An 85196-nucleotide genomic window follows, 5' to 3' on the forward strand; every position below is an offset into this window, starting at 1 on the left:
TCGGCCCACCACTCGTCATGATGAACGGCTCGGTGAAAATCTGGAATGCAGTAATCGTCGAGAGGATCACAACGACTAGAATACTCGGATTCAACAGCGGGAGAGTAATGTAGCGGAACTGTTGCCACTCGCTGGCCCCATCGAGCGATGCCGATTCATAGATTGTTTCCGGGAGTGATTGTAGATTCGCAAGAAAGATGATCGCGTAGTAGCCGATGAACTTCCAGGACACCATCATCGCAATGGCTGGCATTGCCCATGTGGTACTGCCCAGAAAGTTGATCTCCGTTCCCGCAATAGCGAGAATCTGATTGATGTATCCGTCGGGCGCGTAAATCCACTTGAAGACGACGGCTACGACGACGCCGCTTGTAACATATGGGACGAAATATCCCGCCATATAGAGTGCCCGTCCGCGGACGATCCGATCCAGTAGCACCGCTACGCCGAGAGCAAGCACTATCTGTGTCGGAACGTTCACGACGAAGAAGTACAACGTGTTTCCGAGAAGCTGCCAGAAGAGGTCGCTCGTCAGTAATTGCACGTACTGGTCGATCCCGACGAACACCGTCTCGGGGCTGATAATGGACCATTTGTGAAAACTCAAGTAAAGTGCGAACAGGAATGGGAAGATCAGAAATACCGACGCCCAAAGAAACCACGGTACGATAAGAGCCCATCCCATCAAGTTGTCGTCGTGATCCCCGAGGCGTTTGGTTGCAGTTCCGAGAAGGGGCAAATGTGCTATCCGTTGGCGAAGTCCACTTTTCGTGGCCGATGTGTCCGCTTTCCGTGCTCCTGGTTCGGTTGTCGCGTCTGGCATAGATGTTGAACCCGTTTCTATCCGTTGAGTGCTTGATTGATACCGTTCTCAGCGTCGTCGAGGCCTTTCTGAGGCGGTTTCTTTCCTAATGCAACTGGCACGAAACACTGTTCGCCAAACACGTTCATGATCTTCGTATAATCCGGCGTGTATGCCGGTGGGTGTGACGTTTCGAGTGCTTGTGCGTACGGTTTGACATCGGGGTTTTTGTCGAAGAAGCCGCTTGCGGAACTGACGAGATCCTTTCGAAGCGGCAGTTGGAGCGTCTTTTTCAGGAATTTCGTATCCCATTTCGACTGCTGCTCGAAACGGACGAACTTCCAAGCTTGGTTTGGCTGTGTGGCCGAGGCAAAAATCGTGGTGTTCTTCGGATCTGCGTACGTGTGACTGTTCTGTGAGACTCCGTCTGGAACTGGGGGATTCATGTGGGACATCGAGACGTCCTTGTTGACGCCTTTGAAGTACGGGATAACCCACGGCCCACCAGTGTTGATAATCGCTTCGTTGTGTGGGAATTTTGGCTTCTCGCTCCCTTGTGTCGGGGCGAGATCAGCGCTATAGAGGTCCTGGAAGAACTGGAGTATGGTCTTTGCCGTTTTGTTATTAAATGCTGGTTTGACATTGTCTCCTTTCTGAGTGAACATCGATTTCTTCCCCTCTGATGCGGCAAGATACAATGGGAGAAAGTCGAACCAACGCTCGTACCACGTCGGTTTCGGAGCTCGATCCCACAATACCTTCGCACCACCATCACCGACAATCTTCTTCCCAGCCTTAAGCAGTCCAGACAGCGTCGTCGGATACTCATCCGGGTTTTTATACCCTGCTTTCTTGAGGACGGTATCATTGTACTGGAACAACACCGGATTCGCCTTCCAGGGTGCCTGATAGAGCCCACCGTCTGGCGCTTCATAGCGTTTCAAAATAGTCTTACCACACCGGTCAGTCAGGGAACTCTTGGCCCCCTCGATTTCGTACAAATTCTTTGCGGCGCCATTTTCCTGGAGCTGCGCCGCGAACCCAGGGAAAACGTTTGCGAACACGTCGGGTTCAGTATTCGAGGCAAGTGCCGACAGGACCACTTGCTCGGAGCTGTCCCCTTCCGGAACCGGTCGCACCTTTAGCTTCGAATCGTGTGATTTGAGGAACGCTTTCTTTGCGTTGTTGTGAAACGCCAGTTCCTGTTTGTTCGGCGATGACCAAAATTCGGTTTTCCCATTGTTTTTCCCATTCGATCCACCACCCAATCCACCCGTACAACCAGCGAGGGTGAGCATTGCTGCCGTGCTTGTACCGGCTGTAGCTTTCACGAATTGTCGACGGGGAAGTGTATTGTGCCTCGTCATGTGTTTGCTTCACAACTGTGCAATCAATTGTGATGTATAAACCTCGCTCCCGAGTTTGATTTGCATCAAACGAATTTGAGAAATATCGATAGTTCATCGCCAGCAACCGATGTATGCGCACTGAAAGATAGCTAAGCTGACCGACAAGAAATGATGAGCTCTCAAGTATTAATACTGATTCTCGGAAAATGAGGCGCGCATACTGCTCGCTGTTGAGAGGGTAGAGTGTATCGCTACAGACACCCGCGAAGATACTCTATTGCCTGCGGAACCGCCTCGAAGTCATCGTCTTCGCCTTCGTATTCGAGCGTCACAAAGTCGTCATAGCCGCGCTCAGACAGCGCTGTCAGTGATTCATCGTAGTAGGGATAGTTTGGCTCGGATCCGTCCTCGGCAAGATCATCATACGCCGCGTGGACATGATCCGCTAAGTGCAACGTTCGATCGATCGATGGTTTCCCATCGATGTAGTTTGCCAGGTCTAGAACGAGACCGAGGTCGCCGTTAACGAGGCTTCGGATGTGGAAGATGTCGTCTGCCGTCCGAATGAGGCCATCATGGTTATGATTTTCAACGGCGAGCGTCGTCTCAACGGTCTCACCATAGTCGATACATTCCTGCAAACTCGTCGCCACATCTGTCCACACCTGTGGATCATCGTGTTCGCGGTCATGGAGCCCCGGGAATCCGGTAAATGCTCGAAGCACTGGTGCACCGAGTTGATCGCCGTGGTCCAACCACGTTTTGACCACCTCGACGTCTTCACGTCGCTCTTCAGGTGCTCCCTTGGCGAAGTCGTTGTAAAAGACGGATAAACACGCGATCTCCAGATCGTACTCTGAAAGAAGATCCGAAACCTCCCCGATCGTCTCTTCATCGTCTCCTGGAAGATGTCCATCGAGCAGTTCGACGCCCGAAATTTCGAGTTCCGAACTGCAAATTTCGAAGAACTCCTCGAGAGACATCTCGTCTTCGAGTTCGTCGTGGTAAGAATACGAACTGCAAGCAAGCTTCATTTGTCCGCCTCCGTTTCGAGCGGGAAGTGAACGCGTTGCCCGGATTCCGACGATTGATAGATGGCCATAACGACTTCGAGTGCACGTTTTCCGTCTCGACCAGTTACGGTCGGTTTGATGTCGGTTCTGACAGATCGGATAAAGTGTTCGACCGGACCGCCGTACTTCGATTGTTCCGGAATCGGAACGTCGACGGTTCCACAATTGCTACCCAATTCGAGCCGAAGAGAAGGCGCGACTTTGTCGACGTAAATAACGCCTTCTTCACCGACGATCTGCATCTCGATAGATTCGGGATCCGTTCGCCACGCTGTCTCAAAAGTCCCCAGTACACCATCTTCGAACCGAAGAGCAGCAACAGCCGTATCCTCAACGTCTGCATCCATCGATAAGGTGTCGCTATATCCTGATAGAGACGAAACCGAACCGAATAGATGGTTGATGAGGTCAGCATTGTGGACGCCAATATCGATGAGCGCACCACCACCGGATGTATCGGCATCCGTAAACCACGTCGACCGCGGTGACCATCCCTCCGGACCAGGATGACTAAACCGACTTCGCACTGACAGCACATTGCCGATTATCCCCTTCTCGAGTACCTCTTTGGTCTTCTCATACACCGGGTTGAAACGTTCGGTCTGGTCGATCATCAGGAATGCTTCACTGGCATCCGCCGCGTCGATCATCGCATCGGCTTCAGCTAAGGATGTGCTGATCGGCTTCTCACAGAGAACGTGGATATCGTGTTTGAGAGCGGTACAGACGACTTCTTTGTGAAGATGATTCGGAAGACACACACTGACAGCATCGACACTGCCTGATTCGATCATCTCGGTATAATCCGTGTAGTATGAATCGATCTCGAATTCCTCCGCGACCATCGCAGCTTTCTTTTCCTCGACATCGCACACGGCTACGAGGTCGACCAATTCGCTCGTTCGATATGCGGGTATGTGAAGCCGCTGAGCGATTGCTCCGGTACCGATAACTGCTGCTCGTAGATTCTCGGTCTCAAGACCCTCCATTTCGGAGGAAATCATAATCTCTTGGCTCATATTCACGCGACTGTCGTTCGACACTCCCAATTAATGTCTTCCTCAAATTTGATTAGAACGATCGATATTTGGAAACCATCGAATATCTATGTATTTCATTGATCTATATACTCCTCAAAATACAGACACTGACTGGTGGCTCCGGGGAAGAGGAAAAATCCCCACGGAAATTCAACCGAATTGGATGACAATATGGACGTCCAACGCAGCAACCACCGTCGGTCACCGGACATAACCCGGCCAGTTCATCGAAACAGGGATTGATGACGGCAGTAGCACACGATGTGCATGCGAGTGCTGGCATGAATTCAGTAACTGTCCGGACGATTCACGCGGCAAAGGGGCTCGAGCATCCCATCGTCATCCTTGCTAATATGAATTCCCGGCGATTCCCTCCGTCTGGTGGGAGTAGCAGTGCAATCACGTTCGACGATCCCATCGGATTGCGCCAACGGAAACAGTACGCTGAGGACTACGGCTATCCCCATATCCACGACAACTGGCGGACTGACGTCCTCCGCAAATGCTTGCCACGTGGGTACGATGAGGAACGCCGGCTGCTCTACGTCGCTATGACGCGTGCAAAGAGCCATTTGGTCTTTTCAGCAGGCGAGAAACCAAACACGTTCCTTGAGGAGCTTCCTGTGGAGATTGAAGAGTTCCAGCCAGACGTCCAGGAATTCCACGACAATGAGTCGGTTCAAGATCACCTACAGATTTCAATTCCAACTCCTGATGGGCCAATTAGCTACTCTCCGCATTCGCTCATGCGTGAAGATATCTTCGAAAATGTCGAGCATGGAATGGGAACAGCGTTCGGGACAGAGGTTCATGAGTTCGCTGAAGCGTATGCTCGCGGTGATGCTGTTCCAATTGATGAGAACGAAACGGAACCCGACAAACAGAACGTCAAAGCGTTTCTCGATGGGTTGTCTGGAGAATTGTGTGTTGAAGAGGACGCGTATCTGCCATTGACGGTTGATGGCGAGCGAGTCACCATCTATGGAATCATTGACCTCGTCCATCTTTGTCCCGGGACTGTGGAGATCATCGACTTCAAAACAGATCGCAGTCGGGTTGCTGAGTCCGAGTATCGGAAGCAATTGAGCGTTTACTATCACGTACTCTCAGAGTGGTTCCCAGAGCGAGACCTGACGGCAAGTATCTTCTATACCGCTGCTGGTGAGCAAGTCGATATTGACCCTCTATCGAAGAGTGAACTAAGTAGGCTTGTTGAACGTGTAAATGGATCTTCTATCGAATCGGTCTCTCTGCTTGAGTAAACACCACGGGAAAGAAGGCACCATCACGGACATCCCTCAGGACACTCTCGGAGACGAAACTGGGCGCGAACTATACTCCTATAGCTACCGCATCGAAACCGAAGACGAGGAAATCGATGTCTGGTTCCGGCATCGCGACTTCGTACCGGTCTCACAGTAACCAAGTACCGATACGCCGCTGCAATGGGCGATAACGAACCACTACATTGTACCGTCGGCGGACGCTACCTCGGCTTCTCTTCCAATTCACGCTCTTGCCCGATTACGCAGCCGTCGTTTCGTCTGCGAGTCCGGTTTCTGTGGCACTCTGACGGCTGGATACCCAGGTGCTCAGGGCCACTGACGCCCCGGTCAGGAGGCCGATTCGCGTCCCGAGTTGCTTCCCGCCGACTACACGGGCAACGGCAGTCGCGACTATAAACGCGATGAGACCACTCAGAAGGCTCTTTTTCAGGGCCATACGGCCATTATTTCAAGCAGATAAAAGGACCCATCGGTTGAGAACTGGACAGATATCCGTGAACGGTGCTCGTGATCTCCAGAGGGACAACGAGCCTTCAAGACTTACTCCTCTGTCTTCAGCACGCGATTCGTATCATCTGTTGAAGATTTCAATTGAGCCATGAATTCGAATATGATGGGCGCTCTCCGGAGACGATTGCGGTCGGTGACATCATCCGAGAGCTAGATCTCATCATCGGTGGTCCTGAGAGCGATTACGATGATAATGAGAGCGAATTGCTCTATGCCCGTCCCAACGACCAATTCGAATAACGTCACTCAATCGAGAGGGGACGCGGATCACGTTCTGAATGACTTCTTTGTTTGAGAGTGCCACCTCGCATCAGATCGTGACCCTCCATACTAACGAACGATTGTTATTCTGTTCGAATCCAGATCACTCGACGCGCCTCGGGCTTCTTCTTTCGAATCTCGCCGTTCTCATGCAGCCGGCTAAGAACGTTATACGTCGACCGTCGGAACCATCCAAGCTCGTCCGCGATCTCGCTCGTCATGTAGGGTTCGAGCGGTTCCATAACCTCAAACACATCCGCTGGTTTGCGTTCTTGAACGAACTTGCCCTCCTCCACGTACTTTCTCGTCTCCATTCAGTAGAGTTCGCTCTGACGTCACTTGTTCTACTAGATTCTGAGTTGGCACCAAGTTAGTATTATATTCTAACTCAGAGCCTCGCCATTTCTGACTATTCTCCAACCCTCGTTATCAATATGAGAAATAACTAGAGCGAAATCAATTCTTGGCGTTTCCCTACCATCACGGGAATATCGGTCGTATATTCTTTCCCAGTAAATACGACTGTTACGGTCACATGGTTCGGAAGTTTTGCTACCAAATCTCTGCGTGTTATCGATGGGCCAGTTGGAAACACAGTCACGTATGGCTGATCATCTTCAGACTCCAGTGCCGATGAAATGTCCTCATCCGTCCTAAATCGAATTGGAATCTCCTGCTGAACTGTCCGGGTTGCAATCGACCCAGCTTCGAATTCAGCCCACCATTTGAACGATCGCGTTGCAAACTCAACCGGGCCCTCAGCATTCCGTGCTGTCACAATCCGAACTTCATCCGTGTCAGGCAGATATTCCACATTCTTACTTTTGACCCGTTGGTGGGCAGTCAGTGGCTTTCCAGTCGCTCGGATTCCTGGAAGTGGCGATAGAACCGAGGTAATCCGTGCCTTCGTATATTCATTCGCTTGGGTACCAACCAGGCCAATACCTACAGAAGCGCCGCCCATTGCAAGGAATTTTCGCCGTGAATAGCGAGCCATGTAAACTCATTATCATAGTTATCATTAACTGTCTCGTACACTCAAATAGTGATTTAACCGATTACAGCACTCGAACACCACCAACCAGACAATGATCGCCAACCCGTAGAAAGTACGTGCCAACTATTCTGACTGGAGTGCGTTCCATACCACAGCCCCAAGCAGAACCGTAAGCCCACCTGCGAAAAAGATGAGACCTGGCGGTACCCAAAACAGGGGTTCCGGTTCTGCTGATGCACCTGTTGGGCTTGCGAGGCTGATAAAACCGTCCGAAACGGAACGAACATCAAGTAGCTCTTGGTTGGCCAACCACTCGACTACGAGACTGCCCACAACTAAGAGACCAATCCCACCGAGAAGATCCGACAGTCGTGAGCGCACTTTCTCAAGGCGACTTTCTGATCCACTCACGATAATGAGTGGATCATCAGTTGCCGCATAGACGTTCATCTCACTTCCTTTTGAGGAATACTCTGTGTCTGTGATTTCAACTAACTCTGCTTCTTGTAGCTTGGTGAGATGGTATTGGGTGTTTTGGATCGACGTATCCACTTGAGCAGCAATTTCTGAAGCAGTCGCGGTCGTATTCTGCAAATACAGATAGATCAAACGCGCTGTTTCGGATGAAAGTACGCTGAAGACGCGTGCTCCAGAGTCATCTGCAAGATCGCATAGCGTTCCTTGTTGTGCTGGTTGCGAGCGCGTTCCTGAGAGTTTCTGGAGGAAGTTGTTCATTTGGAGAAATATATTTTGGAACTGTCTTAAATACCATATCAACTCTATTTGATAGCTATCTCGTCCGCAATTTGCGTAGTCGACTCATCTCGAAACCACGCTGAAAACAGAAACGTGAAAAGCCGACAATCGCTACCTAAGGTACCTATTGTACCTATTTTTCCGGAATCCACCAGATGACCACTCGTGGACTCAATTTCCCACGCTCAACCTCTCCATTCTCGTCAACTCCTCCAGCCGTCGATGCGCAGACGGCCGCTCGATCTCAAGCGTATCCGCCACCCAGCGAGCGGTCACTCCAGGAAACCCTGACCCATATATTGTCAAAAGAATTTCAATAACTTATCAGTATATAATATATTGTATAGACAATATTCTGGGCATGATTATAAGTAGTTTTAAATTTATTATTGAACATATATCTCCCATCGTTAACGATTGGGAGATGTGATAAAGTATGACTGAACACACTCATTCCCATGACTGTTGTAATGGCATTGATCGACGTAGATTCCTGCAGGGCTGCGGAGCAGTATTCGCTCTCGCAGCGGCAACAACGGCGACTGCAGCGGAAGATAATCCACAACCCGGTGATTTGGACACACTTCTCTGTGGATTACCGACAAACTGGGGACGGTGGGGGGAGAGTGACGAACTCGGCGCGTTGAACTTCCTTGGCAGCCGTGAGTCTTTCGATGGTATGAAGGCCGCAATGAAGGGTGGGAGCAAGCAGATCGAACGATTCACCCTCCAGTTATCAGTCACCGGCAGTGCCGATACTGACCCATTGTTTGTTGGCCGCTTTCCTGCACGAAAGGACAATACACTCGACGCTCGCTTCGACGGCATGGACGGAAGTCCGATTCCGCTTCCTGGTGGACTGAAATACGCTGACGATACGTTCGTCACTCGCTTTTTCCTCCAAGGGACGACCCATGTCGATGCGCTCGGCCATGCGTGGTACGGCAAACACCTATACAACGGCTACCACCAATCGACGACGGCAACGGCGACGAGCTACCCCGAAGCAGTCACCGGGCTTCGCGATAGCAACGGTGACGGAGATCTCGAGGCGACGCCCATCGATATGACCTACGGACTCGGTGCAGCAGATATCACTGCTGCTGCGGGGGCAGGCATCGCTGGTCGCGGAGTATTGCTTGACGTTGGACGGCACATAGGCGACGATGATAACCGACTGCCGACGGATTACGGCATCTCGCTTGAAGACCTGTTGTCGACCGCCGAAAAACAGGAAACTGACCTGCGGAAACGTGATATCATCCTCATCCGAACTGGGTCTGTAGAGCGTGCACGTGATCCGACTGCGAGCTACGATCCACTCGATGAGCCTGGTCTTGTCTTCAGTGAAGAACTCGTCCAGTGGTTCCACGAGATGGAGACGCCCGTTATTGGGGCTGACAACGTCGCCATCGAACGCGCTTCACAGATGATCGATGGTTCCGTTTACTTCGCGCCACTCCACGGTGCACTGCTCCGGAATCTCGGTATTTCGCTCCTTGAGATTCTCGATCTACAGTCGCTCAGCGAGGCCTGCGCTACCGATGGTATCTACGACTTCCTGTTCACTACCGCGCCGCTGAACGTCCCTGGCGGTACTGGCGCTCCCGCTAATCCCGTGGTCCTCAAGGCGACACGAACTGATGAAAACGACGATGAGCGTTAACTGATGCCTGCTAATTCGTTCTCCTATCCCTCTTGAAACAGAGCATTCTGCTAATAATTTGGTCTGGAGCGCTTGAAGCTGCCGAGACGGCACAGCACCGCGCACAGGCCGAACAGTTCGGCTTTCGTGTCGAAGGATGTGCCGTAATACCATTATCTATGGATGATATCTTCAATCGTCATCAGAGTTCATTTCACAGTTTCCGTGGGAAGGTACGTCCTGATTTTCGATCGCATGTTGAGGTGGTACATCAATTGCCGGACTCTTCTCAAAGAAGTTTACTGGTTGTAACTTGAAGCTGTAGACTTGTGCTGAAAGAACCGGCCAATCTTCCGGGCGGGTGACGTGATTTACACCGAGCGTATACCAGAGCACGAGGTCTTCCTCCTCGATATTGCGGTTCTCTTGAGTCCATGCGGGAAGGCCATCTCCGCCAGGATGCTGATTCGGGTAGTTACCCGCGGGGAACTTCTCATCCTCGTGGAATGGCGTCACCCATAGATGGTTTTTAATGAACCCCGAACGCTCCATTACAGGAGAGTCGGGTTGCATCGCGGCTTCGACGTTTCCGCCGGGCATCAAGCGATAGCCAGTCGGCTTGCCGAGCCGATTCTTTTTCTTCGGATTGACTACCTTCCAGTACCGTCCTTTGAGTGGGTCGATTAGATCCTGTGCCTCCTTTTCTCTTGTGAGCTTCTCCTGCTTGGCATAGAAGGCGTTTCCACCAGGATTGAGTGTCCGCTCGTCGGCCTTTTCCAGTGGGTTGAGGTCACCTGGTCCAGTTGGAATAGGCTGGTTTTCGACCCGATAGAGTGTGTTTGGGCCATCGTCGACATTCATATCAAGCCGAAAGTTGAAGAAGTGTTGATGGATTGGTGCATTCAACTGTGGAGCAACAAGTTCGCCGTACCCTCCAGGATCTTCATCTGGGCCAATCGCAGAGACGTTATTGATCCCCGTCAAACGAACTTCAACTTCCATAGAAGCATCTTGGTAGAAGTACCAGTTAAAGACATAATCGTAGTTGCCGACAGCCGCGACAAATGAGACGACGAGTCGTCGTCGTCGCCGGACTTCGCTTGACTCAGTACGCCAATCGGATCGTTCCCATAGCGTGCCGTTGTCTTCCTCATGCAAACAGATTGCGTTATCTACGACGTTCACCTCACCATCGGCAGTGTTCATTACGGCGTCCCAGTAGTGCATGTAGCCAAGGCAATCACAGCCATTTGTCAATGATTTTGCGAGACGACCAATATTGTACTCACCGACGTCCATTGCATTCTTGAATCGATCATTGATGCTTTGTTCGCCATAGGGGACAGACATTTCCGCACATGAAGCGCGATCAATGACCGAGCGGATCTCATCGTCGTCCTCATAGGAGATATTATGAAGGACAAGCCCTTCTCGCTGAGTCCATCCTACATGCATCTGCCAGCCCTGCCACTCAAGCTTGTGACCGTCAACACTCCAGCTCGGGCCATCGGGCTGGTTGATATTGTACGCAGTTAGATCGTCTCGAAGCTCGACTTCACCCTCTCGATAAGCCATTCCCTCTGGTGGAAACGGCTCATCCTCGTCAGGAGGACCGTAGTCAGTGACCTTTACAACCTCCATGCAATCTAAGTCTACAAACACGTGAAGCCCCGAAACAGGTCGAGCGTACCCTTCATCGCCAGCATCCTCGCTCGGACGGAGGTAGGTTAGTCCATGGGCCAATCGCTTTGAACGGTCGATATCCTTTGGAATGAAGTCGTAGCCGGCCGACCAAGGGTCTACCATCCCACGGTCAGTGTTCTCGACTCCCCGTCGTTGCAGGGCTTCCTGCCACTCCTCGTTCGCTTTGACCGTCTCCTCACACGCTATGAACTCTTCAATCGCAATCGAGGGTTGAACTCCTTCGATATGTTCCCAATACACAACTGATTGTTCATTGAGCGAGACAACTGCCTCGATGGTTTTCCGATCCGAACTATTTCGCACAACGATTCGTGCTCGTCGATCCGGGTGTTTATTGGCGCCATCATCTGCCTTGAGAGCGTCTTTGGGCGGCTCTGAAAGTTCGATTTTAATACAGAGACTTTCCTCACCGAGATCGTATTCGGTAGTTAGTATTTCATAAGCCGTCTCAATCTCTTCTGGTTTGAGTGGTTCAAATGGGTTGTTATCGAACGGAATCTGTCCAGGTGCCATATGATGGCAATCATCGTATATCACTATATAGTTTAGTATATAAAATCATAAATATTATATGACTCACTATAATTACTGTATTAATATATGAATTAGATGAGGACTAATCCACGGAGATGCTGACACTTTATACGGCTATCGCCGTTACTTCTGTTACTATCTGAGTAGACAGAGGAGAATTCGATGTGAGATGCACTCGAAGCCAACGAAGATCGCCTTTGCAGTGCGTGGCTCACGGGCAGTTTTGTGAACCCGACGAAGGACATCACACGAGAGAGCGATGTCGATGTTGTCCTCGCATTCGAGAGCTTCGGTGCTATGGACGAATTCGACTATGATGGGCGCTCTACGGAGACGATTACGGTTGGTAGCATCACCTGAGAATTAGATCTCATCATCGGTGGTGTCGTTACTGCGTCTCGCTGGCTCGGACTTAACGTCGGATGACTTCGCGTTGTTATCTATCGAGGAAGGTTTCTACCGAGTCGTGTCCTTAACTACGCCGGCATTGAGTCATTAGGGAGGCAGGACGAAGTCTTCGTAATCGTGTCATTGCCCTCGCCTGGAACGTTTACCAATCGGTTGCCCTATTGTGAGGTCATACTGCTACACCGTACCTTTTAGGAACAATTAAAATATTTAATACAAATATAAAAATATTTAATATACAAATGGATGTATTAAAATGCTATGTTCGATGAGTTCCCACGGCGAAAGTTCATTCAATGGATCGGTGCCACATCGATTGGAACAGCACTTGGAATAAGCACTGGATCAGCAACTACAGGGACGGCCAACCAATACGACAGTCAATTCCCGTCTAGCAATCGCCCGACTCTGCTTAAGGCATGCTCGTTCAACATTCGCTATGATAATCCTGATGATGAGTATTCGTGGGACGAACGGTTAAGCCGTGTTGCTAAGACGATTACTGATATTGATTCGGGTCTTCTCGGCATACAAGAGGCACAACCAAATCAATACGACGATCTCCGTGAAGAGGTTGATGAATACAATTGGTACGGTGTTGGGAGAGAAGATGGCGATCGAGAAGGTGAAATGGTGCCTGTCGCATGGGATCCTGACCGATTTGAAGCGATCGAACGAGGTGCGTTTTGGCTCTCAGAAACACCCGATGAGCCGAGCGTCGGTTGGGATGCCGATCTCCCTCGTGTGACGACATGGGTGAGTCTTCGTCATCGGGAGACGAGAAGACGGCTGTGGTTTTGCAATACTCACTTTTCTCATGTCGGAGAAACCGCCCGAACTGAGTCTGCGAAACTCATTCGTAAGCGTGCCCGTGAGCGCTCAGAAGACGGTGAAGATGTTGTAATCACTGGTGACTTCAATTCCAAACCAAGTCGGAAACCATACCAAATCATGACTGGAACAGGTGGAAGTACCGAGGATCTTTTATTCGATCCTCGAAGAGAAGCCAATACAGACACTGTTTACGGCCCATGGGGAACCTATCACGGATTTACTAACGACATTGAGAATCGGATTGACTATATTTTCACACTTGATACTGCTACTATTAGCTGGTATCGAACACTTGATGTGCAAGAGGACAACTATCGGTCTGACCATCTGCCTATTGTGACAGAGTTTGAATATAGCGCTCGTTGCCGACGCTAAGAGCAGATTTAATAGTACTGTCAAGGCAATCCTTTTCTCCAAATGCAGCTTTCGTCGATTACCACGGGTCGACAATCAAATAAAAACACAAGCCGGTCGATATTAGCGATCCGAGTCATCGGTAGATGCTTGTACCGCTTGAATCACTTGATTGGATTCAAGACCGACTACAGGAACCGTCCCAGCAAGCTGGCGTGCAATGGTCGTTTGATCAACCCTTGCTGCCCTACTCAAGGGTCGCCTCAACGGTTGGTGCTTATCAGCGTCGGGAATCGAAGCGGTACCACCACTACGGAGAACGGTAATACCTCAATCAGATGTCAACACCTTCAACGATCTCTCAAAATTCGTAGTCCTCTTTCGACTATTTTGCCGCTGTCTTTTTGTAGTATTCTACCGTCTGGACGCTTGTATGGCTGATTTGATTGTCAAATCCGCGGTGAAAGAACAGCTCGAAGGACAGAATGTGGCCAGCGACTTCTACGATGCACTTGATGACGAAGTCGCATCAATTCTCGAGGACGCTGCTCGTCGAGCCGAAGAGAACGATCGAAAAACCGTCCAAGCGCGCGATTTGTAGCGATCCATCACTTCGCTTGGCGTCAAACCGTTCGTTTCCGTTTCTACGCGTAGAATCCACATCGTTAGCGACGGACTGCTATTCTTACTGAATCCAGATCACCCGACGAGCTTCGGGTTTCTTCTTCCGAATTTCTCCCTCCTCAGCAAGTCTATTCAACACCTTATACACCGTCCAACGTGGCCACCCAAGCACCTCCGCAATCTCGCTTGTCACACAGGGCTCAAACGGTTCCAGTGCCTCGTGTATATCCTTCATCGTAATTCAATGCAGCTATCCTCTCTGTCACTCAGTCGTTCTTCTGAATTAGGTGCTGATACAGTTAATATATAATACTAATAAGAACACAAACTATCATACAAGTAGGGGCCACTTTTACAATGGTTTTCACTTACACTACCCTGTTAACGAAGGTTTATGCGAGTATGTGTGCATTGGTCACATATGACAGTAGAGCTCAACCAGTTACCGGGAGTTGGTCCCACAACAGCAGATAAGCTGCTCGAGGCTGGTTTCAATTCCTATGAAGCCCTGGCCGTTGCGAGCCCTGGGAAGCTCACTAACACCGCTGATATTGGCGAGAGCAACGCCAATGAAATCATTCAGGCGGCGCGGAAGGCTGCCAACATTGGCGACTTCGAAACCGGAACTACGGTACGTCGACAGCGCGAACAAATCGGAAAACTCAGCTTGCTAATCGATACGGCTGATACGCTACTCGGTGGTGGTATCGAAACCCAGTCGATCACCGAATTTTACGGCGAGTTTGGCTCAGGTAAGTCACAGATCACCCACCAGCTATGTGTGAACGTCCAACTGCCCAAGGACAATGGTGGTCTCCATGGCCGCGCAATCTTCATCGACACCGAAGACACATTTCGCCCGGATCGCATCGACGATATGGTGCGAGGGTTACCAGACGAAGTTATCCAAGCAACGATGATCGACCGTGGTATCGATGGAGATGTTGACGACGCGGCTGCCTTAAACGAGTTGGTCGATCATGTTTTGAATCATATTCACGTCGCGAAGGGCTTCAATTCGGCGCATCAGATCTTACTCTCCGAGAAGGCCCGGGAACTCGCGGGCAAGTATGCCGATACTGAATGGCCTGTTCAGGTAATATGCGTTGATTCACTAACGGCCCACTTTCGGGCAGAGTACATTGGTCGAGGAAAATTGGCTGAACGTCAACAGAAACTCAATAAGCACCTGCACGACTTGATACAGCTCGCAAATTTACACAACACAGCAATCGTTGTGACTAACCAGGTCTCGTCCAACCCAGATTCGTTTTTCGGTGATCCGACACAGCCGATTGGTGGACATATCCTTGGACACAGCAGTACCGTTCGTATCTACCTCCGTAAATCAAAAGGCAATAAGCGTATTGTCCGGCTAGTTGATGCACCGAACCTACCGGATGGCGAGGCGGTGATTCGTATAGTCGAACCAGGATTGAAATCTGAATAAGACGGTCAAATATAGTACTTCTACCGACTCTAGTTCATCAGCCTTGTACGAACACCGTGTAATACCTTGTTCCACACACTTCCTGCCACGCCCCCGGACTCATCGAAGTCACCAATGAGAGCCACGAGAACCCCGCAGCCCACCAATACGTTGTCTCTATCGACGACGTGACCGACGAACTGATGGCCTGTACGTGCCCGCATCACGTCCACCGCAACGCTGTCTGCAAACACATGGCCGCCGTCGAGAATGCGACGGACGACGGGACGCTAGAGGCGTCCCCTCTGAGGACGACGACGAGACCGAACCCGAAGACTGTGACTGCGCTGGTCTCAATGGCTTCCCGTGCTGGCCGTGCGTGAGAACAGGACGAAAAGAACTGCCGAATTAATCACCACTTCAGCTGTTTTTATCCATGACACGCCAAGTGACGGTCTCAGATATCACCGGCCAGCGAACGCTGACGGAAAGCGCGAACGCAGCGACCGACAATAGACGCATTATCTTCGTTATCGAATAAGTCCAATCTGGCTTGATTTGGATCGTCGTTTGAGGAAGTATCTTCATTCCCTCTACTTATTGGGTAGGGTTCCCACCGGGGCCACCACTGCCACCCGTTTGAGTTGCAACCACCCTGATATCGAAACCCGTGGTAACTAGGTCACGACTACCTTATTTCGGTGGATGGCGTTCTACTAGGTATGACAACTAGGGCGAGTAAAGGAGCGGAACCATCAGTAATGAGCGCTAATAAAGCCGCCCAACGGGAGGGTGCAGCTCGTCAGAGATTGCTTGTCCGTCATCCGTTGACCTTTTACTTCCTTTTCGCCTACGCTTTCGCATGGTTCGTGTGGGTGCCCCTGGCGCTCTCCGAAGATGGCGCCGGCGTTTTGTCGTTTCGTAGTCCGGTAGGGGCCTCTGCGTCTATCGTCATCGCTTCCTTTGGACCATTCTTATCGGCGTTTATCATGACGGGCATACCGGAGGACGGGAGGGGATAGGCCGCTTGCTGCGCAGATGCGTGCTATGGCGGGTGGAGCTTAGATGGTACCTGTTCACCCTGATCGGCATTCCCATGATCTTAGTGCTCGGCGTGATTGTCTTGCTGGGAGCTATGGCATCCTTTAACGGACTCGCTTCCTTGGCCTCTATTCCCTGGCTCATCCTCATCGTTTATGTATTCTTCCACGGTCCGGTGGGCGAAGAGCCCGGGTGGCGCGGCTTCGCGCTGCCACATCTGCAGCGGCGCTACGGCCCTTTCACTATGCAAAGACACGAAAACCCCGCAAACTACCAATACGTGGTCTCCATCGACGATGTGAAGGACCATCGTGGGTTACAATCCGCTTAGGAGAAGTAGTACCGTATAGATTGTTCCGCCAACCACGAACGCTCGGAACCGAATCTTATGTTCCCCTGGAAGTCCTTCCCTGGTCACATTGAGGACGACACTGCCAGCTAAAAATGCGAATAGAATTGCAATCACAGCATCATTAAATTTAACCAAAAAACCAATTATTGCTCCACTCGCTGTTGCTATTGCCAGTATCCACCGTCCGACGTGATCATATAATTTGCTATGGGTTTCGCGAAGACCATAATCTGTCTCCATGAAATGAAGCCCCATTGCGAGAGCGAAGAAGACCAGACTATCCAGACCTGGTTGGTGCCGGTTGAAGAGTAGATACCCAATGAGACAACTATAGAAGGCAAAGGGACCCAATTGTACCCAGAAGGTGCCAGCATTCGTCCGACTGTTCTGACTGTCGCCAAGATATCTGGAAGAATCTTTTACATACTGTTCGAGTCCATAGAACAGGGTAAACCCGGCAAGAGCAACAACATAGACGTGCTGTTCAGACACCACGTAAAATGGGTCGGCTTGCTTAACAGTTCGGCTCCCCTCACTGAGTTCTGGAAATACGTGGACGAATACAAAAGCTGCCGAAGCGCCACCTGCAAACGAGAGCCAGCGACTCCGAGAGAGCATATCTAACCGGTTGAGCCGACGTATGAATAACGGGATCAGAACTAATAGGATAGCGCAGATCGATGGACGAACGATTGTTTCAGGGGGCAGCTCGAACATCAAATACCGTGTATACGTCGTTCCCTGCGCTCTTCATCGCTTCCCATCTCATACGTCACTCCTGAGTAAAGACTTGCTGTGAAATCTGGTTGAATGAGCGAAGGATCGCTTATCATGTAGTGTGACAATTAATTGCACGAAGTATCCACACAAATGAGCGCGTATCTGATGATAGCGTGGGTTACGACTGCTAACACAGGATAGGAGAAAGGACGCCATCAAAAGCCCTGACGACCAATCACTCCTCAAAAAAGGAATTGTGTCAGGCAGCGGGACGTCCAGCGGTCGTGTCCTCGCTGATCATCTTCTCCCGCTCTTCGTCCTGCCGTGCTTTGAGTTCGGTGTACGCGGTCGCAAGCACAGCCGTTGAGAACACCGTCGTAACGGCGCTGGCAACTTGTGCGAAGACTAGCGCAACAATATCACCCATGAGACTTCCACTCGCGAGGTCACCAAGTCCAAAGACGAGGTTGACGAGTAGTACGAGGAGTGTCACTGCCACGCCCAGCGCAAAGAGGTTGAGGCGGTAGCCACGCGTCAATCCCCAACTGCTGCGGAACGCTTTGATAAAGTTCTGATCTTCGACAGCCACGTAGACGGTCCAGAATACCAGGGTCACGAGCAGGAAGATGCCTGGAACAATCAACGCAACCAAGCCTAGTGAGACGATAGTTGCAAAGATAATCCCACCGATAACGAAGTTGATTGCAGCCCAGACCATATTCCGGGTGAAGTACTCACGAGGGAGGCGTTCTGTCTCATCGCTCACGAATACGCGTATGGCCCCGATGCTCACGACGAGCAGTGCGATGCTCAACACGGATGCGACAATTCCCCCTAACACAGATGGTAAGAGCAACGTGGGATTCATTTGGACAGCACCCGAAGCCAACTGCTGATCAGCCATCGACCGGGTGATGCTAATTCCCAATAGACCGTTAAGCACAGAGATGACGAAGATGATGCCCATGAGCATGAGCCCATTTTGCTTGATGCTTCGACTGTAGCCTTGTTTGAGAATCTGTGTGCTATCTATTGGCATACACATAAATCTACGCCATGAACGAGAATGTATTTGTTGGATGGTTATCATCTGATGAGATTCATGAGAAATGGTTCTCGTGTGCTGATCTCATCACTACAAGGTGCTTTGTCAATCAGGGATCGTTTGACTTCCAGTAACCTCCCATACGTAGTCTCCATCGACGACGCGCTTTACCCTCAAGAGTGTTCATAGGAACGCAGTCTCTACAGATAATTGGTCGAAGTAAAAATCGATATTTATGGGAGGTCACCGATGACTTCCCTGAATTCGTCTTCAGGAAATGCTTTGAGGGTTTCCGTCGTCACATTTCCTAAGCTGCCGAGTCGAAGGAGTACTTCTGCCGCGGTTTGATCGTCTGGGAACTCAACGACTGTTACCAGGTCGTGTCGACCCATCGTGAGGTAAAATCCCTTGAGTTCGCCACCCTGTTCATTTACCATTTCTTTAAATGAGTCAAGCCGCGTCGGACTCTCCTCAATGTTCTGAATTCCTTGCTCTGTATAATCGAACAGGCAGATGTATGTTGGCATCGTTCCACCCCCTCCCCTCAGTTGCCTGAGGCACGCTAGGTACGCTCGGTAGGAGTTTAATTATTGCTCTGACGGCACCGATATCTCTCTATGTTTCCATTATTTGGTGAATTTTCACTCGAATACGCAACTGAAGTTAGAACGTTAAACGCATTCCCATCGGAGGACGAAGACGATACCAAACCAGACGACTGTGACTGCGCTGGTCTCGGTGACTTCCCGTGCTGGCCATGCGTGAGAACGGAACGAAAAGAACTGCCGAACTAACCACCACTTCAGCTCTTTTTATCCATGGTACGCCGATTGACGTTCTCGGATATCACCGACCAGCGAACGCTCACGGAATGCGCGGATGCACCGACCGAGAGTGATGACACACCGACGACTGAGCGCGCCCTGTTCGACCGAGCGCAAGCACACGCAGCGGACGTCGCGGCTGCGCACTTCCTATCCCTGCTGGTGGACACGATTGAGTGGGACATCTCGATGCGGGCGCAACGAACAGCAGGAACAACGAACTATGACTCAGAGTGCGATCTCGCTGACGTGGGACGCCTACGATTCGCACCGCCAGGAGCAATTCAGTTCACCGAGCTACTTCAATTTCAGTCGCGCCGCGTCGCAGCACGAAGTCAGTAATGCAAATCTGGAGGGCGATGGTCATCATCTCACCTGGATTGTGATATCAATCTCAAAAAAGCCGTGAAGAGAAAGAGTATAAAACAGCCAGCTCTGGCAGCGTGTCGGGTGCACCCCTGACCGGTGAATCACCATCGCCCAAGATAATGAGTAACACGCTTTCGTCTTCATGGTGAGTATACGGTTGTGGCTGTGTTTCACTTCCCGTGCCAACACGTCCAGTTAGACACCGAAAAATTACCACGGAATCCTTGCTCATTTCAATCACCGCCACCACTGGTGCGTTCTCGCAGTCGTGGAGCTAGCATACTATTCTCACGCAGAACGCGATGGTACTCGTACGGATAGGATTTGAATATACAGCAGAGGGTATGAATATGGGCATGAAATATTTTTATTGTCCGGATCTCGGTTCGAAAAAGTGGAGAGGGACGACCACGATGCTGACGAATCAACTTCTGATCGTCGTCTTCCCGTTAGTTTCCGCCTCCTTCGATGGTAGTGCTGAGCAGGTTAAGCGTACTACTGAAGATCGACGCGTCGCCGGAAAAGCGGCGCGTGGTACCCGTACTCAGCGACAGATCGCGGCCAAAGACGATTGACGTGATTTGGCCTCGCCCTCCCCCACCGCCCAGCTGGTAGCGAATCACGTACGCGCTGTAGTCGTCGGGCTGGCTGATTTCGGGGACGTCCCCTCCACCGGGTCGTTCGAGCAGTCGCACCGTGGTCGACTGTTCGAGCGATGCGGTCACGCGGAACTGGACACCGGGGTGATAGTCGTAGGTGTACACCAGCACGTTCTGGCCCTGTGCCGACGCGCTTCCGGCGCTTCCGAGGCCCAACGCGAGCGCCCCCGTTGCGAGTGCGCCCTTCTTCATGAACGAGCGTCGTTCGGTCGATTCGACATCGGTTATCTCTTGTTCTTGGTTTGTCATTTAGTTCTCCCGATCGTTACTGATGCTGAGAACCCCAATAAACACCGTCGATAGTCTTTGTTATCACGAAATCCCTACTCAAGCGCTCGTGCTGGTACTCGGTGTTACCATGGGAGTAATCGTGATTACTCCCATCAACAACGATATTGGAGACATTGCCTTTGAGGCACATGATCTCGATCTTTCGAAACAAATAGCTCAGAAGATGAGCCTTTTCGCTCGATCACCTCGTGGTTCTTGTACTTTTCTTCGACGTCGAGGCTCCCGGAATGGTCGACGTCACCAACGAGAACCCCGCAGCCCACCAGTACACTGTCTTCATTGACGACGTAACCGAGAAACTGATGGCCTGCACCTGTCCACACCACGTCCACCGCAACGCATTTTGCAAACACATGGCCGCCGTCGAAACCGCAACCGGCGACGGGACGCTTGAGGCCTTCCCATCGGAGGCCAACGACGACGACGAGCGTGTCAGTGGCCCATACACTGGCTACGACAAGTACGGCAACGTCGACCACAGATACTGGGCGTGTGAGGACTGTGGCGCGGAAGCCACTCGGAAGCGCGCTCTCACCATCTGCTGATAATCCCGTCTCTCTTTTTCATTTCTGTCACGTCGAATGACGCTGTCCGATATGGGCACCCAGTGAACGCTCAGCGAATGTGCAGATATACCGACCGATGAGGAAATGCTTCTCACTACGCGTTCGGCTCTCCCTCATTCTCTCATTCGTTCGTTTTCAAACGGTACAGGCACGATTCTTGAGTTAATAGATTATACTAACTTCGTGTACTGTTTGCTCCGCAAATCGTCCCGGATCGTTAGGCTCATGATTCACACGCTATTCCTCGAACGCGATCGGTGACAGCTCAAGGAACTGCGACGCATCGCCGAGCGCGGTCAACTCGACGCGGTTATCGATTCGATGCTGCCGTTGGAAGAGGTCGCAAAGGCATACGAGATGGTCGAAGGAGGCAGACTCACCAACAAGGTGGTGCTGGACATCACAGGTGAGTGAGAGAGGATGGCGAACGGAGAGATCGGTATCTAAAAGTCGCGCTCGCTACCGTCTACATGGTGAGCGAGTCGAGTTGGTCGTCACTGATGGTCTGGTCGAGGATAATTTGTCCCGTTCCGCGCATCGCAGTGCTCACGAATTCCGTCACGTCGACGTCCTCGTCGTCGAACTCCTCTCGGAACTCTATATACTGAGCGACCGTGTAGAGGGTGACGCCGGTTTTGTACACCCGTTTTACGTACTCCTTCCCCGCGTCCGTCAACGTGTGGTTCGTCAAGAACTGCTGAAGTGGCGCAGCGTCAATATTGATGTAGATGTCTATCTCCTCGGTGGAGTCCATCACATGTACAACTGTGTCCTCGTCAAACGCACGGTCGTAGGCGTCCCAATCCTCTTCGTAGACGGGATGCGTGGTTGGTAAGATCGTCTTGCCCTCGCCAAACCCGTTCGTGTGCGAGTTCGTGTTTCGCGTTCGGTCGTCAATACGCGGCTCTAGATACTCGAGCGTAAACGACCGTTCGAGCGTCGTTCCGCCGTCCCTCCCAGCGGGACCGACTTTGACGTGAATCGGGAGGCGCTGTCCGGGCGACGCGTTCTCGATTGGTTTCAGTGTGAGTGCGAGAATACCGTTCAACACCCGCACGGATTTGACCACGTCACTCGGAGTGACGTCGATCGACCCCGGATCGCCGCTTCGCGTCAGATAATCGTTCGGAGCGTCAAGGACGAATCGTTGCAGAGCATACGCGTTTGAAGGCATCTCCTTTCCATATTCAAGAGCTGCGTCCGTCTCGACGTTGCTCTCGTCCGCCGTGTCAGTGGCGGACGTGCTCCGATCTGAACTCCATACGTCGTACTCGTCCGGACCGTGATACGTCTCGATGAGTTCGAGCCTGCTCGGATACCGGTCGCGTGAATCGACGTCCGCGTTCACATCGTGCACGGTCGGTCGTTCCAACCGGTCGCCAGTGGCGAAGTAGCGTTGTAACGCTGGGTTCCGTTCGAGAATCGTCATCAGAACATCCTCGACGAGCTCGTCGGGGTCGTCCGTCGGTAGTTGTTGGCGACGACGCCGTTCTTCGTCGACGAGGATGTCGTTCGTCTCGAGAAGCGATTCGAGTTCGCGCTTCAGCGTACGTGCGCTCTGACTGTTCCGGAGTCGGTCGCGTGATGCGGGAAAGAGGTCGACTACGCTCGAATCATCGAGGGTGGAGAAGTCGACGAATACGAGCACGTCGCGGGCGACGTGCGGGAGACTGCACCGATTCCGAATGAACGTCCGACCCTGGTCGCCGTGCGTTTGTCCGTTGATGACGAAAAAGATGGCTTGATCGCGGTGTTTCTCGCCACCGACGAAGTGTTTGTTCTTCGCCGTGACGGGGTCGTATCCGCATTCGTGTGTAAAGCTATCGTCGGCTTCGAGCGTCGCGTCGTCCTCGAAGAGGATTATGCGGACATCTCGGGTGTCGAGCGTCGCGTCCTCGAAGTTGTAGGCGATGGTCTGATCCGATGCGACTAACTCGTTGTACCGGTTGAGCGTATCGAACAACCCGTTCGTCGTCGTCACATCCGGCTGGCCGTCGCCCCGCATGTCCGCGAGCGTTAGCGGGACGGGCGTGTCGAGAAGATACCGTTCAAGTCGGTAGCGGAACGACGTCGTAAACCGTGTTTTCGCCTCAACGGTGAAGTCGAACAGTTTGACGATCGAACCGTTGATCTTACCGTTTACCGTCCCCGGAAACGTCGGTACGTCGCCATCGAGCGTGAGATACTCGTAGCGATCCTTCGTCCTGTTCTTTCGAATGAGCGTCCAACTCCACTCCTTGGAGCGATTGACGCCCGCAGAGAGGACAAGTTTGTAGCCCCGCTCTCCGCAGAACGGTAATACGCCAGAGCTTCCCATTCCGTACTTGCCCTGAAGGAATCCGTACTGCTGTTTGGTCTTTCCCGGCTGGAGGAATCCGAGGAACGTATTTTCGAACCGTTCCATCGGCTGGCCACAGCCGGTATCGGAGAGCGTCAACGATAGCGACTTTTCTCCCGTACCATCAGCAGCGAGGCGTATCTCCTCGACATCGGGGTCGATGAGCGTGTCGGCGGCCGCGTTGAGTGTCCCAAATTCGTCGCCGGTGGACTCGTCATCAACGTATTCGTGGTAGTTTTTCAGCAGGATGGCGTCGATGCTGTTGACGATGAGTTCCGTCAATGCGGCCATCGGATCGGCCTGCTGGTTCTCGACAATGCCGTAGTTGTTCTCGATACCGCCGAGTGGTTTCCACACGGCAGCTTCGAGACGACTGTCGGAGAGCGCAGCCGTAACGTCGGCCTCCGTTTCTGCCGTTAGGAACTGTGCAGCGTCCTCTTGTGTGGTGTTGAACTGAATTGACATGGTCTGGTGCAGCAGGTGTCTTTCGTGATGCTACAGGTGTGTTACTCGTGTCGTATCTCGTGAATATGCGGGATGGCTTGTGCATACCGACTATCGCTTCGTCCCTTATCAGGTCCGTAAATGTCTTGTTCTATCTACATGACGACAATTATACGCGACCGGCCAAATCGCATGTTATTGTTTCTCCCCCGGTGACGTCTCGTTGGCAGTGTGCGAACTTTTTGCTCTGTTTCGTCGCCCGTGAGCGGTAATACGATGGGGCTACTGCGCTATTATCTCGCTGCTTCCGAGGGATGTTCGACAAGGACAATCCCATTCCCATAGAGATCAGTTGCGATAGCTTCGATTCCGTAGGGCTGTTCTGTGGGCTCAGATGTGAATTCAACACCGCGTTCACACAGCGTTTCATACGTCGCCTGACAATCATCAACAGTAAAGGCGAGTGCCGGTTGCTCCCCAATCACTGCAGAGCGACGGTCAGCTTCCTCACCTTCAAACCAGTCAATCGGTTCGAGAACAATTTCCGCAGTGTCATCCTTTTCGGCTGCGACAGTAACCCACCGCTGATCATCGGGCCCAAACGTCTCGTCTGCTGCCTTCTTTAGTCCAAGCTTTTCTGTGTAGAAGACGAGTGCTTCGTCCTGGTCGCTAACGATGCGGGTCGTGAGACGGAGCTTTTCAATCATAGTTTTCTCCGACTCTGTAGATGCCGTTCAGGGGGAAATACGCTCGCCTAGCGGACCGAAAGTGACCATCTGTACCTTGTCATCGACGCCAAGCCCCTGGACTCATCCAAGCCACCAACGAATGCCATGAGAACCCTGCAGAGCACCAATACGTGGTCACTATCGACGACGTGACCAGCGAACTGATGGCCTGCACGTGTCCGCATCACGTCCACCGGAACGCCTTTTGCAAGCACATGGCCGCCGTCGAAAACGCAACCGACGACGGCACACTCGACGCATTCTCGTCCGAGGATGACGATACCGAACCCGAAGACTGTGAATGTGAGGGCCTCGGTGACTTCCGGTGCTGGCCGTGTGCGTAAGAACGGGACGAAGGGAACTACCGAACTAACCACCGCTTCAGCTGTTTTTATCCATGGTACGCCAACTGACGTTCTCGGAGATCACCGACCAGCGAACACTCAAAGAAGAATCAGACATAGGGGTGGCAACTCTCCGAATACTGGACAAACTAACCCCGGGTCAAACATACGAAGTAGACAGTATATTTATTGCGTCTTGTTACTATTTTGTCTATAATGCTTGAAGAATATGGGTACGTCGTGAACGTTGATGGTGTCGTTGTCAAAGGCGATGAGTACCTGTTCATTGAACGCGGCGAAAATGAAGACCATGCTGCCGGTCTATTGTCGTTCCCAGGAGGGAAAGTCGAACAGCCACCTGGAAGCACGGAAGCACTTGAGAAGACAGCTGCCCGAGAACTCTATGAGGAAGTCGGCATCGAAATCGGCGACATTGAGTATGTTTGTAGCACTACGTTTGAAGCCGACGACAGTACTCGCTGTCTCAATATTGTCGTTCTTTGTGAGTATATATCGGGTGATGCTTATCCTCGAGCTACCGACGAAGTTGCTGCAGTGCATTGGCTCTCCTATGATGAAATCAAAGCTCGAACTGACGTTCCGGGATTCGTCGAACGCTTCGTAGACTGCGCCGAAGAGGCTCGCAATTCTGCGTAAGATTCGTTTGAGCTCTGCCGAACACGTCCCGGACCTACCGTCGAGGCGATCGACTGGGGAGTCTCACATCGAGCCCAACGAAAAACAGGCGTCACGAAGTACGACCTTACAACGGGCGATATCACAATTGTGCTGGCCTGGGCGGCCTACGAACACGGTTGGGAGCAATTCAGCGCGACTGTCCGACACGAACTCATCCACGCCTAGTAATAGGTTGATTTTCATTTGAGTAGTTCTCGCTATAAGGAGTAGATACGAGGAAGATCTTTACGGAGTGGTGCTTCATGTTGGAGTCATTTCTATCGCGTTTGCTTCGAAATTCAGATGGAGTTTAGTTAGTAGCTCATACTAACATAGATATCTACCGTGAAACTCCTCTTCTACTACCACTCTATTGCTCCCAGCACAACGCTATTGCTTAGCGTCCTCCCATAATTAGCAACTCACTTATTCTGACCGACGGGATCATCCGATGCGCGAGGGTTAGCTAAACCAGGCCCAACGGCGGTGGGCTTAACACCCGCTCGCGGAGGCGTCCATGGATCCGAATCCCATCCCTTGCATTCCCATTCACACTTAATTAGAACGATATTGATGGGAGAGAAGTTTCGATCCGACAGACATCTCTGCCATACCAAAGATGTATTGAGCTGCTAGTCAGAGTTGTTGTCTAATGCAACACCGTGTACAAGCTCCAGACGACACAGACGATCCACAAACAAAACCACCGACCGCCGTTCTTTCCGAGCTCCCACCAAGTGCGAAACTGGTTGCGAAAGTACTCGAATACAACGACGATGCGCTCACGCAGGCTGAACTTGCCGATGAAACCTTGCTTCCCTCACGTACAGTTCGCTACGCGCTCACGAGACTCGAAGACCACGATCTCGTCGAGTCACGCTTCTTATTTGCCGATGCACGAAAACGCTGCTATTCTCTCACCTTCGACTAATTGTGTACGAGAGATGTGAAAGACGACAGCTCTACAGGGTCAATTCAAAACAAAGCTGAAAACAGAGAACAGAGAAGTGAATACCCGACAATCGCCAACTAAGGTACCTATTGTACCTATTCTCCCGGAATCCAGCAGATAACCACCCGTGGACTCAATTTCCTGCGGTCTAACTCATCGCGTTCATGCAACTCCTCGAGCCGCTGGTGCACTGGCCGTCGCTCCATCTCCACCGTATCTGCGACCCACCGAGCGCGGTCAACGCGAACCGATTATCGATTATCTCGTATCAATCACACAGTGAGAACTGTGTCATCGTCAGCGATCTCGCGAACGATATCTCAAAATTTTATTGTCATGTATTGTTCACTACCCCACGAATGCTTTTTACGCCGTTCATCGATGTCTATCCATGACCTTTGATTTACTAGTCAAAGACACACGAATTATCGACGGAACTGGTGCACCGTGGTTCCGTGGCTCAGTCGCTGTCACGGACGGAACGATCGACCAAATTTTCCGCACACCATCCCCACAGGTTTCTGCGAAAACAACTCTCGATGGATCAGGACTCGTTACATGCCCTGGATTCGTCGATACACACACTCACTCCGACCTCGAACTATTCTCCGATCCCACACTTGCTCCAAAACTCCGTCAGGGAATTACTACTGAAATCCTCGGCCAAGACGGGTTCTCGATGGCACCTCTGTACCGAGACGAGGTTGACGCCTGGGAAACGCATTTGAGCGGTATCAATGGACGACTCGACGACGAGTGGGGCTGGGAGAGTCTCACAGACTACCTCGATGCGATCGGAAAACAGGAGCTCGCTCCGAACGTCGCAACGCTCGTCGGCCATGGTACGGTTCGATTCAATGTACTCGGGTTCAGCGATACCGATCCGACAGCTGGAGATCTTGAGCAGATGGTCGAACATATTACAGAGGCACTGGACGACGGAGCGATTGGGCTCTCGACTGGACTCGTATATCCTCCGGCGAGATACGCTGATACGGCCGAGGTCAAACGACTCGCATCGGCTCTTCACGACTATGGGCGGCCGTTCGTCGCACATATACGAAACGAACGTGAACAGATATGGAGTGCACTCGATGAATTCATCGACATCGGCGCTGAAGTCGGGATTCCATTGCATCTCTCCCACTTCAAGCTCGCTGGGCCACCACAACAGGGCAAGGTCGACCGGGCATTAGCTATCATCGAGACGGCTCGTGAGCGCGGGGTCGATCTTACCGTCGAGCAGTATCCCTACACCGCGGGTAGTACGACTCTCACGAACGTTTTGCCGCCGTGGGTGCAAGCCAACGGCCCCGAGCAAACGCTTCGATATCTTCGTGACGATGAGAGCCGCGACCAGATTCGACGAGACATAGAGGAGTGGCGCATCGGGGGATGGGAAAATAGAGGCGCCTACACTGGGTGGGAGAACATCGAGGTGACAAGCGTCCAGTCGTCGGCCAACAAATCGGTCGAGGGAAAGAGTATCGCAACAATCGCTGCCGAACGAGACACCGATCCGGTTTCCGTCGTCTGTGATCTCCTCGTGGATGAGGAGCTCGAAGTGAGTATGCTACTGCACCAACTCACTGAAACTGACGTTCGGGAGATTCTCACCAATGAACGCGTCAATGTTGGCACCGATGGGCTATTTGGAGGCCGTCCTCATCCGCGCGTTTACGGAACCTATCCGAAGATTTTGGGTCAGTACATCCGCGAGGAGAACTTGCTCACACTCGAAGAGGGGATTCGGAAAATGACGTCACTCCCAGCCCGTGCGATGGGGCTCGACAGCAAAGGAGTACTTCGCCCCGGTCTCGATGCGGATATCGTCCTCTTCGATCCACGAACGGTCGGAACAGACGCCTCCTACGAACATCCACGACAGTTCCCGACCGGTATCCCACATGTCATCGTCAACGGCGAACTCGTGGTTCAGGATAACGAGTTCACAGAGGCACGTCCCGGACAAGTCATCCGAAAATAATCGTCGGGAAGGGTGCGGCCCGTTATCGGACTTTCCCTCGGGCTTGAACTGGCCAGATTTCCTCGACGGTGCCATCCCGGACACCGACGATGGTGTCGTGCAGATTTATCGTCGTACAGACGTGCGGTACGATGAACTCCAATCGATCGCCGACTTCGATCGGCTCCTCACTGTCGCTCGTATCGATCCACCCGTGTTCTTCGGATGCGTTCGCATAGTTGATATCGTCTCGATTTTTCGGAACGGGCATCTGAGGCTTGTCGAGCGAGAGCGTCTTACTGCCGGCGTTGACCACGGCACGGTCTTCCGTCGGTTTCGAGATGACGGTACTCACTACTGTGGCCGCACAGTCGTCTTTTCTGATATCGAACGGACGATGTTTGAGTTCCCCGACATCCATGAACGGATACATCCCTGGATTGATTTCGGTCACGACCGGGTGTTTCCCGCTATATTTCGACGTTGCAGTCCCACCCACTTTGACTTCCTCAACCGGGATACCTTCGGCTTCGAGGAGATCGACCGTCCCTTCAGCAACATCCATTGCGGCCATGCATTCCTGTTCGTACTCGTCTCGTGTCGCTGCGTCCCCCTTCACGTGTGCTTCATAAGCAAGTATGCCACACAGTTCCACATGTGACTGTTCTTGGATGAACCGTGCGACTTCGAGAGCTGGCTCTCCGGGTGAAACACCGGTTCGATTTAGCCCGACGTCGATTTCGAGGACGACGTCGATAGGTACGTCGTGCTCACTGGCGACCGTCTGCAGTGGTTCGATGTTGTCGATACTATCGACAGTAGTGGCAAACCTCTCCAACTTCCGAGCCAGCCAGACGAGTCGGTGCAGCTTTCGCTCGCTGACAACTGTATACGAGAGGTAGATATCCTCAAGTCCGTTTTTTGCCATCACTTCGGCTTCACTGATCGTTTGGCATACGATTCCACCGCCGTTCGAGATCTGACTTTGGAGACGCGCAATTTCAGCGTTCTTATGGGTTTTAACGTGTGACCGTAATCGGACGTCGTGTGTCTCCGCAAAGTTCGCATACTCTCGGAGATTGTCTTCCATCGTGTCGAGGTCGACGGTCAGTACTGGTGTTTCGAGTTCGTTTTTGGACGAGAACAATGATGGCGTCGTCCAGTCTGTTGTTGGTGTGGCCATATTCTATCTTTCCAAGATTGTTGTAAATATTGTCACTGGGTTCACTTTCATTGTTCGGATTATAGTTGTCGGATGGTCTTAGAGAGGACATTTACACCGAGGGGCAGTGCATCCTCATCGATATCAAATCGTGATGTGTGATGACCATATGGATTGCTCGCTCCGATACCGACGTATGTTGCTTTGCCACCGTTCTTTTGCACTTCGTTGATGAGGTAGGATGCATCCTCGCTTGCCCCAAGATCTTCGCGATCGACGACCATCTCGACATCCTCGACTGAATTTGCAGCCTGCACAACGATATCGACGAGACTAGAATCAGATTGGAACGTGGTCGTTTTCCCATATAATGCTGTCTCACACTCGACATCGTGCATTCCGGCGGCATGCTCAATGATTCGATGTACTTTGGCGAGCATATACTCGTTGAGATCGGCTGTTTCTCCCCGGACTTCGACCCGCATTTGAGCTTCTTCAGCGATCACGTTCTGTGCGTTTGGCGAATAAACCTGCCCGACATTGATCCGAGTCGCACCATCTTCATGCCGTGGGATCGCATACACGTTTTGAATCGCTGTTGTAGCTGCTTGTAGTGCATTTCGTCCTTGATTTGGTGCTTTCCCAGCGTGAGCACCTTCTCCAATAAACGTCACATCGAGTTTTGCATTCGAGAGGGGCCGTTCGTAAGCTGCTATCACTTTTCCCGTTTCATTATCAAGACCGAGATGAAGCGCAAGAAAATGATCGATGTCTTCGAGATGACCTGTTTTGCTCATTGGATATCCACCTCTCCCGCCTTCCTCAGCTGGCTGGAAAAACAGCTTCAAATGACCATCAAACCCACCATTCGCATCTAACTCACGAGCGATTCCGATTCCAATCGTCGTATGCCCATCATGGCCACATGCATGCATTACACCCGGATGACGGCTGTTAAACCCTTCGCGAGCTGGTCGATGCTCCTTCTCGCTTGCTTCGACTCGTTCGAGAGCATCCATATCTACCCGAACACCGACAGTGGGTCCTGCACCACTTCCGTACGTTTTCTCCGCTACAATTCCAGTGACGTCGCCAATTCGGTCGAGATACCTCTCGGAACATCCTGTATCTTGAATACGCCGTTTTGCTTCCTGTATCTCATCCTCTGATGGTACCCCAAGCCGTTCACTCGTCTCAACTGCATCTGCTCCAAGGTGTACAGTGAATCCTTGTTCTTCCAGCTCTTCTGCGACAAGCGCAGTTGTGCGAAACTCCTTCCAGCCAGCTTCAGGATACGCATGTAGATCCCTTCGGATTTCTTTGAGCGATAATTCACTTGTGTATGCCATACCATTACATCCGATAGCAGGTAGAAAAACGATTGGTAGCCGGCATTCTGCCTCACTCAGTGTTCGTAGTAACAATCATTGGCGGCCCAAAACGTCGATTTGTCTCTTTTGATAGAGAATGTACAACGCTTGCCATACAACTAAAGCGAAACTTTCCGATGTAGCTTGTATGTTGTTCGAGTCAATCGGCAAAAGCTCTCATTCGTGGGCGGCGAAGACATACGAAGAAATTCGAACCATCGCAGAGCAAGAGGGATCAATACTGCTCGTTCCGTTTGGAAGTATGGAACAGCACGGTCATCATCTTCCTGTTAGCACGGACACGATTCTTGTGAATGCCATCGCACATGCCGGTGGCGAACAACTTGAAAATGATATTCCGCTCCTGATTACGCCGACGCTTTGGGCGGGTCGTTCACCACATCATCTCCCATTCGGTGGCACCATTTCACTCGATACTGACACGGCACTCAAGACGCTTTGCAGCGTGGCAGAAACGGGACTCGAAAACGGATTTGATGCGTTGCTCTTCCTCAATGGCCACGGAGGCAATATTTCACTCATCGATGATGCCGTCAGTGAAGTTGGAGCAGCTAATCTAACGGCCGAAATACTTGGTCTCACCTACTTTCACTTGGCCAGTTCGTTCGTTGATGATATCCGTGAAAGCGATGTAGGCGGTATATCCCATGGTGGAGAATTTGAAACCTCCTTAATGTTGCATCTTCGTCCCGATCTCGTACACGAGGAAGCGATCACTGGAACGCATCGTGAGGCGACGTACGACACGGAAGGACGGGATTTGTTTGATAACGGAGCGCTTTCTGTCTATCGTCCATTCACGGAATACAGCGAATCTGGAGCGGTTGGCGACCCACACCTCGCGACTGCAGACAAAGGACAACGATTCTATGATGGATTGGGCAAAGAACTCGCTAAATTATTGGAGCAGATACACACCGAGACACACTCTTACTGACGAAGATAATTACACGGTTTCTGAAATATATTGTTATGTATGTCGGTATCCCATTGCATGCCATGACTGATTCGCTGTATGGGCGTGAAGGGAAGGAGCTAACACTCGCTGCTGCTGGTGATGCGATACTCACACGGAAACAATCCGTCTACGACGATGAACAGTTTGTACAGCTCGTAGATACGATTCGTGATGCCGATGCGTCATTCGTGAATTTGGAAGTCCTACTCCACGATTATGACGGATACCCGGCAGCGAACAGCGGGGGCACGTATATGCGAGCACCACCGTGGGTTGCCGATGAACTTCGTTGGAGCGGCTTCGATATCTTTGCCGCAGCAACAAATCATACGGGCGATTTTTCGCACGGTGGCATGGAAGCGACAATGCGAGCGCTTGATACACGAGATATTCCGTATGCGGGGCTTGGGGAGAACTTAGCGGATGCCCGACGGCCAGCTTATGTTGATACACCAGGTGGTCGTGTTGGCGTGGTGGCTGCCTGTTCAACGATCACACCGGGGAGCGAAGCTGGAGTACAGCGTCCTGATATACAGGGCCGTCCAGGTCTCTCACCGTTGCATCTCGAAACCCACTATTCGGTGCCAGAGACGGTTCAGGACCAACTCGAATCAATGAGTGAGTCCTTAGGGTTAGAAGATATCAAAGACCGTCACAGACGGCTTGGATTCCCCGTCCCGGGAGAGAACCGTTCGGAATTCTCGCTGCTGAATATCGGTGGGAATCAGCATCTACACTTCGAGAAAGCCGACGAATTTGGAGTCACACAGCGGGTAAATAACGCTGATCGAACAGCAATCCTCGACCAAATTCGGCAGGCACGCTCACAATCCGACTGGGTTTTCGCAAGTCTTCACATTCATGAGGGCGTCGGTGGTGCGATCAATGACAAGACAGTACCCGGGTTCCTCGAACAGTTTGCTCGGGAGTGTATCGATTCTGGTGCTGATGCGTTTCTTGGGCATGGACCACACGTACTTCGTGGAATCGAGATCCACGATGGAGCACCGATCTTCTACAGCCTCGGGAACTTCATGATGCAGAACGAGACTGTGACGAAACTTCCTGCAGAGATATACGACAAATATGATCTGCTCCAGTGGGATTCCCTTCCTGCTGATCTCTTCGATGCCCGAGTCAGTAACGATGAAAATCAACGAATTGGATTCTTGGCAGATGCTGCTTTCTGGGAAACAATCTTGCCAGTGTGCCACTTTCAGGAAAGCCAACTCGAACAGGTTACTTTGTACCCGGTCGATCTCGGCTACGAACAACCACGACCACGACGAGGGCGACCGGTACTTGCAACCGAAACCAAAGCGAGCAGGATTCTCGAAACGGTGGTGTCGTTGTCGGAACCGTACGGAACCGAAATCACGATCGACGGCGAAATCGGAAGGATAGAAGTGTGAAACACGGGTCTGTCAATTCTCAAAATCGTAGTCGTTTGGGTTTTCTAATCGGTATCCTCTATCGTGGGTGGTTTGCGTTGTTCACCCTGGTTCATCGCGCGTTTCGTCTTTCGTTCGAGGTCTTCCAGGTTGTGTTTCCGTGCCGTTGCAAGCGCCTTTTCGTATTCAGGTTCCTGCATCAACGAGATGCCGAAGAACAACAGAATCGACATCGGTAAGCCGATAAAGACGGGGTGAAGTCCCATGTATTCGGACGTTCCCGCGAAGTAGCCGATCCACCACCACGCGACTGTGAGTCCGGCGCCGACGATGAGACTCCAGAATGCCGCGTCGGACGTCCCTCGTGGCCAATAAAATGTCGCAAGCCACGGAACGAGGACGCCGCCGGTCAATGCAACGGCTCCAAACACGATCAGATCGATGATTCCCGGAACGACGAGTGCGAGACCAAGTGAAAATATCATCAACCCGACAACAGTGATCTGTGAAATCCTGGTTTGTTCATCCCGTCCGGCTTCTGGATTTAAGTATCGGATGTATATGTCGTCGACGACGTTTGAGGATCCAGAGAGCAGAAAACTATCACCACTACTCATGATCGCCGCTGCCAGTGCTGCCAGTACGACGCCGGCCAACCAGTCAGGCAGGATGTCCATGGCCATCTGAGGCATGATGAGTTGTGGATTCTGGATATCGGCATACATCACCAAGCCAATCGCGCCGATTATCAGCGGAACAGGTATAAACGCAAGTCCGATAATACCGTTCAGCGTCGTCCCCACGAATCCGTCTCGTGGGCTCTTCGCAGACATTATCCGTTGTAGATAGCCCTGTCGCACGAGCATCGTAGGAACGAGCGTAACGACGTACCCAGCAATGAGCGTCCATTTCATCGCAAACAGATCGAAGGCCTGTGGTGCTACGTCGGTGACCTGGGATGTCGCCGACGAAAACCCACCAAGATTCATCATCCCTATAATAGCCAGCAACCAAAGCCCAACGAACAGAATACAACCTTGAATAAAGTCTGTCCACATCACAGCCGACATCCCACCCATGACGGTATATGCTGTAATGATTATTGCACCGATGATGGCCGCCTCTGTGACCGTTATCGCATCTGCGAATAGAAAACTAATGATCGTCCCAGCGGCCAGCCATTGTGCACCAAGTGTGCTGATAAATCGAAGCAGATAGAACGGGACTGCTGCTGCTCGGGTTTTTTCGTCGTACCGATCTTCGAGCATCGACGGAAGTGTGATATTCCGAGTTTTCGGGAGTTTGTGGCCCAACAGGAACGCTACGATGAAGAAGCTGAATATCGCGATACCGTAGCTCCAGAACGCGGTGATACTCTCAGCTTCGAACGTAGACGCCGATAACCCGATCGTTCCCCCTGCTCCGATTGCTGTTGCAAAGAACGAGAGGGCAATAAGATACCATGGAGCCCCCTTCCCAGCTAAGAAAAAGTCTTCCAGGTCAGCAATCCCTTTTTGATGGAAGTAATATCCAATTCCAAGCATTCCGAGGATGTACACGATAACAATACCTGCGATTATTTCTCGAACCATGTGGTAGTGAATCACAGCCAAAGAATATAAAATTCATCTTAAAAGGAAAATAGTTTATAGCCTATCAATTGTGGGAAAAGACAGGGAAATTACAGGTAATGATGCTTCTTTGCGAAAGTGTTTAATGCAAGTGAGGAAGCGATCGATTATTCGAGAGTACCTATTGGCCGAAAATCCCGGGCCGTAATGTTGACGAGACGGCACAGAAACGCGCATAGGCCGAACTGTTCGTCTTCGACGTCGATGCCCCCGGACTACTCACTGTCACCAACGAGAGCCACGAGAACCCCGTAGCCCACCAGTACACCGTCTCTATCGACGACGTAACCGAGGACCTGATGGCCTGCACGTGCCCGCACCACGTCCACCGCAACGCCTTCTGCAAACACATGGCCGCCGTCGAAAACGCAACCGACGACGGGACGCTTGAGGCGTTCTTGTCGGAGGACGACAACGATACCGAACCAGAGGACTGCGACTGTGACGGTCTCGGGGACTTCCCGTGCTGGTCGTGCGTGCGAACGGGACGAACAGAACTGCCGAACTAATCTCCGTTCACCCGTTTTTTGATATTGTACCGAATGACTATCGTCCTTCTCAGGAGATTATTTCTCACAGGAGACACTGACTAAATAACTTCACTTACACTCCACTAGGCGCTCCTATTTCTTCGCTGCGAACCTCTGCTATACTGGAGGATTAATCTCCGAGCGGAGCACGTATCATGATTTACAAAAAGAGATACAGAGAGGCAATTACTGAACCAGAAACGCGAGTGAAATTCACCACCCTAGCACGATGGACCTTTTCCGAAGTCCGGGACACGACACGAAAACGATTCGCGGAGAACGGAGAGGCGACACAAAATTCTAGGAACGACATGCGATTGGTCCAGACGGCGCCGTCCGCTCCGTTGAATCTCATTGGCCGCCTAACCGATACAACACTAAGGAGGACGACGAAATGACACTCGCAATCGAGACCACCGGCCTGCGTAAGTCCTTCGGTGACACACTCGCCGTAGACGGCATCGACCTTCAGATACCCCGAGGGACCGTGTTCGGTCTCCTCGGTCCCAATGGCGCGGGGAAGACAACGATGATCCGAATGCTCGCAACGCTGCTCCGCCCAGATTCGGGCACCGCAACCGTCCTTGGACACGACGTTGTACAGGATGCAACTGCGGTTCGAGGCAAGGTAAGTCTCACTGGCCAGTATGCTTCCATCGACGAGGAATTGACTGGACACGAGAATCTCGTCCTGGTCGGGCGCCTACTCGGGTTCTCGTGGCGCAGTGCCGGTAAGCGTGCCGACAAGCTGCTCGCCTCGTTCGGTCTCACCGAGGCTGCCAGGCGCCAAGTACGGACGTACTCCGGCGGTATGAAACGTCGCCTCGACGTCGCCGCGAGCCTGGTCGTCACACCCGAGGTCATCTTTTTGGACGAGCCGACAACGGGTCTCGACCCGCGTAGCCGGAACCAAGTCTGGGCCATCATCCGAGCTATTGCTGCCGAGGGGACGACTGTACTCCTCACTACGCAGTATCTGGACGAGGCAGATCGTTTGGCAGACCGGCTTGCCGTGATCGATGATGGGCGAGTAATCGCCGAGGGAACCAGCCGCGAGCTGAAGGCCGCCGTAGGCGCCAGTACACTCCACGTTCGTCTACACGATCCGGAACAGCAGGCGGAGGCCAAAACCATCCTCACGGATCTTCTCGGCGTGGAAATCCTCGACGGAGACGATCGTGACACGCTTTCTGCGAGCGTCGCGGATAATGAGAACGCGGCAGCGGTGCTCTCGGCGCTAGCGGGCGCGGGGGTACGTGTCGCTGAGTTCTCGCTCGGACAGGCGAGTCTAGACGAGGTGTTCCTTGCCTTGACGGGGCACCCCGCTGAGGAACAAACCGAAGAGGTAGCAGCATGAGCACCGAGACCAAGGAGACATCGCTCATCACGGAGGAGGATCTGGCTGATGCCCTCTCACGCGATGAACGTCCGCCGCGTGCTGGGGCAGTCTCCGCATCGGTCACACTCGGGTGGAGAGCCCTCTTGAAAATCAAGCATGTCCCATTCCAGTTGTTTGACGTCACGGCGTTCCCGCTCATGTTCACACTGCTGTTTACATTCCTTTTTGGTGGGGCTCTCGCGGGATCGCCGCGCGAGTATATCCAGTTTCTCTTGCCGGGTATCCTCGTACAGTCCATCGTCTTCATCACTGTCTATACCGGATTTGGGCTCAATACGGACATCGACAACGGTCTGTTCGATCGCTTTCAGTCGCTTCCAATCTGGCAACCCGCGCCCATCGTCGGCGCACTCTTAGGCGATGTCATGCGCTACTCCATTGCCGCGGTGATGGTCATAGGGCTCGGCGTCATACTTGGCTTCCGGCCTGGGGCCGGTCTCTTGGGCGTGATCCTCGCACTGGCACTCGTTCTTGTGTTCGCATTCAGCCTCTCGTGGATCTGGATTGTCGTCGGATTGACTGTCCAAAAGCCCGAATCCGTCATGACGACGAGTTTCCTCCTGCTGTTCCCGCTCACATTCGTGTCCAATATCTTCGTCGACCCCACAACCATGCCGGGGTGGCTTCAGATCGTGGTCGACATCAACCCGGTTACACATCTCGCCGACGCTACCCGTGGTCTCATGCATGGAGGCGTTGAGTTCGTGGATATCGCGTGGGTACTCGTCGCTTCCGCCGTGATTGTCACCGTCTTCGCACCGCTTTCGCTCCGGAAGTACCGCAAGGAACGGTAGCTCCAATTCCGAGTGAGGCCACTTTTTGATTGTGACTCCGTTGGATCGCTGCTTACGAGGTGTTATAGACGTAAACTGTTCTTCATCTGTGAATAACCGTTATCCCTTATCTTCGGCATCACACTGTCATGAACTCGTTTGACACAGCTCGCGTTGAAACAGTCTTGGTAGATTCCTATAGCACACTCGTCGACATGCGTTCGTTAGAGGATGCACTCGCCGAATATACCGATAAGGCACGGGAAGCTGCGACGATCTGGTTTCAACGATCGAAGATTTACGGCATCGTTGCAACCCAATTCGAGGAATTCCGTCCTTGTAGAGACAAATATCGTCACTCGCTCAGTTATGCGCTTCAATCGGTGGGTGCTTCCGTTTCTCAAACAGACCAAGAGGAAATCCTCACCGCCCTCGACCGACTGACTGTCTTTGATGACGTTCGCACTGGACTCAAACGTCTCACTGACGATGGCTATGATGTCTATGTGCTATCGAATGGTGATTCGGACATGCTTGCGACGTTAGTTGATCACACCGAAATTGGCGACATCATTTCTGGAACGATCAGTGCCTCGGAGATTGGACTCTACAAACCAGACCAACGGTTGTATCGACATGCCGCTGTCCGAACGGAGATTCCTATCACGGAAATTGCACATGTGACTGCCTCGTGGAATGATGTGCATGGTGCGATGCAATCTGGAATGCAAGGAGTGTGGCTCAATCGAAGAGGAACAGAGTGGGAAGCGTTTTTGGATGAGCCGCATCTAACTGTTGAAAGCTTCCACGAGTTTGGTGACGTTCTCGATGTGGAATAAATAATTAGATGATCTGATTAGGGCGCTGTTCGATTCTTTCGACCCTTCACCTCTTTCGACCTCTCCTCATCGTATTCGAACGTGAGTGGACACCATTCGGCAGTCTTCTCGAGAATATTGTTCATTAAGCGAATCGAAATCACGTCCGAAAAAGAATGAGATAGTTACGACCAACGTCCGTAGGCGTCTTCATCGAATGTATAGTACTGTTCAGACCAGACAATGTCGATATCATCAATCGTTAGATCTTCATCAACTTGGAAGACCAAGATACCAGATTCGACGATACCGGGTTGCAGTTCGGCCCATTCGTATGCTTTGCCGTCGTCAAGCCAGTAGATCTCACTGTTGAACTGCTGGTTGCCTGCGAGGGCGACAACCGACATGTCGTCGGGAGAGTAGGCGGGCTTGTCACCAGTGTTTTCGGCTGTGATCGTCACGAAGAGGAATTTCTTCCCTGAAGTGGGCTCTTGTTTGTCCCATCCTTCGCCGTAACTGTCGACGAACTCCAATTCATCGACTGTTACTTGCATTCCGTTGGATGCAGTATATGCGTCACCAAATGCAAGTGACGACGGATCTTTCGTTTCTGATTTAGTTGTCTGCTCTTGGTTGGTCGTCGTTTGGGTCACTGTCGTACTGGTTGTTGATTCCATCTCCTCAGCCTGAGCAGTGGTCGTTGTTTCACCGAGAGTTGTAGTCGCTGTATCGGCGTCCGCGGTAGTGTCACCAGAGCATCCAGCAAAGACAACCATGATTGCAACGAGTATGAGAGCGATACCTCTTGTATGAGTGCGGTGATTCATAGGATAATCCACCAAACTCATATACAACTTATGAGGATATAAATGTTTGATGAGTTAAATTATAGCATTGGACACTATTACAAAACAATGTCGGATCTTCATCGTCACTGCTTGTCTGACTCTGTTGTTCAGATACACCAGCAAATGGAGCAGATACCTCCTTAGAGAAGCGTACCAGATTATCTGCCAGTCGAAATTCTCGCCAATCAGGCAGACTCACACGCAAGTCCGTCACTGTCGGCATCAAGGCGATGTGGATCACTTGGATCTTGGTCAAACACTGCCTGTGCTTGTTCTGGCGAGTCAAAGCTACTGCAATCGTAATCACCGTCTGCTGGCGGTGGCGGAATGGTTACACCGCTTGAACGGGCGGACGTTGTGGTCATTATCGTCGATGTTGTGGTGCTACCTTGGAAATTCCACACCCCAACGTTGACTCGCTGTGCACGGGCTTCTGTACGTTCAAATGCACCGCGTTTCGAGAACGAACTGTCGTACATTCGGGCGTACCCATCAGCCAACAATCGACGGTTGAAGTTCTCGCCATCGACATAGATGTAGACTAAGAGTCGACCGAAACTCCCACGGCGATCAGCCTGGGGATCTGTCTCAATACGAACCGTCTTCCCCTCCAATTCATTGGTCGCAAACTGATCCGCACGCCTGCCCCACTCGAACAGATGATCTTTCCCTGCCGTCGTATCTGGAATACCTTCAAATTCAGATGGATTGACTCGGCTGAGGGTCGTCTCGGGTGTATCAACTCCCAAGAGTCGGATTGTATCAGTTTCGCCGCTTGGGAACCGTACTTCCATCGTATCCCCATCGACGACTCGAGTGACTGTAACAGTCCATTTGGTTCCACTCGCTGGTTCTCGAGCGGATTGCGTTGATGAACGGGGAATAGTAGTTGACGTCACTGTCGAAGATCGAGTCGTTGTTTGAACGGTGGTCATGATCTCTGTTGTTGCTGTCGTCGGGACGGTCTCACTCGATGTCGTGGCTGTGTCGACTACTGTCGTCGTCGGCCCGGAAGACAGATCACTTGTTTCCCCCTGTTGTGGTGTAGTTTGTTTGGTTTCTGGAAGCATAGCCCCCGAAACAATGGTTCCAACGAACAGAATGGCTATTACAGCGATGGTTGAGAATTCTCGCCCTGTCCTCGTACTAATGCTACGACGCACAGGTGGAATTGCGAACAATCCAACAGCAAGCATGGCCAGTCCCCCACCGACTGATCGAAGAACGTCAGGCTCGGGAACGAGGATAGTGACTAATCCAACGAAGATGAACAAGACTCCAAACGTCCAAGGGAAGATTGCGAGGTAGCGTTTCCAACGTCTTCCTTGATTATCACTCATAACCAATAGATACACTGATTAGCTATCATACATATTAAAGTAGATGGTTGGTTCTCGGTCTTCTCGGCTAGTTCGACCGAACGCGACGACTGAGCGCGACTTGCTCAACCGAGCACAACATACCGAACATATCCAAAATCAGTTGCAAAATTGTATGGAATATCTCTTACTTTCGCCTATACAAGCAATTCGAAAGACTGAAAATGGTCATTCAACGATAAGAGGTACTCTGTGATGTCGGATTCGCTTCGCAATCAAATTCGGGCTCTCTATGAGACTTCTCCAGCACAGTATGGAATGCTTCAATCATATTCTGACGAACTCGAAGCACTTCTCACAGGATGCTCGCATAATTATCCTACAGTCAAACAATTATTGGAATCATCTGACACACCAACTATTCCACCACAAGTAGTGGGAAATCTCCTTTCACTCTGTGACCAATTCGGGATTCTTGTGACCCACAGCGAGCGAAATACGAGCAATCGATATGATCTCACTCAGTTCAACCAGAACCGAATGCAGGAGTTGGTTCATTTGCTGAATCAGGACCCGCTCGACTGAACTCGTATCCATCATTTACACTCGAAATAGGCACTCTGTGACATCATCACCGAATCCATTTCACAGCATGGCGACCTGCTCCCTACACCGTACGTGCACTCCAGTTGGGAGTAAACTTATAGGAAAACCAGCCGTGCTATCGCCCATGTCCGATGTTACGATCGTCGGTGGCGGTCCAGCTGGACTTAGCGCGGCACTCTTCACAGCAAAGAACGGACTTGACGCGACTGTGTTCGATACCGACAAGACGTGGATGCACAAGGCACATCTGTTCAACTACCTGGGAATCGAGAGTATTGATGGTACTGAGTACATGGAGAAGGCTCGCGAGCAGGCCGATGAGTACGGTGTCACCCAGCATCTGGAGACAGCAGTCACAAGCATCGAACAGGACGACGATGGGTTTCAGATCACGACTGATAATGGTGATCATCACGCAACATACGTCGTCTTAGCGACCGGCGCAGATCGCGATAGTGCCGAGCAACTTGGCTGTGAATTCACCGATTCAGGGACTGTTTCAGTCAACCTGAGCATGGAAACGAGTATCGAAAATGCCTACGCTACCGGTGCGATGGTCCGCGATCAAGAGTGGCAAGCAGTCATCTCCGCCGGTGATGGAGGTGCAGCGGCACTTGACATTCTGAGTAAGGAGAAGGGAGAACACTTCCACGACTTCGATACGCCTGCAGACGCCGATTGACATCCTCCCGCGCCTAAAGACGCGGGAATCCCCCGAGTTGGGATATTAGGGTTCGCGGTTACCAACCTGTTCTCGTGGAGCGAAACAGCCCTCACTACGGTCGAACAAGTGAACCGCTGGCTGTGCCAACCAGCCGGTACTCCTATCTCCTCCATCGCAGACGAGACTCGGAGTTACTTTTTGTCGAATATTCTCAGCACCGTTCACATCGGCATTCATCGCCACCTCGCATTCGTCGCAGACGTACAACCCACGTTCAACCCGCTGGTCGCCATCGACCGTTCCACAAACCGAACACGACTTCGACGTATTGCGTTCTGACACCAGTGTAACCTCGATGCCTTCGGCTTCGGCCTTGTACTCAAGGAGTTTAGTGAACCGGTCAAATGCCCAGCCATGCAAGTCGAGATTGCCGTGCTTGCCCCAATTTCGAGAGTCGCCGTTTTCATCGTTGCGGATACCATCGAGGTCACCCACAACGATAGTTCCGACGCATCTCTCAACGCACTCGGAAACGATGTGTTTCGTGAGAGTGTGAAGGAAGTGAGACCGTCGGTCGGTGCGTTTGCGGTCAATCCGCATTCGCTTTCGAGACTGGGAATCGTCACACTTGGCCTTCTCTTTCCCGAAGTAGTATTCGTCCTCTTTCAAGACGTTGCCGGGAAACAGAATCGACTCGCCACCAAATGAAAGCGCGACGAAATTACAAATTCCGAGGTCAATTCCGGCTGTTTCGTCACCTGGTGGGTTCGGGTCGATTGTGGTTCGACAGACGAATTGAAGCCGCCACTCGTCGCGCTTGTGAACAGCACGAACCTGTTGGATGTCCCACTCGGTCAAGTCAACATCCGGGCGAGTCTGGTACTCACACAGAATGAAGTCCGAACGGTGTTCTTTGAGGTTGCGACCTTTCGAGAGGCGAACGCGCTGATACTGTGCATCATGCTTGAAGCCAGCCGCTTTGAACGACACGGTAGAACGTGGGTGTGAATCCCCCTGTTTGCGGAATCCGGGCGGTCGGCAACGACTATCGCCGTTGCGACGCTTACCGAGCCAGCCGGTGAACGCTTCAGCGAGTTCTTCGAGAACACGCTGACTGGATTGCGAATGTAAGTCCGTATAGCGTTCGTGGCCTTTGAGTTCGGCTTTGAGTTCCCCGTCATCGGGAATCTCGCCCGCAGCATCCCACCGTTCTTGTGCGTAGTAGCGACCGACGTTCCAGAGTTTGGACGCGGCCCATCCGAGCTGGTCGAGGTCGTCACTCACCTGTTGTTGGTTTGTGAGTGTAGCCTCGAATGTTCTGACGGTTCGCATTAAATTTTGCCTTCATAACAAGTTATGAACCGTGAAAAAAATTAACATTATCGGTTCAACGTGGAACATCCGGCCCGGCCATCGGCGGCGGGTGTGTAAACAAGCCTACGGCGCGTATCCACGGCCGAAAGATCGGGGAAATCAATGTGTGGATGTGCCTTTATGAGTGATTGATACACCTCGAGACTCCGTGCTTCGCTCAACGTCACGAGAACCTCTCCAGTAGATGTATCACGAATTACGAAATTCAAACTCGCGAGGTGACTGACCGCATTTGTCACCGTCGATGGGGCGTAGTCAAGTTCCGCTGCGAGGTCCTGTCTTGTTTTGGGACCATCGAGTGCTTCGATCACCCGTAACTCTTCTTTTGACAACATATAGTCTCAAATTCGAGGCAATGATATATAAGAAGTGCCCCGGATTTGAGACATATTGTATATTTTAATTCATATTGTGGGAGGTAAACATCGGGCACATATAATGACCGCTGTCAACAAAATAGCTCTCCCATACAATCGATTAGTCTTCGTCAACATTGGTGCTATAATCTGATAACAAAAATACGCTGAAATCTCCTACGGACAGTGAACTCGCCGAGACGGCACAGAAACGCGCACAGTAGGAGCAGTTCTCCTTCGACGTCGATGCCCCTGGGCTCATCGACGTCACCAACGAGAGCCACGAGACGCCTGCAGACTACCAGTACACCGTCTCCATCGACGACGTGACCGAGGAACTGATGGCCTGTACGTGTCCGCATCACGTTCACCGCAATGCCTTCTGCAAGCACATGACCGCCGTCGAAAGCGCAACTGAGGACGGGACGCCCAACGCATTCCCGTCCGAGGACGACAACAATGCCGAACTAGAAGACTGCGACTGTGAGGGCCTTAACGGGTTCCCGTGCTGGCCGTGTGTGCGGACCGGACGAAAAGAACTGCCAAACTAACCCTGTTCGGCTCGTCTACTGTTCCAGTCCACGGTCATTCCGCCGTTCATCCAAACGTCTATATGCCATCAGTTCCTTTGTATATATGAGCGCAAAGGTGCTGCGTGGAGCCTGTGTGACCATGCCCCGGAAGCCCGGCGGTGCAAACCAATGGGCGTTGACGACGGACGTGGGCACAGGAAATGCACCTGTTTCTAAATTTCAGAGAGTTGCATCGCCAGTTCTTCATACCCGTTCTCGCGCACATACTGGATAATTGGCTGTAGCGACTGCTCAAACGAATATGGTTCTCCGCCACCCATATGACCTTCAAACCAGCAACAGACGCGCTGACTAACAGTATCTGCACGACGCTGTTCAAGTGACTCTGTTGCAACTCGGTGCGATGAATTCACCATCGAATTGTATGCTTTGCCCCAGTAATTGTGATACACTTCTTTCGAAATCGGAGCAGGTGGTTCTACGGTAGCGCAATGACGGGGATGTTCGATTACATGTGCGAGGTGGCTGGCACACAAGTCCGCAAGCAGGGCTGTCGGGTAGTAGAGTTCAGATTGAATGCAGGTCGCAATCGGTGGTATGTCAGACGAAATCCCGCGAATAGCATTGCCAAATCGATTCGCCTTATCTTCATTGCCATCGAGGACCACTAATGTCTCTGGTGTTTGCAGTTCTTCGACGAGAATTGCCGATTGGACGGCTTCTACTCGCTCTTGATCTGAGCCGTCATGCCCCAGATGAGCTGTTGCCTTCAATCGATGCCCATTAGCAACGATGGCGTTTTCAAAAAGGCCGATACTGTCCTCGTGGTTGAGATTGTGGGATTTGTCTCGAAACGGGAAGAAAGAGTGTCCATCAGCAGCGGCATACAGACTATCAAGAACCGCAATTTCGTCCGTTCGTTCTGCATACGCAGCAACTGTGACAGTAACGTTTCCTACGGTACTTGCATCGATTACAACGGATCGCTCGTAGGTCGACTCTTCAGCTCGAAATGAGCGCACAGCTTAATTGTTTTTTCCGCTAATCAGTTTTTCAGCCTTCCGTTTTTACTTCGCTGAACAGAGGTTAGTTTCACCGCCATGCCGATTACACTGTAATCTCCGACCCAGCCCAACTGTGATCCCCATTGCTATGTTATCCATCGTAACTCTGATACCGACTCGGAGGTGTGCACAAATTCATGAGTAACTGAATCGATAACGAGAACACACCTATCCGGTGCTCTTGAAGCTGCCGAGACGGCACAGCAACGCGCACAGGCCGAACAATTTTCCTTCGACGTCGATGCCCCCGAAATGGTCAAAGTGACCAATGAGAGCCACGACTGCCCCGCTGAACACCAATACGTCGTCACGCTGGACGACGTAACCGACGACGGGACGCTCGATGCGTTCCCATCGGAGGACAACGACGACGAGCGTATCAGTGGCCCGCACACTGGCTACGACACGTACGGCAACATCGATCACACATATTGGACGTGTGAGGACTGTGGCGCGGAAGCCACCCGGAAGGGCGCGCTCACCGACTGCTGCTAACCCCGTCTCCCTTTTTCAGTTCTGTCACGCCAACCAACGCTGTCCGATGGTGCCCAGCGAACGCTAACCGAGTGTGCGGATACGACCAAACGCGAAGACGACATACCGACGACTAAGCGCGCCCTGCTCGACCGAGCGCAAGCGCACGCGGCGGACGTCGTCGCCGAACACTTCCCAGAGTTGCCGATTGAGTGGACAGTCTCACACCGCGCGCAACGAACGGCAGGAAAGACGACCTACCACCCCAAATTCGATGAAGACAGACGAGGAACGGATCAACGAAGATCCCAATATACACTCCTGTCCATCGTTAACTCACCCACCAGCCTCATCAGGCTAGAGCACTCACTTTTAAATATGAGTTCAGACCAGCATCACCTGCGCGATACAGACACAGAGGAACGGTTCGAGTTCAAGAAAGAACAACGAGCCGCGGTCAAATCCGACAAAGGACTGACCGAAGAGGTCGTCCGCCTCATCAGCGATGACAAGGACGAACCCGAATGGATGCTCCAGCGCCGCCTTCGCGCGCTGGAGCACTACCAGAATATGCCCCTGCCGACGGACTGGCCCGGCCAGCCCGACTTGACGCAACTCGACGTCGAAGAGATCATTCCTTATATTCGTCCGGACGTCGACAAGCGTGAAGGCGCGGACAGCTGGGACGACCTCCCGGACGACATCAAGGACACGTTCGAGAAACTTGGCATTCCGGAAGCCGAGCGCAAAGCGCTCTCCGGCGTCGGTGCCCAGTACGAGTCCGAAGTCGTCTACCAGAACATGCAGGAGCAGTGGGAGGAGAAAGGCGTCGTCTTCTGTAACATGGACGAAGCCGTCCAAGAACACGAAGACCTCGTCAAAGAGTACTTCATGACGAAATGTGTGCCGCCGAGCGACAACAAGTTCGCGGCACTCCACGGGGCCGTCTGGTCGGGCGGGTCGTTCGTCTACGTCCCCGAGAACGTAACGGTCCAAATGCCCGTACAGGCGTACTTCCGAATGAACTCCGAAGGGATGGGACAGTTCGAGCACACCCTCATCATCGCCGAGAAAGGCTCCGAAGTCCACTACATCGAAGGTTGTTCCGCGCCGAAATATGGCAGTCACAACCTCCACTCCGGCGGCGTCGAAGTGTTCGTGGACGAGGACGCTCACGTCCAGTATTCGACCGTGCAGAACTGGTCGAAGAACACCTTCAACCTGAACACCAAGCGCGCCATCGTCGAAGCCGGTGGCCGCATGGAGTGGGTGTCGGGGAGCATGGGATCGAAAGCTACCATGCTCTACCCATGCTCCATTTTGAAAGGGCGTGGAGCTTCTGCCAACCAGATCTCTATCGCATTCGCCGGCGAAGGCCAGAACATCGACACCGGCGCGAAGGTGTACCACAACGCGCCACAGACGAACTCCACCATTGAGTCGAAGTCCATCAGTAAGGACGGCGGCCGAACCAACTACCGCGGTCTCGTCCACATCAGCGACGGTGCGGTGGATTCGTCCACGTCGGTCGAATGTGACGCACTGATGTTCGACAACGAATCCACGTCGGACACCATGCCGTACATGGAAATCAACGAAGACCGCGTCGACGTTGCTCACGAGGCAACGGTCGGCAAAATCGGCGACGAGGACGTGTTTTACCTCCAGAGTCGCGGATTGGACGACGACGACGCGAAACAGATGATCGTGAGCGGGTTCATCGAACCCATCACGGAAGAGCTTCCAATCGAGTACGCGGTGGAGCTGAACCGCCTCATCGAACTCGAAATGGAGGGCAGTCTTGGCTGATTCTTTTGAGATAAAGATTAGAGCGAGTCATCATATTGGTCGGCCGGATCCTGCTGGTCATCGACAGCCTGCGTGAATAAATCATCACCCAGCTCCTCTTCGGATCCACTACCCGTTTCCTGAGCTGACACCTCGCTCAATCGATCGCAGCGCTATACACAATACAGACCGATGACTGCAATCCTCTTCAAAAGATCATCAGTCGTCATTCTTTTATGACAGAGGGATCAGAACCAGACGTATGGTTGACGACAATACCGATACAAGTGACGAACACACACAAGAAACTCCAGATTCCCAAGACAATTCCGAGAAACAATCGTTCCGAGAGCGTGTCGAAGAAATGCGTGAACAACGCGCTGAAGAAGGGGAAGGCGAACGACCTGAGAGCCCCTTCGGTGGTAGTGGGGGCCCTGGTATGGGCGGCGGCGGTAATCCAATGGCACAGATGATGGGAGGCATGATGGGCGGCGGTGCCCCCGGTGGTCGACCTGGTGAGAGCGAGAGTGGCGGTAATGAGGAACTCGTCAAGGAGGTTCGCCACCTCCGCGACGAGGTACGTGATGTCACTCGCCAACTCCAGCGTATCGCTGATGCAGTCGAAGAGAGCTAGAACGAGCCCACGTTCAATTGAAACGACTGTAGTTGCATTGCACAACAAGGAATGAGCGCTAACTATGGCGGCGGGAGTCGGTTGTCAAGGCAGTCGCTACAATCGATCGGGATTTCTTTCCTTCTCTAATCTGCGGTCTTTCAATCTATTCGATGGTATTTCGGAGGGAATGTGGCCTGCTGTAGATAATAGAAGCCGACGATGAATAAACTCTGTCCCAAGAACAAGAAAACGAGTACCTCGATTGGAACGTGGTATCTTCCGATGAGTCGGGCGGTAACGAGACCAACGAACACACTCCCGATTACGAACCACGAGGCTGTTTTCACAATTTGTTCAGAGAGAAGGAATTCCGCAAAACGGACGCTATTTCTGCGGAGAAGTGATTCCCCACCCACTGAATCAGTACCCTGAATGGACATCGTCACTATGATAAACGGTAGCAAATCACATTAATACCCCAGATTGTACAGTAACATTATCATCGGACAACGACCGCTTGTGACCGATTACACAATATCTTCTCCGAACGAAGACAGTGCGAAACACTTAGGCATATACGAGTGATTCGTATATTCGTGAATTCCGTATGAGTGTTACAGACGATACCCCCATCTCACGAAAACGGCTTCAAACGGTGTTTGAGCAACTGGCAAACGACCGGAAACTCGATATCCTTAGCTACGCGGCCGATCACGAGTGGTTTACCGTAACAGCCCTCAAAGAAGACCTCGGAATTCCACATACGACAGCGCACGACTATTGCCGTGAGTTGCACCAAGCGGGGCTCCTGCATCGCGAGCAAATGAAGCCTGCAACCTACAGCGCTGTTGAGTTTGACATTCAACTGTCACTGGATGCCATCGCGACGGCTGTCGAGACCGAGTCCGAAACAATCGACTACATGCTTGCGACGTATGGTGACGGTATCATCGACGAACTCCTCGATATCTGGGGGCGTGTCGAAGCAGGTGAACTCACGTACCGCGAGGCGAGTGGTACGCTTGACATGCAGCATGCTGACTTCCTTCGGCTGGCGGCTGAACTCGAGCTGTTCAACCGATGAGTGTCGTTGTACTGGATGCAAACGCAGTTATCATGCATGGTCGAGCGTTTCCGGATCGCGTTCGTACCGCCGTTGAAAAAGGGTCTACTCTCATCCTCCCGCGGTCGGTCAAGCAAGAACTCGTTGACGATATCCTTGCGAATGACGATGCACCAGTCAATCATCGTGCCTCAGCACGGGCAATCCAAGACCTCGTCGACGAAGGGTTCCTCGTGCTTCGGACACCGGATTTCGAAACGTACAGCGGTATCATTGATGAAGCGCGTCGACGCATTGCAGACGATACGCTCCCGGAACATACCGTCAAAGCCGATCAATACATTCCAGCCCTTGTCTGTGGTCTCGCTACTGACAATACCGTCCACCTGGTAACCGCCGATACAAAACTTCGTACTATCGTCCAAGACATTGCTGCTCGGAACGGGGTAACAGAGAACCTTATTTTGCGTGATCCGTTGACGGTGCTGTAGTAATCAAGAGCTGTTTTCCATCCTCTTGGTCATTCTTTGGGAATCCACCAGATAACCACCCGCGGACTCAATTTCCCCCGTTCCAACGTACCCTGCTCATACAACTCCTCGAGCCGCTGATGCACTGGCCGGCGTTCATCTCCCGATGAACTTTTAATACGTTCACTTTCCAATTTCTAGTATGGAACGGTCCCCTGAGAGAAAGATTATTACTATCGATTTTATCATCGTATCTTCGTGCGTTTTTAACTTTGTAATAATGGTGCAAATCGCCACGTCCTCGGTTGAGCTGTGGTGGATTGCCGTGAGTGTCGCCACTGTGACTGGCATGCTGAGCGCTGCTGCAGATCGGAGTCCTGCCGGCCTCTGGGCGATGATCGCTGTCGGGGCTATCGGAATGATTGGAATTCTTTACGCAGGGGCTACTAGTACACTTCCTATTGAGATCTTCCCATGGTTCTTTCTTGGATTAGCCATCGGTGTCAGCTTCAACCGAGTCCTCTTTGGTATCGTTTGGCCCATCCCAGACTTGCGCCGTCGTCGTACTCTATCCAAGTAGTACGGCGATTAGATTGAACAACGCGTCGCGAATTCCGTATCACGACACGACATGTATTCCTCTTTCTCCGAAACCATATCATGTCGCTATCGGGATGAAGATCTACAACCCATCGAGCGGTCATTGCCGGAAACTCGGATTCACGAATCACTCGAAGAATATCCTCATCAGTGATCCAACCTATTGGTCCCCTCTCGACTATTTTGCCGCCGTCTTTTTGTAGTATTCTACCGTCTAGACGCTTGTATGGCCGATTTGATTGTCAAATCCGCAGTGAAAGAACAGCTCGAAGGACAAAACGTGGCAAGTGACTTCTACGATGCACTCGATGAGGAAGTTGCTTCAGTCATCGACAACGCTTCTCGACGGGCCGAGGAAAACGACCGGAAAACCGTCCAAGCGCGCGATTTGTAGCTGCTCATCGCCTCTCTCAATCCCTGGTATTGAACCTGTTACTGACACGGATTGTTGAACGCCAGCCTCCAATGAGTCACCTCGCTCCAATTCTTACTCATTAGTTGCTTGCACATAGTTTTGGTTATAGTGATATCTGGTTCACACAAATTCTACATAATAATACCATACAATTATTAGGGTTGTCATTGTATTACTCCTTTGAGTACAAGTCCATGCCCATCCCATACTACCCATCCGACGACCCCGAGGAGGTGCCTGCCCCAGACATTGATGGAATCATCCAGCGCATCCTTCATCCGAAGGGACGACGATCGCCGCCTCCGGCCAGTATCTGACTCCATACGATCCATGGTAGATCCACAAGCAGCACTACATAGTGTTGTGTTGATTTTTGGTTGTCCATTTTTGTAGCTAATCACCGATACTCCACTGCAATAGGCGATAACGAACGCAAGCCAACGTGGCCACAGATCCGAGATGCACTCGAAGTTGACGAGGATCGCCTTCGCAGTGCGTGGCTCACGGGACGTTTTGTGAACTCGACGAAGGAAGTCACACGAGAGAGTGATGCTGATGTTGTCCTTGCATTCGAGACCGACGATGCCATCGACGAATTCGGCCTTGTTGAAACCCTTTTTCGGTGATCGGTTTCAGGAGTCGTGCTGAATGAATACGTATCTTGCCCAGAAACACTAATTGGACCTCTCGACGCCCGCGTGACTTGCAGCAGGTCAGTGATGAATTTGGATCGTTTACCATCCCACATTCCCGTTTCGGTACCGCCCAACAAAGAAGTAATCCGGCCACGAGTCTACTTGTACGATATGAGCGGTGACATTCGAGTCGTCGATCCGACGGATAGAGATCGAACCGAACCGATGGCTGGTCTTGTCGAGCAGACGTTGTTTCACGTTGCTGACTATCGGCTCGTATTGCTTCGGATCGACGAGAATACGCCGTGGCACGTCCGGGAAGGAGCCATCTATGGATGGGTTCGCACTGGCCAAGGACGGATTGCACATAGCGAAGGTCAATCGACAACTATTGAGACAGGCGACTTCCTCCACGTGCCTCCGACAACCGTTCACAGGTACATCGGTGGGGGTGATCAACTGGAGATTCTAGCAGTCGTCACTAGCGATTTTGACATTACGCAGGTTGCTGCATCGACAACTATTGACGAGGACGCCGAACCAGCTATCGTCGGTCCCGACGACCTTGTACCAACTGCCGAGAGTCCGAACCTGATCCGAGAGACACCATTTCCCGAAGCTGCGGTCCTCATGATGCGTGTCCAAGCGGCTGGGGGGGCCGCTGCTGGCTGGCACCACCATGGAGATAACGTCTATTTTGGTTATGCTGTCGATGGACCGAGCGAAACCGAGTATGGTCCAGTGGGCGAGAACAGTGCAAGGATTGAGATCGGCGAGAGTTTCCACGTTCCGCCGAGGCTGATCCACCGCGATACCAACCCGACTGATACTGCCCACACAGGGATCATCTGGCTCTGCGGTGGCGAACCCTGGGTTGTGAACGTCGAGGGTCCTGGGTAACGCTGTCTTCACTCGATTGCAAGGTGCGCTTGAGATGCAGAGAAGAATTTCTTCTCTGTATTCGGCACGCGATTCATTTCGTCTATTGAGGGTTGCTACAGAGCCTGTCCGAAAAACAATTATGAGACGAATTTCACGGCCTCAGGATCGGTTATAGCGTTAATTAGCCGAATCCATCGACAAGAAAAACACTTTTCGGACAGGCTCTACAGAGTCATGAATTCGAATATGACGGACGCTCTCCGGAGACAATCGAGGTCGGTGGCAGCACCCGAGAGCTAGATCTCATCATCGGTGGACCTGAGAGCGATTACGATGATGCGGAGAGCGAATTGCTCTATACTCGTCCCAATCAGGAATCCGTGAGTGCTGGGTTAGTATTGAATACTAACCTTGGCGATCCAAATCCTGAATGAGCGCAACGGCTCATTGCTACTAGGATTGTCGCTCCACGTTAGAAAACAGTATATGCATGTCTGTTACTCATACGATTGGCCGCCTACCGCGCCAATCGCGCCAGAATGAGCGAGCAGTGACGAAGACGACGTACAACGATAGGAGGGCAACGACAATGACAGGAATACCAACAAGCACGAGTCCTACATCACTCATTCCCTCTGCAACGTAGGTTCCCATCTGTGCAAGTCGGAACGCAACGAGCCCTCCAAGGAGTGCGACGATTCGAATGACTACTGATTGGCCATCGGTCCACCTTCCAAGCATACTGATTCGATTTTGAATCATGAACTCATATACACAATTTCATATTATAAGATAGTATGTTCGATTTCAGTATAATATTGATATTCTTGAGATCATAAATAACCATGTTAGCACGATAATTTCTCTATCCTATGAGTTAGATATTCTATTTCTTCACTTAGCATATATTTATCTCCTCGGCGAGCGTATCTGTCGCTGGGAAAGTATCCTATGAATTATCGCACCTACACCAGAAGCATCACTCTCGTACTCGTTAGCCTCATGGTCGTTTTTGCTGGCTGTACCGGTGAAGCCGACGTCAGCGGCGACAAAATAACGACTACAATCACCACCAGTGAGCCAACGACAACTGCCGACACGACGACGCTAGTATCCACAACAACAACTCCGACACCCACAACTACAATAGAGCCAACTACGGTTGAGACCACGTCTGTGGAACCAACGACGATGGCTCGTACGTACACTGAGTCGGATCTGACGGCGGATATTGGGGCGCACGGTGTCCATGTCGATCAAGCTGATATCGGCTCGAGTTCAGCGTTCTTGAACCACTATTCATCCCAGACAGACCCCTCCGAATTGGCCGGAGAAATTGGGACAGTCGCTGGAGGATGGGCGAACTATGTTGTCAGTAACAACGATGAACCAGAATATCTGATCGTTACAGTCTTTGACGAGCAAAATGGTGATGTTGCTGGGTCATACATCGTCTTTTCCAGTGATGCGAGAGCCTACGCTAGAGGCGATATTACGGCAGAGCAGTATGCTGGTCGGGTAATGGCCACCATTGAAGCATACTAAACTCCTCCTACAATCCGGGACAAGACTGTATTATCTCCCACCAGGTGGTCACTGCCGGAAACTCTGACTTACGAACCACTCGACGAATATCGTCGTCAGTCGTTTGCTCCGCAAATCGTCCCTGCTCGTCGCGCTCACTCTCGTCCTCAGTCATAGCGCATACTGGATCTATTCTTCTACTGATTCGTTATCGGACGATCGGGTTTCATTCTTGAGGAAAAGTGCAATTGCCAGCATAATTGCTAGAGGTACGGTGATATACGTCGTGATCCCGGCGATAGGCAGAATAATTAGTATGACAATCAGCAGTAGAACAACTCGACCAACTGTTGATGAGGGTAATTCCATAATTTTTCAATAATCATCCCCTATTAAATATTCTTCGCTGAAAACATCCTCTGAACTTCGCAACTCCCCTGACCATTGCTCGGAAGTCCCGTGAGACTCCTCCACCACACATACGACACTTAACAATCACCACAGGCCTGCCTCCACCGACAATGTTGAAATCGCTCATTCCGGTTCACTCTCTTCACAGACGATCTCCCGGAGTTCTTCGAGTTTGTCGGGTCGATGCTCAGCAAGTACAGCAATGTCCTTTGGGAGTTCCTCGGTGATTCGCTTACTCACGCGATAGACGGCCTGATCACGCTGTTGGTTCGAGGGATCGCTTTCACCGCTGATATGCTCTCGATCGGTCTCTGTCATGATCGCTCGGTATCGACTCATTGCATGCGGTTTTTGTACCAACATAGTTCAATCTATGCACCTCTGCCTACTTCAATTCTATGCACTAATGCAAAGTTGGTAGCTTTACTATGCATTAGTCCATAGCATTTGGTAGGAAGAACGGTGCCCTCGGGCGTGTGTAGAAACGCGCCGGGTGTTGGTGCACCCGGCACCGGTCTTCCGAATCCATGGAAAGACCATGTCAACGAAATCGCCTAGTAAACTTGAAGCTGCCGAGACGGCACAGAAACGCGCACAGGCCGAACAGTTCTCCGTCGACGTCGATGCCCCCGGACTGGTCGAAGTAACTAATGAGAGCCACGAGAATTCCGCAAACCACCAGTACACCGTCTCTATCGACGACGCGACCAACGAACTGATGGCCTGCACGTGCCCGCATCACGTCCACCGCAACGCTTACTGCAAACACATGGCCGCCGTCGAGAACGCGACGGACGACGGCACGCTTGAGGCATTCCCCTCCGAGGACGACAACGAGACCAAACCCGAAGACTGTGACTGTGACGGCCTCGGTGACTTCCCGTGCTGGCCGTGCGTGCGAATGGGACGGACGGAATTGCTGAACTAACTATGGCGTCAGTCTTTTCTATCTATGATACGCCAAGTGACGGTCTCGGTAATACTGACCAGCGAACGCTCACCGAAATCACAGTTGTCCCATATCTCGCCATTGGATCGAATTTTGAAACCAACGGAGCGGGGTAGCGACACAGAGATAAACGACCCAGTCCAAGGTCTATCTGAGGAGAATTACCGTCAAATGTAAACCTCAGTGAACCACAAGTCGTATCATCGCAGCATCTGACGATGGTTCTCCGGATTTAATGCGCTGGTCTGCCGATTCGGACCGGCACGTGGGTACGTCCCGGCTGACGGGCGTGGGCAAAGCGAGAAACCCACCGCTCACCCACTAGCCTGCTGAACCCCATAATACGGGCCTTCAGCCGGGTTTCGCTGTTCAGTCCATTGAACAATCATCGTACCACTCACACCCAGAACGTACTAATAGCAAGCGTTGCGCTGCGGTTTTCTTCGTTCGCGTCGAATCTCTAGTTGGAGAACATGGCCTTAACTTCGCTCATTGGTACCGAGCGTGGTGATCCCACTGTTATCAACAGGTAAGTTATGGTCCCTGATACCCCATCAAAGCGGTCGCATGGTTCTGTCACGTACTACGATCGTGATAGTGCAACCCGTCTTTCAATGATCCTCGCGCATGCGCTTGCCGAGGTAATGGATGTAGACGCTACCGAGGGAGAGGAGGTCTTGTATGCAAGCGTAGACCCAACCTCACTCGATAACCTCTTCAAAAATCAGTTCGATGGAACTGCTCGAGACCAGGGGCATATCACGCTCACCGTTGATGAGTACCTAATGATTGTGAGCAGTGGCGGCCGGATCGAAATCACGCCGCAAAATAATTCAGAAGAGTAATCTATTCTCTATTGCTCGCTAATTGGTTTTTGACTATTGGAACCATCTTCTTTGGTTACTCAGCGAATAGCTCCAATATAACTGGTTGAAATATGCTCTTGTTGCTGAGAAAGTGAGTAAGGATACTATCAGAAGGGTGGTTGCGTGAGTCGAGGGATGGTGGTATCGATCTCATTGCTCTTGGTTTCATTTTAGAAAGTGAATAAAAATAGATACCCGCACATGCTTAGTGTTTATACCGGCTCTCATCGAATTCATATAAATTCGGATCGAGCGATGTCGTAGAGTCCTCCCCAGTTGTAGAACGCTCGCTATCGTGATGTGTGATCGCATAAAAGAGCAATCCAAGCCCTAACGCTAGTAACACTCCTTCGCATGACTGGGTGATTAAAAGTTCGGTGCCACTCATATTGTAATCGACCCGAACGACCAGTTGATATACCGGTTCTACGAGTCCACCGAGGACAATAAAAGCAAATCCGATAGTAGAAACCCGGTACGAAGTCTTTCTCGGGTTTTGATAATATGCATAGAAACTCAACAGCATCAGAATACTGCTAATGAAGAATAAAAACGTATTTGCCAATATGAACGCCCACAGCTCGGGTGGTCTACTCATAGGGTGCTCTCCAGATACTTGGTGTACCCAATGGATCGCTCGTACTCTCGGTGGCTTGCTCGTACGAGGTTTGTAATCCTTCGAGGAACCCATTCAACCGCTTGACAAGACGTGAATCAGGCTTCTGGAGAATCCTGACAATTTCTTCGACGGCTGGATGATTTGCGTATGTTGCCTGCCCGGTTTCGGTGTCGTAATCGATGATCGAAGCATCGCTCAGTGTCGGGAGCTGGTTGTGATGGAGTGCTATCGCCGTTTCATCGACCGCTGCTTGTGCCGGGTCCGCTTCGTCGCTCTCCCACTTAACGACCTCACGAGCAAGTGCTGTCTGCGACATCGATGAATTCTCATCTCGAAGAATGGCGAGAACGAGGCGCTGGCGTGTCTCCGTGAGTTCAGCCAGCACATCATCAATTCCTTTGACCTCTGTCTGTAGAAGCCGTTGGAACCGTGGGTCTTCAAGTGCGATATGATCCGTTGTTGTTATCAGGTCTTCATCGCTCTTCCATCGAATGAAGTCTGTATCTTCTAAAATGGGAAGGTGATGATGATAGAGATCAATACGAGAGTTCCTGACTTCGTCGGGTGGTAAACTCTCATCCGGGGCCGTTTGTTCTGTTGTAGTTAATCGGCGAGCGAGCGCTTGCTCGGATATCTGTGGGGTTTGAGAAAGTAGCGAGAGAATCACCCGTCGTTGATCATTCCCTATGGCCCTGTAGACCGGGTCCTCTGATTTCCTTCTCTGTGTCTGATTTCGTTTTCCCATACTTTCCTCTCCGTTATGGGCCTATATACAGTTCTCGGATATATTACAATAAATTTCCATAATCGCTTTTTTGGGAGAGTGCAAGGACGCCCCTGATATCGAATAGTGGCTGTCTCACAGTATCTTCTTTGTATTCATCATCGCTCAATTCCATTTGGTCTTGGTTTGGATCAAATGAGTATCGCGACTGATTCAGTAAGTACCGACAACGTCAGTACGTTCCGCAGTCTATCTTTTAATAGAGATTCCCGAACGACTCTTCGGATCAGAGAATCAGGAAACTCAACGACCACGTGGATACCGGATAAAAGTGGGGGAGAAAAAATGAGCTCTGAGAAGTATTTGAAACCAATTCAAGTCACAGAAAATGATACTGCAGATGCAAACGGGGTGCGAACGAGCTACCTCTATGATATCTCGTCGTATATCACTCAGGGAAATACCTGCATGGGAATCGTCGCCGCATTAGCGAGCCGAAGTCGCCAAAGCGAGTTGGACCTTCCACCACTTGGGAGAGTAATTGACGCAGGAGCTCTTGACCGTCTTATCGAACAACAGATCGTCGGTGATCAACAAAATCCCGTGTCGGTGACGTTCCCTTATGAGATCTATTTGATAACGGTTTCGGGTAATGGGACGGCACTTATCCGTACATAAGCTGCTTCGATTGCTTTCGACAGATATTCATCGAAGAACCGTTCTTCCATTTGATGTTCTCGGACATCACCGACCAGCGAACGCTGACGAAAAGTGCCGATATAACGACCAACGATACCCTCGAGACACCGACGGATCTCCTCGACCGAGCACAACAGCACGCAGCCGACGTTGCCACCGGGCATTTCCCGGATTTGCCGGTAGAAGCGATCGACTGGGAGGTCTCACATCGAGCCCAACGACAAGCGGGCGTCACGAAGTACGACCCCTGCAACAGAGACAATCACGATTGCACTGACCTGGACGGCCTACGAACACCACGGGTGGGAGCAATTCAGTTCCACTGTCCGCCACGAACTCATCCACGCTTGGCAGTATCACGAGTTCGGCGACGCAGATCACGGCGCAACATTCACCCCCTGGATCGATGCTCTCGACACCTCGCAACACCGCGAACACTGGGGGTGCGTGAAAACCGGCCGTAAAGAGATTCCGAGTAACCCCTTAATAACCCTTGATTTTCCGGAGAGGAGATCTACCGCGTTCGGCTCTCCTCCTTTGCTGCTACTCCACGCTACGTCTTGAGAGACGTCGCTGAACAGCTATGTCTTGACTTCAAATAATGGGTGTAAGAACCAAATCACACATATTAGATAACAACCTTATTAGATGAAAAAGAAATATTTAATAATAAGTAATTGGTAACTGAATATGTCATGGTACGACATAACAGGCGGGCATTCCTCCAATTAACCGGTACAACACTCGGCGCGGCGACGCTCGGCGTCAGTACTGCGACGGCAACTACCTCGGACTCGCGATTCTTCATCAACCTCCGCGATGTCGATCGCTCGGAAGTCCCCGACGACATCGAGATCATCCATGACCTCTCGCAGGCGGATGTACTCGTTGCACGCGGCGACCAAGAGCGCGTGAATGGCACAACGGTCGCAGACCGTGTTATCAACCGAGGGGATGACCGCATCGGTGCTGTCCGATCGCGAGAGGGACCAACGACCAGCGGCAAGGGTTCGAGCCACAACCACGACGGCTCGGCCTCGAACAGCGAGTACCAGTGGGACAAACGTGTACAGAACGTCAGCAACGACTTGACGGACAAGCCCGGCAACGGCAAGACTATCCACGACGTGACGACTGGCGCGGGTACCCGTATCGCCGTCGTCGATACCGGCGTCTACGACGGTCACCCCGACCTCGCGGACGTCGTCAATGATGAACTCTCCGAGAACGTCTCAGAAGATGAGTATGACTGGCGGCCCAACGGCGCGGGCAGCCACGGAACACACGTGGCCGGCATCATCGCCGCAACCAATAGCAACGACGGTCCCGACGGCGGTGTTCTTGGGACAGCTCCCAATACTGAAATTGTCTCCTATCGAATGTTTTCTGGTGAGGAAGGAAAACAAGGTGACGGCTACGCCGGGTGGGTGAAAGCCGCCGAAGCAGGCTGTGATGCTATCAACTACAGCGTCGGCTTCCCGGCGCCATATGTCTACGTTGATCAGTACCCATTCTTGACGGAAGAACTCCGCATCGCAGAACAGGTCGCGGAGTACGTCCGTTCACAAGGAACGGTCATCGTAAACTCCGCAGGCAATGACTCGCTCGACATGAGTCCCGAGAACACCCTCAGCATCCCGACGGAGGCCGAGGGCGTCTTCGGCGTCGCCGCGACCGGCCCCATCGGAGTTGGCTGGGGGAACAAACACAGTGACAACGAAGAAAAGTGGCTCACAGGCAATCGGCTGGAAGAGCCAACGACCCAGCCAGCCTTCTACACCAATTACGGCGGTGCAGTCGATGTCAGCGCCGCCGGTGGTAATGCCGACCTCGAAGCATTCAATAATGAAGTTCCCGGTTCGGAAAATGACCTCGTCTACTCGACTATTTACGAGACCGACGAGAGCGGTAACACCGTCCCCGGCTACGGCTGGAAGGCAGGTACCTCAATGGCCGCTCCGCAAATCGCAGGTGCGGTTGCACTTGTTCGCTCGCTTCGGCCCAAGGCTAGTGTCGAAGAAGTCGAATCACTCATTCAGGAAACTGCGAGTAGCGCGCCCGGTGGGGAGACCTACCACGGTGCTGGCCACCTCAATCTGAAGCGCCTCGTCAAACGCGCCGGAAAGTAGTGGACACGATCCTCCCCGCCATTTACCTAGATGAATTAACAAGCACATAATTAGAATTTTATTTATCTATAAAATACTACATCCATAGAAAAACCTCCCACACTGCAAATGGTCGGTCTTGGAACCACATTCTTCTCGGAGTAGTCGGGGTCAGCGTTACTGTTGTTCTCACATGTCTTCACGTATGGCAATACCACGAGTTCGGCGACGCAGATTACGACGCAACATTCACCCGCTGGACGGACACTCTCGACACCTTGCAGCACTGCGAACGCTTCACCACGCCAAAGTGGTGGCTTGTGTGCACGGACTGCTGTAGTCGGATTGCTCGGTATCGACGCTCGAAAGCAGTACACCACACCCGGAGCAGTATAGTCTACCATGTCCCAATTGCTACCTTGCCAGGTTTCTCCTCCTGACATCTGAGATAATAACAAATTTTCTGAGATGTTTACTCCGCCATGAGTAACTATTTCTTGTTTGGGACTAACTTGCTGTGATGATGAGTGAAGCGTCAATTAAGTGCCCGACATGCGGTCGGGATGATTTTAGTTCTATTCAAACAATGAAACTCCATCACATGCAAACACATGGTGAATCAATTGCAGGCGAGCTTGTTACGTGTGAGTATTGTCGAAAACAGGTTCGAAAGCCCCCAGGAGAAATAGCCCAATCAACACATCATTTTTGTTCACCAGGCTGTCACGGTGCTTGGAGAACCATTGTGTCATTTAATCACGAAAGCGAATCAGAAGAGTCATAGACCGACTTCGCCCCCGAAAACTCGGGTACCAAATGATAGCATCTGGGTTTTCCCGATAGTATTGCCACGAAACCGAACCCCGTTGAATTTGCACCGAACACATTGAGAGAAAACTGACCACTAGGCTGGTGCATCTGTCGCGAGCAAGTCTTGTACGCCGTCTCCATCGACGTGACCAACGAATTGATGGCCTGCACCTGTCCGCATCATGTCCACCGGAACGCCTACTGCAAACACATGGCCGCCGTCGAGAACGCAACCGACGACGGCAGCCTGACGGCGTTCCCATCGGACGACGACGATGCCGAACCCGAAGACTGCGACTGCGACGGTCTCAATGGCTTCCCGTGCTGGCCATGCGTGCGAACGGGACGGAAGGAACTACCGAACTAACCGATGCCCGATTGACCCCACCCGTGCAAAAAGGTGGCCGCTCGGTTCCTCGATACGGACATCGAGCTTTGATCTTGACAGGCAAGATCGTTCCCACATCGTGCGATGAGCCTGTGTCGTAGGGCATCGCGTGCGTGGCCGGTCTGCCCGTTCTGCGGGCTATTCGGTTTCCTCGATGGTCCCACAGTTCCGACAGCGCTTCATCCCGCCGTGTACGTTGCCGTAGTCGTGCCTGATGCCCGTGATGCACAGCATGTCCTGAAGGAATCCCATACCAGGTAGGTTTCGCGGCCACCGGATACGGTTTTCCGTTCGCTTGTGTATCCACTACCCATTGAGCGGTCACAGCAGGAAACTCGAACTCACAGATTGCTACAAAAATACCAATGACATTAATCGAAAGACACAGTATTCTGTGTCTCCATAGTATCCTGTATGCCCACTATCACGGTCAACGTCGATGACGACCTCAAGCAGCGAATGGAAAACCATCCAGAGATCAACTGGAGCGAGGTCACTCGTCAGGCAATCGAAGACAAGATCAAGAAACTTGACCTAATGGATGAACTCACAGCTGGCAGTGAACTCACCAATGAGGATGTCGAGGAAATTTCCGCCAAGATCAACCAGAGTGCACGCAAATCCCTCGAAGAAGAGTCGAGGTAGTATTGACGAATGAAGCTGGTTGTCGACGCCAACGTCGTTATCTCCGCGCTTATCGCCAATTCGAAAACACGCGAACTTATTGTTACACTTGAACCCGATCTTCTAACCCCTGAATTTGTGCACAACGAAATCGGGAACTACGAAGATCTGATCGTCAAGAAATCCGGCATGGATGCGGACCGAGTCAATCAGTTCATTGGACTACTCTTTCAATATATCGACGTCGTTCCCGCTGCAGACTTCTATCCATTCATTGAGCAGGCTGACGAGGCGATTGGTGCGACAGATCCTGACGACGTATTGTATGTTGCATGTGCGCTTGCTTGTGAGGCAGGTGTCTGGAACGACGACTCTGATTTCGATGAGCAAGATCTAGTACCGGTGTATTCGACGGGCGACGTTATTACTTCATTCGACACAATTTGAGAATGAGAATGGCAGCAAGTCACTAAGAATCCCACAGAATGACGAGACGGCACAGAAACGCGCACAGGCCGAACAGTTCTCCGTCGACGTCGATCCCCGGACTCGTTAACGTCACCAACGAAAGCCACGAGAACCCTGCAGCCCACCAGTACACCGTCTCCTTCGACGACGTGACCGAAGAACTGATGGCGTGCACCTGCCCGCACCACGTCCACCGGAATGCCCTCTGCAAACACATGGCCGCCGTCGAAACCGCAACCGACGACGGCACGCTCGATGTCTTCCCGTCCGAGGACGAAGACGATATCGAACCAGACAACTGCGACTGTGACGGCCTCGGTGACTTCCCATGCTGGTCGTGCGTGCGAACGGGTTGGAAGGAACTGCCGAACTAACAACGGAAACTGAATTTGACATTTTTCCACTCATTAACCGGTCGGTGGCTCACTAATTACTGGGGAACGTTTTTGCCTCTGTAGGTACAACGTACCTACACGATGAGCACCCGAAAAGTCAACTTTCGTCTGCCGGAAGAACTTGTGACTCATGCAGATATCGCTGCTGAAGTTACGCATAAAAACCGAACCGAACTCCTCATCGAAGCGCTTCGAGAGTACCTCAAGGAAATCGAATCAGAAGAGAGCTTTCAACAAGCAGTCGTTGAACTCTATCTCGCAGACGAACTTGATTTCGAAACCCTCAGGGACATAATCGGTCGCCAGGACGCAGAAGCAGTCCGTACCTCAAAGCAACTTCTTGACGAGGGAGACGACCTCGCCGACAAACTTGCAGATCTGTAAATGCTGGTTATCGATACAAGCGCGTTCATTTCTCTCGCGATCGGTGATGTTCTCGATGACGTGCTAACCGAATACGACGTCGTGACGACGACACTCGTCACCGATGAACTCGAATCAACCGCAGAATACGATGATGTCCATGGTCACGGGGCAGTAACCGTCCTCGAACGTTCCAATCACATTGAGATTCTGGATATCCCCGCTCCAGAGCTTTCTTCGAGTCGAATCGATGCTGGTGAGGCGAGTTGTGTCGCGGCTATTGAAGAGACCGATGCAGCGTTTCTCATTACGGACGATTTTCGAGCACTTCCCGAACTCACTACTCTTGTCTCGGCTGATGTCGCTCTTTCACCAATTCTTCTCCGCGCACTCATCAAACGTGGTGCACTTACTGATTCCGAAGCTCGATCTGCACTCGATACCATTGCACGTGATCGGGACTGGCTTGGTGCGCCAATCTATCGCTATGCACAACGTCTCTTTGAAGAAGAGTCGGGAACGTAATCACCCGAGAGTGGTTACAGAATACGGGTCACAAAAGACATTGGGAGGAAGAACGGTGCCCTCGGATTCATCCAAGTCACCAACGAGAACCCTGCAGCCCACCAATACACCGTCTCCATCGACGACGTGACCGGGGAACTGATGGCCTGCACCTGTCCGCATCACGTCCACCGCAACGCCTACTGCAAACACATGGCTGCGGTCGAACACGCAACCGGCGACGGGACGCTCGACGCCTTCCCCTTGGACGACGACGATACCGAACCGGAAGACTGCGACTGTGACGGTCTCGGTGACTTCCCGTGCTGGCCATGCGTGCGAACGGGACGAAAGGAACTGCCGAACTAACGCTCTTCCCTCTTCTTATTCTGTAGACATATGAGATGGATCTGTTCGATGGACGATTCCATCGAAATCTGAGTTAAAACTGAGGATAGAATCAGTATCATACTGTTCACAGAGCGTCACGAGACTTGCATCAGTCACACTTAGATCGTGGTCTTGATAGTGGATCCATGTATCGACTGTCGCATTAAAGTCATCATGTCCCATCTGGATTATCTCGAATATCTCTGGGAATGATTCACGTCCAAGAATGCGGTCGGAGACGGTTTTTGCAGCCGCAAATGAACCAGTCCGCATTCGAGTTAATGTGACTGTTTCGTCATAGACATAGTCACTGGTGTACGGTTGTCCGTATTCACCAGTAAGTACTGTATTCATTGCAGAAACTGCAGTATCATGGCGTTCTGCGTCTTCATCATGATGTGCGTAAAAAACACCAGTGTCGATAAGAATGCTCATCCGTATAGCTCTTCGTCGATATCCGATTCCGATGTTTTCACGCCAGAGGAGATCATTCCTTGGTGGAACGCTTCTCGCTCACTTGGATCGAGTGCTGGCATTTCATCGCGAAACGAATCGATGAGATCAGCTTTCGAATCAACCGCGTGTGCAACAATCCGGGCGAGGATTTCCTGCTGTGTTACTTGCTTTCCTGCTTTTAGACGAATTTCTGCTTGGAGCTTCTCCAAATCAGACTTCGTTCCCTCGTCCATTTTCACTGACGTTGCCATGCTAGTAGATTCTTCTACTTAGCAATAAATGCTACTCTGTTCAGTAGTAGTATTGCAACGCCTTCTGCAAACACATGGCTGCCGTCGAAAACGCAACTGACGACGGGACGCTCAACGCCTTCCCATCGGAAGACGACCGTATCAATGGCCCATACACCGGCTACGACATGTACGGCACTGCCGATCACACCTACTGGAAATGTGAAAACTGTGGTGCGGAAGCCACCCGGAAGGGTGCACTCACCGACTGCTGCTAATCCCGTCTCCCTTTTTCATTTCTGTCACGCCAAACGATGCTGTCCGATGGTGCCTAGCGAACACTCAGCGAAGGCGCGGCTGGTTCGACCGTACGCGAGGACACACCGACGACTGAGCGGAAGTTACTCCGTGACCTCAATCGACCCTTCGAGCGTTCGGACTGGATAGGGCATGTCGATTGCCTCGGCATCAAGCCGCTCTTTCACTGCTTGTACCAGCTCGGATCGAATGCGCGTAAAGTTTCCTCGCCCAGGCTCACCGATCCAGAACCGAGTTTGCAATCCAACATACGAGTCAGCGAGTTCAGTCACCCGAATATCGGGTGCTGGATCTGCAAGGATTTCATCGTGCTGTCGTGCTTCGTCGAGAATCACATCCTTTGCATGGTCGATGTCATCGTCGTAGCCGATCCCGAAGACAAATTTCTGCCGGAGCTTATCATAGGCTACCGGATTCTTCACCGCATCATTCGCTAAGTCACCATTCGGAACGGTAATCCGCTCGTTATCGAATGTCCGCACTCGAGTTACACGCAAATCGATATCCTCAACTTGCCCCTCACCGCCGCTCCATTCGATCCAATCGCCGATCGTGAACGGCCGATCTTTGAGAATGAAGATTCCAGCAACGAAGTTGCCAAGGAGTTCCTGTGCGGCAAACCCGATCGCGAGTACGATTGCACCGGCAAAGACACCGAATGCGGCGATGACACCACCAAAGCCAGCGACCGTGAACGCAAGCGCGATAGCGAGTACCCAAACAAGGATTCCTGCTACATTCTCGGCTAAACTTCGAACAGCTGGATCGTGCCCTTGTTCTTTCAGTACTCGTGTGAGCAGTGGAATGAGGATACTCCGGCCGATCAGATATACCACGACGAGTGTGACGAGAAACAACGCGGCGGGAATGACATAATTGCTGACAATGGAGGGAGTTGAGAGTGTATCACTTGCCTGCAGTGGGATCATCGAACTCCTATTCAGCGCTAAATTCAGTACCATAGTCCGAATCGACAATCGAAGAGCCGTTTTATGAACGTTTTCCCAGATTAGTCCTCATTCTCGTTGCTGTTTTCGGTCCACCGCACTCGAATTTCATACTGCTTGCCATCGTCTGTCCTCGATATTTCCTCAATCAGTTCGACTGTGGCAGGTCGATTTGAAAGCGAATTCAAGAACGATTCTTCGGCTGGCATTTCTATCGCTTCCATGCGTTCATATCGTCCGAACACTCGTTCGCGAACAAGGCGAACATACCGAGCAGCTTCATCGTATGTAAGTGATCGTTGTCGTGTTTCTGTCTGATCATCTGCTGTTTTCGTTTGGTGTGAAAGGACGGCATTCAGCACTGCCCCAATGAGCAATACCAACCCACTGAAATAGAGCCATGTGACCAAAAGAAGTACCGCGCCGAGAACACCCGAGGCACTTGAGCCAACTACTTGCACATAGATCTGAAACAGGCCCTGCAGGGCTGTCCATCCTGCTGCTGCAAATATTGTTCCAGGCAATACCTCACGCGGTGTGGTTTCGACCCCGGGGAAGAGATAATACATCGGGAAGAATGCGATGACGAGTGCCACGATCAACACGATTGGGTTGAGCAGTTCGATGAATGGAACGGAAGGAAAGAGGGCGAGCAGTGTGCCTGCAACGATTGTCGCAATCACTGCAAACCCAATCGCGAACAGGACGATGAGCCCATTGCGTATCTGGTCGAGAATGGATCCATCTGTTTCAGCGGCATAGATCTCGGAGAATGCAGTATCCAATCCCCGGAAGAGCTTCAACGCCCCCCATGTGAGCGTTAGAATCCCGACGATGGACGCACTCGCTCGTCCTTGTTCACTCTCAAGAGTTGTTTCTGCGAGATCACCAATCGCAGGAGAAAGGGAATCAGCGAAGTTGATCACTTGAGTTTGTAAGTTAGTGCTTCCAATCGCTGCAAACGCTAGAAATGCAAGAAGCAAGAGCGGCAGAAGAGAGATGAATGCATGGTATGCGATACTCCCTGCGAGAAACGTTACCTGCTTTTCCTGTATTTCAGTTCGAACTGACCGAGCGACTGTGATACTATTCTGAACTGATGGGGACATAATCGAGAAACGTGGGTTAGTCTCAAAATTCTACCGACGATATATAATCCTTCTCTTACTCGGGTTTCCAGTCGAGTTTAACGGTCACTGATTCGCGACTCCCACAAAGGACCGATGACGATTCTCGAGTGCCGATTTCATACCCGACAGAGTCTGCTGGTGAGAGCGTTACCGTTTTATTGCCGACGTCGATGTTGGCATCTCCACCTTCGCGAAGTTCATGTGCAATTGCTTGCAATCGATCAGCGACTTCTTCTCGCGAGATTTTCTCCTCGTTGAGTATTTTTTCGGACATCGAGAGTAGCTATCTCAAATCGTTCAGACAGCTGTTTTGGGCAAGGAGTTCGGGTTGCTCATCGTAGTTTTATAAGTGGTCGCTCTTTCCTTCGGTTGCTCCGTGAGGAGGGGACTTAGCGCCTGAAAAAGTCAAACAAAGGTGGTCCGAGTATCCACTGGCTATTCTGCCTCAGACCTCCTATTTTCGGGTTCTGATCGCTTACTGCGATGCTCAATCTCTGCATATCGATCTCTCATACGCGCAGTAACGCTTGGAGGGACTTCGACGAACGCATTTTCGAAGTGCTCCTTCGTAATCCGGACTGTCCCGATCATCTCTGCAAGCTCTTCCGGTGAACTGCTGATAATGAGCTTTCGTGCGGCTGTCATCGTTGCCTCACGTACAACTGCCTCAATATCGGCACCAACATACCCTTCCGTTTCTGCAGCAAGCCACTCTAAGTCGACATCGCCAGCTAGTGGCTTGTCGCGGGTGTGCACCGAGAAGATTGCCTCTCGCCCTTCTTCGTCCGGAACAGGCACATGAATGTGCCGATCAAGTCGTCCTGGTCGGACGAGTGCATCATCAATGAGATCTGGACGATTAGTTGTCGCGATAACGACGACATCCTCAAGAGTCTCAAGGCCATCGAGCTCGGTCAACAGCTGAGAGACAACGCGTTCAGAGACGCCTGAATCACCCGTCTGCTGGCCACGCTCCCCGGCGATGGAGTCGAGTTCGTCGAAGAACACGATAGTTGGCGCATTCGAACGTGCTTTACTGAAGATTTCGCGGACACCTTTCTCAGATTCACCAACCCATTTGCTCAGGAGTTCCGGGCCTTTGACCGAGATGAAATTGCTCTCTGACTCGTTGGCAACTGCCTTTGCTAACAGCGTTTTTCCGGTTCCCGGTGGCCCATAGAGAAGGATTCCTTTTGACGTAGTTAGATCAAGCTCGTCAAACACCTCGGGATAGGCAAGCGGCCACTGAATTGTCTCGCGGAGGCGCTCTTTCGTGTCCTCAAGACCGCCCACGTCTTGCCACGTGATATCAGGGACTTCCACGAACACCTCTCGGAGTGCCGAGGGCTCTATTCCGCGGAAGGCCTGCCGGAAGTCATGTTCACTGACTTCGAGTGTGTCGAGGAACTCAGCATCAATTTCATCAGCGGCTAGATCGATCTGCGGACGGACGCGCCGAAGGGCGGTCATTGCTGCTTCCTTTGTGAATGAAGCGATATCTGCGCCAACAAACCCGTGTGTTTTTTCAGCGTACTCATCGAGGTCAATCTCTTCAGCTAATGGCATACCACGGGTGTGAACCTGGAGAATCTCTGTGCGCCCATCCGTATCGGGAACACCAATCTCGATTTCACGATCGAACCGGCCACCCCGACGGAGTGCTGAATCAATTGCATCGACGCGGTTCGTTGCACCAATTACAGTCACTTGACCACGGGTTTCGAGGCCATCCATCAGCGAGAGGAGTTGTGCGACAACGCGTCGCTCAACATCGCCGCTCGTCTCGCCACGTTTTGGTGCAATCGAGTCTAATTCATCCAGAAAGACGATCGCGGGAGCATTTTCTTCGGCCTCTTCGAACACATCGCGAAGTTGCTCTTCACTCTCGCCGTAATATTTCGACATGATCTCTGGACCGGAGATCGTTTGGAAGTGGGCATCGATCTCGTTGGCGACCGCCTTTGCGATGAGTGTTTTCCCTGTCCCAGGTGGACCATGAAGCAGTACTCCCTTCGGTGGATCGATGCCAAGTTGTTGGAATAACTCTGGATGACGCATTGGGAGCTCGATCATCTCTCGGACTTGTTCGAGTTCGTCTTCGAGACCACCAATGTCCTCGTAGGTCACCATCGGTGCGCTGGATTCTACCTCCTCTTCCGCCTCTTTCGATACGTGTTCTGTTCTGTGATTGCTTACCTCAATGGTTGTTGCATCGCTGACAACAACTGTGCCAGCCGGGTCAGTAGTGGCAATCTGCAGTGGAATCGTTTGGTTCGAGCTAGCAAATATTGACCCGATACCCAATGAAATACGGACTGTTTGACCTTCCTGAACGGCTTGTCCGGAGAGCCGATCCTGAATGAGGCTACTCACATTCCCCCGGATTCGAAGGGATTGAGGAAGTACAACCGTAACAGTGTCTGCCGACTTGATGTCGACTCGTTCGACTGCTACCTGGTCATCAATACCGACGTTCACTGCATTGCGGGACTCCCCATCAATGCGGATCACAGTCTGATCCGGCGATCCTGCATACCCCGGCCAAACCCGAGCAACGATACTGGTGTCGTGCGAACCGGCGATACGGACGTAGTCACCACTCTGTACCCCCAACTCGTCCATGATTGTTCGATTGAGTACGGCAAGCCCGCGACCTGCGTCTTTCTTGTGTACTGGTTTTACGGTGAGTTTCATTTGTGCTGTGAGAGTGTGGTTATTGTATCTCTATCCGGGAGCGGTCATCGTCCGAATCGTCATAGAACGGAAGATGCACTTCGAGGACGCCATTTCGATAACTCGCGGAAATGGCCTCTTTATCGATCGTCACCGGAAGGCGGATTTGCTCGCAGGCGTGGCGCTGTTGACCGTGTGCAAAGGCTCCTACACCGTCGGATGGTTCCTCTGAATGGTTCTTGAAACCCTCCATCGTGAGAATGTTATCCTCGAAACGGAGGTCGATTTCATTTTTTTCGAAGCCAGGTAGATCAGCAGTAACGATGTATTCACCATCCACCGGCTCAGCCATGAGATTCACCGAGGACTTTCGTACGGATGAAGAGTCTCTCCCGGTTCTACGTCTCTGCCTGGTGCCTGCTCCAACTGAGTTGCTCCCAATCATCGAGCGATGCATCTGTTCGATCATTTCTTCTAGTTGAGTGAACGTATTTAATCGATGCATTTTTACAACGTATTATGATTGTTTGAACTTCTATAAAAAGATATCGTGAGTTAGGATAGCATTCTACATACAAATTCCGGAAGAAGAGTCTCTGAGACACCATTTATGAGAAATAGGGAATATCCAGGAAACCACACTGACCGGATTCTATTAAAAAGAGTGTTGTTCTGTACTATGGTGCAACTTCAACTAGCCTATAGATTCATGCTTGAGTAGTCGAAGTATTATTGTTGTGACTCGTGCACAGCAGGTAGTTGACCATCTTCAGAATCAGGAATCCTTGCTCATCGTTTGCCACAACAACCCGGATCCTGACTGCCTAGCGAGTGCACTTGCGCTCAAACGGATTGGAGAGTATGCTGGAGTAGAACGAATCACTATTACGTACAATGGTGGCATTTCTCATCAACAAAATCGAGCCCTCGTTAATCGTCTTGACATCCCATTAGTGAACTTTGAAAACGAACTGTTAGAGAAACATGATACCGTTGCATTCGTCGATCATTCAGTTCCTGGCGAGAACAATGATGTCCGAGCGACTGCTAGCATCGATATCGTCCTCGATCATCATCCAGCACCGCATGTAACAGCTGATGTCATTGATCGGCGTGAGAACGTCGGTTCGACCGCGACAATTTTGGTTGAATATCTATACGATCTTCAGATCATTCCCGAAAGTGATCTTGCAACCGCACTGTTGATCGGAATTCGCTCCGATACACTCGGGTTTACACGTAAAGTATCTGCCCAAGAATATGCTGCAGCAGAGTATCTCCATCCATTTATTGATCAAGGCCTTTTTGCAAACCTGTTGAATGTCCCGTATACGCCAGAGACAATCGATGCATTGAGCGAGGCAATTGACAATCGCAAAATCCAGCAATCGTCCTTGGTCTCGTTTGCTGGAGAGACCACCGAGCGAGACGCGCTCCCGCAGGCAGCTGATTTTCTATTGAACCTCCAAGGGGTCAATATTGCGGTCGTTTTCGGCGTCATCAACGATGAGGTTCAATTTAGTGCACGATCAACCGACCCAGCTACCCACGTCGGCGAATTGCTGGACCAAACGTTTGGTTCGATGGGAAGTTTAGGAGGACATCGTCAAATGGCTGGTGGGTGTGTCCCTCTCTTCAAAGATGACGAAGACCATGATGAGATAATTGAGATTGCAACCTCACTGATCATGAATCGGCTATTCAGCGAACTTACAGAGCCTGAACGATCACTGACAAAACCTGCTCACCGGACTTGGTAGACGAGGTACTCGAAGGCTACCGTGCCCTCGACACTTCGCGGCACTGCGAACGCTTCACTGCACCCAAGTGGTGGCTGGTGTGCGAAGACTGCGGCAGTCGGATTGCCGATATATCCACTCTCTCGATTATTTATTCGATATTTTCAATTGTGGATTATAGTGGGAGATTGAATTCAGTGTGATTGGCATTGGTTCGACCATTTTTTCACGTTCAAAACGATACTCTTTTTTAGACTTATACGCAACTGTAATTAATGGTGAGTGCCAGCGTATTCCGTGACCATACACAGATTGTCCTTCCAAAGAAGGAGGTGGGCGATAATCGTGACTACCTCGAACGCAAATTCAGGATCACAATTACCGAGGAGAAGGATGCAGTTCGTCTCATCGGCAGTCCCTGTGAAATCCCAAAGGTACGTACATGGCTCATTTCGCATGGGTTCACTATCTAATGAACCATGTTCGAGGATCCCATCGGCATCTCTATTTGTCGCCACTTATGCTGTTTAAGTAGTTCTTGCGACAAGCGGTAGATATGAGGAAGATTTTCGTGAACTGCTGCTTTCTGCGTGTGTCATTGATATAATTGTCTCTTCTATGTATAGTTCAAGGCGATTCCAAGGGCCATACCAATTACAATCCCCATCACAATTCCGAGTGTGAAATTATTCACTGCGATACCGAGTGCAACCCCAATACCAATTCCAACTGCGATCCCGATCCCTATCAGACTCCGGTTGAATTCATCGGGTTCGCTGGCCATACCTTTCTGATAGTCCCTCCCGCCAATAGTTGTGTGTGCTAGATTATTGATATAGAAAATACCACTATGTCGCCCCAATCGACGACGGAGGCCTATGACCTAATGGCCTGCACGTGTCCGCACCACGTCCATCGGAACGCTTACTGCAAACCACGGCTGCGGTTGAATACGCAGCAAACGATGAGTTATGTCAGGTAGGAAATGATGCTTTCCACGATTTTCCCAGGTAAACAGGGGATCATTCATGAGTTATCTTTTCAAAAGAAATATCTGAGTGAGTCTTAATGTCGAGATGAGAGATGAAATCTTGGGGGTTAAACACTCGTATTGATTCTTGTAGTTTAAGCTCCTCATTCAGTCGCTTCATTAAATAAACAATTTGGTTTATAGCTTTCTGCTTTGTAGCAACATAACCAATTAGATAGTTAGTTTTATATTCGTCTTTTATTTGGTGAACGAGATTTAGCTCCCACTGTGCTTCTTCGGGTCGATTTGCCCTCACGTCAATCGGCTCAGCTCGTAGTTCAAAATGAGCACTCTCGTGAGTCCCGCCAAATCCATCCCCTCGATGTGGTGAGTGTGCCCACCCTGCGGGAAGTTTCCGATTAGTAATGGAAGGCTCCATTACAAAAGTTACGAGACACTACATAATTAATCATTTGGCAATTTTTCACGCAGGAAGAACGATGCCCCCGGGCGTGTGTAGAAACGCGCCGGGTGCTCTAACACCCGGCACCGGTCTTCCGAATCCATGGAAAGACCATGTCAACGAAATCGTCTAGTGAACTTGAAGTTGCCGAGACGGCACAGAAACGCGCACAGGCCGAACAATTCTCCTTCAACGTCGATGCCCCCGGACTCCTCACTGTCACCAACGAGAGCCACGAGAACCCCGCAGCCCACTAGCATACCGCATCCATCGACGACGTGACGCTCAAGGTGTTACGCTTCGAAGACGACGATGCCGAACTAGACGACTGTAACTGTGATGGTCTTAGTAAGTTTAACAGTCGTTTTCGGTGTCGTCGTATTGTTCTTCCTCACCTGAATCCTCGGAACCGGTATCCGACTCATCCGTATCCGACCGGTCCTCGCTTGACTCATCTTTGTTTGAATTGTCACCATCCGAGTCATCGTCTTGTGAATCATCGTTGTTGGATGTCTCGGTTGCTTCGATGCGATAGAGGGTTTCATATCGGACGTACCCGATACTCTCGTACCATTCTGGAAGGATATCATGCTGTGTCGAAGAAACTAGAAGCATCCCATCCGTTACGACTGGTGTCGTGGCACTGAGTCCATCGTGAACATCTGTGAATTTAGTGCGACTGGGTAACCCGAGGTCCCACTTGGACTCGCCGGACATGGGATCAATAGCAAGCACTCTTGCTTCATCTTCACCGTCTTCGACTGTTTGTCTGCCACCGACGTAAACAGTCCCGTCAGCTACTGAGAGGCCGGCAAGAGCAGATAGCGGTTCACTACTCCACCGTTGCTCACCAGTGGTCGTATCAATAGCGATCAAAGTGTCACTACTGTCTCCGTGCGCAATGTAAAACACCTTTCGAGGTCAGTCTGTTCTGGCATTTATCCCCATTCCCTCGCTCCACGTCGCGATCCTCCTCACAGGTGGATTTCTGGCCGCCACGTCCACGCTGTATCGATACAAGCACCTGCTTTTACGTCGGATAATGGTAGTGGGTATCCGGCTGCTCTCAGTGCTGCGTGCACTGAGTGGAAATCGGACACAGCGTCTCCACCTTCGTCTCCGTCCAGTAAAGGCCCGCACCCGATTCATTCGCGAATATCTTCACTTACGAGTGCGCTCGTATTCGACCGAAATCAACCTCGTGCTGGAGAACCGCCGGCAAATCGGACTCGCACTCGGATGGTCAGTCATCGGGTGGATCTGTTTCTGCCTTCCCCTCTATGCGAGTTTTCTCGCACTTGACCGGCATATCTCGATACTACTCCCGCTTTTTCTGATTCCTGCGAGTGGGGTTGCACGAGTCATTCCACTTCCAGGTGGTCTTGGTGGTGTTGAAGTTATGCTCGGTGGGATGATTATTGCGCTGACTAGCTTGGATGCGGGAACCGCTGGCGGGGTTGTTCTCTTGTATCGGTTACTCAGCTATTGGGGGATTCTGGTGCTTGGTGGGCTGTATTCAGTGTATTTCCTGGATATTGGTCAACTCGTTCACATTCGACGAAAGCAAACGTCGTAACGAACGACACCGCTTAGCTGATTGACGTAGTGTGACCGATTCTTGTTACTTTATACCCTATAATACGATGTGAGATTATACCTCGACACACGGCTGCAATCGATGCCGCAATCAACGGTCTTGTTGGCTTAGTCCTCCTTTCGATTAGTAGTATCGTTGCATCGGCACTTGGGATCATATTTGATCCGGTGATCGCTGCGATTCCAGCACTGATCGTCTGGATTGTTTGTGCGTTCTATGGGCTCAAACAGTTTGCCTATGGATTGTATACGCTCATCGAAGATGCAACGAGCTAACAGGGCACCTCATATTATAAACAAATTCACGTAGTAGCGGATCGACTTCGGCGTAAATTTGGCTTTTACACAATTTCACTCTCGAATAGGTAGCGGACAGCTAAGGTGGCAATTGATCCATAAGCCGCACTACGTTGCGGGGTGTACTGTGTTTCGATTGCCAAACTTCGTAGCTAACCAACCACCAATTGCGGCTCCGATGAAACCCAATACGGCTCCGATAGCCAAGATAGCCATTATAACCAATGGAACGACGATCACCGTAAAGACGATTGCACCGGACCCAAGCCATTTGGTGGCGATGTCAGAGAGAGGACTGAACGCCATCACCAGTGCTGGAATAGCACCAAGAGCTCCAGCACCGATACCCGTACGATAGATCCTCAGTGCGTTACGTTTCGCCAGATAGCTTGCAATCATTCCCCCAATAGTCGCCATTATGAGTGAGTAGATCTCTGGTTCAAAGAACCAATTGTATCCGACAGTCAGTGGGATAGATATGAGTCCGCCAATAAGTGCGTATTTCCACTCTGACGACGTCTTGTTAGTTTGATTGAATCTCACCATACTAATTGACCCAAACGATATATGGTGGTAAGAGTACTTCATTCTCTCTGCAAATCGTCCCTGTTCATCGCGCTCACTCTCGTTTGCAGTCAGAGCGCATACTGAGACTATCACGGAATTCCAATATGCCGATGTCGAAAGTACAGATAGAGGCATGCAATTGGGACATTAAGCAGCGGAATGACCATGAAGTAATAGAGAATAGTTGGCTTCCACTCGGAGTGCTTCCGGACATATTGGCGGTCAGAATACACGGCAGGCAGGGAGAGAAGCGCCGCTGCATAACTAATGAGGATGATTCCCCCAGCAAGATACGTCGTCAAATACCCAGAGACATTGAGCGGAACAAATCTGGCGATACTCATTGTAAAGATCGTCACCACGAACCAGAGAGCGAATAGAACAGGAATTGCGAGGATCACCAGCCACCATCCTCTCGAGTGAAGATAGCACCTGAACAAAGCTCTTGAAGAGAGTTCTGTGGAGACCATAGATGTTGTATTGCTCCTTGAAGGTAAATCCATTCCTAGAGTGATGAATAACGACTTGAGTCCGCCAGCTGACTCAGAACATCACTGAAAGAGCAATTGCACTGAGAAACACAATCCCAAGACCGCCAAAGAGCTGCATAAGTCGCCGATACAGAGTCGGTCGTTCCAACGAATCACCAGTCGTTGCCCCAATTGCCCACACGAGACAGCCGAGACTGACTGCAGTGAATGCTCCTACAGTCGCAATAGCATCACCACTCCGCCAATCAATTCCGCTCGTCCAAATCTCAAAGAGTGACCAAATGGCCCACGCTCCAACCAGGAGGCCAAGCGGGGTTCGCGGTGATCGGTATTCGAAGTTCGTCATAGACGACAAAGAGACGCTCTATAAGAATAATAGTACCTACTATTATTGGTTGATAATTACCCCTCCGTTTGTCTATCACGTTTCAATGGGGCTCACTCTGGGGTGACCGGCTAGACAAATCACGCGGCAAAAGGTGAACCGTCGATAATTGGGAATATATAACACCATTTCATAAAAATGTATGAGGAAGGACGCTTCTCAGTTGTCGACGCCACAATAGTCGACAGCAACCCCAGCGATCGTTTTCGCTGTCTCAAGCAATTCAGGGACCGTGGTGTGTTCATCAGCTCCGTGAAGGTTCCAGCCCTCTGGGCCGACTGAAACTGCGTCAGTATCGTAGTAGAGTGCGTAAAACCGCTCATCGAGTGCGGCATTGCCACCTACAAATGACCCAGATTCTCCCGTAACTCGTTCCGCATTTTGCTTTGAGATCTGCGCAATCTCTGCCTCCTGACTGATTTCATGCGGGACTGCCTGCCACCCGAACCACTCAACCGATGGATGATGATCTTTGAGCCAAGGATCATCATTTGCTGCCTCCTGTATCGTACTCTCGATCTGCTCTCGAACGTCTTCTCGACTTTCACCAGGTGGCCATCCGACACGGCCTTGCAGAATTGCCTTACTAGGGAGTGTCGAAGGCCAATCACCGGCTTCGATCATCCCGATATTGATATTCGTCACATTCCCTTCGAGGGCTGGATCACTTCGATAGGCGGGCTCGTAGTCGATTGCAGCTTTTCGTTGTTGGTCAAGCTCTTCTATCGCTTGGTAGATCTTCGTTGCATTTCCAATGGCATCGACTCCCTCATGTCCCCAGCAGCATGAACACTCTTTCCAGGCACCTCTACTCGGAAATACATGACTCCCGCACTTGCAATACCGATATTTGGAATATCGAACGGCTCAGCTATTACAGCTGCATCAGGGACATAGCCCCGTTCGAGTACGGATAAAGCACCGCCGATACCGCCATCCTCTTCCTCAACAACACTTTGGAAGATGAGGTCTCCACCGAGCTCAACCCCTGTCTCCTCAATTGCTTCGAGCACAAGTAATATTGCTCCTAACCCACCTTTCATATCGGCCACACCACGCCCATAGATGGTGTCACCTTCCTGGGTCACCGTCCACGGTTCCCGTTCCCACTCGCTCTCAGTCACATCGACGACATTTCGCGACCATTCGCGGTGAGCTGTTGGCGATGTGGTCAGCTACTTTCGCGGTTTGTCCTTCACCAGTGGCGTAGCAGACGAGGATGGAAGCCATGGTTGCTCAGTTCCACATAAGTTTGCGGCATCGATAACCACGTAAGGTCTTTCTACAGACATCAGAAATAGAACGTGAACTGGTGAATGTCCTCCAAGAATTTTCTAATGAGCTTTTTTCATTTTCGGTATGGAGTTGAGCAGATGAATCGACACAAAAACGTGTGGAAGCCTGAAAACCCACCATTATCAGCATACCCCCGAAGCCTCTGAGTAGTCGCTGCCTACTACTGGTATGTGGTAGTATATAACAAATACTCTATAAATGTGCATTGGTACCATGGGGCCAAGCAATTCAGCATACAAAATTCGAATATTTCTACTACTCCAGTTGCTTTTCTGGATAGGAATTCTCTTCTTTGTCTGGATGATCGCAAGTACAGTAGTTTAGGTAAATTCGATAATTTTTGCAATTCTCAATAGATATTACCACAGCATTAGTACTGAGGATGATGCCGCACGTCACTACCAATAGTCAGATCACTATCTCGATAGCGATTCATTTGCGCTCGGTGGCTATCAGCGACCTTCCAGAATCTCCTTGAATTGCTCAATTGCGTACTGGATGTCGGCTTCCGTGTTGTAAATATGGGGTGAGACCCGAATCAACCCCGATCGGATGCTGACCTCGATTGGCCTGGACAGATTCTGGAGGCGCCGTTCGATCTCAGCACCCTCCATATCATCGACGGAGAACGTAAGGCGAGAGCCTTCAGTTCCCGGCGTAATGATTTCTGTCCCTTCGATGTTGCGTACTTCCTGGCGCAACATTGTGACCAACTCCCGATTGTGATCGTAGATGTTCTCGATCCCAATCGTTCGCAAGTACTTGATTGATTCTGCCATGGCGAGTTTGACGTCGTAGGCACTCGTGCTGTACTCGAACTTTCGTGCTGCAGGTGCATACGTGAGGGTCGTGGCATCAAGATTCCACATCTCCTCGACTGACCGCCAGCCCACGAAGGCGGGCTCAAGGTCTGTCCGAAGATCTTCATTGATATATACTACTGCGGCGCCGAAGGGAGCGAGCAACCATTTGTAACTCCCAGTGATATAGACGTCCACGCCCATCTCCTGGAGGTCTAACGGGAGGTATCCTGCAGCCTGAATGCCATCGACGACTACAATCGCCCCCATCTCATGCGCGTGTTCGATGATGCGTTGGAGGTCGAACCGCTGGCCCGTGAGGTACTCCACATGACTCAAGACGACGACTGCAGTGTCTGCGGTAATTCGACTGAGCAACGTTTCCTCTGGAACAATCCAGTTTTCGGATTCGACGAGTACCACGTCTAAATCCTGGGTTCGGGCAATACGTATCCAGGGATAAGTGACACTGGGGAATTCGACGTCTGTCGAGATAATCGTCCCATTCCCCAAATCGAGACTCCACGCGATTACGTTGAGCGCCTCCGTCGTACTACTGAAAACGGCAACGTTGTCAGGAGTGCAGCCGAACAGGGCTGCACTTTCCTCTCGCAGATTGTCGTAGACCATCGCCTCCCGTTGTTCGTTTAGTTCCCTCGTGCCCCCGCGGGCGATGTCCGCGAAGATCTCCGTCGCCGTTTCGATGACTGGTTCCGGGACGAGCCCGATATTCGCTGCATCGAGGTACGCAACGTCTTCTGTGAGGGCAAAATCATCTTTGAAATCGTCTCTCATCATCAGTCCCTGTTCGGAACCTATACCGAGAAGGAAGAGTGTATAGTTTCGCCTGGGATTTTGTTCTCTCATCATCCAAGAAGAAACGAAGAACGCTCGATCACAGCAGAAACTAGAATCTACACAACGAATCCCCTCATACGTGAACGACCGCGACATCGACTTCATACGCCAGGCTACGTGCTAATTGTCTGTGGTATGATGGTATGGAAGCGCAACGGGGGCGGCTCGTAAACACATCCCCATTGAACCTTTCCTTTGATTGGATGAATCGCCATCGAGCAACTATGCCCGACACTACTCTGTACAACGAGTAGGTTATTCAGTCTTTTCGTTGATTTTCGCAACTATTCATTAGAGTACTACAAGGCGAGTTGCCCGACCCTTATCGTCACCCAAGATACTAGATTCATCGGACATTCGATGTCATTACATATTCATCCCCGCGCTGTATAGCGTTTTAGTTAACCATGCAAATGAATCTGACATAGTTAAAAACGAGGAAAATTTCAGTTCTTTAGGGAAGTATGGAAGCAGAACGGGATTGGTGCGTGTAGACCATCCCGTCAGATACCCTGCTATTTAGTCGGCGGATACCTGTCGCAAGTGGTACCCGTGGAAATGTCTTTCATCGACCATCATCAGTCTTTGCATGCCTGCAAACTCATACATGCAAATAAATTTGTGTGGCTACACAATGGCCTGCAATCGGCCTACGCTCAACACATGTATCGGTGAGCTAGATTGTTATCTAAACTGAATGGACACCAGAACCACTACGTTTGGTTACCACATCAGTTGTCTCAATGCGGAGAATGCGATGATGTGGAATCAATTCACGTCCATACCGAGTTTCCTCACGGTCATCCTCCTTCTCGACAGATTCAGATTTATTTGTGATCGTAACATAATTCTCATTCGGAGAAAAGTCGCCATTTTCAATAGTTACTGATGCAAGTTCATCTTCCTCGGTTTTATGGCCGAACAGTTTTCCTTCGACGTCGAAGCTCCCGGACTCGTTGACGTTACCAACGAGAGCCACGACAAGCCCGCAGACCATCAGTACACAGTCTCCATCGACGACGTGACTGACGAACTGATGGCCTGCACCTGCCCGCATCACGTCCACCGAAACGCATTCTGCAAGCACACGGTCGCCGTCGAAAACGCAACTGACGACGGAACGCTCACCGCCTTCCCCTCCGACGATGACGAGACCGAACCCGACGACTGCGACTGTGAGGGCCTCCATGGCTTCCCGTGCTGGCCGTGCGTGCGAACGGGACGGAAGAACTGCCGAACTAACCACCGCTTCAGTGAAGAACTATGAGTTGACGAAGTGCAGTTGCATGCTCAGAATACGTGACACTCTACTTCGGTGATATCCTCGAAGTCAGAATCACCTGTACAGAGAAGATCACAACCTGCTACTTCTTCAGCGGTTGCAAGATGAATCATATCTGCATAGGATGGGGTTCTCTCATCGGCTTGAGAATAATATTTCCGTCGTAGCTGTGCGCCACGAATGGCGATTGAGGGTGTAACTGGGAGAATGTCAAGATGGTCGAAGCCACTGATCATCTCCATTGTTTTCTCAGCAGTGGTTGTTCCCTTCTCACGGTCGAGAATGTAGTATACCTCGGCCAGGACAGTTGTTGCGACAATCATCCCTTCTTCTTCCCCACGCTTGATCACCTCACGTGCTTGCGCTTCGTTTTCACCCTCAAGAGTAAGTTCCAACCAGGCCCATGAATCGGCAAAAAGCATCTAGTCGTATTTGCTCCAGGCACGTTTGGATTCCGAAAGGAGTTCTGAAACACTCTTATCGGTCTTCCGTGGCGTCTGTTGGATTTCTTTGAGTAACTCCCAAGAGTCTTTCTCTGGCGAGACGGTTACTGTGCCATCGTTGTGAATTTCGAAGGTGACCGTCGTTCCTTCGTCGATACCGAGCCGTTCTCGAATTGGCTTTGGGATTGTAACTTGCCCTTTGCTTGTTACCCGAGCTGATTTTTCAACTGACATGCTCTCTCAATCTCTGACTACGTGCTTCTTACTCATATCCCTTTCTTACATTCTCTCCTAAGTAAGGCGACGACGTGACCGAAGAACTGATGGCCTGCACGTGTCCGCATTACGTCCACCGCAACGCCTTCTGCAAACACATGGCCGCCGTCGAAAACGCAACTGACGACGGGACGCTCGACGCCTTCCCGTCTGAGGACGAAGACGAGACCGAACCCGAAGACTGTGACTGCAACGGTCTCGATAGTTTCCCCTGCTGGCCGTGCGTGCGAACGGGACGAAAGGAACTGCCGAACTAACCACCGCTTCAGCATTTTTTTATTCATGACACGCCAATTGACAGTCTCGGATGGCACCGCCCAGCGAACGCACACCGTCAGCGCGGGTGCACGATTAACAGATACGACGTAATCCCGACGACGATCGTACTACTTGATGTCGTCAAGTACTGACAGTGCATGAATGAGGTCATCCACTACGCGTTACAAATCTTGGGAGACCAACGCCAACAACAAGCAGTACGAAAAACGAGATCATGAAGGCCGTATCTTGAGCGATGTCGTTTGATTCCAGTAAAAAGTTGACAGCGTACGCTGCGGGGAGGGCTACGACAACAAAGGCAATCGTTATCCAATTTTCACGGCTTTCCATTGATATTTTCGGATGAACATTCCATTCAGAAATAGTTTGTGCGTAATAACGATCACGCCGCAGAACTGTTTCTTGTCGATTCTACTCAAAACAATTGCAGAGTAATAAGGGTGCAACAGAAGTGCCTGGCAGTACCACGAGTTCGGGGAAGCGGACCACGGGCGAACGTTCGCCCGTTGGATCGATGCTCTTGACACAACCCAGCACTGCGAGCGCCCAATTACTTATCCGTATTGCACCCTGCGACACTACACAATGAATCAATCAGATTTTCAGCAACAGTCGGAAATCACCGACGATCTCCCAGCTATCGATTGTGATGCGTGCCAATCTGCTCTCGATCCCGAGAGCCAGCAAGCCGTGTCATTTCTCCTCCTGGATCAGCTTCGAATTCCTGTGCTCAGTTGTGATGACCATCTTGAGCAGTTCAGTTCGGTTTGTGGACTCACCTCTGACGACACAGCAACGCTTCTCCATCACCACCCCGCTGGTGGTATCTCATGTCCTGGCTGTCGTTTCGCGTCATACTCTGCAGCCCAATCCATAGTCCCGGTCCAGGACGGGGCAATCGTACCCATTGCATGTCCAGAACACCAGTCAAAGATTATTCAGCGCTTCCAGATAGGGCTCCAGACCCATCAGCAACTAACCTCCAGTCTCGGTACTACCACTAGCTCATTCCTGTGAATTCTAGCGCCCTGACAGAGATTGAGAATACTGTTACAGTAGCGCAAAATAGAGTGGGTTGGTCATTTGATGATCTGTTCTCAAAAAATAGCGATATTATCTCGACTCTACTTCTGAGGAATCAACGAAGCTGTATAAATAACGTCGAAATCGTTTAGAGTGATTCACAGGCAACGCCGTCATCGTCGCCGTCAAGCCGATGAGGGTCACTCGGATCCTGCTCAAGCACGGCTTGGGCCTGTTCCTGTGTATCGAAGTGACTACAGTCGTAGTCGCCATCCGACGGCAGTGGTGGGATATCTACGCTATCAGATGGCGCTTCGGTCATTTCAGTCGCCGTTGGAGTTGGTTCGGGCGTCGAGGTTGGTTCGTCGAAATCCCACAATCCAACCTTGTTCTGCTGGGCGTTCGCTTCGGCAGTCTCGAAATCGCTTCGTTTCGAGAACGAACTCTCGTACAATCGGGCGTATCCGTCCGTCAATAGCTGTCGGTTGAAGTTCTCACTATCGACGTATATATAGACCAAGAGTCGTCCATAGCTCCCTCGTCGGTCGGCTTCCGGATCGGACTCTATCTGGACTGTTTTCCCGTCCAATTCGTCAGTCGCAAACTGGTTTGCCCGCTCGCCCCACTCGTAGAGATGGTCGCGTCCAGCCGTCGAATCTGGGATTCCCTCGAATTCACTAGGGTTCGTCCGACTCAATGTTGTTTCCGGCGTGTCAACTCCCAAAAGGCGGAGAGTGTCGGTTTCACCGTTCAGAAACTCGACTTCCATCGTATCCCCATCGATGACTCGGGTGACAGTGACTGTCCATTCAGTCCCACTTTCTGGCCCACGAGCTGCTTGTGTTGTCGGTGTTGGTTCCGGAGTTGTCTGCGTTGGTGTTGGGGTGGACGCTGTGGTTTGTGTTGGCGCTGATGTTGTGATTGTTGTCGGTTGCGCTGTCGTGGTTTGTGTTGTGGATGTACTCGTTTGTGCTGCTGTTGAAGATGTCGCTAATAGTGTTGTCGTCGTCTGTGTTATGCTAGGTATTTCGGTTGTCGATGGTTGCGTTGTCGCTGACAATTGTGTAGTATTGGCCGCAGGTGTTGTCGATGTTGTTGTAGTTTCGCTAGTAGTACTACATCCTGCGATGACGAGCATGAGAGCAAGCGCAACCGCAAATGGTACCTTCGAAGAGATCACGTTATTTATGATAAATTTTGGAATAGATAAAACTATGTTTTCTAGACTGGTTCTCTACTCCTCTCAACACGAAGTCATCTCTTAGCGTCCTCCCATAATTAGTAAACCACTTATTCCGAACGAAGTAATCGACCGGCAGGCGAGGGTGCCAAGCCAGGCCAACGGCAATGGGCTTAAGGCCCGCTCGCGGAGGCGTCCATGGGTTCGAATCCCTCGCATTCTCCGTGATTTACTCAACCAAGGCTTCCACCACATCTTCTCAACGATGGTTAAATATATCAAAAAACAATATTAATGTATTTATGTTAATATCTACAAATTCTCCTTCTTTCTAAATTAATATTTTCATGAATTTCTGGTGGCCGATAGCTTTAATCAGGTATTACGAGTCGAATTACATAATGAGTAAGAACAATCGCGTGAAACATCAAAATCAGTTTTTCGTATGTGATTCGACGTTTCAACCGGAGCCGCCAACCGGATTTTCTCACGCCGAGTATACGGACAAACTGGACATCTATTACTCCGAAGTGCTTCCGGTTCAGCAGGTGTCGGAGGACGGTAACGAACTCGCAGTTATCGGCGATGCAGTTATCCCGAACGGTCCGACAGTCCGGAAGTGGATACAGGATACTGCCAGCAAATCACTGAACGAAGTACTTCGACGGTCGCAGTCGCTCACGGGCCGGTACGTGCTTCTCTACTCCGACGGCGAGTCGACGACCGTGATTCCGGACGCCCTCGCGCACAAATCCGTCTACTACCACACCGATTCTCGGTTGGTCACCACCTCGCTGAAACTGCTGTTCGATTCGGTCGATGTCGAACAGCAGAAAAACCCGGACGCCGTGGCGTTCATGAACTCGTCACAGTTCAAAAACAACGAAAGCGCGTTCATCGGCGATAAAACGCTCTTTCAGGATGTTCGGTGCGTTCTCCCGAACCACGTTCTCGATATGGATGCGATGGAAC

General features: G+C 51.3%; 97 protein-coding genes, 1 tRNA gene and 2 pseudogenes (1 of these 100 cut by a window edge). 55 read left to right on the forward strand and 45 right to left on the reverse strand.

Annotation, left to right across the window (positions count from 1 at the left end; genetic code table 11):
• From BW974_RS20705 to BW974_RS20720, 4 genes are all read right to left on the reverse strand, one after another.
• On the reverse strand, nucleotides 1–823 hold the 5' portion of the coding sequence (locus BW974_RS20705) for a carbohydrate ABC transporter permease (protein ID WP_084186421.1). Its footprint begins 158 nt before the window's first position; 823 of the gene's 981 nt are visible here — the first part of the coding sequence; its start codon is at nucleotides 821–823; the stop codon falls past the left edge of the window.
• A gap of 17 nt (nucleotides 824–840) precedes the next feature.
• Nucleotides 841–2133 (reverse strand): extracellular solute-binding protein, encoded by a 1293-nt coding sequence (locus BW974_RS20710; protein ID WP_175609759.1) that lies wholly within the window; start codon nucleotides 2131–2133, stop codon nucleotides 841–843.
• Between the two features lie 269 nt (nucleotides 2134–2402).
• Nucleotides 2403–3185 (reverse strand): sugar phosphate isomerase/epimerase family protein, encoded by a 783-nt coding sequence (locus tag BW974_RS20715; protein ID WP_076432559.1) that lies wholly within the window; start codon nucleotides 3183–3185, stop codon nucleotides 2403–2405.
• Entirely contained in the window at nucleotides 3182–4243 is a 1062-nt protein-coding gene (locus BW974_RS20720; RefSeq protein ID WP_139328961.1) for a Gfo/Idh/MocA family protein, read from the reverse strand. The genes BW974_RS20715 and BW974_RS20720 overlap by 4 nt, the downstream gene beginning before the upstream one ends.
• Before the next feature lie 241 nt (nucleotides 4244–4484).
• On the opposite strand from BW974_RS20720, the pseudogene BW974_RS20725 reads away from it, so the two are divergent.
• Together BW974_RS20725 and BW974_RS25885 are read left to right on the forward strand one after the other, a co-directional pair.
• Nucleotides 4485–5526 (forward strand): annotated as a pseudogene (locus BW974_RS20725) (3'-5' exonuclease); the annotation flags it as partial.
• Nucleotides 5519–5686, forward strand: coding sequence for a DUF8139 family protein (locus BW974_RS25885; RefSeq protein ID WP_175609760.1), 168 nt, complete (start codon nucleotides 5519–5521; stop codon nucleotides 5684–5686). The pseudogene BW974_RS20725 and the gene BW974_RS25885, both read left to right, overlap by 8 nt.
• Before the next feature lie 102 nt (nucleotides 5687–5788).
• On the opposite strand, the gene BW974_RS20730 is transcribed toward BW974_RS25885, so the two are convergent.
• Entirely contained in the window at nucleotides 5789–5986 is a 198-nt protein-coding gene (locus BW974_RS20730; protein ID WP_076432564.1) for a hypothetical protein, read from the reverse strand.
• A gap of 155 nt (nucleotides 5987–6141) precedes the next feature.
• On the opposite strand from BW974_RS20730, the gene BW974_RS25890 reads away from it, so the two are divergent.
• On the forward strand, nucleotides 6142–6300 hold the full coding sequence (locus tag BW974_RS25890) for a hypothetical protein (protein ID WP_175609761.1): 159 nt from the start codon (nucleotides 6142–6144) through the stop codon (nucleotides 6298–6300).
• 104 nt (nucleotides 6301–6404) lie between these two features.
• On the opposite strand, the gene BW974_RS20735 is transcribed toward BW974_RS25890, so the two are convergent.
• The 3 genes from BW974_RS20735 to BW974_RS20745 all read right to left on the reverse strand — a co-directional run bounded on the left by BW974_RS20735 (nucleotide 6405) and on the right by BW974_RS20745 (nucleotide 8053).
• A complete protein-coding gene (locus tag BW974_RS20735; RefSeq protein ID WP_076432566.1) occupies nucleotides 6405–6635 on the reverse strand; it encodes a hypothetical protein in 231 nt (76 codons plus the stop codon).
• A 131-nt stretch (nucleotides 6636–6766) separates the two neighbouring features.
• A complete protein-coding gene (locus tag BW974_RS20740) occupies nucleotides 6767–7318 on the reverse strand; it encodes a hypothetical protein (RefSeq protein ID WP_139328962.1) in 552 nt (183 codons plus the stop codon).
• 123 nt (nucleotides 7319–7441) lie between these two features.
• Entirely contained in the window at nucleotides 7442–8053 is a 612-nt protein-coding gene (locus tag BW974_RS20745) for an ArsR/SmtB family transcription factor (protein WP_076432570.1), read from the reverse strand.
• A gap of 700 nt (nucleotides 8054–8753) precedes the next feature.
• On the opposite strand from BW974_RS20745, the gene BW974_RS20750 reads away from it, so the two are divergent.
• Nucleotides 8754–9740: a cyclase family protein gene (locus tag BW974_RS20750; protein ID WP_217694381.1), complete on the forward strand. Its 987-nt coding sequence runs from the start codon at nucleotides 8754–8756 to the stop codon at nucleotides 9738–9740.
• Nucleotides 9741–9911: 171 nt separating this feature from the next.
• On the opposite strand, the gene BW974_RS20755 is transcribed toward BW974_RS20750, so the two are convergent.
• The gene (locus tag BW974_RS20755) at nucleotides 9912–11936 is read right to left on the reverse strand and encodes a primary-amine oxidase (RefSeq protein WP_076432574.1); all 2025 of its coding nucleotides are present in this window, start codon (nucleotides 11934–11936) and stop codon (nucleotides 9912–9914) included.
• 246 nt (nucleotides 11937–12182) lie between these two features.
• On the opposite strand from BW974_RS20755, the gene BW974_RS27070 reads away from it, so the two are divergent.
• The 3 genes from BW974_RS27070 (at nucleotide 12183) to BW974_RS20770 (ending at nucleotide 14154) form a co-directional block, all read left to right on the forward strand.
• The gene (locus tag BW974_RS27070; protein ID WP_281247724.1) at nucleotides 12183–12317 is read left to right on the forward strand and encodes a hypothetical protein; all 135 of its coding nucleotides are present in this window, start codon (nucleotides 12183–12185) and stop codon (nucleotides 12315–12317) included.
• A 309-nt stretch (nucleotides 12318–12626) separates the two neighbouring features.
• Complete coding sequence (locus tag BW974_RS20765; protein ID WP_084186424.1) at nucleotides 12627–13574, forward strand: endonuclease/exonuclease/phosphatase family protein; 948 nt, start codon at nucleotides 12627–12629, stop codon at nucleotides 13572–13574.
• A gap of 412 nt (nucleotides 13575–13986) precedes the next feature.
• Nucleotides 13987–14154 carry a DUF1931 domain-containing protein gene (locus tag BW974_RS20770; protein ID WP_076432576.1) on the forward strand — a complete coding sequence of 56 codons (168 nt, stop codon included), beginning with the start codon at nucleotides 13987–13989 and terminating at the stop codon, nucleotides 14152–14154.
• Nucleotides 14155–14238: 84 nt separating this feature from the next.
• On the opposite strand, the gene BW974_RS20775 is transcribed toward BW974_RS20770, so the two are convergent.
• On the reverse strand, nucleotides 14239–14412 hold the full coding sequence (locus tag BW974_RS20775; protein ID WP_139328963.1) for a helix-turn-helix domain-containing protein: 174 nt from the start codon (nucleotides 14410–14412) through the stop codon (nucleotides 14239–14241).
• 186 nt (nucleotides 14413–14598) lie between these two features.
• Here BW974_RS20775 and radA point away from each other — a divergent pair, with 186 nt between their 5' ends.
• Nucleotides 14599–15627 (forward strand): DNA repair and recombination protein RadA, encoded by a 1029-nt coding sequence (radA, locus tag BW974_RS20780; RefSeq protein ID WP_076432578.1) that lies wholly within the window; start codon nucleotides 14599–14601, stop codon nucleotides 15625–15627.
• A gap of 1336 nt (nucleotides 15628–16963) precedes the next feature.
• Here the strand turns inward: radA and BW974_RS20800 are convergent.
• The 3 genes from BW974_RS20800 to BW974_RS20810 all read right to left on the reverse strand — a co-directional run bounded on the left by BW974_RS20800 (nucleotide 16964) and on the right by BW974_RS20810 (nucleotide 19291).
• Nucleotides 16964–17716 (reverse strand): hypothetical protein, encoded by a 753-nt coding sequence (locus tag BW974_RS20800; RefSeq protein ID WP_076432585.1) that lies wholly within the window; start codon nucleotides 17714–17716, stop codon nucleotides 16964–16966.
• 262 nt (nucleotides 17717–17978) lie between these two features.
• Entirely contained in the window at nucleotides 17979–18758 is a 780-nt protein-coding gene (locus BW974_RS20805) for a DUF7847 domain-containing protein (protein ID WP_076432587.1), read from the reverse strand.
• A gap of 239 nt (nucleotides 18759–18997) precedes the next feature.
• Entirely contained in the window at nucleotides 18998–19291 is a 294-nt protein-coding gene (locus BW974_RS20810) for a GYD domain-containing protein (RefSeq protein WP_076432589.1), read from the reverse strand.
• 291 nt (nucleotides 19292–19582) lie between these two features.
• Here BW974_RS20810 and BW974_RS20815 point away from each other — a divergent pair, with 291 nt between their 5' ends.
• Complete coding sequence (locus tag BW974_RS20815) at nucleotides 19583–19930, forward strand: hypothetical protein (RefSeq protein WP_084186425.1); 348 nt, start codon at nucleotides 19583–19585, stop codon at nucleotides 19928–19930.
• A gap of 476 nt (nucleotides 19931–20406) precedes the next feature.
• Here the strand turns inward: BW974_RS20815 and BW974_RS20820 are convergent, their stop codons facing one another.
• Entirely contained in the window at nucleotides 20407–20865 is a 459-nt protein-coding gene (locus BW974_RS20820) for a twin-arginine translocation signal domain-containing protein (RefSeq protein ID WP_076432591.1), read from the reverse strand.
• Nucleotides 20866–21134: 269 nt separating this feature from the next.
• Between BW974_RS20820 and BW974_RS26700 the strand changes: the two genes are divergently transcribed.
• Nucleotides 21135–21452, forward strand: coding sequence for a DUF8118 domain-containing protein (locus BW974_RS26700; protein WP_245800228.1), 318 nt, complete (start codon nucleotides 21135–21137; stop codon nucleotides 21450–21452).
• A 294-nt stretch (nucleotides 21453–21746) separates the two neighbouring features.
• Nucleotides 21747–21887: a zinc-binding dehydrogenase gene (locus tag BW974_RS27305; RefSeq protein WP_217694384.1), complete on the forward strand. Its 141-nt coding sequence runs from the start codon at nucleotides 21747–21749 to the stop codon at nucleotides 21885–21887.
• Nucleotides 21888–21939: 52 nt separating this feature from the next.
• Here BW974_RS27305 and BW974_RS27565 read toward each other — a convergent pair whose 3' ends face one another.
• Together BW974_RS27565 and BW974_RS20840 are read right to left on the reverse strand one after the other, a co-directional pair.
• Complete coding sequence (locus BW974_RS27565; protein ID WP_084186426.1) at nucleotides 21940–24276, reverse strand: hypothetical protein; 2337 nt, start codon at nucleotides 24274–24276, stop codon at nucleotides 21940–21942.
• A gap of 272 nt (nucleotides 24277–24548) precedes the next feature.
• A complete protein-coding gene (locus BW974_RS20840; RefSeq protein WP_076432593.1) occupies nucleotides 24549–24962 on the reverse strand; it encodes a VOC family protein in 414 nt (137 codons plus the stop codon).
• Between the two features lie 152 nt (nucleotides 24963–25114).
• Here BW974_RS20840 and BW974_RS25895 point away from each other — a divergent pair, with 152 nt between their 5' ends.
• The 5 genes from BW974_RS25895 (at nucleotide 25115) to BW974_RS20865 (ending at nucleotide 28944) form a co-directional block, all read left to right on the forward strand.
• On the forward strand, nucleotides 25115–25327 hold the full coding sequence (locus BW974_RS25895; RefSeq protein WP_175609751.1) for an SWIM zinc finger family protein: 213 nt from the start codon (nucleotides 25115–25117) through the stop codon (nucleotides 25325–25327).
• Nucleotides 25328–25543: 216 nt separating this feature from the next.
• Entirely contained in the window at nucleotides 25544–25984 is a 441-nt protein-coding gene (locus BW974_RS20845; protein ID WP_076432600.1) for an NUDIX domain-containing protein, read from the forward strand.
• A gap of 476 nt (nucleotides 25985–26460) precedes the next feature.
• A tRNA-Leu gene (locus BW974_RS20850) sits at nucleotides 26461–26547 on the forward strand.
• A gap of 110 nt (nucleotides 26548–26657) precedes the next feature.
• Nucleotides 26658–26936 carry a helix-turn-helix transcriptional regulator gene (locus BW974_RS20855; protein WP_076432602.1) on the forward strand — a complete coding sequence of 93 codons (279 nt, stop codon included), beginning with the start codon at nucleotides 26658–26660 and terminating at the stop codon, nucleotides 26934–26936.
• Nucleotides 26937–27348: 412 nt separating this feature from the next.
• The gene (locus BW974_RS20865; RefSeq protein WP_076432607.1) at nucleotides 27349–28944 is read left to right on the forward strand and encodes an N-acyl-D-amino-acid deacylase family protein; all 1596 of its coding nucleotides are present in this window, start codon (nucleotides 27349–27351) and stop codon (nucleotides 28942–28944) included.
• Between the two features lie 22 nt (nucleotides 28945–28966).
• Here BW974_RS20865 and BW974_RS20870 read toward each other — a convergent pair whose 3' ends face one another.
• Nucleotides 28967–30106 (reverse strand): alanine racemase, encoded by a 1140-nt coding sequence (locus BW974_RS20870; protein ID WP_076432609.1) that lies wholly within the window; start codon nucleotides 30104–30106, stop codon nucleotides 28967–28969.
• A 59-nt stretch (nucleotides 30107–30165) separates the two neighbouring features.
• Entirely contained in the window at nucleotides 30166–31434 is a 1269-nt protein-coding gene (locus tag BW974_RS20875) for an amidohydrolase (protein ID WP_076432611.1), read from the reverse strand.
• Nucleotides 31435–31603: 169 nt separating this feature from the next.
• Between BW974_RS20875 and BW974_RS20880 the strand changes: the two genes are divergently transcribed.
• Together BW974_RS20880 and BW974_RS20885 are read left to right on the forward strand one after the other, a co-directional pair.
• On the forward strand, nucleotides 31604–32413 hold the full coding sequence (locus BW974_RS20880; RefSeq protein WP_076432612.1) for a creatininase family protein: 810 nt from the start codon (nucleotides 31604–31606) through the stop codon (nucleotides 32411–32413).
• Nucleotides 32414–32475: 62 nt separating this feature from the next.
• Nucleotides 32476–33846 carry a CapA family protein gene (locus BW974_RS20885; RefSeq protein WP_076432614.1) on the forward strand — a complete coding sequence of 457 codons (1371 nt, stop codon included), beginning with the start codon at nucleotides 32476–32478 and terminating at the stop codon, nucleotides 33844–33846.
• Between the two features lie 44 nt (nucleotides 33847–33890).
• On the opposite strand, the gene BW974_RS20890 is transcribed toward BW974_RS20885, so the two are convergent.
• Nucleotides 33891–35417, reverse strand: coding sequence for a sodium:solute symporter family protein (locus BW974_RS20890; protein WP_076432619.1), 1527 nt, complete (start codon nucleotides 35415–35417; stop codon nucleotides 33891–33893).
• Nucleotides 35418–35755: 338 nt separating this feature from the next.
• Between BW974_RS20890 and BW974_RS25900 the strand changes: the two genes are divergently transcribed.
• The 4 genes from BW974_RS25900 (at nucleotide 35756) to BW974_RS20910 (ending at nucleotide 38997) form a co-directional block, all read left to right on the forward strand.
• Nucleotides 35756–35965, forward strand: coding sequence for a hypothetical protein (locus BW974_RS25900; protein WP_175609752.1), 210 nt, complete (start codon nucleotides 35756–35758; stop codon nucleotides 35963–35965).
• Between the two features lie 415 nt (nucleotides 35966–36380).
• Nucleotides 36381–37343 carry an ATP-binding cassette domain-containing protein gene (locus tag BW974_RS20900; RefSeq protein WP_076432625.1) on the forward strand — a complete coding sequence of 321 codons (963 nt, stop codon included), beginning with the start codon at nucleotides 36381–36383 and terminating at the stop codon, nucleotides 37341–37343.
• A complete protein-coding gene (locus tag BW974_RS20905; protein ID WP_076432626.1) occupies nucleotides 37340–38179 on the forward strand; it encodes an ABC transporter permease in 840 nt (279 codons plus the stop codon). The genes BW974_RS20900 and BW974_RS20905 overlap by 4 nt, the downstream gene beginning before the upstream one ends.
• Nucleotides 38180–38307: 128 nt before the next feature.
• A complete protein-coding gene (locus BW974_RS20910; protein WP_076432627.1) occupies nucleotides 38308–38997 on the forward strand; it encodes a haloacid dehalogenase type II in 690 nt (229 codons plus the stop codon).
• A 164-nt stretch (nucleotides 38998–39161) separates the two neighbouring features.
• Here BW974_RS20910 and BW974_RS20915 read toward each other — a convergent pair whose 3' ends face one another.
• Nucleotides 39162–39824 carry a DUF4352 domain-containing protein gene (locus BW974_RS20915; protein ID WP_076432628.1) on the reverse strand — a complete coding sequence of 221 codons (663 nt, stop codon included), beginning with the start codon at nucleotides 39822–39824 and terminating at the stop codon, nucleotides 39162–39164.
• 185 nt (nucleotides 39825–40009) lie between these two features.
• Complete coding sequence (locus BW974_RS26715; protein ID WP_084186427.1) at nucleotides 40010–41164, reverse strand: thermonuclease family protein; 1155 nt, start codon at nucleotides 41162–41164, stop codon at nucleotides 40010–40012.
• A gap of 709 nt (nucleotides 41165–41873) precedes the next feature.
• Here BW974_RS26715 and BW974_RS20925 point away from each other — a divergent pair.
• Nucleotides 41874–42431 carry an NAD(P)/FAD-dependent oxidoreductase gene (locus tag BW974_RS20925; RefSeq protein WP_076432636.1) on the forward strand — a complete coding sequence of 186 codons (558 nt, stop codon included), beginning with the start codon at nucleotides 41874–41876 and terminating at the stop codon, nucleotides 42429–42431.
• A gap of 45 nt (nucleotides 42432–42476) precedes the next feature.
• Here the strand turns inward: BW974_RS20925 and BW974_RS20930 are convergent, their stop codons facing one another.
• Nucleotides 42477–43745, reverse strand: coding sequence for an RNA-guided endonuclease InsQ/TnpB family protein (locus tag BW974_RS20930; protein WP_076432637.1), 1269 nt, complete (start codon nucleotides 43743–43745; stop codon nucleotides 42477–42479).
• Nucleotides 43746–44469: 724 nt separating this feature from the next.
• Between BW974_RS20930 and BW974_RS25910 the strand changes: the two genes are divergently transcribed.
• Nucleotides 44470–44694 (forward strand): SWIM zinc finger family protein, encoded by a 225-nt coding sequence (locus tag BW974_RS25910; protein WP_175609753.1) that lies wholly within the window; start codon nucleotides 44470–44472, stop codon nucleotides 44692–44694.
• Nucleotides 44695–44888: 194 nt separating this feature from the next.
• Here BW974_RS25910 and BW974_RS20945 read toward each other — a convergent pair whose 3' ends face one another.
• Complete coding sequence (locus BW974_RS20945; RefSeq protein WP_076432642.1) at nucleotides 44889–45698, reverse strand: hypothetical protein; 810 nt, start codon at nucleotides 45696–45698, stop codon at nucleotides 44889–44891.
• A 294-nt stretch (nucleotides 45699–45992) separates the two neighbouring features.
• Here BW974_RS20945 and BW974_RS26720 point away from each other — a divergent pair, with 294 nt between their 5' ends.
• From BW974_RS26720 to BW974_RS24385, 9 genes are all read left to right on the forward strand, one after another.
• Entirely contained in the window at nucleotides 45993–46235 is a 243-nt protein-coding gene (locus tag BW974_RS26720; protein ID WP_245800229.1) for a DUF8118 domain-containing protein, read from the forward strand.
• A 357-nt stretch (nucleotides 46236–46592) separates the two neighbouring features.
• Complete coding sequence (gene sufB / locus BW974_RS20955; protein ID WP_076432647.1) at nucleotides 46593–48023, forward strand: Fe-S cluster assembly protein SufB; 1431 nt, start codon at nucleotides 46593–46595, stop codon at nucleotides 48021–48023.
• 241 nt (nucleotides 48024–48264) lie between these two features.
• A complete protein-coding gene (locus tag BW974_RS20960) occupies nucleotides 48265–48636 on the forward strand; it encodes a hypothetical protein (RefSeq protein ID WP_076432649.1) in 372 nt (123 codons plus the stop codon).
• A gap of 589 nt (nucleotides 48637–49225) precedes the next feature.
• Complete coding sequence (locus tag BW974_RS20970; RefSeq protein ID WP_076432653.1) at nucleotides 49226–49702, forward strand: helix-turn-helix domain-containing protein; 477 nt, start codon at nucleotides 49226–49228, stop codon at nucleotides 49700–49702.
• Nucleotides 49699–50172, forward strand: a complete 474-nt coding sequence (locus BW974_RS20975) for a PIN domain-containing protein (RefSeq protein ID WP_076432655.1) — start codon at nucleotides 49699–49701, stop codon at nucleotides 50170–50172. The genes BW974_RS20970 and BW974_RS20975 overlap by 4 nt, the downstream gene beginning before the upstream one ends.
• 181 nt (nucleotides 50173–50353) lie before the next feature.
• Entirely contained in the window at nucleotides 50354–50731 is a 378-nt protein-coding gene (locus tag BW974_RS20980; RefSeq protein WP_076432657.1) for a hypothetical protein, read from the forward strand.
• Nucleotides 50732–50977: 246 nt separating this feature from the next.
• Nucleotides 50978–51145, forward strand: coding sequence for a DUF1931 domain-containing protein (locus BW974_RS20985; protein ID WP_076432659.1), 168 nt, complete (start codon nucleotides 50978–50980; stop codon nucleotides 51143–51145).
• Nucleotides 51146–51360: 215 nt separating this feature from the next.
• Nucleotides 51361–51483, forward strand: coding sequence for a hypothetical protein (locus tag BW974_RS27075; RefSeq protein ID WP_281247726.1), 123 nt, complete (start codon nucleotides 51361–51363; stop codon nucleotides 51481–51483).
• A 489-nt stretch (nucleotides 51484–51972) separates the two neighbouring features.
• Complete coding sequence (locus BW974_RS24385; RefSeq protein ID WP_175609762.1) at nucleotides 51973–52701, forward strand: cupin domain-containing protein; 729 nt, start codon at nucleotides 51973–51975, stop codon at nucleotides 52699–52701.
• Between the two features lie 483 nt (nucleotides 52702–53184).
• On the opposite strand, the gene BW974_RS21005 is transcribed toward BW974_RS24385, so the two are convergent.
• Entirely contained in the window at nucleotides 53185–53424 is a 240-nt protein-coding gene (locus BW974_RS21005) for a hypothetical protein (RefSeq protein WP_139328966.1), read from the reverse strand.
• Between the two features lie 210 nt (nucleotides 53425–53634).
• Here BW974_RS21005 and BW974_RS21010 point away from each other — a divergent pair, with 210 nt between their 5' ends.
• Complete coding sequence (locus BW974_RS21010; RefSeq protein WP_076432663.1) at nucleotides 53635–54228, forward strand: DUF8159 domain-containing protein; 594 nt, start codon at nucleotides 53635–53637, stop codon at nucleotides 54226–54228.
• Nucleotides 54229–54741: 513 nt separating this feature from the next.
• On the opposite strand, the gene BW974_RS21020 is transcribed toward BW974_RS21010, so the two are convergent.
• The gene (locus BW974_RS21020) at nucleotides 54742–54936 is read right to left on the reverse strand and encodes a hypothetical protein (protein ID WP_245800230.1); all 195 of its coding nucleotides are present in this window, start codon (nucleotides 54934–54936) and stop codon (nucleotides 54742–54744) included.
• A gap of 220 nt (nucleotides 54937–55156) precedes the next feature.
• Here BW974_RS21020 and BW974_RS25915 point away from each other — a divergent pair, with 220 nt between their 5' ends.
• Both BW974_RS25915 and BW974_RS21030 read left to right on the forward strand, forming a co-directional pair.
• Complete coding sequence (locus BW974_RS25915; RefSeq protein WP_175609763.1) at nucleotides 55157–55546, forward strand: SWIM zinc finger family protein; 390 nt, start codon at nucleotides 55157–55159, stop codon at nucleotides 55544–55546.
• 635 nt (nucleotides 55547–56181) lie between these two features.
• Nucleotides 56182–56412 carry a HalOD1 output domain-containing protein gene (locus BW974_RS21030; protein ID WP_084186429.1) on the forward strand — a complete coding sequence of 77 codons (231 nt, stop codon included), beginning with the start codon at nucleotides 56182–56184 and terminating at the stop codon, nucleotides 56410–56412.
• Between the two features lie 226 nt (nucleotides 56413–56638).
• Here the strand turns inward: BW974_RS21030 and BW974_RS26270 are convergent, their stop codons facing one another.
• Together BW974_RS26270 and BW974_RS21040 are read right to left on the reverse strand one after the other, a co-directional pair.
• A complete protein-coding gene (locus BW974_RS26270; RefSeq protein ID WP_139328968.1) occupies nucleotides 56639–57031 on the reverse strand; it encodes a hypothetical protein in 393 nt (130 codons plus the stop codon).
• On the reverse strand, nucleotides 57024–57797 hold the full coding sequence (locus tag BW974_RS21040; RefSeq protein WP_076432675.1) for a DUF7344 domain-containing protein: 774 nt from the start codon (nucleotides 57795–57797) through the stop codon (nucleotides 57024–57026). The genes BW974_RS26270 and BW974_RS21040 overlap by 8 nt, the downstream gene beginning before the upstream one ends.
• A 324-nt stretch (nucleotides 57798–58121) precedes the next feature.
• Between BW974_RS21040 and BW974_RS21045 the strand changes: the two genes are divergently transcribed.
• From BW974_RS21045 to BW974_RS25010, 10 genes are all read left to right on the forward strand, one after another.
• A complete protein-coding gene (locus BW974_RS21045; RefSeq protein ID WP_076432677.1) occupies nucleotides 58122–58454 on the forward strand; it encodes a HalOD1 output domain-containing protein in 333 nt (110 codons plus the stop codon).
• A gap of 294 nt (nucleotides 58455–58748) precedes the next feature.
• The gene (locus tag BW974_RS26725; RefSeq protein WP_245800235.1) at nucleotides 58749–59039 is read left to right on the forward strand and encodes a SprT-like domain-containing protein; all 291 of its coding nucleotides are present in this window, start codon (nucleotides 58749–58751) and stop codon (nucleotides 59037–59039) included.
• A 131-nt stretch (nucleotides 59040–59170) separates the two neighbouring features.
• Nucleotides 59171–60604, forward strand: coding sequence for a S8 family peptidase (locus tag BW974_RS21055; RefSeq protein ID WP_076432679.1), 1434 nt, complete (start codon nucleotides 59171–59173; stop codon nucleotides 60602–60604).
• Between the two features lie 913 nt (nucleotides 60605–61517).
• The gene (locus BW974_RS25005; RefSeq protein WP_245800231.1) at nucleotides 61518–61760 is read left to right on the forward strand and encodes an SWIM zinc finger family protein; all 243 of its coding nucleotides are present in this window, start codon (nucleotides 61518–61520) and stop codon (nucleotides 61758–61760) included.
• 435 nt (nucleotides 61761–62195) lie between these two features.
• On the forward strand, nucleotides 62196–62426 hold the full coding sequence (locus BW974_RS21065; RefSeq protein WP_076432681.1) for a hypothetical protein: 231 nt from the start codon (nucleotides 62196–62198) through the stop codon (nucleotides 62424–62426).
• A 9-nt stretch (nucleotides 62427–62435) separates the two neighbouring features.
• Complete coding sequence (locus BW974_RS21070) at nucleotides 62436–62852, forward strand: PIN domain-containing protein (protein WP_076432683.1); 417 nt, start codon at nucleotides 62436–62438, stop codon at nucleotides 62850–62852.
• 38 nt (nucleotides 62853–62890) lie between these two features.
• A complete protein-coding gene (locus tag BW974_RS25920; protein ID WP_175609754.1) occupies nucleotides 62891–63247 on the forward strand; it encodes an SWIM zinc finger family protein in 357 nt (118 codons plus the stop codon).
• Between the two features lie 102 nt (nucleotides 63248–63349).
• Nucleotides 63350–63652: a CopG family transcriptional regulator gene (locus tag BW974_RS21080; protein WP_076432685.1), complete on the forward strand. Its 303-nt coding sequence runs from the start codon at nucleotides 63350–63352 to the stop codon at nucleotides 63650–63652.
• A complete protein-coding gene (locus BW974_RS21085) occupies nucleotides 63653–64156 on the forward strand; it encodes a PIN domain-containing protein (RefSeq protein WP_076432687.1) in 504 nt (167 codons plus the stop codon).
• A 126-nt stretch (nucleotides 64157–64282) separates the two neighbouring features.
• Nucleotides 64283–64504, forward strand: a complete 222-nt coding sequence (locus tag BW974_RS25010; protein WP_139328970.1) for an SWIM zinc finger family protein — start codon at nucleotides 64283–64285, stop codon at nucleotides 64502–64504.
• A gap of 15 nt (nucleotides 64505–64519) precedes the next feature.
• Here the strand turns inward: BW974_RS25010 and BW974_RS21090 are convergent, their stop codons facing one another.
• Both BW974_RS21090 and BW974_RS21095 read right to left on the reverse strand, forming a co-directional pair.
• Nucleotides 64520–64960 (reverse strand): type II toxin-antitoxin system VapC family toxin, encoded by a 441-nt coding sequence (locus BW974_RS21090; protein WP_076432689.1) that lies wholly within the window; start codon nucleotides 64958–64960, stop codon nucleotides 64520–64522.
• The gene (locus BW974_RS21095; RefSeq protein WP_076432691.1) at nucleotides 64957–65232 is read right to left on the reverse strand and encodes a hypothetical protein; all 276 of its coding nucleotides are present in this window, start codon (nucleotides 65230–65232) and stop codon (nucleotides 64957–64959) included. The genes BW974_RS21090 and BW974_RS21095 overlap by 4 nt, the downstream gene beginning before the upstream one ends.
• A 74-nt stretch (nucleotides 65233–65306) precedes the next feature.
• On the opposite strand from BW974_RS21095, the gene BW974_RS26730 reads away from it, so the two are divergent.
• Nucleotides 65307–65489: a DUF8118 domain-containing protein gene (locus BW974_RS26730; protein ID WP_076432693.1), complete on the forward strand. Its 183-nt coding sequence runs from the start codon at nucleotides 65307–65309 to the stop codon at nucleotides 65487–65489.
• A gap of 123 nt (nucleotides 65490–65612) precedes the next feature.
• On the opposite strand, the gene BW974_RS21105 is transcribed toward BW974_RS26730, so the two are convergent.
• The 5 genes from BW974_RS21105 to BW974_RS21125 form a co-directional block, all read right to left on the reverse strand.
• Entirely contained in the window at nucleotides 65613–66458 is an 846-nt protein-coding gene (locus BW974_RS21105) for a mechanosensitive ion channel family protein (protein WP_076432695.1), read from the reverse strand.
• Between the two features lie 80 nt (nucleotides 66459–66538).
• A complete protein-coding gene (locus BW974_RS26735; RefSeq protein ID WP_076432697.1) occupies nucleotides 66539–67585 on the reverse strand; it encodes a YihY/virulence factor BrkB family protein in 1047 nt (348 codons plus the stop codon).
• 55 nt (nucleotides 67586–67640) lie between these two features.
• Complete coding sequence (locus tag BW974_RS21115; protein ID WP_076432699.1) at nucleotides 67641–67880, reverse strand: amphi-Trp domain-containing protein; 240 nt, start codon at nucleotides 67878–67880, stop codon at nucleotides 67641–67643.
• A 161-nt stretch (nucleotides 67881–68041) separates the two neighbouring features.
• Nucleotides 68042–70300 (reverse strand): CDC48 family AAA ATPase, encoded by a 2259-nt coding sequence (locus BW974_RS21120; RefSeq protein WP_076432701.1) that lies wholly within the window; start codon nucleotides 70298–70300, stop codon nucleotides 68042–68044.
• Nucleotides 70301–70319: 19 nt separating this feature from the next.
• Nucleotides 70320–70631 (reverse strand): Hsp20/alpha crystallin family protein, encoded by a 312-nt coding sequence (locus BW974_RS21125; RefSeq protein WP_175609765.1) that lies wholly within the window; start codon nucleotides 70629–70631, stop codon nucleotides 70320–70322.
• A 385-nt stretch (nucleotides 70632–71016) separates the two neighbouring features.
• Here BW974_RS21125 and BW974_RS21130 point away from each other — a divergent pair, with 385 nt between their 5' ends.
• Nucleotides 71017–72039 (forward strand): DHH family phosphoesterase, encoded by a 1023-nt coding sequence (locus BW974_RS21130; protein ID WP_076432704.1) that lies wholly within the window; start codon nucleotides 71017–71019, stop codon nucleotides 72037–72039.
• A gap of 254 nt (nucleotides 72040–72293) precedes the next feature.
• Nucleotides 72294–72491 carry a VNG_1110C family protein gene (locus tag BW974_RS27570; protein WP_076432708.1) on the forward strand — a complete coding sequence of 66 codons (198 nt, stop codon included), beginning with the start codon at nucleotides 72294–72296 and terminating at the stop codon, nucleotides 72489–72491.
• Between the two features lie 143 nt (nucleotides 72492–72634).
• On the opposite strand, the gene BW974_RS25925 is transcribed toward BW974_RS27570, so the two are convergent.
• Entirely contained in the window at nucleotides 72635–72802 is a 168-nt protein-coding gene (locus BW974_RS25925) for a glycine zipper domain-containing protein (protein WP_175609766.1), read from the reverse strand.
• A gap of 238 nt (nucleotides 72803–73040) precedes the next feature.
• Nucleotides 73041–73427 (reverse strand): hypothetical protein, encoded by a 387-nt coding sequence (locus tag BW974_RS21145; protein ID WP_076432710.1) that lies wholly within the window; start codon nucleotides 73425–73427, stop codon nucleotides 73041–73043.
• 137 nt (nucleotides 73428–73564) lie between these two features.
• Between BW974_RS21145 and BW974_RS26740 the strand changes: the two genes are divergently transcribed.
• The gene (locus tag BW974_RS26740; RefSeq protein ID WP_245800233.1) at nucleotides 73565–73708 is read left to right on the forward strand and encodes a hypothetical protein; all 144 of its coding nucleotides are present in this window, start codon (nucleotides 73565–73567) and stop codon (nucleotides 73706–73708) included.
• 97 nt (nucleotides 73709–73805) lie between these two features.
• Here the strand turns inward: BW974_RS26740 and BW974_RS21150 are convergent, their stop codons facing one another.
• Entirely contained in the window at nucleotides 73806–74363 is a 558-nt protein-coding gene (locus BW974_RS21150; RefSeq protein ID WP_084186431.1) for an outer membrane protein assembly factor BamB family protein, read from the reverse strand.
• 94 nt (nucleotides 74364–74457) lie between these two features.
• On the opposite strand from BW974_RS21150, the gene BW974_RS21155 reads away from it, so the two are divergent.
• A complete protein-coding gene (locus tag BW974_RS21155) occupies nucleotides 74458–75027 on the forward strand; it encodes a lysylphosphatidylglycerol synthase transmembrane domain-containing protein (protein WP_281247728.1) in 570 nt (189 codons plus the stop codon).
• A gap of 425 nt (nucleotides 75028–75452) precedes the next feature.
• Here the strand turns inward: BW974_RS21155 and BW974_RS25025 are convergent, their stop codons facing one another.
• The 5 genes from BW974_RS25025 to BW974_RS21185 all read right to left on the reverse strand — a co-directional run bounded on the left by BW974_RS25025 (nucleotide 75453) and on the right by BW974_RS21185 (nucleotide 79681).
• A complete protein-coding gene (locus tag BW974_RS25025) occupies nucleotides 75453–75890 on the reverse strand; it encodes a DUF5518 domain-containing protein (RefSeq protein WP_175609767.1) in 438 nt (145 codons plus the stop codon).
• 110 nt (nucleotides 75891–76000) lie between these two features.
• Entirely contained in the window at nucleotides 76001–76381 is a 381-nt protein-coding gene (locus BW974_RS21170) for a hypothetical protein (protein ID WP_076432720.1), read from the reverse strand.
• Nucleotides 76382–76946: 565 nt separating this feature from the next.
• Nucleotides 76947–77543 carry a peptidase dimerization domain-containing protein gene (locus tag BW974_RS26745; RefSeq protein ID WP_368275073.1) on the reverse strand — a complete coding sequence of 199 codons (597 nt, stop codon included), beginning with the start codon at nucleotides 77541–77543 and terminating at the stop codon, nucleotides 76947–76949.
• A complete protein-coding gene (locus BW974_RS26750) occupies nucleotides 77510–77911 on the reverse strand; it encodes a M20/M25/M40 family metallo-hydrolase (RefSeq protein ID WP_245800234.1) in 402 nt (133 codons plus the stop codon). The genes BW974_RS26745 and BW974_RS26750 overlap by 34 nt, the downstream gene beginning before the upstream one ends.
• 624 nt (nucleotides 77912–78535) lie before the next feature.
• Nucleotides 78536–79681, reverse strand: a complete 1146-nt coding sequence (locus tag BW974_RS21185; protein WP_175609768.1) for an aminotransferase class V-fold PLP-dependent enzyme — start codon at nucleotides 79679–79681, stop codon at nucleotides 78536–78538.
• 973 nt (nucleotides 79682–80654) lie between these two features.
• Here BW974_RS21185 and BW974_RS21195 point away from each other — a divergent pair.
• Nucleotides 80655–81008: an SWIM zinc finger family protein gene (locus BW974_RS21195; RefSeq protein ID WP_175609769.1), complete on the forward strand. Its 354-nt coding sequence runs from the start codon at nucleotides 80655–80657 to the stop codon at nucleotides 81006–81008.
• A 23-nt stretch (nucleotides 81009–81031) separates the two neighbouring features.
• On the opposite strand, the gene BW974_RS21200 is transcribed toward BW974_RS21195, so the two are convergent.
• Together BW974_RS21200 and BW974_RS27575 are read right to left on the reverse strand one after the other, a co-directional pair.
• On the reverse strand, nucleotides 81032–81445 hold the full coding sequence (locus tag BW974_RS21200; RefSeq protein WP_076432728.1) for a type II toxin-antitoxin system VapC family toxin: 414 nt from the start codon (nucleotides 81443–81445) through the stop codon (nucleotides 81032–81034).
• Nucleotides 81446–81592: 147 nt separating this feature from the next.
• Nucleotides 81593–81700 (reverse strand): annotated as a pseudogene (locus tag BW974_RS27575) (AbrB/MazE/SpoVT family DNA-binding domain-containing protein); the annotation flags it as partial.
• Nucleotides 81701–81774: 74 nt separating this feature from the next.
• On the opposite strand from BW974_RS27575, the gene BW974_RS21210 reads away from it, so the two are divergent.
• Nucleotides 81775–81999, forward strand: a complete 225-nt coding sequence (locus tag BW974_RS21210) for an SWIM zinc finger family protein (RefSeq protein WP_076432732.1) — start codon at nucleotides 81775–81777, stop codon at nucleotides 81997–81999.
• A gap of 1193 nt (nucleotides 82000–83192) precedes the next feature.
• Here the strand turns inward: BW974_RS21210 and BW974_RS26755 are convergent.
• Nucleotides 83193–83813 carry a thermonuclease family protein gene (locus tag BW974_RS26755; protein ID WP_076432738.1) on the reverse strand — a complete coding sequence of 207 codons (621 nt, stop codon included), beginning with the start codon at nucleotides 83811–83813 and terminating at the stop codon, nucleotides 83193–83195.
• Nucleotides 83814–83841: 28 nt separating this feature from the next.
• Here BW974_RS26755 and BW974_RS26760 point away from each other — a divergent pair, with 28 nt between their 5' ends.
• Both BW974_RS26760 and BW974_RS21235 read left to right on the forward strand, forming a co-directional pair.
• Nucleotides 83842–84309 carry a hypothetical protein gene (locus BW974_RS26760; protein ID WP_175609770.1) on the forward strand — a complete coding sequence of 156 codons (468 nt, stop codon included), beginning with the start codon at nucleotides 83842–83844 and terminating at the stop codon, nucleotides 84307–84309.
• A 316-nt stretch (nucleotides 84310–84625) separates the two neighbouring features.
• Nucleotides 84626–85196 (forward strand): hypothetical protein (locus BW974_RS21235; RefSeq protein ID WP_139328973.1); only part of this gene is annotated, 571 nt, incomplete at its 3' end.

Origin of the sequence: Haladaptatus litoreus (assembly GCF_900156425.1) — an archaeon.
In the GTDB taxonomy this organism is placed as follows: domain Archaea; phylum Halobacteriota; class Halobacteria; order Halobacteriales; family Haladaptataceae; genus Haladaptatus; species Haladaptatus litoreus.

What these genes read in the sequence shown, in the direction of transcription:
- BW974_RS21010 (WP_076432663.1), top strand. Translation starts at nt 53,635, where the DNA reads ATGAATTATCGCACCTACACCAGAAGCATCACTCTCGTACTCGTTAGC.
- BW974_RS20840 (WP_076432593.1), bottom strand. Translation starts at nt 24,962, where the DNA reads ATGATTGAAAAGCTCCGTCTCACGACCCGCATCGTTAGCGACCAGGAC.
- BW974_RS20715 (WP_076432559.1), bottom strand. Translation starts at nt 3,185, where the DNA reads ATGAAGCTTGCTTGCAGTTCGTATTCTTACCACGACGAACTCGAAGAC.
- BW974_RS21055 (WP_076432679.1), top strand. Translation starts at nt 59,171, where the DNA reads ATGGTACGACATAACAGGCGGGCATTCCTCCAATTAACCGGTACAACA.
- BW974_RS27075 (WP_281247726.1), top strand. Translation starts at nt 51,361, where the DNA reads ATGCCCATCCCATACTACCCATCCGACGACCCCGAGGAGGTGCCTGCC.
- BW974_RS26740 (WP_245800233.1), top strand. Translation starts at nt 73,565, where the DNA reads ATGTCAACGAAATCGTCTAGTGAACTTGAAGTTGCCGAGACGGCACAG.
- BW974_RS20815 (WP_084186425.1), top strand. Translation starts at nt 19,583, where the DNA reads ATGGTACGCCGATTGACGTTCTCGGATATCACCGACCAGCGAACGCTC.
- BW974_RS20730 (WP_076432564.1), bottom strand. Translation starts at nt 5,986, where the DNA reads ATGGCCCTGAAAAAGAGCCTTCTGAGTGGTCTCATCGCGTTTATAGTC.
- BW974_RS20855 (WP_076432602.1), top strand. Translation starts at nt 26,658, where the DNA reads ATGCAACACCGTGTACAAGCTCCAGACGACACAGACGATCCACAAACA.
- BW974_RS25025 (WP_175609767.1), bottom strand. Translation starts at nt 75,890, where the DNA reads ATGGTGAGATTCAATCAAACTAACAAGACGTCGTCAGAGTGGAAATAC.
- BW974_RS21095 (WP_076432691.1), bottom strand. Translation starts at nt 65,232, where the DNA reads ATGGCAACGTCAGTGAAAATGGACGAGGGAACGAAGTCTGATTTGGAG.
- BW974_RS20740 (WP_139328962.1), bottom strand. Translation starts at nt 7,318, where the DNA reads ATGGCTCGCTATTCACGGCGAAAATTCCTTGCAATGGGCGGCGCTTCT.
- BW974_RS20915 (WP_076432628.1), bottom strand. Translation starts at nt 39,824, where the DNA reads ATGAGTTTGGTGGATTATCCTATGAATCACCGCACTCATACAAGAGGT.
- BW974_RS20865 (WP_076432607.1), top strand. Translation starts at nt 27,349, where the DNA reads ATGACCTTTGATTTACTAGTCAAAGACACACGAATTATCGACGGAACT.
- BW974_RS20980 (WP_076432657.1), top strand. Translation starts at nt 50,354, where the DNA reads ATGGAACGGTCCCCTGAGAGAAAGATTATTACTATCGATTTTATCATC.
- BW974_RS21040 (WP_076432675.1), bottom strand. Translation starts at nt 57,797, where the DNA reads ATGGGAAAACGAAATCAGACACAGAGAAGGAAATCAGAGGACCCGGTC.
- BW974_RS20900 (WP_076432625.1), top strand. Translation starts at nt 36,381, where the DNA reads ATGACACTCGCAATCGAGACCACCGGCCTGCGTAAGTCCTTCGGTGAC.
- BW974_RS20880 (WP_076432612.1), top strand. Translation starts at nt 31,604, where the DNA reads ATGTTGTTCGAGTCAATCGGCAAAAGCTCTCATTCGTGGGCGGCGAAG.
- BW974_RS20975 (WP_076432655.1), top strand. Translation starts at nt 49,699, where the DNA reads ATGAGTGTCGTTGTACTGGATGCAAACGCAGTTATCATGCATGGTCGA.
- BW974_RS21200 (WP_076432728.1), bottom strand. Translation starts at nt 81,445, where the DNA reads ATGCTTTTTGCCGATTCATGGGCCTGGTTGGAACTTACTCTTGAGGGT.
- BW974_RS20765 (WP_084186424.1), top strand. Translation starts at nt 12,627, where the DNA reads ATGTTCGATGAGTTCCCACGGCGAAAGTTCATTCAATGGATCGGTGCC.
- BW974_RS20770 (WP_076432576.1), top strand. Translation starts at nt 13,987, where the DNA reads ATGGCTGATTTGATTGTCAAATCCGCGGTGAAAGAACAGCTCGAAGGA.
- BW974_RS20970 (WP_076432653.1), top strand. Translation starts at nt 49,226, where the DNA reads ATGAGTGTTACAGACGATACCCCCATCTCACGAAAACGGCTTCAAACG.
- BW974_RS21115 (WP_076432699.1), bottom strand. Translation starts at nt 67,880, where the DNA reads ATGTCCGAAAAAATACTCAACGAGGAGAAAATCTCGCGAGAAGAAGTC.
- BW974_RS21170 (WP_076432720.1), bottom strand. Translation starts at nt 76,381, where the DNA reads ATGGTCTCCACAGAACTCTCTTCAAGAGCTTTGTTCAGGTGCTATCTT.
- BW974_RS20890 (WP_076432619.1), bottom strand. Translation starts at nt 35,417, where the DNA reads ATGGTTCGAGAAATAATCGCAGGTATTGTTATCGTGTACATCCTCGGA.
- sufB (WP_076432647.1), top strand. Translation starts at nt 46,593, where the DNA reads ATGAGTTCAGACCAGCATCACCTGCGCGATACAGACACAGAGGAACGG.
- BW974_RS20720 (WP_139328961.1), bottom strand. Translation starts at nt 4,243, where the DNA reads ATGAGCCAAGAGATTATGATTTCCTCCGAAATGGAGGGTCTTGAGACC.
- radA (WP_076432578.1), top strand. Translation starts at nt 14,599, where the DNA reads ATGACAGTAGAGCTCAACCAGTTACCGGGAGTTGGTCCCACAACAGCA.
- BW974_RS20750 (WP_217694381.1), top strand. Translation starts at nt 8,754, where the DNA reads ATGAAGGCCGCAATGAAGGGTGGGAGCAAGCAGATCGAACGATTCACC.
- BW974_RS21045 (WP_076432677.1), top strand. Translation starts at nt 58,122, where the DNA reads ATGAGCTCTGAGAAGTATTTGAAACCAATTCAAGTCACAGAAAATGAT.
- BW974_RS21185 (WP_175609768.1), bottom strand. Translation starts at nt 79,681, where the DNA reads ATGATGAGAGACGATTTCAAAGATGATTTTGCCCTCACAGAAGACGTT.
- BW974_RS27570 (WP_076432708.1), top strand. Translation starts at nt 72,294, where the DNA reads ATGGTGAGTGCCAGCGTATTCCGTGACCATACACAGATTGTCCTTCCA.
- BW974_RS21085 (WP_076432687.1), top strand. Translation starts at nt 63,653, where the DNA reads ATGCTGGTTATCGATACAAGCGCGTTCATTTCTCTCGCGATCGGTGAT.
- BW974_RS20910 (WP_076432627.1), top strand. Translation starts at nt 38,308, where the DNA reads ATGAACTCGTTTGACACAGCTCGCGTTGAAACAGTCTTGGTAGATTCC.
- BW974_RS26735 (WP_076432697.1), bottom strand. Translation starts at nt 67,585, where the DNA reads ATGTCCCCATCAGTTCAGAATAGTATCACAGTCGCTCGGTCAGTTCGA.
- BW974_RS21020 (WP_245800230.1), bottom strand. Translation starts at nt 54,936, where the DNA reads ATGACAGAGACCGATCGAGAGCATATCAGCGGTGAAAGCGATCCCTCG.
- BW974_RS20925 (WP_076432636.1), top strand. Translation starts at nt 41,874, where the DNA reads ATGTCCGATGTTACGATCGTCGGTGGCGGTCCAGCTGGACTTAGCGCG.
- BW974_RS20810 (WP_076432589.1), bottom strand. Translation starts at nt 19,291, where the DNA reads ATGCCAACATACATCTGCCTGTTCGATTATACAGAGCAAGGAATTCAG.
- BW974_RS25920 (WP_175609754.1), top strand. Translation starts at nt 62,891, where the DNA reads ATGACGAGACGGCACAGAAACGCGCACAGGCCGAACAGTTCTCCGTCG.
- BW974_RS26715 (WP_084186427.1), bottom strand. Translation starts at nt 41,164, where the DNA reads ATGAGTGATAATCAAGGAAGACGTTGGAAACGCTACCTCGCAATCTTC.
- BW974_RS20820 (WP_076432591.1), bottom strand. Translation starts at nt 20,865, where the DNA reads ATGACAAACCAAGAACAAGAGATAACCGATGTCGAATCGACCGAACGA.
- BW974_RS21105 (WP_076432695.1), bottom strand. Translation starts at nt 66,458, where the DNA reads ATGATCCCACTGCAGGCAAGTGATACACTCTCAACTCCCTCCATTGTC.
- BW974_RS21090 (WP_076432689.1), bottom strand. Translation starts at nt 64,960, where the DNA reads ATGAGCATTCTTATCGACACTGGTGTTTTTTACGCACATCATGATGAA.
- BW974_RS20960 (WP_076432649.1), top strand. Translation starts at nt 48,265, where the DNA reads ATGGTTGACGACAATACCGATACAAGTGACGAACACACACAAGAAACT.
- BW974_RS20775 (WP_139328963.1), bottom strand. Translation starts at nt 14,412, where the DNA reads ATGAAGGATATACACGAGGCACTGGAACCGTTTGAGCCCTGTGTGACA.
- BW974_RS25900 (WP_175609752.1), top strand. Translation starts at nt 35,756, where the DNA reads ATGGCCTGCACGTGCCCGCACCACGTCCACCGCAACGCCTTCTGCAAA.
- BW974_RS21005 (WP_139328966.1), bottom strand. Translation starts at nt 53,424, where the DNA reads ATGCTTGGAAGGTGGACCGATGGCCAATCAGTAGTCATTCGAATCGTC.
- BW974_RS26700 (WP_245800228.1), top strand. Translation starts at nt 21,135, where the DNA reads ATGGTCGACGTCACCAACGAGAACCCCGCAGCCCACCAGTACACTGTC.
- BW974_RS20745 (WP_076432570.1), bottom strand. Translation starts at nt 8,053, where the DNA reads ATGAACAACTTCCTCCAGAAACTCTCAGGAACGCGCTCGCAACCAGCA.
- BW974_RS20875 (WP_076432611.1), bottom strand. Translation starts at nt 31,434, where the DNA reads ATGGCATACACAAGTGAATTATCGCTCAAAGAAATCCGAAGGGATCTA.
- BW974_RS20985 (WP_076432659.1), top strand. Translation starts at nt 50,978, where the DNA reads ATGGCCGATTTGATTGTCAAATCCGCAGTGAAAGAACAGCTCGAAGGA.
- BW974_RS20845 (WP_076432600.1), top strand. Translation starts at nt 25,544, where the DNA reads ATGCTTGAAGAATATGGGTACGTCGTGAACGTTGATGGTGTCGTTGTC.
- BW974_RS26730 (WP_076432693.1), top strand. Translation starts at nt 65,307, where the DNA reads ATGGCTGCCGTCGAAAACGCAACTGACGACGGGACGCTCAACGCCTTC.
- BW974_RS21120 (WP_076432701.1), bottom strand. Translation starts at nt 70,300, where the DNA reads ATGAAACTCACCGTAAAACCAGTACACAAGAAAGACGCAGGTCGCGGG.
- BW974_RS20800 (WP_076432585.1), bottom strand. Translation starts at nt 17,716, where the DNA reads ATGTTCGAGCTGCCCCCTGAAACAATCGTTCGTCCATCGATCTGCGCT.
- BW974_RS20805 (WP_076432587.1), bottom strand. Translation starts at nt 18,758, where the DNA reads ATGCCAATAGATAGCACACAGATTCTCAAACAAGGCTACAGTCGAAGC.
- BW974_RS21070 (WP_076432683.1), top strand. Translation starts at nt 62,436, where the DNA reads ATGAAGCTGGTTGTCGACGCCAACGTCGTTATCTCCGCGCTTATCGCC.
- BW974_RS21195 (WP_175609769.1), top strand. Translation starts at nt 80,655, where the DNA reads ATGGCCGAACAGTTTTCCTTCGACGTCGAAGCTCCCGGACTCGTTGAC.
- BW974_RS26755 (WP_076432738.1), bottom strand. Translation starts at nt 83,813, where the DNA reads ATGGAAGTCGAGTTTCTGAACGGTGAAACCGACACTCTCCGCCTTTTG.
- BW974_RS21065 (WP_076432681.1), top strand. Translation starts at nt 62,196, where the DNA reads ATGCCCACTATCACGGTCAACGTCGATGACGACCTCAAGCAGCGAATG.
- BW974_RS21030 (WP_084186429.1), top strand. Translation starts at nt 56,182, where the DNA reads ATGATCCTCGCGCATGCGCTTGCCGAGGTAATGGATGTAGACGCTACC.
- BW974_RS20755 (WP_076432574.1), bottom strand. Translation starts at nt 11,936, where the DNA reads ATGGCACCTGGACAGATTCCGTTCGATAACAACCCATTTGAACCACTC.
- BW974_RS21145 (WP_076432710.1), bottom strand. Translation starts at nt 73,427, where the DNA reads ATGGAGCCTTCCATTACTAATCGGAAACTTCCCGCAGGGTGGGCACAC.
- BW974_RS24385 (WP_175609762.1), top strand. Translation starts at nt 51,973, where the DNA reads ATGAGCGGTGACATTCGAGTCGTCGATCCGACGGATAGAGATCGAACC.
- BW974_RS26720 (WP_245800229.1), top strand. Translation starts at nt 45,993, where the DNA reads ATGGTCAAAGTGACCAATGAGAGCCACGACTGCCCCGCTGAACACCAA.
- BW974_RS25925 (WP_175609766.1), bottom strand. Translation starts at nt 72,802, where the DNA reads ATGGCCAGCGAACCCGATGAATTCAACCGGAGTCTGATAGGGATCGGG.
- BW974_RS25915 (WP_175609763.1), top strand. Translation starts at nt 55,157, where the DNA reads ATGTCAACGAAATCGCCTAGTAAACTTGAAGCTGCCGAGACGGCACAG.
- BW974_RS26270 (WP_139328968.1), bottom strand. Translation starts at nt 57,031, where the DNA reads ATGAGTAGACCACCCGAGCTGTGGGCGTTCATATTGGCAAATACGTTT.
- BW974_RS20885 (WP_076432614.1), top strand. Translation starts at nt 32,476, where the DNA reads ATGACTGATTCGCTGTATGGGCGTGAAGGGAAGGAGCTAACACTCGCT.
- BW974_RS21080 (WP_076432685.1), top strand. Translation starts at nt 63,350, where the DNA reads ATGAGCACCCGAAAAGTCAACTTTCGTCTGCCGGAAGAACTTGTGACT.
- BW974_RS20905 (WP_076432626.1), top strand. Translation starts at nt 37,340, where the DNA reads ATGAGCACCGAGACCAAGGAGACATCGCTCATCACGGAGGAGGATCTG.
- BW974_RS20870 (WP_076432609.1), bottom strand. Translation starts at nt 30,106, where the DNA reads ATGGCCACACCAACAACAGACTGGACGACGCCATCATTGTTCTCGTCC.
- BW974_RS20930 (WP_076432637.1), bottom strand. Translation starts at nt 43,745, where the DNA reads ATGCGAACCGTCAGAACATTCGAGGCTACACTCACAAACCAACAACAG.
- BW974_RS20735 (WP_076432566.1), bottom strand. Translation starts at nt 6,635, where the DNA reads ATGGAGACGAGAAAGTACGTGGAGGAGGGCAAGTTCGTTCAAGAACGC.
- BW974_RS21125 (WP_175609765.1), bottom strand. Translation starts at nt 70,631, where the DNA reads ATGGCTGAGCCGGTGGATGGTGAATACATCGTTACTGCTGATCTACCT.
- BW974_RS27565 (WP_084186426.1), bottom strand. Translation starts at nt 24,276, where the DNA reads ATGTCAATTCAGTTCAACACCACACAAGAGGACGCTGCACAGTTCCTA.